Genomic DNA, 114,063 nt, shown 5'->3' on the forward strand with positions numbered 1-114,063 from the left:
CGCCGGGCAGCGCGGTGAAGTCGCCGTGGGCGTCGACACCGAAGCGGCCCAGGTAGTTGAAGCTGAGCTGCGGCTGCGGGAGCGCCGCCAGCAGCGGTGCGGTCTGCGGGTTCACGTGGCGCAGCAGCCCGTAGCCGACGCCGTGGTCGGGCAGGGCCCGCAGCCGCTCCTTGACGTGCTTCAGCGCTGCGCCCAGGTCGTCGGGGTCCGGGCCGAGATCGAGCCGCACCGGGAAGATGCTGGTGAACCAGCCGAGGGTGCGGGACAGGTCGGCACCGGGCACGATCTCCTCCTCGCGCCCGTGGCCTTCGAGGGCCACCAGCACGGGCGGGGTCCGCATGTCCCGGGCGGCCCGCCACCGGTGGACGGCCGCGGCCAGCGCGGTGAGCAGCACGTCGTTGACGCCCGCGTGCCAGGCGGCGGGCACCGTGGTCAGCAGCGGCGCGGTCGCGGCGGCGGGCAGGTGCAGGGTGAGGTGGCGGACGGAGGCCAGGTCGGCGACCGGGTCGAGGGCGCGGTGCGACAGGGCCGGGTCGTCGCCGTCGAGCAGGCCGGTCCACAGGTCGAGTTCGGCGAGCCGGTCGGGGTGCTCGGCGGCGGCCGTGAGCTGCTGCGCCCAGGCGCGCAGCGGGGTCCCGATCGGGGCGAGCCGGGGCAGGCGGCCCGCGGCGGCATCGGCGTACGCGGCGGCGAGGTCGGGCAGCAGGATGCGCCAGGTCACCCCGTCGACGATCAGGTGGTGCAGCATGACCAGCAGGTGGCCGGGGGTGTCGGCTCCGGCGTCGAGCCATACCGCCTGGAACATCACGCCGCCGGTCGGGTCGAGCCGCTGCCCGGCCTCCTGCGCGGCCGTGTTCAGCCGCTCGCGCAGCGCCTCGGGGTCCGGTGCGCCGCCGTCGGCGCGGTGGAGCCGGTCGGCCGCGGCGACGGTTCCCGGTGCGGTGACGTCGAGCCCTCCGGCCCGGCCCGGGGCGGCCCGGTGCAGGCGGGAACGCAGCACGTCGTGGCGGTCGGTGACGGCCTGCAGCGCGGCGGCCAGCGTCTCGCGCGTGGCCCCGGCGGGCACGCGTACGGCGAGCCACTGGCTGAACGCGTCGATCTCGCCGCCGCAGCCGTCCAGCCACGACATGATCGGCGTCAGCGGCAGCTCGCCGACCCCGGCGAGCGGGTCGTCGGCGCGGGCCGGATCGGCGGCGACCGCGACCAGCGCCAGCCGGGCGACAGTGCGCCGCTCGAAGACCTGCCGCGGGGTGACGGTCAGCCCGGCACGGCGGGCCGCGATGACGAGCTGGATGGACACGATGCTGTCGCCGCCGAGGGCGAAGAAGTCGTCGTCGACGCCGACGCCGGTCAGGCCGAGCACCTGGCCGTACAGGTCGCACAGCAGCCGCTCGCGGTCGTCGCGGGCGGCCTGCTCGCCGGTCATCGCGGTGAAGTCGGGCGCGGGCAGCGCGGCCCGGTCGAGCTTGCCGCTGGTCGTCACGGGCAGTCGGTCCAACATCACCACGGCCGCGGGCACCATGTGCTCGGGCAGGAAGCCCTGGGTGTACGCGCGCACCTCGGCCGGCGTGACGGCCTGCCCGTCGCGGCCCACCACGTACGCGACGAGCCTGCTGTCGCCGGGCCGGTCCTGTCGGACCACCGCGACGGCCTGCCCGACGGCGTCGTGCTGCAGCAGCACCGACTCGACCTCGCCCAGCTCGACCCGGTACCCGCGGATCTTCACCTGGTCGTCGGTGCGGCCGGTGAAGTCCAGCCGCCCGTCGGGCAGCCAGCGCACCAGGTCACCGGTGCGGTAGAGGCGCTCGCCGGGCGCGCCGAACGGGTCGGCGACGAACCGGGTCGCGGTCAGGCCGGGCCGGTTGAGGTAGCCGCGGGCCAGGCCGGGGCCGCCGAGGTACAGCTCGCCCAGCTCGCCGACGGGCACCGGGCGCAGCCGCGCGTCGAGCACGTAGCAGCGGGTGCCCGGGTCCGGCACGCCGATCGGCACGCTGGCCAGCGGGTCCATGTCGGGCTCGCACAGGCCCAGCGTCGAGTTCACGGTCGCCTCGGTGGGGCCGTACGCGTTGAACATCTGCCGACCGCGGGCGAAACGCGCCACCAGCGCGGTCGAGATGCGCTCGGTACCCGCCAGCAGCGTCGCGCCCTCGGGCAGGTCACAGCCCTCGGGCAGGGCGGCGAGCAGCGCCGGGGGCAGGATCATGAAGGTGATGCCGTGGGCGCGGGCATACTCGGTCAGCTCCGGCCCCGGCACACGCCGCTCGGCGGGCACCACGACCAGCCGCGCCCCGGTGAGCAAGCCGAGGCACAGGTCGAAGAACGCGACGTCGAAACTCGGCGACGCGAACTGCAGCACCCGGCTGTCCGGCCCGACGCCGAGCCGCTCGGTCGCCGTGGCGAGCAGTTTCACCACTCCGGCGTGGGACACGACGACCCCCTTGGGCCGCCCGGTCGAGCCGGAGGTGTAGATCACGTATGCCGCGCCGAGCGGGCTCAGCGACCCGCCCCGGTCCTCATCGGAGGGTGCGGTCTCCGGGGCCGTGGCCAGTTCGGCCCGGGTCGCGGCGTCGTCGAGCACCAGCACCGGCACCGCGGCCGCCGCCTGCGCCGGGGCAGTCCCGTCCGGCAGCGCGGCCGCCGGGTCGGTCTGTCCCGGCAGGACGACGGCGAGGTCGGTCGTCGTGACCAGGCACACCGGGTGCGCGTCAGCCACCATGTACGCGATCCGCTCGGCCGGGTAGTCGGGGTCGAGTGGCAGGTAGGCCGCGCCGGCCTTGAGCACGGCCACCTGCGCGACAATCATCTCCGCGGAGCGGGGCAGGCACAGTCCGACGACGCGCTCCGGACCCGCGCCGCGAGCGATCAGGGTGCGCGCGAGCCGGTTCGCGGCCGCGTCGAGCTGGCCGTAGGTGAGGCTCGTCTGCTCGTACACCAGCGCGATCGCGTCGCGCCGCGCCGCGACCTGGCCGGCGAACAGCTCCGGCCAGGTCGTCGGCGGTTGCCCGCAGGTGGTGTCGTTCCACGCCACGAGGATGCGGTGCAGCTCGGAGTCCGATACGGGCTGGGACACGGTCTCGGTCACGAGGAGACACCTTTCGGGGGCGGTACGGGTGGCGCGGTGGTGGTGGGGCGGGCTCAGCCGAGCAGCGGGACCAGCTGGTCCAGCGCGTACGGGATGCTCAGCACGGTGCCGAAGGACAGCGCGGCGCCGAGCGGCGGCGTCTCGTAGGGCAGGAACACCGCCCGGTTCTCCTTGGCGACCTGGAGCGTGGTGTAGACCTTGTCGGCTTTGACGGTCGTCTCGGTGGACTTGTCGGCGGTGAGGAACACGAGCTTGTCGACGTCGATCAGGTCGAGCCGCTCGGAGCCGATCTCGGCGGCGTACTCGCTGCCCGCGGCCTTGACGATGGCGTCCGGCACGGTGAAACCGAGCTGCGTCATCAGCACGACCTTCGGGTCGCTGGGCGCGAACACGGCGTACTTGCCCGGCTCGTACGGCTCGACGACCGCGACGGTCTTGCCCGCGAACTGCGGGTTCTTGGCCTTCAGGTCGGCCAGCCGCTTGTCGATGTCGGCGATCAGCTGGGCGGCCTTGGCGGACTGGCCCAGCGCGCGGCCCGCGTGCATGGTCATCTCCTGCCACGGCGCGCTGTAGCCGTCGTAGCCCTTGACCTGCGCCACGGTCGGCGCGATCTGGGTCAGCTTGGTGTACTGCTCCTGGCTCATGCCCGAGTACATGCCGATGATCAGGTCGGGGTTCAGGGCCGCGATCTTCTCCAGGTTGTAGTCGTCGCGCTCGCCGACGACCTCGGGGGCCTTGCCGCCCCACAGCGGCTGCGCCCACGGCCACTTGCCGTAGGGGCGCTCGCCGAACCAGTCGATGGAGCCGACCGGCACGACGCCGAGGGCGAGCACCGGGTCCTGGTCGCTGAGCCCGAGGGTGACCACGCGGGCCGGGGCCCTGTCGATGACGGTGTCGCCGAACTTGTGCGACACGGTGACGGGGAACGCTGCGCCCTGAGCTGCGGAACCGCCGGGCGCGGGGGTCGCGGCCGGGTCACCGCCGCACGCGGTGAGGGCCAGCGCGGCCACGGCGAGCGCCGCGGTCAGCCGGCCGGCGACCGGCCACACACGACGTGCGCCGGTTTGCTTCGGCAGGGTGGACATGACTATCCCCTCAACTGGGACGGACAACTGAGGGGATGGTAAAGTAAGGCTAACCTAATTTCAAGATTCACCGCTTTTGCCCAGCTCATGCCCGGTCGTACGGTAAGGCAAGGCTCACTTAAGATACGGCCATGAGGTGGACGTGACCCCCGCTCCCCCGGCTCCCGCCCGGCTACGCCGCGCCGCCGCGTACCTGCCCGCGGCCGCGCTGCTGCTGGCCGTGCTGTGCCTGCTGTCGCTGGCCTTCGGCAGCCGCGCCGTCCCCATCGGACAGGTCGCCGACGCGCTGCTCGACCGCGGCACCGTCGACCCGCAGGTCGCCGCGATCGTGTGGAACGTGCGCCTGCCGCGTACCGCCGCCGGCCTGCTCGTCGGCGCGGCGCTCGGCCTGGCCGGGGCGCTCATGCAGGGCCTGACCCGCAACCCGCTCGCCGACCCGGGCCTGCTCGGGGTCAGCGCCGGGGCCTCGTTCGCCATCGTGGTCGCGGTCGCCGCGTTCGGCGCGAGCACCGCACCGACCAACCTCATCTGGTACGCCTTCGCGGGCGCGCTCGCCGGCGCACTCGCCGTGCACCTGCTCGGCGGCCTCGGCCGCGGCGGCGCGACCCCGGTCAAGACGGCGCTGGCCGGCATCGCGGTGACGTTCCTGCTCGGCTCCTTCACCAGCGCCCTCGTGCTGCGCAGCCCGCTCGCCCTGGACCGGTTCCGGTTCTGGGCCGCCGGGTCGCTCACCGCCGCCGACGCCGCCACGCTGTGGCAGGTGGCCCCGCTGCTGGCCGCCGCGGCGGTGCTCGCCCTGGCCACCGCGCCCGCGCTGAACAGCCTCGCCCTCGGCGAGGACGTCGCCGCCGCGCTCGGCCGCCGGGTCGGCCTGATCCGGCTGCGGGCCACCCTCGCCATCACCGTGCTGGCCGGAACCGCCGTCGCACTGGCCGGCCCGATCGTCTTCATCGGCCTGGTCACCCCGCACCTGGCCCGGATGGTCACCGGCCCCGACCACCGGCGCATCCTCGCGCTGACCCTGCTCGCCGCGCCGATCCTGCTCATCACCGCCGACGTGCTCGGCCGCGTCGTCGCCCGCCCCGAGGAGATCCAGGCCGGCATCGTCGTGGCGTTCCTCGGCGGGCCGTTCTTCATCGCCCTGGCCCGCCGCCGCCGACTGGCCGAGATGTGACGCCGTGCACCCACCGACCTCCGACACCCCGCCCACCCCCGCCCCGCCACCAGCCAAAACGGCGATCGCCACGGCCGCCGGCCTGACAACCGACATCAAGGGCAAGCAGGCCCGCACCGGTCGCGCGCTGCGGTCTTCCCTGCTCGGGCTGCCGCTGCGCCCGCGACTGATCGTCATGTGCGCCGTGCTCGCGGTGGCGGCGTTCGCGGCGTTCTGCCTCGGGCTGGCCCTCGGTGACTACCCCGTGCCGCTGGTCGACGTCGTACCGGCCCTGTGGCGCTCCGGGGCGCGCGGCACCGTCTTCATCGTCCACGAGGTGCGCCTGCCCCGCGCGCTCACCGGCGTGCTGGTCGGCGCGGCGTTCGCGGCCTCCGGGGCGGTGCTGCAGGCGATCACCCGCAACCCGCTGGCCAGCCCCGACATGGTCGGCATCAACGCCGGGGCCACCACCGCGGTCGTCGCGGGCATCGTGCTCGGCTTCGGCGACACCCTCGGCACGCCCACCCTCGGCCTGGCCGGCGGCCTGCTCGGCGCGCTCGCCGTGTACCTGCTCGCCTGGCGGCGGGGCAGCACCGGATTCCGGATTGTGCTGGTCGGCATCGGCGTGTCCTGGATGTGCACCAGCGCCACCGACTACCTGCTCACCCGGGCCAAGATGCACCAGGCGCAGGAGGCGGTCGGCTGGCTGGTCGGCAACCTCAACGGGCGCGGCTGGGAGGCCGTACGCCCGCTGGGTGTCGCCGTGGCGGTGCTGCTGCCCGCGGCGCTGCTGCTCGCCGGGTGGAACCGCAACCTGCAGCTCGGCGACGACGTCGCCCGCGGCCTCGGCACCCCCGTGCAGCTCGCCCGCGGCTTGCTGCTGCTGGTCAGCGTCGCGCTGGTGTCGTTCGCCACCGCCGCGGCCGGGCCGGTGCTGTTCGTGTCATTGGCCGCGCCGCAGATCGCGCAGCGCCTGGCCAGGCTGTCCGCGCCGCCGGTGCTGCTGTCCGCGCTGACCGGCGCGCTGCTGGTGTCCGGCAGCGACCTGCTCGCCCGGCACCTACTGCCCGACCTGGACCTGCCGGTCGGGGTGGTGACCGGGGCCATCGGCGCCGGTTTCCTGCTCCGGCTGCTGGTCCGCGCCAACCGCGCCGGCAGCGGAGGCTGACGTGATCTCCCCGTACCACCCAGCCACGGAGGACACCCCATGACAGCGCTGCGGGCCGAGGGCCTGACCCTCGCCTACGACGACCGCACCGTGGTGTCCGGTCTCGACCTGGTGATCCCCCATGGTCGCGTCACCGTCGTCGTCGGGGCCAACGCCTGCGGCAAGTCGACGCTGCTGCGCGCCCTGGCCCGGCTGATGCGCCCCGAACACGGGGCGGTGCTGCTCGACGGGCGGGCCATCCACACGCTGCCGACCAGGCAGGTCGCCCGGCAGGTCGGCATCCTGCCGCAGTCGCCCGTCGCGCCCGAGGGCATCAGCGTGCTTGACCTGGTCGGCCGGGGACGCTCGCCGCACCAGACCTGGTGGCGGCAGTGGTCGGCCGCCGACGAGCAGGCCGTCGCCGAGGCCCTCGCGGCCACCGGCATGACCGAGCACGCCCACCGGCCCGTCGACGAGCTGTCCGGCGGCCAGCGGCAGCGGGCCTGGATCGCGATGGCCGTCGCCCAGCAGACCCCGGTGCTGCTGCTCGACGAGCCCACGACCTACCTGGACCTGGCGCATCAGGTCGACGTGCTCGACCTCGTCACCGACCTGAACCGGCGCGACGGCCGCACCGTGGTGATGGTGCTGCACGACCTCAACCAGGCCTGCCGGTACGCCGACCACCTCGTGGTGATGCGCGACGGGCGCATCGCCGCCGAGGGCGAGCCGGGCGCGGTGGTGACGGCGGAGCTGGTCACCGCGGTGTTCGGGCTGGACTGCCAGGTCGTGCCCGACCCCGTCACCGGCACCCCGATGGTCATCCCGCTGAGCCGCCACCACCCCGCCCGGACCGTCACGGCGTGAGACGCGGCGGCGGCCCGGCGTACACCTCGTCCTCGGCGAACGCGGTCCGGCTGCCGCCGGACGCGGGCGCGGCGGGGCGCAGGCCCGCCGGACCGGCGACGCCGCTGCCTGCGGTGGCCGCCGGCCCGGCGGCCGAGCGACCGCCGCGGGTGGCCGGCCACAGGGCGGCCAGGATCAGCAGGCCCGACAGCGGCAGCAGGTCCAGCGTCACCGGCGGCAGGAGGATGCCGACCAGCAGGACGACCGGGCTCCACCAGGGCAGCCGCCGGGCGCGGGCCGCCAGGATCGCCAGCACGAGCAAGCCGACGAAGAACAGCTGCGGTCCGACCTGGTAGACGACCAGGTCCACGCCCGGGATGTCGCCGAAGTCGCCGGACAGCGCCTGCATGCCGGCCTTGTCGTCGGCGCGCAGCGCGAACCAGATGTCCGCGCCGAACTGGACCATCGAGGCGGCGAGACCGACCATGGTCCCGGCGACGGAGCCGGAGCGCCACGCACCTCGGGGCAGCAGCGCGCCCAGGCCCAGGACCGCGGGCACGAACAGGACGACTCCGGCGAGGGCGAGCAGGTGGGCGGCCTGCCAGTCCAGGCCCGGCCCGTACCCGCCGTCGGACTTGCCGACGATGCGGACGACCCCGTAGGCGGCGAGCAGTAGCGGCGCGGCGATCAGCGCGACAGCGGCAGTTTTCTTCACCCGCCGATCGTCTGCCCGCGCGGCGGGACGCGCCTCCGGGCCGGACCCGGACCGCGACCCCGAGGCGCGGCCAGGGCTTCCACCGAGGCCGATGCCGGGCGGCCGGACCGCGCGGCACGGCGCACCGGCGCGTCCACCAACGTTCACCGCCCCCTCACGCCCAGGCCACGGCGGGGATCGGCACGGCTTCTACGGTCGACCGGTAAGTAGATCTTGACAGAACCGAGGTACCCCCATGTCCCTACGTCACGTCCTGGCGGCCCTGGCCGTGGTCCCGGCGCTCGCCGTCCCGGCCGCCGCTCACGCGTCGCCGCCCGCCGGCCACGGGCCGCTGCCGCAGAAAACGCACTTCGACCTGCAGGCGCACCGTGGCGGCATCGGCATGACCACCGAGGAGTCCCTGGAGGGCTTCGCCAAGGCGCTGCGCCTCGGGGTCAGCACGCTGGAGCTGGACACCCAGATCACCAAGGACGAGAAGGTCGTCGTCACCCACGACCGCAAGGTCAGCGCCCAGAAGTGCGCCGACACCGCACCGGTCACACCGGGCGACCCGATGTACCCCTACGTCGGCAAGTACCTCAAGGACCTGACGCTGGCCCAGGTCAAGACGATGGACTGCGGATTCCAGCAGCTGCCGGGCTTCCCGGAGCAGGAGCAGATCAAGGGCCAGCGTCTGGCCGAGCTGCGCGACGTGCTTGACCTGGTCAAGAGCCACCGCGCGCACGGCGTGACGCTGAACATCGAGACCAAGGTCGAGGCGGGCGCGCCCGAGCAGACCGCGCCCCGCGAGCTGTTCGTGCGCCGGGTGTACGAGGAGATCCACCGCTCGGGCATCGAGAAGCAGGTCAGCATCCAGTCCTTCGACTGGGGCGCGCTGATGGCCATGCACCGGCTCGCGCCGAAGATGCCGCTGGTCGCGCTGACCAACTACGACTTCCTGCAGGTCGGCAAGCCGGGCGCGTCGCCGTGGCTGGGCGGCATCGACGCCGACGACTTCGGCGGCGACTTCGTGGCCGCGGCCGCGTCGATCGAGGGCGTCACCGCGCTGTCGCCGAACTACGGCTTCCCGCAGAACGGCAAGATCGGAGACCCCGGTTTCCGCTTCTACCCCGACCAGGACATGGTCGACCGGGCGCACGCCCGCGGCCTGAAGGTCATCCCGTGGACCTGTGACGACATGCCCACCGTCGCGGCGCTGATGGACATGGGCGTCGACGGGATCATCACCGACTACCCGAACCGGGTGCGCGAGCTGATGGCCGAGCGCGGCATGAAGCTGCCGAAGGCGTACGACGCCCACTGACGGTCCCACCCCGGCGCGGCGGCGCGCGCTCCTCCCCGACCGCCGCCGCGCCACCGCCAGCCTGCGCTGACCTGCACCGAAGCCAGGCGGCGGTAAGGAAGGGCACCTTCTACATCGCATAGCGATGTGAAGGTGCCCTTCCTTTCATGCGGCCCAGGGAAGCGGGAGTGGGGGTGGGAAGGTGGAGGTGACGTCGACGGGGGTGCCGGACTGTTGGGAGTGGGCGGCGGCGGCCAGGATGTCGACGATGTGGGCGGCGTGCTCGGCCGAGCAGCGGTGCGGACGGCCCTCGTTGATCGCGGCGACGAACTCGGCGATGCCGCGGCCCCAGGGGATGCCCGGATAGGGGTCGCCGAGCAGCGGGACCGGTTCCGGGGGCAGGCCGGCGCGGATCTCGGAGTCGAAGTTGGTCCAGTCGGCGATGTGGATGGAGCCGCGCTCGCCGTGCAGCTCGATGCCGGACTGGCGGGTGCCCGCGCCGACGTAGAAGTTCGCGGTCAGGCGCACCGTCGCGCCACCGGCCAGTTCCAGGACGACGACGGAGAAGTCCGGGGCCTGCGGGGAGAACATCTCGCCGGACAGGGTGACCCGGTCGGGTTTGAGGATCGTGCCGTACGCCCACACCCGGCGCGCGGGGCCGAGCATCGCGGTCAGCGCCGTCAGCGAGTAGACGCCGACGTCGAACAGCGGACCGGCCCGGTACGGCCCCTGCGGCGCGGGGTGCCAGGACTCGATCCGGTCGTGGTTGACCTCGGCGTACACCAGTTTGATCGGGCCGACGGCGTCGTCGCGGACCAGCTTCCACGCCGTCTGGATCGCCTCGCCGAGGTACGTGAACGGCGCGCAGCCCAGCCGCAGCCCGCGCGAGGCCGCCTCGGCGATCAGCGCCCGCGCCTGCTCGGCTGTCGGCGCGAGCGGCTTCTCGCTGAACACGTGCTTGCCCGCGCGCAGCGCTGCCGTGGTGACCGGCACGTGCGCGAACAGCGGGGTCAGGTTCACCACGACGTCGATCTTGTCGTCGGCGAGCAGCTCGTCGAGGCTGCCGTAGATCGGCAGGTCGTGCGCGGCGCCGAACGCCGCCGCCTGCGCCGGGTCGTTGTCGTAGCCGCCGAGCACGTCGATGCCGGGGTAGGTGCGCAGGTCGGTGAGGTAGCCGGCGGCGATGTTGCCCGTGCCGACGATGCCGATGCCGGTCATGGCGCCTCGATCCCCCCGTCGGGCCGGCGTACCCGCGCCGACCAGCGTTCGTGCAGGTGCGTGACGGCCGGGTACTTCGCCGCCGCCTTCTCGTCGACCTCGATGCCCCAGCCGGGGGCGTCGTTCGGATACAGGTAGCCGCCGCGCGGGTCGAGCGTGCCCGGGAACACCTCACGCACCGGATCCGGCCACAGGTGGCCCTCCTGGATCGAGAACGCCGGGCTGGACACGTCGAGTGCCACGTTGCAGGCCGCGCCGATCGGCGACACGTCCGCGGGCGCGTGCCAGGCCGTGCCGACGCCGGTCAGCTCGCACAGCGCGACCAGCTTGCGCGCCGGGGTAAGGCCGCCGATCGCCGAGATGTGCAGCCGCAGCAGGTCCACGCCGCCCCCGGCGACCAGCCGGGCCGCGTCGGCGACCGAGGCGACCTGCTCGCCGACCGCGATCGGCATCGGCGCGGCGGCGCGCACCTCGGGCAGGCGGTCGTACAGCTCCAGCGGGATCGGATCCTCCAGGAAGAACAGCCGGTACGGCTCCAGCGCGCGGGCCAGCGCCACGGCCTGCTTCACGGTGAGCCGGTGGTGCACGTCGTGCATCAGGTTCGGCTTCTCGCCCAGCACCTCCCGGGCCGCGGCGAACAGCTTCGGGGTGTCGCGCAGGTACTGCTGCACGTCCCAGCCGTCCGGGTAGGGCGCGTCCGGGTAGCCGCCGGGGGTGCCCGGCGCACCGTAGGTGCCCAGGCCGGGGCCGCCGGTCTGCAGGCGTACGTGCCGGTAGCCGGAGTCGAGGATCTCCTGCGCGTGCTCCAGGGTCTGCTCGACGGTCGCGCCCGCGGCGTGCAGGTACGTGTCGGCGGCGGCGCGGACCCGGCCGCCGAGCAGCTCGTACACCGGCATCCCGGCGCGCTTGCCCGCGATGTCCCACAGCGCCTGGTCCACCCCCGACAGGGCGCTGTTGAGCACCGGGCCGCCCCGCCAGTACGACGACAGGTGCACCATGCGGGTGATGTCCTCGATGTCGGCCGGGTGCCGCCCGATCAGCATCGGGCCGACGTGCTCGTCGACGGCCGCCACGACAGCGTGGAAGCGCTGCGTGAACGTGGCGCAGCCGTAGCCGTGCAGGCCGGGGTCGCTGGTGTCGACGCGGACGACGACCAGGGGCAGGCCCTCGGGGGCGGTGACGATCGCGCGTACGCCGGTGATCCGCAGGCCGTCCCGCGCCGCCCACGGCGCCTGCGTCTCCGCCATCACGGCCGGCGGTCCGGGGTCCGCCGCTTGCTGCTGTGACATGACTGTCCTTCAGGTGCGTCAGAAGCCGGAGACGCGAGCGGACGCCGTCCAGCGGGGATCACCGCGACCCTACCCGCGGCAGGGCATATCGCAAGATCCGGTCCACGCACGGGGACGGCCGGCGCGTCCACTCGGTGTAATCACCCGTTCGAGTCGAACAGCAGGTCTCGATTCGATTCGGCGGTCTTGCGTCCTGGCGAAATCGACTTAGTCGATGGAGGATGTTCACCGAAGGGCACGCCGAGCACTCAGCCGTGCGGCGGCCGACGTGGGGAGGATGAAGTTTGAAGAACAAGACGCTGGAAGAACGGGTCGTCGTCCTGGAGGCCGAGTCGTACCGCAACGCTCGCCGCTTCGTCGACATCGACGACCAGTCCGGCCTGCTCCGCGGTGCGGTGGACGAACTCTCCGCCGACCTGCGCGAACACCGCCAGGACACCAAGGAGCAGTTCACCGCCGTACACACTCGCCTGGACCGCATGGACCAGCGTTTCGACCGTATCGACCAGCGACTCGACGGCATGGATCAACGGTTCGACGGCATGGACCGGAGGTTCGACGGGATCGACCGACGACTCGACGGCATGGACCAGAGGTTCGACGGCATGGACCGGAGGTTCGAAGGCATCGACCAGCGCTTCGACGGGGTCGTCCAAAGGTTCGACGGGATCGACGGGGTGCTCCGGGAAATCCTGGCCTTGGTCCGGCCCGCAGCGGGCGTGACAGTTCCGGCCCAGGTTGCCGAAGTGGTCGGCTGATCACCGGCCGGTCACGGACCTCCGGCTCGATCCGGGAGGTCCGTGACCGGCCACGCCGACGGGCATACGCCGACTGCGTCGGGGCAGTAGCCTGCATCGTCATGGGACGGTCGCCCGACGAGCCACGACTGGCGCCGATGTCGCCGGTGCCCGCCGAGGAGCGCAACGACCACCAGAGCAGTCGCGCACTCGTCGCCGTCAAGGCGCTGGCAGTCGCAACGCTGCTGGGGGTTGTCGGGTTCGTCGTGTTCATGTTCGTGGTGCTGAGCGGCCTCCTGAAGAAGTGGGCCGGCTGATGCCTGCCGCTTGCCCGCCGCAGCCCGCGGCTGATTGCTGGCTGCACCCCGGCCTCGAGGTCCGCACATCTTCGATCTCCGGCAAGGGCCTGTTCGCGCGCGCCGCGCTCCCGGCCGGAACCGTGGTATCCCGGCTGGGCGGCCACCTCGTCACCTGGGCGCAGCTGCGAGAACTGTTCGCCGAGGCGGCGCTCGAGGGCCGCTATGTCGACACGGTCAGCGTCGCCGACGACCTTCATCTCGTGCTGCCGCCGCGCCGGGACAACGGGTACGGCAACCACAGCTGCGACCCGAACCTGTGGTGGGTCGACGCGTACACCCTCGCAGCTCGGCGCGACATCGCTCCCGGCGAGGAAGTCACCAACGACTACGGCACCAGCACGGCCGTCGCAGAGTTCCACATGGACTGCGCCTGCGGTTCCGCCCGCTGCCGAGGCATGGTCACCGGCCACGACTGGCAACTTCCGGATTTGCGGAAACGCTACGGCGACCACTGGATTCCGCTGCTGCTCGACCGCATCCGCAGCACGGGCTCCGAAGCGCTGCCCGGATCGGCGCCGATCAGCGTTGACGGCGGCCACCTCTCGATTCCCGAGCCACTCCGCGCGTTGATCACCACGACGGCCGCCGCCGAGCTTGCCCGCGTACACAATGATCAGGTCGTCTTTCCCCACAGGTTGGTGATCGACAGTCCCGAGGATGAAGACCGGCGATTTCCCGGTTGGCCCACGCCCGTGCTGGTGATCGCCGACGAGAACCAGGGGGTCTGCAGCTGGGGCGTTCCGCTCGGCGTCGCGGCACCGCCGGTGCTCGTCGGCGGCGATCTCGCCGGCGACGCGGGTACCGCCATCTACGCGCCTGACGTGTCCAGCTTCGTTGCGGCCCGGCGCTGGGACGGCACCTGCCTGGGCCGTGAGCCGCTCCTTCAGGCGCAGGCGGCTCCGCTGGATGAGGAATCTCTGGCATATCTGCGAGCGAACTTCGACGAACGCGCGTCCACGCACGGTTGGCCCGCGCAGGAGCAACTGCGGTTCGAGCGCGACGGAGCACGGATTCTGCTGTGGTCGGGGGACGACCAATGTGACTGGTGGCTGTCCGGCACCGGGGACACCGTGCTCGGCGAGACCGCCGCCCGGTTGCTCGACCTCTCCGACCTGCGGAGCTCGCTCTGGTCCAACGACATCGCCGGGGAGGCCTTGCTCGACCGGCTACGGTGACCCGCATGGCGTCGAGATCGAGTGGGCAGGTCGCGCTGCGGGCGCTCCCGTTGTGGTTCTGGTGGGTCAGCGTGGCCGTGTTCGCTCTCGCGCCCGTGATGCTGCTCTTGACCTCCGGGCACCGCAGCGCCGCGTTCCTCACCCTCGTGAGCCTGGGCTACGCGGTGGGGCTCGGCCGCAAACTGCAGCAACGCAGCGCCGAGCGGGAGCAGGCCGCACACGTCGCGCAAGGGACGGTGCCGAGCTGGTCGCTGCTGAAGGTGGAGGCCGTCGAACTCGTCGAGGACGACTGGCCCGGCCTGGTGCGGGTGCGGCTCGTCGACGCCAACGGGAGGGCCGCCACCTTCGTTGACAAGATCCCGATCTTCTTCGAGGAGTTCACCTCCGCCACCGCGCTGCCCGCGCCCGGTCACGTCAGGTGCTGGGTGGTCGACTCCACCCGCGACGGCACGGGACGCAAGCTCGTCGTGTCGACCGTGATGGATGGCGTGACGAGCGAGGACGGCCGCGACGAGTTCCACGTCCGACCGGATCAGGTCGAGGCGCCCCATGGGGTCTGGGACCGCTCCTGAGCGGGTGCGACCGACGGCGCCGCCCGTGCGGAGTCCCCGGTCGTCGGCGACCGCCGCCCACGACCGGGGACCATCGGATCAGCAGCTGGCGAGCATGCTGTTGAGGGCGGACTTCTCCGCGCTGTCGACGGTGAGGTTGTAGTACCACTTCACCTGGATCCAGGAGCGGGCGTACGTGCAGCGGAACGACGACAGCGGCGGCTGCCACTCGGCCGGGTCCTTGTCGCCCTTGGCCTGGTTGACGTTGTCGGTGACGGCCCACAGCTCGGGCCCACCGAGGTCGTTGGCGTAGGTCTGGCGCTGCGTGGTCGTCCACGCCCAGGCGCCGGACGCCCAAGCCTCGGCCAGCGGGACCATGTGGTCGATGTCGACGTCGGACGCTGCGGTCCAGGTCGCTCCGTCGAACGGGCTGTACCAGGACCCGGAGGTCGCGGCGCAGCTGCTGTTGACCACGACGCCGACGCCGTCGCGCTTGAGGACCTGCTCGCGGGTGTTGCAGGCGCCGGTGATGGTGATCCAGTGCGGGAACAGGTCCCGGTTGTACGTGGAGCCGTGGGACTCGGCGGCGACGGTGAGCGCCGCGAGGCGGCTCACGGCCGTGCTGTAGGAGGGGATGTTGGGCGGGGTGGCGTAGGCCGGCGTCGCGGTGAGGGTGAGCGACATGGCCAGGGCGGCCGCGGTGGCGGCCACCGCGTTCAGGACACGGGACATTGGAGGGTCTCCCGACTGTCCGCCGCCGCGGCCGGATGGGGGTTCCGGACTGGGGTAACGACGGGGACGGATGGACCATCGCAGATGGACGCCCGTGGATCCAGACCGGATCTCTACGACGGCATGAATTTCTTTTGAAACGCCGCCCGCGGGCGTCACGGCGATGGGAAGGGCACCTTCTTATACGCGTAGCGATAAGAAGGTGCCCTTCCTTGCTCTCGACGTGTCGGGAGAAGTTGACATGTCGGGGATCTCCGACGTATTGTTACCTACTGTGACCACTGACGTGTTCAGCGCATTGGCCAACCCGGTACGCCGACAGCTGCTCGACTCGCTGCGCGAGGGCCCGCGCGCAGCCGGCGAACTCGCCGGGCAGTTCTCGCTCAGCCGGCCCGCGGTCTCGGAGCACCTGCAGGTGCTGCGGGGCGCGGGCCTGGTCCGCGAGGAGCCGCGCGGCCGCCACCGGTACTACCACCTGCAGCCGCAGCCCCTGGCCGAGGTCGGGCAGTGGCTGCATCCCTACGAACACTTCTGGCGCGAGCGGCTCAGGTCGCTGCGCGACGTACTCGACGAGGAACTCTCATGACCGATCCCGCTGTCATCCGCTGCGACCAGTTCATCGGCCACCCGCCCGCACGGGTGTGGCAGGCGCTGACCGATCCCGCGCTGCACGCCAAGTGGTGGGCGGCCGGCGACGTGAAGCCCGTCGTCGGCCACCGCTTCACCCTCGACATGGGCAACTGGGGCGAGCAGCCCTGCGAGGTGCTCGCGGTCGAGCCGGAGAAGCTGCTGAGCTACAGCTTCGCCACCGGCTCGCTGGACAACACGATCACCTTCCGCCTGGAGCCCGAGGGCACCGGCACTCGCCTGTTCTTCGAGCAGGCAGGCCTGGACCTCGACTCCCCCCTCGGCCGCACCGCCTACGAAGGCATGTCCCGCGGCTGGCCCGGCCTGCTCCGCCGCATCGAACCCGCCCTGGCCTGACTCCCCGCGCCACGACGCCACGACGCCGCGACGATCTTGCGCGGGCGTCCCCCATGACACGCCCAAACCGGGCGTCGAAGGGGCCATTCGCGCAAGATCGTCGCGGGGTGAGGTGGGGAGGGGGTCAGGCCTCGCAGTTGGTGGGGGTTTCGGTGTTGGCACAGATGTCGATGCCGGGGCCCGCGTCGGCGGAGTCGGTGCCGACGCCGCCGTTGACCAGGTCGGTGAAGGCCAGGTCGCCGACGACGGTCAACTTGTCGCTGCCGGTCTTGGCGTCGCTGAAGACGGTGTCGTCGCCGGGGCCGGCGTTGAGGGTGTCGCGCCAGCCGCTGCCGCCGACCGTGCCGACCGTGGTGACGGTGTCGAAGTTGCCGTAGATGGTGTCGTTGTCGTCGCCGCCGGACAGGTTGTTGCCGGCGGCGTCGACGCCGAGCGCGCCGGGCACGTCGATGGTCAGGTTGCGGGCGTCGCCGTAGATCGTGTCCGGGCCGGGGCCGCCGAAGACGCCGTCGGCGGCGAAGGCCGCGCCGATGGCCGCGGCCGTGACCGACACGTCGATCGCGTCGCCGTAGAGGGTGTCGTTGCCCTCGCCGCCGTACAGGTAGTCGTTCCAGCCGACGCCGCCGACGACCGTGGGGAACTCCGCCGCGCCGAAGTCGCCGACGACGACGTCGTCGCCCGGCCCGGCGAAGACGGTGTCGTTGCCGCCGGCCGCGGCCACGTCGAGCGCGGCGGACTCGCCGTACACGGTGTCGTTGCCCTCGCCGGCGCAGATGACGTCGTTGCCGCCGAGGCCGCTGATGGTGTCGTCGCCGGCCAGCGCCAAAATCACGTCGTCGCCGGGCGTGCCGACGATGACGTCGGCTTCGGCGGTGCCCAGGTGGGTGACCGGTTTCTCGTTGCACAGCGCGACGGCGTGCGCGGGGGCCTGCACGGCGGCGAGGCTCAGTGCCGCGACGGCCACGGCGAGGGCGGTGCGTGCGATACGCATGGGCGGTGCCTCCAGGTGTGTGCGGACGTACGCTCCCGGCGCAGGTCGGGACACCACCCTGATGGCGGCACACACTGCCGGGGCAATCCGAGATCAAATGCTATGACCGGACAAATGGGGCGCAGTGGAACCACGCCGTCACGTCTTTGATCTGCGGTTTCTCCGGTCCGGCAACCGTTGGACCGGTCAGTCGGCCAGTGCGGCCGCCTGGGCGACCACGGCCGCCTGCCGCGGGTCGAGCAGGTCGGCGACCATGGCCGCGGCGTCGCGGTAGAGGACCAGCGCCGCCCGGCAGGAGAGATCCGGCGACAGGCCGCGCAGCCCGAGCGCGGCGTCCTGGGTGTCGGCCCATGCGCCGCCCGCCGCGGCCGCGACCAGGTCCCAGACCTCGTTCTCGCTGTCGTACAACAGGCGTAGGTGCACGGCGAGCACCATGGGCAGGCGCAGCACCAGCACGTTGCGCTGCACGGCGGCCACCCGGGCGCGTCCGGTGCGCAGCGCGGCGGCCACCTTGTGCGTCTCCTCGGCCAGTCCGGTGACCTGCTCGGCCACCCACCGGTCCGCCTGCGCCGCCAGCCCGTCCCAGGTGAACGCGTGCGCCTGCGCGCGCAGGTCCGCGGCCACGCCGCCCGCATCCCGGACGATCCTTGCGGCACGCCAGGCGGGCACCTCGGCCACCGCCGACTCCGGGGCGGTGAACCGCCGTGCCTGCTCCTGCGGCGTACGCCAGGACAGCGCGACCAGCCGGCCGCCGATCACCTCCAGCAGGTACTCCGGGCCCTGCCCCAGCACCAGGAGGTCCACGTCGGACTCCGCCGTGGCGGTGCCCCGCGCGTGGCTGCCGACCAGCACCACCGGCTCGCCGGCCAGCTGCCCGCGCGCCACCAGCCCCGCGACGGCCGCCGCGCAGAAGTCGATGATGTCCGACATACCCGCGCTCCCTTGCCGTCGGCACCTTCCGACCTGGCATGATGCCCGGCATGACCGCCCCTGTCACGCCTGATTCCGTCCGTCTCGCCCCCGTCGACGCCGCCAACTGGCGGGCCGTCACCGCGCTCACCGTCGCCGAGTCGCAGTCGGACTGGGTCGCCGCGCCCGCGTACTACCTGGCACTGTGCCACTACGGCGAGGCGGGCTGGCGGCCCCTGGCGGTCCTCGACACCGACGGCGACGTCGTCGGATTCCTCATGTGGACCGTCGACCCCGCCGACGGGGCGGCCTGGCTCGGCGGGATCATCATCGACGCGGCCCGGCAGGGCCGTGGGTACGGCCGCGCCGCGGTGCGCGCCGCGATCGCGCTGCTGGCGGCCGAGCACGGGCGGAGCAGCTTCGCGCTGTCGTACGAGCCGGCCAACACCGCGGCCCGGCGCTGCTACGCGGGCGTCGGCTTCACCGAGACCGGCGAGATCGAGGACACCGAGGTCGTGGCGCGACTGCACGTCGCGGCCTGACGGGCGGCACCAGCCCGGTCCGGGTGCTAGCGTGGCGCGCCATGGCGCACTCGATGCCCGCACCGCCCGTCGTCGCCGACGCCGATCTCGACGCCTGGTGCCGGCGCTGGCTCGGTTCCGGGGTCGAACAGACGCTGTTCACCGTCACCCACCTGTCCGCCGTCGTCGGCGTGCGGCTCAAGGACGACCGCGAGGTGGTGGTGAAGGTCCGCCCGGCCGCGCCCCGGCTGGCCGTGTGCACCGCCGTGCAGCAGGCGCTGTGGCACGCGGGCTTCCCGTGCCCCCGCCCGCTGCTCGGCCCGGTGCCGTTCGGCGGGTACGCGGCCCACGCCGAGGTCTTCGTCCCCGGCGGTGAGGTGCTCCCCGTGGACGGCGACGCGGCCGAGCGGTACGCGGCACTGCTGGCCGACCTGGTCCGGCTCGCACCCAGGCCGCAGGTGGCGGGCGTGCTCGCGCCGCATCCGCCGTGGACGGCCTGGGATCACGAGTACGGCGGAGTGTGGCCCCCGCCCGACGACCGCGACGCCGACCTCAACGCCCAGCCGGACAGCGCCTGGCTCGACGACGTCGCCCGCCGGGTCCAGCAACGGCTGCACGCCCTGCCGGCCGGGCCGACGGTCATCGGGCACGGCGACTTCTACGCCGAGAACCTGCGCTGGCGCGACGGGCAGCCGTGGGCGGTGCACGACTGGGACAGCCTGATCAGCGCACCCGAGGCGGTCATCGTCGGGCTCGCCGCCGCGGTCTGGCCGATCGGCGTCGTGCAGCGGCCCGCCACCGTCGCCGAGTCGGCGGCCTTCGTCGAGGCGTACCAGCAGGCCTCCGGCCATTCGTGGAGCGCCGAGCAGGTGCAGGCGAGCTGGGCGGCAGGCCTGTGGTCCGCCGCGTTCGACGCCAAGAAGCTCGCCCTGGACGGCACCGTGTGGCTGACCCCCGAGCACGCCGAACAGCGCCTGGCCCTGGCCGGGGCCTGAGTCCGCGACACGCCCGGCCTCGGCGTGCCGCGCCCCGGGCGGTGGCATCATCGGAGCGTGCGTGACGCCGACGCCTGCGGGACACCGTCCACGATCCTGGTCGTGATCAGGGGAAACTCCGGCTCCGGCAAGTCGACGGTGGCGAAGGCGGTGCGGCTGGCGTACGGCCGCGGCTGCGCCCTGGTCGAGCAGGACCACCTGCGCCGCATCATCCTGCGCGAGCGCGACGACCCCGGCGGCCTGGCCCCGGCGTTCATCGAGCACACGGCGCGCTACCTGCTCGACAACGGCTACCACGTGGTCCTGGAAGGCATCCTGCTCGAACGCAAGTACGGGGCGGTGGTGCGGTCGCTGCTGGCCGCGCACCGGGGGACCAGCAGCGTGTTCTATCTCGACATCCCGTTCGAGGAGACGGTGCGCCGCCACGCCACCCGCCCCCAGGCGAGCGAGTTCACCCCGGATCAGATGCGTGGCTGGTACACCGAACGCGACCTGCTCGGCGTCGACGGCGAGCACGTCATCGGACCGGAGTCGGCGTTCGCCGACACCGTCGCGCTGATCGCGGCCCGGTCCGGGCTGTCCGCCGCATCGCCCGGCCCGGACGCCGAACCCGCCGCCGCGCCACCGGCCCAGCGGCGGTAATGGCGTTGCGCCCGGCTGCCCGAGATCAGCAGGATGGCCGCCATGCCGATGGTCGAACAGACCGTCGCGGCCGCCGTCGCCGAGCTGCTGCCGCTGACCGGCGAGGACGACGAGGACCGCAGGTGGGAGCTGATCAGCTGGCTGCACGGATACGGCGGCCGGCCGGCTCTCGACGCCGCCACGCACCTGTCCGGGCGGACGGAGCCGTCGCACCGGCAGGCGGCCGCCGACATCGTCAGCCAGCTCGCCGCCGGGCCGCGCGGGTCGGCACGCGAGGGCCCGTACGGCGACGAGGCGCTGGCACTGCTGCTGAGCATGGTGGAGCACGAGCAGGACCCACAGGTGCTCGGCTCGATAACCACCGGCTTCGGGCACATCGGCGACGAGCGGTGCCTGGAACACCTAGCCAGGCTGCACGTGCATCCTGACGCGACAGTTCGCTTCGGGGTCACGTACGCGCTGGTCGGGCGGCCGGAGCCGGTGGCCTTGAAGCTGCTGATCACGCTGTCGGCCGACAGCGATCCCGACGTGCGCGACTGGGCCACGTTCGGGCTGGGCCGGCAGACCGAGGAGGACTTCCCGCGGCTGCGGGACGCGCTGGCCGCCCGACTGACCGACGACGACCCCGATACACTCGCCGAAGCCGTCGTCGGCCTGTCGCTGCGCGGCGACACCCGGGCCATGCCGGCGTTGCTGGCCGCGCTGGAGCTTCCGCTGCAGCGCCACGGCGTCGACCTGACCACCGAGGCGCTGTACGCGATGGCCGCCGCGACGGCCGACCCCCGGCTGCACCGGCACCTGATCGCCGACCGGGACGCCCGGCTGCGGCAGACACCGGACGACGAGGTGCCACCGCAGCTGCGCGCGGCCGTGATCCTCGAACGGCTGCGGCGGGCACCGGACGAACAGCTGCCGGAGGAACTGCTCGCGGCACTGGCCCGCTACCCCGCCGACGGCGAGCCGGGCTGAGTCAGCGAAGGTAGGGGTCGAGCAGTTTGCGGGCGCCGAGGGCGAGCAGTTCGTCGGCGGCCTGGCGGCCCAGCGCAGGCGCGGTGCTGCGGTCGCCCGCGACGACGGTCGTCAGCAGCCGGTCGCCCTCCGGGGCGTACACCGCGGCGCGCAGGGTCACCGTTTCCCGTTCGATGCTCGCGTGCCCGCTGACCGCGCTGTTGCAGCTCGCCCCGAACCGGTGCAGCAGCGCCCGCTCGGCCAGGCTCGCATCCCGGCTGTCCGGGTCGTCCAGCGCCATGACCAGGGTGTACGCCTGCCCCGACGTCCGGGTGGCGACCACGACCGTGCCCGCGCCGACGGCCGGACCCATCAGCTCGGCGGGCAGCACCTGCGAGATGCGGTGCTCCTGCCCGATGCGGCGCAGCCCGCACGCGGCGACCACGATCGCGTCGACGTCGCCCGCGTCCAGCCGCGCGATGCGGCTGTCGACGTTTCCGCGGATCGGCTTGACCCGCAGGTCGGGACGGGCCCGCAGCAGCTGCGCCTGGCGGCGTACCGCGCTGGTGCCGACGACCGCGTCGCGGGCGAGCTGGTCCAGCCGCAGCCCGTCGCGGCTGATCAGGGCGTCCCAGGGCTCGTCGCGGGGCAGGTATGCCGCGATGGCTACGCCCTCGGGCAGCGCGACGTCGCCGGGGATGTCCTTGAGGCAGTGCACCGCCAGGTCGATGTCACCGGCCTGCAGCAGGGCGTCGATCTCGCCGGTGAACGCGCCCTTGCCGCCTGCCGTGGCGAGGCCGCCGGTCCAGCGGTCGCCGTGGGTGGACACGGGCACGATCCGCACCGCGAGGCCCGCGTGCGCGGACTCCAGCTCGCGGGCGACGTGGCGGGCCTGCGCCAGGGCCATGGTGCTGCCCCGGGTGCCGAGGCGGACGGTCGTCGTCACCTGAGGAACCCTACGGCCAGGCGACATGAACAGGCCGTGAAGCGATCCAGGCGTGTCGTGCGGAAGCTTTTCTTCAGCATGAACGGTGGCATTGACGTACTTCTGCGGGCGTGATCTGATCTCGCGAACCGTTCTCACATTCCACTTCGGAGAGGAAGCTCAGTGCTGAGACTTCGCAAGGCGGCGGCCGGCGCGGCGGCGGTCGCGCTCGGCTGGGCGGCGTTCGCCGTCGCCGCCACCCCCGCCACGGCCGCCCTGCCCACGGCGGCCGTCGCCATCGGTGACAGCTTCATCAGCGGCGAAGGCGCGGGCGCGTACACGTCCGTCGTCGACGTCAACGGGGTCGCCCAGGGCTTCCCCGGCTGGTCGGCGGCCAACGCCAACGCCTACTTCTGCCACCGCTCGGCCAACGCGTCGCTGAACAAGGCCACCCTGTCGGGCATCAACGCCCGGTTCAACCTCGCCTGCTCGGGCGGGCAGCCGTACGACATCGCCAACGCCTCCAACACCCGCACCAGCGGCCGCTCGGTCGCCTCGCAGCTCGACCAGCTGCGTGCCGTGGCGCAGACCCACGACATCGACCTGGTGCTGGTCGGCCTCGGCTCCAACAACAGCTCGTTCACCTTCGGCGACGTGGCGACGCTGTGCGCCAACCGGTTCATCGCCGACGCGTGGACCGGCTGGTGGGAGTTCTGGGCCTACCTCAACGGGCCGGTGCCGCAGGAGCCGTGCACCGACGCCGACCTGGCCAGCGCCGCCGAGGTCGCCGCGGCCACCACGGAGACCACCAACGCGCTGCGCCAGCTGATCACGACGCTGAACCAGGTCGACGCCGACGGCCAGCACCGCATCGTGTTCCAGGACTACACCAACCCGCTGCCGACCGACGTCTACAGCTCGTTCATCGAGCAGGACGGCCGCGAGGACGACCGGGACAAGTTCCGTGACCTGGGCGCCGAGCGCTACGCGGCGGGCTGCCCGATCCACCGCGCGAGCCTGCCGCCCGGCCACCGCTTCTCGGCCAACCTCGGCAACGTCGTGCGCAACTCCCACGCCAACCTGTCCGCCGAGTTCCCCGGCCAGGACCTGGTCTACCTCAACGTGCAGCGGGCCTTCGACGGCGCGCGGCTGTGCGAGAACGGCAACAGCCCGACCGGCGCGCTGGCCACCCCCGTGCGCGTCATGGACGGCCCGACCGGCACGCACATCACCAGCCTGTCCGGATACGACAAGATCGCCATCCAGCGCATGGCCAACGCCTGCGTGACCTACTTCCAGACCTGCCAGGAGTCCTGGCACCCGAACGCGGCCGGCCACGCCGTCCTCGGCCAGTGCCTCGCCGCCGCGGCCACCACCGCCAACCGCACCATCGCCTGCATCCGCAACACCAACGGCACCCTCACCTTCCAGTGAGGCACTGAGCAAAGGAAGGGCATCTTCGGCTCGCGTCAGCGAGACGAGCAGCAGCTCGGTACATCGCTCCGCGATGTAGAAGGTGCCCTTCCCAACATTTGCGACCTGTAGGCGCAGGTCACGCGTTCAGGCGGGGAACAGCCACGCCATCGCGCCCACGCCCCGGTCGAGGTAGCCGACCCGGCCGGTGTCCACGCCGTAGGCCAGGTCCTCGAAGACGCTGCACCGGGCGTAGAAGACCGCCCGCTCGACGAGCGCCGGGACGTCGGCGGCGGCCGGATAGCGTGCCAGGACCGCCCGCAGCGCCGCCGGGCCGAGATCCCGGTGGAGCAGTCCGAAGTCGTAGGCCGGGTCCACGAGCGCGGCGTCGCTCCAGTCGATGACCCCGGTGACCGTCCACTCGGCCGGGTCGACGAGCACATGCTCGATGCCCAGGTCGTTGTGCGAGAACACGAGGTCGTGGCCCCGCTCGGGGGGTGGTGATTCGAAGAACGCCTGCACCGCGCGGCGGTGTGCCACCGGGACGTGCTCGGCGACCACCTCGTGCAGCTCGGCCGCCTCACGGAGCCACTCGGCCGGGGGTTGGTCGTCGACGTCCACCAGCCCGCGCCAAGCGTCGACCGGCTCGGCATGCAGCACTGCGAGCAACTCCCCGAGCATCGCCGCGATCGACGTGCCGTGCTCCACCCAGCCCGGCGACTCCGGCAGCGGCACGCCGGGCAGCTTCGCGTAGGCCAGGCAGCCCAGCTCAGGGGCCGCGAACACCGGTTCGGGCACGGGCAGTGGACTGACCCGGGCCACCGCCGCCAGTAGCCGGGCCTCGTGCCCGACCAACTCGGCGCGCCGCACCGGGTCGGGCTCCCTGCTGAACCGCACCACGAGCGCGCCGTCGACCTCGTACGCCACGTTCTCCAGTCCCGCGCCCAGCTCGACCACGGTGCCGATCCGGTGACCGGGCAGGTGGACGGCCAGCACGTCACGGACGTCGGCAATGGAGGGTCGGCCGGACATGCCTCACCTTAACCGGCTACGGCGCGGCCGCCAGCGCCGTACGCAGGTCGCCGACCACCGCGAGCGCGTCCGCGGCGTCACCGGTGTCCTCCCACAGCTCGCGCCACTCCGAGTCCTCGCCGACGACCCGGTCCAAGGCCCTGACCGCGAGCGCCGCGATGTCCTCGGGAACCACCAGGCTCTCCCCCTCCAGCAGGAAATCCGGGGCGTACGGCGAGGTCAGCGGCTCCGCACCGGGCCGCTGCGACACGATGACCGCGGCCGCCGCGATCGCGCGCACCCCGAGCCGGTCGTCGAGGTATCCGGTGTGGTCCGCCACGACGGCCAGTGCCTGCCGCACGATGCCCAACCGGTCGGCAGGATCGGCGTCATCCAGGTGACCACACCAGTCGGCGGCACTGTCGTTGTCGAACGGACCCGAGTCCCAGGTGCCCACCGATTACCTCCTCCGCAGGGCGCAGCGGGACGGTACCGGCCGCATGCGACAACTCTCCGGCCCGTTCGGCAGCGCGGGCCCGGCCGCGGCCGCGACACTCGACAGATGGCACATGACCAGGTGACGGAGTTCCACGACGTCCGGGTGTTCGACGGGGTCGACCCGGCGCTGTCCCCGCCCACCACCGTCACCGTCGCGGGCGGCCTCATCACCGGCGTGGGCCGGCCGCCCGACGACCGGGCCGACGGGCGCACCATCGACGGCGGCGGCCGGGTGCTGATGCCGGGGCTCATCGACGCGCACTGGCACGCCATGATGGCTGCCGTGCCGCTGCCGGTCCTGGCCACCGCCGACCCCGGCTACCTGCAGATCGTCGCCGCCCGCGAGGCCGAACGGACCCTGCTGCGCGGGTTCACCACCGTACGCGACGCGGGCGGGCCGGTGTTCGCCCTCAAACGGGCCATCGACGAAGGCCTCGTCACCGGCCCGCGCATCTACCCGAGCGGCGCGTTCATCAGCCAGACCGCCGGACACGGCGACTTCCGCTCGCTGCTGGAGGTGCCGCGTGAGCCGGGCGCGCCGCTGAGCATGGTCGAGCGCACCGGCACCGCGGCCATCGCCGACGGCGTCGACGCGGTCCTGCGGGCGACCCGCGAGCAGCTGATGCGCGGCGCGAGCCAGATCAAGGTGATGGCCGGCGGCGGCGTCGCGTCGCCGTACGACCCGATCGACGTCACCCAGTACACGTTCGCGGAGCTGACTGCGGCGGTCGAGGCGGCCGGGCACTGGGGCACGTACGTGATGGTGCACGCCTACACCCCGGCCTCGATCCAGCAGGCGGTCCGGGCCGGGGTGCGCTGCGTCGAGCACGGGCACCTGCTCGACGACGAGACCGCCGCACTGATGGCCGAACGTGGCGTGTGGTGGTCGATGCAGCCGTTCCTCGACGACGCCGACGCCGTCCCGATCACCGACCCGGGCGGGCGTGAGAAGCAGCTCGCGGTCACCGACGGCACCGAGACCGCGTACCGGCTGGCCCGCAAGCACGGGGTGCGGCTGGCCTGGGGCACCGACACCCTGTTCGACGCCCGGCTGGCCACCCGCCAGGGCGCGCAGCTGGCCAAACTCGGCCGCTGGTTCTCCCCGGCCGAGGTGCTGCGGATGGCGACGTCGGAGAACGCCGCGCTGCTGGCCATGTCCGGGCCACGCGACCCCTACCCGGCCCCGCTGGGCGTGGTGCGGCCCGGGGCGTACGCGGACCTGCTGCTCGTCGACGGCGACCCGCTGACCGACCTGGACCTGCTCGCCGATCCGGCCAACCTAAAAGTGATCATGAAGGACGGCGTACCGGTCCGCGACACCCTGGCCGGATCAGGACGGCCCACCGGCGCGTAACGCCAACACCAGGAACCGGTCCTTTGCCCGAGCCATGACCCCATCATGCAGATGCAAACACGATCGCGCTGGTGTCCGCGCAACAGAGAGCCATTTTCGCTATACCACCTCGCTGATGCGACCAGTAGGGTGATGCTGGCGGCTGGTGTCGGACGGGCCGGCGCATCCAGGGGAGGAAGCGAATGGGCAGCACAGGGATCCGCGCGGCGCTGACCGCGCTCGCGCTGGCCGCGGCCATGACGGCCACCGCGTGCGGCGGCGGCCAGACCCCGGCCCCGGCGACCAGCGGCGGCGTCTCCGGCGACGTCACCGTGTTCGCGGCGGCCTCGCTCACCGAGGCGTTCACGAAGATCGGCAAGGACTTCGAGGCGGCGAACCCGGGCACGAAGGTGACGTTCAACTTCGCGGGCAGCTCCGCGCTGGCCACCCAGATCACCCAGGGCGCGCCCGCCGACGTGTTCGCCGCCGCCAGCCCGGCCACCATGAAGACCGTCGTCGACGCCGGCGACGCGGCCGGCACCCCGGTCGTGTTCGTCAAGAACCAGCTCGTCATCGCGGTGCCGAAAGGCAACCCGAAGGGCATCACCACGCTGGAGAACCTCAGCAAGCCCGACCTGAAGGTGGCGCTGTGCGCCGAACAGGTCCCGTGCGGAGCCGCAGCGAAGAAGGCCCTCGACACCGCCGGGGTCAAAGTCACCCCCGTCACCCTCGAACAGGACGTCAAGGCGGCACTGTCCAAGGTGAAGCTCGGCGAGGTCGACGCCGCGCTGGTGTACCGCACCGACGCCAAGGCCGCCGCCGCCGACGTGGACGGCATCGAGTTCCCCGAGTCCGCGACCGCGATCAACGACTACCCCGTCGTCGCCCTCAAGGACGCCCCGAACAAGGCCGGCGCCGAGGCGTTCCTGGCCTACCTGCAGTCCGAGCCCGCGAAGGCCGTGCTGACCGCGGCCGGGTTCCAGTCTCCGTAATCTGAGCCCATGACCGTCGAGCACACCCAGCACCCCGGCGCGGCGGCACCGCAGCGCCGGCACGGCCGGCGGCGCATCCCGTTCTTCCTGTTCCTGCCCGCCGGGCTGGGACTGGCGTTCCTGGTGCTGCCCCTGGTCGCGCTGCTGCTGCGCACCCCGTGGGGCGAACTGACCCAGCACCTGGCCGAGCCCGCGATCCTCGCCGCGCTGCGCCTGTCGCTGCTCACCGCCTCGCTGGCCACGGTCTGCTGCATCCTGCTCGGCGTGCCGCTGGCCTGGCTGCTGGCCAGGGTCGAGTTCCCCGGTCGGCGGCTCGCCCGCGCACTGATCACGGTGCCGCTGGTGCTGCCACCCGTGGTCGGCGGTGTGGCGCTGCTGCTGCTGTTCGGCCGCCGCGGCCTGATCGGATCCTGGCTCGACGAGACCTTCGGGTTCACCCTGCCGTTCACCACCGCCGGGGTCGTCGTCGCCGAAGCGTTCGTGGCGATGCCGTTCCTGGTCATCGCCGTGGAGGGTGCGCTGCGCGGCGCGGACACCCGCTACGAGGAGGCCGCCGCGACACTGGGCGCGGGCCGCTGGACCACCTTCCGGCGGGTCACCCTGCCGCTGGTCGCGCCGGGCATCGCCGCCGGTGCGGTGCTCTGCTGGGCACGGGCGCTCGGCGAGTTCGGCGCGACGATCACGTTCGCCGGCAACTTCCCGGGGCGTACGCAGACCATGCCCCTGGCCGTGTACCTGGCGCTGGAGACCGACCTCGAAGCGGCGATCGTGCTCAGCCTCATCCTGCTGGTCGTCTCGGTGACCATCCTGGCCAGCCTGCGCGACCGCTGGATCAGCAGCCCCTGACCGGCTCAGCCGCCGCTGCGCTCCAGATCACCGGGGGCCGGACGGGACTGGTCGAGCCCGGCCGCGTCCTCGCGCAGCGGCCGCCACGTCTGCTGCGCCACCCGCTCCCCTGCCCGCCTGCCGCGCGACCGGCCCGCCAGCCCGAGCCCGATGCCGAGCAGCACCAGCGCAGCCGCCACGCACAGCACCGCCGCCCACAGCGGCATGACCTCAGCCAGCCCCAGCACACCCGCCACAACCAGCGCCGGCAGCACCCAGATCAGCAGCAGCCCGGCAGTGCTGATCCGCCCCTGCGCCGTGCCCGCATCGTCGCGCAGCCAGGTCCGGGCCAGGGCGGACTCGGCGCGCGACAGGCTGGCCAGCTGCTCTGCTGCCGGGCCCGGCTCCTGCGGCGTCGGCGGGCGGCGCGTCTCGGACATCAGTTCACCTCCACCTGTCTACCTTCTGCCCTGATCCCAGTGTGCCGAATCATTTCCAACGGCCTGCCCCATGATCTTCACCCGCTCGTGTGAACCCGCCGTGAAGGAACCGCCAACACCACCGCATGATCGACGCAGCGCCGCCGTACTAGGCTGGCCGTTATGCAGATCGCCGCGCGGGGCCTGGTGTTCGACGTCCAAGCGGGCGGCCCGGAGGACGGGCCGGTCGCCCTGCTGCTGCACGGCTTCCCGCAGCACGCCGGCGAATGGGAACAGGTCGCCGACCGCCTGCACGACGCCGGCATCCGCACCTACGCGTTCGACCAGCGCGGCTACTCCCCCGGCGCGCGACCGTCCGCGGTCGCCGACTACCTCGTCGGCGAATGCGTCGCCGACGCCCTCGGAGTGCTCGACGCCCTGGGCGTGGATCGCGCGCACGTGGTCGGCCACGACTGGGGCGCCGTGGTGGCCTGGCACCTGGCCGCCGAGCACGCCGACCGGGTGCCCACCCTCACCGCGATCTCCGTGCCGCACCCGGTCGCGTTCGCCAAGACCATCGCCACCGACCCCGACCAGCAGCAGCGCTCGGCCTACATCGGACTGTTCCAGCAGGAGGGCAAGGCAGAGGACCTGCTGCTGGAGGACGAGGGACGGCGGCTGCGGGAGATCTTCACCGGGGTGCCCGCCGACCGCGTCGAGCGCTTCGTCACCCCGATGCTGGACCGGGCCCGCCTCACCGGCGGTCTCAACTGGTACCGGGCCCTGACCCTCGGCGCGGGCTTCACCCCGGCCGGCAAGGTCGCCGTGCCGACCACGTTCCTGTGGAGCGACGGCGACTGGGCCATCGGCCCGAAGGCGGCCGAGAGCTGCGCCGCGTACGTCACCGGCGACTACCGCTTCGTCAACCTGTCCGGGGTCAGCCACTGGATCCCGGACGAGGCCCCCGACGACACCGCCCGCGAGATCCTGGCCCGCATCACCGGACAAGCCTGAGCGGAGGCACCCGTGTTCGTGAAGATCTGCGGCCTGTCCACCGCCGAGACCGTCGCCACCGCCGTGCAAGCCGGCGCGGACGCGGTCGGCTTCGTGCTGACCCGCAGCCCGCGCCAGGTCACCCCGGACACCGCCCGCCGCCTGGCCGCCGCCGTCCCGCCGCAGGTGCTGACCGTCGCGGTCGTCGCCGGGGCGGACATCGCGACCGTGCGAGAGCTGGTCCGCGACACCGGCCTGCGGGCGCTGCAACTGCACGGCGACTACACCCGGGCCGACTTCGCCGCCGTCGCCGACCTCGGCCTGACCCTGGTGCGGGCGGTCAGCTACGAGGCCCCCGACCTGCGCATCGGCGCGTACGGCGAGGACCTGCTGCTGGTCGACGCCACCGAACCCGGCTCCGGCGGCGCCTGGGACTACGCGATGCTGCGCGGACGCGGCCTCGGCGACGGCTGGATCCTCGCCGGCGGGCTGGGCGTCGACACCGTCGCCGACGCGATCCGGCTGTCCGGGGCGCGCGGCGTGGACGTGTCCAGCGGCGTCGAATCCGCTCGCGGTGTCAAGAGCGAAGCCCTGATCAGGGAGTTCATCGCCGCCGCGCGCAAAGTGGGCTGACCGCCCGATCCGTGGGAACGATCCCACCCACCGTCGCCGCCGGCCGTAGACTGCCGTCGATCGAAGGAGGCGGGATGAACGGCGTACTCGTACGGCTGGCCGCGGTCACCGGCGCGGCCGTGCTCGCCGCGACGGCACTCACCGCACCGGCCCACGCCCAGGGCGGCGGCGTCGACTGCGCCTACCTGCTCACCGCCTACCCCGGCGGGTTCAGCGCATCGGTCCAGCTCGCCAACACCGGCCCCGCCGTCGACGGCTGGGTGCTGAGCTGGTCCTTCCCCGCCGACACCACCATCCACGGCGTATGGCAGTCCCGCATCACCCAGCCCGACCCGCGCACCGCCATCGCCGTCAACATGCCCTGGAACGCGCGCATCCCGGCCGGCACGACCCTCGGCTTCGGCTGGACCGCCGCCGCCCCCGCCACCGACATCCCCACCGACCTCACCCTCAACGGCGTGCCCTGCTAGACCCGCTCACGCAGCAGCCGAGCCCGCGGCACACCCAGGTCGGTGTAGATCACCAGCGCCCGCCGCCAGAACTCCCGCGCGGCCCCCGCCTGTCCCGCCGCGATCGTGTCGCCGAGGCCCTCCAGGGCGCGGGCCTGCTCGAAACGATCGCCGGTGCGCTCGGCCAGCGCCAGCGCGGCGCGGTGGCGCTCGCCCGCGTCCCCGCAGCGGCCCAGCGCCAGCAGGGTCTCGCCGAGCCCGTTGAGGGCCTCCGTCTCCAGCCCCCGGTCACCGGTCTGACGGCCCGCGGCCAGCGCCCGGCCCAGCAGGTCGAGCGCCTCGGCGTGACGGCCGGTCCGCCGGCGCACCGACGCGAGCGCCGCCAGCGCCGAGCCCTGACCGGCCGGATCACCGGCCGCCCGGCAGCCCGCCAGCGCCCGCTCCAACGCGCCTGCCGCCTCGTCGTACCGGCCGAGCAACTCGTAGGTCACCCCCAGGTTGCCCAGCGCGTACGCCTCCAACCGCACGTCGCCGAGCCCGGCGAAGATCCCCGCAGCACGGCGCTGGTGCGCGACCGCGTGCGCGCACCGGCCCAGCCGCCGATGCAGCGAACCCCGGTTGAGCAGCAGTGAAGCCTCGCCATGCCGGTCACCGGACGTCCGCGCCATCCCCAGCGCCTCGCCGAGACACTCCATCGCCTGGGCGTACGCCCCCAACCGCTCGTGCACCGCCGCCAGCCGCGACAGCGCCCGCGCCTGCCCCGGCCCGTCACCGGCCGCCGCGAACCCGCGCACCGACTCCGCGAACTCGTCCCGCGCCTGCCCGTAAGCGCCCAGCCACCAGTGGATCGTGCCCAGGTTGGCCAGCACCGCGGCCCGCTCGGCGGCCGCGGGGGCCAGCGCCGCCAGCGCCCCGGTGTGCACCGCGAGCGCCTCCTCGTGATGCCCGCCCACCTCGAAGTACCGCCAGAGCAGGCTGGACAGCCCGGCGCTGTCGGCGGCACGGTCGTGCCCGGCCGCGAACACCGCCAGCCGCACCAGCTCACCTCGCCGGATGTCGAGCCAGCGCCGAGCCGCGCCGGGCTCAGCCGCGAACGGCAGCGGCCGGGCCGAGGCTCCGACCGCCGGGCGGGTCGGGCGTTCATGCGGGAACAGCAGGTCCATCGCGGCCGCGGCCGCCGCCAGGTGGTCGCGCAGCAGCCGGGTCACCGCGTCCCGGCGTTCCGGCACGGTCAGCTCGGACAGCGCCAGCTCGTTCGCGTACGCCCGCAGCAGGTCGTGCATCGCCCACCCGGCCGCGGACGGCTCGACCAGGTGCGCCCGGACCAGATCCGCCAGCGCCCGCTCCGCCGCCTCGAAGCTCACCTCGGCGAGCGCGGCCAGCGACGGGGCGTCGACGTCCCGGCCGGGATACAGCCCGAGCACCGCGAACGCTCGCGCCGTCGGCACGGTGAGGTGCCGGTGCGACCAGGACAGCACGGTGCGCACCGCCGACGGCGGGTCGTCGGGCAGTTGCAGCGTGTCCAGCGCGGCCACGCCGGTCAGCTCCGCCGCTATCGCACCCAGCCCGGCCGACGCCCGCGCCGCGGCTACCTCGGCGGCGACCCGCAGCGCCAGCGGCAGCCCGGCGCAGCGCGCCGCCAGCAGGCCCGCCGCGGCGGGCTCGGCGTCGACCCGGTCGCCGAGCAGCGTGCGCAGCAGCGCGACCGACTCGGCCGCAGGCAGCACCTCCAGCCGCACCCGGCGCGCCCCGTCCCGCGCGACCAGCCCGGCCAGGTCGTCACGGCTGGTCACGAGCACCGCACAACCGGCCGCGCCGGGCAGCAGCGGCCGCACCTGCGCGGCACTGTGTGCGTTGTCCAGCAGCACCAGCATCCGCCGTCCCGCCAGCAGGCTGCGGTACGCCGCCGCCCGCTCGTCGGCCCCGGCCGGGATCTCCGCGCGGCCGAGCCCGAGCGCGCGCAGCAGCACCCCGAGCGCGTCGGAGGCCGGCAGTGGCCGCCCGGGGCTGTAACCGCGCAGGTCGAGGTGCAGCTGCCCGTCGGGGTACCGGCCCGCGGCCCGGTGCGCCCAGCGCAGCGCCAGCGCGGTTTTGCCGACCCCGCCGGTGCCCGACACGACCGACACGGTCGAGCCACCCACCGCGTGCAGCGCGTCCAGTGCGGACAGCTCCGCTTCGCGACCGGCGAAACCCGGCACCTCGGCGGGCAGCTGCCGAGGCACGGGCCCGCGCGGGCGGCGCAGCTCCTCGACCCGGTCCCGGGCGGTGGCCAGCGCGCCCTGTTCGGCGGGCGCCGCCCCGAGCAGCCGGACCAGCACGTCGAACCGGTCCGTGGGCGGCAGCACCCGGCCGGTCAGGTACTCCCCGATGATGCCGTGCGACCAGCCGGTCGCGGCGGCCAGGTCCCGATAGGACAGCTGCGGCGCGGCACTACGGCGGGCGTGGCGACGGCGCAGCCCACGCAGCAGCCCGGCCAGCTCGTCCAGGGTCCGCACGTCACCGACGGCGGGCACGCCACGGGTCGCGCGCCCGCCCGGCATGTCGGTAAGTTCGTGGCCGTCGATGCGTCGAGTCTAGGTTCAGTCGTCGTCGAGCTGCTGCGAGATCACCACCGCGTTCACCCAGGGCACCGGCTGCGCGCCGGACACGGTGAGGTTGAGCTGGCCGGTCTGCCCGGTGGTGTCGGCGTCCTGCGGCGAGCTGACGGCGACCGTCTGCGGCACGGCCCAGTTCGCCGGGGTGAACACCAGCGACGCCGGGGACGCGCTCATCGCCGGGTTGGCGGCCCCGCCCACGGGCACGGTGACCGCCGCCGCCGGGGCCTGGCTCAGCCGCACCGCGAAGGTCGCCGTGCCGCCTTCGGGCACCACCGGCCGGGCCGGGCTCGCGATCACGTACGGCTGCGGGCTGTACGCGCACGGCTGCCCGTTGACGGTGAACGCCGCCGGTGGCGTGTTGGTCAGGTTCGGATTGGTGTGCACGCCGATCAGCGCGGTCACCGAGCCGCCCGCTGGCACCGTGCCGTTGAACGACGCGTTGGCCAGGGTGACGTGCGTGCCGGACTGGCCCAGCCACGCGTACGCCGCGAAGGTCACCGCCTGCTGCGGGTCCGGCAGGTCGAACTCGGCGGTCCAGGCGGTCACCGCCGCGCCGGGCGTGATGGTGACCTGCGCCTGGTAGCCGGTGCCCCAGTGCACGGTCACCTGGTGCCGGACGGTGCAGGTAGGGACCGCACCGGCCGGCGACGGCGGGGCCACGGCCGCGGCGGCCAGCACGAGCAGCGTGAGCAGCCGCGCCGCGCGACGGCGGGCGGGATGGGAACGGAGGTTGTCTGCCATGGCCATGATGGTCGGTGCCGCCCGGAGCGCACCGGCCCGCCGTTGGACACCACTGGACAGCGGTGTACGCCTGGCTCCTGACGGGTACAAAGGAATTGCAGGTCAACGGGGATGGAGTGAGGTCGGGTGGCACTGGGCCCGGAGGACGAGCGCCGGCTCGCGGAGCTGGCCGAGCAGACCCGCGCCGCCGACCCGCACTTCGCGCTCGGCCTCGGTGCGGGCGACCCCCACCCGCCCGCCGAGTATCGCCGGCCGCGGCGGACCGGGCTGCGCGTCGCGCTGGCCCTGACCGGGTTCGCGCTGGCCGTGTTCCTGTTCGCGACGGGAACCCCCGGCGGCGGGTTCCTCGCCGCGGTGGGCGCGGTGCTGGCACTGGCCACCGTCGGCGACGGGTTCGCCGGCACCGGCGACTGACCGGGCTAACCCGCCGCGCGATAGGCCCGGCCGGCCGCGGTGGGGCTGTCGCCGTCGCGGTACAGCGCGGTGCCCTGGTGGCCCTCGGTCGGCCACGGCAGCGCGAACCAGGCGTAGCGCTCCACGTAGGACAGGCCCTGCATCATCTTCGTCGAGCCGGTGACGAACGCGGCCTGCTGCGCGTCGCTCGGGTACACCGCCCCGGACGCGCCCCACTTGATCAGCGCGTACTCGGTGACCCAGATCGGCATCTTGTAGCGCTGGTACACGGCCTGCAGGTAGTTCCTCAGGTGCCCGACGGCCGCCGAGGAGAAGTCCGCGCCGTACCAGTGCAGGGTGATGAAGTCGACCCGGTAGCCGCGCGACTTCGCCCCGGCCATGAACCGGTCGAGCCAGCCGCCGGCCCTGTCCGCGCCGACCGCCACGGCGGGGCTGCCCAGCCGCATCCCGGTCGCCTGCAGCCGCGGCCACAGGTCCAGGGCGCGCTCCACGGTCATGTTGGCCTGGCTGGCGAAATCGGGCTCATTGAAGCCGAGCAGCACCTTGCCGTTCTGCTTGGCGCGAGCCAGCTCGGCATCGGTCACCGACTTCTCGCCCCAGATCATCGGCACGAACGCGGCGCTGGTGCCCGCGTCCTTGCTCGGGGAGCTCGACCAGTTGTAGTACCAGCTGGCCCGCACGTCGGCCAGCGCGGCTTTGAGGCCGCCGAAGTTCCAGACGCTGACGCCCTTCTTCGCCGACGTCTTCGCGGGGCCACCCGCCGGGGCCTTCGGGCTCGCCGACGCCGACGGTTTCGGGGCGGCGGACGCGCTCGCCGACGGCCCGGCCGACACCGAACCGGACACCGCCGGGTCCGGCAGACCCTGCGTCGCGCCGACGGGCTCCCCCGGACCGGCCGCCGCCGCACCCGGATCGCCGCCCCAGACCCGGACCGCCGCGTACGAGCCTCCGATCAGGACCGCGACGGTCAGCGCCACCGCCAGCCACAGTTTCCGGCGGTCGCGCCGCACGTGCCTGCCCGGTAGCCGCTGCGAGGTCTCGTCCACGAGGCGACACCCTAGCCCCCATTGATGAACGGGGCACGCCAGGGCACCGGCCGCTCCCACGGAACGGCCGGTGCCCTGGCACACCACCTCTCCTGTGTCCTAGGCAGCTGGGTCGATACCGACCTGCCGCAGACCCGCTGAAGCACGCCGTCACGCCGTGACCGGGGCCTGCCAGTCGATCGGGTGGACGAACTGCCAGGCCATCTTCTCCGGCTTGGCCAGCAGCTTCATCGCGGTCGGCAGCAGCGCGTCGCGCAGCACCCGGGCCACCGGACCCGCCGCCTTGTTGCTGTTGGTACGGGCCGCCGCGGCGATGATGCGCTCGACCCGCTCCCGGCGCAGCCGCTCGTACGCGCCGAACGCCTGCTCGGCGGGCAGGTCGCGCAGGCAGCGGGCGAGCTGCACCGCGCTCTCCGCGGCCAGCGACGCGCCCTGGCCCGACGACGGCGACGTGGCGTGCGCGGCGTCGCCGATCAGCACCATGCGGCCGCGGTGCCAGTTCGGCACGCGTGGGATGTCCTCCATGCCGCCGACCGCGACGAACTGGGACAGGTCGGCGGTGCGCAGGATGGCCGGCACCGGCAGGCGGTCGTCGGCGAACGCCTCGGTCAGCACCCGCATCCACTCCTGAGGGCTGGTCCGGTTGGCCTCTGACCAGGACATCGGCTGCGGGTGCGGCAGGTTGGCGAACCAGCCGCAGCTGCCGTCGGCGTACACCTGGTAGCCGAAGAACGCCCGCTTGCCGAACATCATGTGCATCGCGTCGCCGGTGCTCGGCAGGCCGGTGCCGGTCGACAGGCAGCCGAAGCCGAGCAGGCCGGTGTAGCGCGGCTTCGGCGCGGCCGGGTCGATGAGCGTGCGCACGGTGGACCGGATGCCGTCCGCGCCGATCAGGACGTCGGCCTCGGCGCTGGTGCCGTCGGCGAAATGCGCCCGGACACCGGTCGGCGCGGCGGGCGAGCCCAGGTGCTCGGCGGAGACCAGGCGCTTGCCGTGCTCGACGGGGATGCCGCGGCGGGCCGCCTCGCCGTAGAGGGCGCGGTAGAGGTCGGGCCGCATCACGAACTGCTGCGGCTCCAAGCCGGGCGGGCCGCCGAACGAGGCCAGCCGCTTGCCGGTCCAGCTGTGCATCACGATGCTCGACATGGGCACGCCGATCGCGCGTACGGCCTCGTCGGCGCCGATCACCTTCAGCGCGGCAAGGCCGTTGGGCGCGATGCTCAGGCCGCCGCCGACGTTCTCGGCGGTGCTGCCGTACGCCTCGTACACGCGGGCCTCGATGCCCGCCTGCCGCAGGGCCATCGCGGCCACCGGACCGGCGATGCCGCCGCCCACGACCAGCGCGGTCTTCACCTTCGTCATGACTGTTGCTCCCCAGGGGTCAGCCGGCCGGTCGCTCGACCGGCGCGGGTTCGGTCGCACACCGAACCGGCAGGGGACGCCCGGCTATCCTTGCGGTTGCCACCTCTCGTGGCCGGGCCCCTGCGGTGCGGTGCGAGGGTTGAGGTCTCCGGCGGTGTGTTGGCGCACGCCGCCGGGGACCGTTTCAGAAGGTCACTGCGCGTGCAGGCCCCTCTCCATCAGCTCGGCCAGCTCCGGCGGCACGATCCCGGTCTCGCTGAACGCCTGCCAGTCGGCCAGGCCCGGGAACGTGCCGGAGGTCAGCTCGCCGAGCAGCCCGCGCACGAAACCGACCTCGGCTTCGGCCACGGCCAGCTCGTACTCCTCCTCGATCAGGAACAGCCGCGGGACCTCCCGGGCGGCCTCGGCCAGCGCCGCGCGTAGCGCCGCGAGCGCCTTCTCCAGCGCGGTGAGCCGCTGGGCCAGCAGGTCGGCCGCCTCGCGGGGCGACAGCACCGCCATCACGGACAGCGCGGCGGTGAACCGGGACTGCTCCTGCTCGGGGGTGGACAGCAGCTCGCGCACCCAGTCGGTCAGCTCGGCCCGGCCCGCCTCGGTGATGCGGTAGACGGTCCGCTCGGGGCGGCCGCCCTGGCGCACGCTCTCGGCGGCTTCGATCAGGCCGTGCTTCTCCAGGTTCTGCACGACCGTGTAGAGCGAGCCCCACTTGATCTTCATGTTCTGGTCTTTGCCGTGCTCGCGCAGGACCGAGGCCATCTGGTACGGGTGCATGGGCTGCTGGACGAGCGCGGACAGCACGGCCAGTGCCATCAGATTGCCGACCTTGCGCCGTTTCGCCACGCCTGCCGCCCGCCCTTCATACTCCGCCTTGATTACTCGCACACGAGTATACGCATCCGAGCAAGTTCGGCGCCACCCACCGCTAACCTGCCGGGTATGCGACTGCTCCTGCTGGGCGGGACCCGATTCCTCGGCCGCGCGCTCGGACACGCCGCCGTCGCCCGCGGCTGGCGGGTCACCGCGTTCCACCGCGGCGTGACGGGCGCGCCGCCGGACGGGGTCACCTCGGTGCACGGCGACCGGACCGTGGCGGCCGATCTGGCGGCACTCACCCGCAACTACTGGGACGCCGTGGTGGACACCTGGGACGGCCCATCGGATGCCGTCTCGGCGGCCGCGGCCGCCCTGGAACCCGGCTGCGGCCGGTACGTCTTCGTGTCGAGCCGCTCGGTCTACGACGACCTGTCGACGCTCGGCCTCACCGAGGACTCGCCGGTGGTGCCCACCGAGGAACCGTCCTTCGGCGCGGTCAAGGCCGCAGCCGAGCGAACGGTGCGCACCGCGTTCGGGCGACGCGCGCTGGTCGCCCGGCCCGGTCTGGTCCTCGGCCCGCACGAGCAGCCCGAACGGCTCGTCTGGTGGTTACGGCGGCTCACCCGCGGCGGCGACGTGCCGGTCCCCGGCCCGCCGGACCTGGGACTGCAGTACATCGACGTGCGCGATCTCGCGCGGTGGCTGCTCGACGCCGCCCACGCGGGCCTCGGCGGCACGTTCAACGTCGTCAGCCGTCCGGGTCACACCACGATGGGCGCGCTGCTGTCAGCGTGCGCCGAGGCGGCGGGCTCCGACGCCCGGCTGCGCTGGGCGCCGCCGGCCGCGTTCTCGGCAGCGGGCATCCAGCCGTGGTCCGACCTGCCGATCTGGGTGCCGGCGGACAGCGGCGTACGGGGCCTGCACGAGACCGACTCCGAACGCGCGCACGCCGCCGGGCTGCGCTGCCGCCCTGTCACGCGGACCGTCGCCGACACCTGGGCGTGGCTGGCCGCGCTCCCCGGTCCGCTGCCCGGCGACGGCCTGGGCCCGGACCGGGAGGCGGTGCTGCTGCGCGGCATCGGCGCATGACGTCGGCCCCGTCGCCGATCCGGGTTGCGGGCATCGGCCATCATGTCCGGGCATGAGCACCGGGGAGCTCCACCTCGCACCGTCACCGGCCGCCCGCTGCGCCCGCGCCCTGGGGTGCGGGATCGCCGGTGCGCTCCTGGCCGCGCTCCTGACGTTCCTGGCCTGGTCGCTGCTCGGGGTGGCCGACTGGTCCGGCACCGGCATGGACGCCGTGGTGCCGCTGATCGCCGGTTACCTGGTGCTCGGCACGCTGCTGACCTGGGGACTGCTGCACTGGGCGACGGTGCGCCCCGCCTGGGCGGTCGCCTTGCTCGGGCTGGCCCTGTTCCTGGTCAACCGGCTCGTCGAGGCGGTGGTCACCATGATCGTCGGTGTCGTGCCGGCGCGGGTGCCGGCGCTGTCGCTCCTGGACAGCGTCGGCGGCCTGCTGGTGCACCTCGGTCTGAGCTGTCTGGCCGCTGCCGCGCTCACCGACCGCCGCCTGAGCGCCGGAGCGAAGACCGCCGCCGTGCTGGCCTGCCTGCTGACAGCCGTGCTGGCCGCGCTCGTCTGAGCGACCAGTCAGATGAGGGCAGCGGTCCAGACGGTGACGTTGGCGTCGAGGTAGTCGGCGGTGTCGCGCCAGTACGGGCCGTCCTCGGTGAAGATCCGTGCCCAGGGCTGCCGCTGCTCCCGGAACCCGGTCTCCAGCAGGTGGTACATGGCCCTCGCCCGGCGGCCGAGCAGTCCGGCCAGTTCCGGGCCCCTGGCCAGGTCGAGGCCGTAGCCGTCGGTGTAGGCGCGCAGCCGGGCGGCGGACTCGACCGGGTCGCGGCGCGGGCTCATCCCGGCCATGCTCTGCGCCGCGTAGGCCAGGTCCCACAGCCGGGAACTCGGCGCCACGTTGTCCCAGTCGATCAGCACCCAGCCGCGTTCGGCGCGGACCAGGTTCCACGGCGAGACGTCGTTGTGGCAGACCAGCTCGGCGCGGTCGGGCGGGATCGGGGACTCCCACGGGGTCTCCGGCGGGGCGACGAAGCTCGCCGCGGCGTCGTGCAGGGCGCGCTGCATCCGGCCGATCCCGGCCAGCTCCTCCAGGCTGTACGTGCCGGTCGCGTCGCCGATCTCACCGGCCACGTACTCCAGCACCTGGCGGCCCTGCTCGTCACGGCCGAGGGGCCGGGGCGCGCCGGTGAACCCGGCCTCGTGCAGGTGCCGCAGGAACGCGTCCACACCGTCGGTCCACGGCCCGGCAGGCCGCCGCACCGTGTCCCCGACCCGCACGACGCCCGAGGTCACATTCCCGACCAGCGCCTCTTCACCCTCGACCACGCGATGATCCTCGACAGCGCGTCCCGCCGCCGCAAGCCCATTCCCGCACGATCATCCGACTTGCCAGGCAGATCTGGGTATGGGCGCTCAAGGTACGGCCGGTTGCCAGGCAAGTCGGACGATCTTGGTGAGCGGTGGCCGGGGGGTCAGCGGCGGCGGGTGAGGCGGGCCATGATGCGGCCGGGGGTCATCGGGACGACGGAGAGCATGAGGCGGCCGGAGGGGTCCTTGGCCGGGGTGACGGCGTACATGCGCAGGCCCCGTCGCCAGATCACGGGGCGGGGCAGCCGCAGGCCGGCGGCGCGCAGCGGGGCGGAGCCCTCCTGGCCACGGGCCTGCACGCGTACCCGCACCGAGCGGCGCTGGCCGGTGAGGGCGCTGGCGCGCACGACGTCGGCGACGGTGAACTCGGCCTGCACCACGGTGGCCGGGCGGCTCTCCGTGACCTGCACCGCCGCGGTCAGGTCCTCGGCGTAGACCCCGATCGTCGCGGTGGACGCCAGGTCGGGCAGCGGACTGCGGGCGGTGACGGCCAGCACGGTCGCGCCGTCGGCGTTGCGCCGCCACACGGCCTGGGTGGCGTCGAGCTTCGCGGCCCAGCCGGCGGCGTGCGCGGTGACCTCGAAGACCTCGTCCGGCAGCGACGAGCCGGGGGTCCGGAAACCGGGGTACGCGGCGTACCAGCGGTCGCCTTCGACGACGATCGGGGCGATGCCCCGCTCCACGTCCTGGCGGATCACGGCGAGCAGGTCGTCGACCGTGCCCGCCTGCGCGACGGCGATCCGCAGCCGGGTCTCGACCTCCAGCTCAGCACCGGTCTCGGCGGTCAGCTGCCGGTCGGCGACCTCGCGCACGCACTCGTGCACCGCCTGCTGCACGGACCGTTCGACGGTGAGCAGGTCGTCGCGCAGCAGCACGGCGACCTCCAGCGCGAACAGCCGGGAGAGCACGGCGTCGCGGTCCTTGCCGGCCGGCATCAGCCCGACGGTGAACTCCATCAGCCGGCGCAGGCAGTAGAGCCGGTCGGCGGCCTTGCTGAGGTGGGTGACGTTCTGCTCGTTGAGCCGGCGCACCGCGAAGTAGCAGTCGTAGTCGGCGACGACCGAGATCCGCGACGCCCGGAAGCAGGCTTCCAGGGTGAACGGGAAGTCGCTGCCGATCGGCATGTCCTCGAAGTAGCGGATGGCGTGCCGCTCGATCAGGTCGCGGGAGAACAGCTTGATGTTGGCCAGCGACCAGGGCAGCCCCGAACCGGCGAAGCTGATCTCCGCCTCGTTGCGGGCGAAGACCTGCTGGTAGATGAAGCGGCTGTTCACGCCGACGGTCTTGCCGAGCACGACCTCGGAGCCGTACCGGTCGGCGGCGTCGACGAGCCGCTCCAGCGCCTCGGGACCGAGGTAGTCGTCGGCGCCGACGAAGAAGACGAACCGGCCGGTGGCCAGGCGCAGGCCGTGGTTGCAGGGGCTGGCCGGGCCGCCCGAGTTGGGCTGGCGGACCACCTTCACCGACGGGTATCGCTCGGCGAACCGGGCCAGCTCTGCGGGGCTGCCGTCGGTGGAGCCGTCGTCGACCGCGATGATCTCCATCCGGTCCTGGCCGATGGTCTGGTTGACCAGGGAGTCGAGGCAGCGGCGCAGGTCGGGCATCGTGTTGTACACCGGCACGATGACGCTGACGTCGACTGCGGTCACTGCTTGGCCTCCGGCGCTCGGCGTGTGCGGGGGTCAGCGTGGAGACACCCGGGTGCGGCTTGCTGGCGACTACGGTAACAATAGGCCGGCGGCGCGCGTAGATCAGGAGCGAGGCCCTGCCCCCGGCAGGCCGGCCTGCGGCGTGCCCGACGCGGGCGACTGGAGAAGGGCGGACCATGGGAGTCGAACGTCGCGAGGGCGGCCGGGGACGTGTCGTCATGCTGGTCGACAACGCGGTCAACGGCGACTCACGGGTCCAGAAGACCGCCCGCTCCGCGGCCGAGGCCGGGTGGGACACGACCCTGCTCGGACTGTCCCCCGACCACGAGGCCCGGGAGTGGATGATCGGCGGCGCGCGGGTGCGTCTGCTGCCCGGCGCACGCGCCCGCGGTGCGGCGGGCGGGCTGCGGCGGCGCTGGCAGGAACTGCCCCCCTCGGTGCGCCGGGTGCGCCGCCCTGCCGACTGGGTGATCACGCGGTACTGGCTGCAGCGTTTGGGCGACCACGCGTGGCGCAAGCTGGAGCCCGGCCTGATCGGCTTCGACAACAAGTTCGGGCCGGTCATCGACGAGCTGCGGCCCGACATCATCCACGCGCACGACTTCCGCATGATCGGCGTCGGGGCGCGGGCCGTGGCTCGGGCCCGTGACCACGGCCGCGACGTCAAGCTGGTGTGGGACGCGCACGAATACCTGCCGGGCGTGCGTCCCTGGCGGGACAACTACCGCTGGCAGCCCGCGCACCTGGCCTACGAGCGGGAGTACGCCCCGCACGCCGACAAGGTGATCACGGTCTCCGACGAGCTGGCGCAGATGCTGCGGCGCGACCATCGACTGGCCGAGCTGCCCGTGGTCGTGCTGAACGCACCCGACATGTCCGCGGGCGGCGAGCAGCCCGAGGTGAGCCTGCGGGAACGCTGCGGCATCGGCCCGGACGTGCCGCTGCTGGTGTACAGCGGCGCGGCGGCGCCCGCCCGGGGCCTGGGCGTCATGGTCGAGGCCCTGCCGAAGCTACCCGGCGTGCACATGGCCATGGTGATCAACCTGCCGTCCGGCGAGTACGCGAAGAGCCTGACCGCCCGCGCCGCGGAGCTCGGGGTGGCCGACCGGCTGCACGTCACCGACTACGTGCCCGCCGCCCAGGTGGCGAACTTCCTGGCCGGGGCGACCGCCGGCGTGATCCCGATCCGGCACTTCGTCAACCACGAGATCTCGCTGATCACGAAGTTCTTCGAGTACTCCCACGCCCGCCTGCCGATCATCGCCAGCGACGTGCGCACGATGGCGGCGACGATCCGCGGCACCGGGCAGGGCGAGGTGTTCCGGGCCGACGATGTGACCGACTTCGTGCGCGCGGCGCAGCAGGTGCTGGCCGACCCGGAGCGCTACCGCGCCGCGTACGACAAGCCGGGCCTGCTCGACAACTGGACCTGGGCCGCTCAGGCCGAGGTGCTCGACGACGTCTACACGAGTCTGCTGCCGGTCGCACCGCGCTGACCTGGTCGGACCGCGCGTCGCAGCCCGCCGGGCACGCGGTGCCGATCCGTGCACTCTCCGTCATGCCTCGCGGCACGAGGTGTCGCAGTTTGCGGATACATCTTTTTTGATGTGGCCACATCAAAAAAGATGTATCCGCAAACCGGAAGGTCCTCGGCTCCCCCGCGTTTCCACCGGCCGCTTCGACGCGCAGGCCTTGGCGGAGGGGCCGTGCCACGGGGCGGCGGAGCCGCCCGGCGAAACTCAGGCCGGTGCCGGGCCGGTGAACCAGCGGGCGGCCGAGCCGTGCCACAGGTCGTCGAGTTCGTGCGGGGCGCAGTCGGCGAACACGTCGGTGTAGCACTCGTAGAGCTTGGTGAAGCCGCCGCGCAGCCGCTCGATCGGCAGGTCCGAGCCGAGCATGCAGCGCTGCGGCCCGAACGCGTCCAGCGTTGCCCGCAGCCAGGGGCGCACCCGGTCGGCGGTCCAGTCGCCGAAGACGGTGCCGAGGGCGTCGATCCGGGTGGCCGTGTTCGGGACGGAGGCCACCGCCTTGAGGCGGGCGGCGTGCTCGCGCAGGCCGACCGCGCTCAGGTCGCCGGGCCATCCGAAGTGGTCGAGCACGATGCTGACCTGCGGCAACGCGCGGGCGACCCGCAGCACCTGGTCGAGCTGGTCGCCGCCGGCCTCGACGGTGAGGGTGAGCCCGTGCCCGGCCAGCAGGGCGAGGTGTCGGGTCACCTGCTCGTCGTCGGTCGGCCGGGTGCCGCCCAGCGCGGCGACCAGCCGGACCCGCACTCCGGCGGCGTTGTCCAGTTCGGCGAAGCTGCGCAGGAAAGCGGGCCAGCCGGCCGACGCCGGGTCGGCGAGCGTGACCAGCCATACCTCGAAGTCCTGGCCCTCGGCCTGGCGCTGGGCCCAGGCGGCGGCGTGCAGCGGGTCGGCCGCGCCCGCGTCGGACCAGACGACACCGCGCACCGGGTGATCGGAGGTCTCCCGGCGGTAGTCGGCCAGCGTGTAGACGTCGGGCAGCGAGCTGTAGTCGCCGAGCATGTCGCGGACCATGGTGCGGTCGGAGAGCCAGAACACCGGGTCGTCGCGCTGGTCCCAGAGGTGGACGTTGCAGTCCAGGATCTGCCGCACCGGCCGAAGGTATCCGGCGCAGGCCGGTGACCGTGGGCTGACACGCGCGGCGACTCCAGGATCTCGACATGGCACGTGCAATTTCTGCGGTACGCGTTGACAGCATCAGCTTCAGGGGTGCAAATTTGTGACTGCTTCGAAACATCGGGGCAATCCAAGCGCCGCAACGGTTCCGCCGCACCGCTCCCCTCCGGGGCCGCTCACCCGCGCCAGGGGTTTCCGCCGTCCGTCCCCGACGAGGAGACTCTCCATGCCCCTCGCGTCACCGTCCCTGCATCCGCCCCTGGCCAGGCTGCTGCGCCTGCTCGCCGTAGCCGTGCTCGCCGCGACCGTGAGCCTGCTCGCGCCGCCGCAGCGCGCCGACGCCGCCCCGTTCTCCGTGCTGGTCTTCTCCAAGACCGCCGGGTTCCGCCACGACTCGATCGCGACCGGCGTCACCGCCATCCGCAACCTCGGCACCGCGAACGGCTTCACCGTCGACGCGACCGAGGACGCCACCGCGTTCAACGACACCAACCTGGCCAAGTACGCCGCGGTGGTGTTCCTGTCCACCACCGGCGACGTGCTCGACGGCACCCAGCAGGCCGCGTTCGAGCGCTACATCCGGGCCGGCGGCGGCTTCGCGGGCGTGCACGCCGCGTCCGACACCGAGTACGGCTGGGCCTGGTACGGCAGCCTGGTCGGCGCGTACTTCTCCAGCCACCCGGCCGAGCAGACGGCCACCGTCAAGGTCGAGGACCCGGCGCACCCGTCGACGGCGGGCCTGCCGCCGCTCTGGTCGCGCTTCGACGAGTGGTACTCGTTCCAGACCAATCCCCGGACGAACGCACACGTGCTGGCGAGCCTCGACGAGCGCAGCTACGCCCCGGGCAGCTCGGCGATGGGCGCGGACCACCCCGTCGCCTGGTGCAAGCCGTACGACGGCGGCCGCTCCTGGTACACCGCGCTCGGGCACACCGCGGCCGCGTACAGCGACACGAACTTCCTCAACCACCTGCTCGGCGGCATCCGCACGGCCGCGGGCCAGGTCGCGGGCGACTGCACCGCGACCAGCGCGGCGAGCTTCCAGAAGGTGAGCCTGGACAGCAACACCAGCAACCCGATGGAACTCGACGTCGCCGCCGACGGCCGTGTCTTCTACATCGAGCGCGACGGCCGGGTGCAGATCGTCAAGCCGAGCACCGGCACGACGGTGACCGCGCTGACCCTGCCGGTGTTCACCGGCAACGAGGACGGCCTGCTCGGCATGCGGCTGGACCCCGGCTTCACGAGCAACGGCTTCATCTACCTGTACTACTCCCCCACCACCGGCTCGGCCCGCAACCAGCTGTCACGTTTCACGGTCTCCGGCGACACGATCAGCACGGCCACCGAGAAGGTGCTGGTCCAGGTCGCGACGCAGCGCAACACGTGCTGCCACGCGGGCGGCTCGATGACCTTCGACGCAGCCGGCAACCTCTACCTGGCCACCGGCGACAACACCAACCCGTTCGAGTCCAACGGCTTCGCGCCGCTGGACGAGCGCGCCGGCCGGTCGGACTTCGACTCGCAGAAGAGCTCCGGCAACACCAACGACCTGCGCGGCAAGGTCCTGCGGATCAAGCCGCAGGCCGACGGGACGTACACGATCCCGAGCGGCAACCTGTTCGCGCCGGGCACCGCGCTGACCCGGCCCGAGATCTACGCGATGGGCTTCCGCAACCCGTTCCGGATCGGCACGGACCCGGCGACCAGCACGCTCTACGTCGCCGACTACGGCCCCGACGCGGGCGCGACCGACGCCAACCGCGGCCCCGAGGGCACCGTGGAATGGAACATCGTCGGGCAGGCCGGCAACTACGGCTGGCCGTACTGCATCGGCGCGAACTACGCCTACAACGACTACACATTCCCGTCCGGGCCGTCGGGCGCGAAGTACAACTGCGCCGCGCCGGTGAACAACTCGCCGAACAACACCGGCCTGACCAACCTGCCGCCCGCCCAGCCCGCCACGGTCGACTACGACTACGGCGGCAACCCGCTGTTCCCGGAAATCGGCGGCGGCGGAGCGCCGATGGGCGGGCCCGTCTACCGGTACAACGCGGCGTCGACGTCGGACCGCAAGTGGCCGCAGTACTTCGACGGCAAGGCGATCTTCGGCGAGTGGAACCAGAACAAGCTCTACACGATGCAGGTCACCGCGAACGGCAAGTCGCTGGTCGACATCAACCAGCTGTTCGGCTCGATGAGCTTCCTGCGGCCGATGGACCTGGAGTTCGGGCCGGACGGCGCGATGTACCTGATCGAGTGGGGCACCGGCTTCGGCGGCAACAACGCGGACTCCGGGATCTACCGCATCGACTACATCGCCGGCGACCAGAACCCGATCGCGGTCGCCACTGGCAACCCGACCTCCGGCGGGGTGCCGCTGACCGTGCAGTTCTCCAGCGCGGGCTCGCGTGACCCGGCCGGGCAGCCGATCACGTACGCGTGGACGTTCGGCGACGGCGGCACCTCGACCGCGGCCAACCCGTCGCACACCTACACGGCGGCGGGCAACTACAACGCCCAGCTCACCGTGCGCGACCCGGGTGGGCGTACGGCCGTGGCCAACGTGCCGATCACCGTGGGCAACACCGCGCCGACGGTCACGCTGACCGCCCCGGCCGACGGCGGCTTCTTCGCCTGGGGCGACCAGGTGCGCTTCACCGTCACCGTGACCGACCCCGAGGACGGCACGATCAACTGCTCGCGGGTCAACGTGCAGTACTACCTGGGTCATGACGCGCACGCGCACCCGCTGCAGGGATACACCGGGTGCACCGGGGTGATCCAGACCTCGATGGGCACCGGCCACGGCGACGACGCGGACATCTTCGCCGTGATCGAGGCCAGCTACACCGACCTGGGCGGGGGCGGCGCGGCCCCGCAGACCGGCCGGGCCACCGTCAAGCTGCAGCCCAAGCACAAGCAGGCCGAGTTCTTCAACAGCACCGGCCGCGCGCCGGGCGCGATCGGCGGCGGCGACCCGGGCGTGCAGCGGGAGGCGACCAGCGACACCGCGGGCGGCTTCCAGAACATCGGCTTCATCGAGGACGGCGACTACTGGTCGTACACCCCGGTGAACCTGCGCAACATCACCTCGGCGCGCTTCCGGGTGGCCTCGCCCGGCGCAGGCGGCCGCATCGAGGTGCGCACCGGCGCGCCGAACGGCACCCTGCTCGGCACCGCCACGTTCGGCGGCACCGGCGGCTGGCAGACCTACACCGACGTCACCGCCACCCTGTCCGCGAGCACCACCACCGGCCCGCTGTACCTGGTGGCGAAGAACCCGTCCGGCGATACCGGCCAGGGTTCGATCTTCAATGTGAACTGGGTCGACTTCGTCGGCCAGGGCGTCGCCGACGGGTCGCAGCTGCAGGTCACACCGGGCAGCCTGGCGTTCGGCTCGGCGAACATCGGTGCCACCACGGCGGCGCAGACCGTCACGGTGAGCAACCCGGGCACGGCGGCGGCGAGCATCAACTCGATCGGCGTCTCCGGCCAGTACACGCAGACGAACACCTGCGGCAGCTCGCTGGCCGCCGGGGCGTCCTGCACGGTGAGCGTGCGTTTCGCGCCCACCGCGGCCGGGGCGCAGAACGGCACGCTCTCAGTGGCCAACTCGACCACCGCGCAGCCGCTGACCGTGTCGCTGACCGGCACGGGTGTCAGCGGCACCACCAACCTCGCCATCGGCGCGGCGATGTCGGCCAGCAGCAGCAACGGCGGCTTCCCCGCCTCGGCCGCCAACGACGACAACACCGGCAGCTACTGGGAGTCCAACAACAACGCCTTCCCGCAGTGGCTGCAGGCCGACCTGGGCAGCGCCAAGCAGGTCAGCTCGGTGACGCTCAAGCTGCCGCCGCCGTCGGCGTGGGGCGCCCGCACCCAGACGCTGTCGATCTCCGGCAGCACCGACGGCACGAACTTCAGCACCCTGAAGGCGTCGGCGGGTTACCTGTTCGACCCGGCCACCGGCAACACGGCGACCGCGACGTTCACCGCCGCGTCGGTGCGCTATCTGCGCGTCACCATCACCGCGAACACGGGCTGGCCCGCGGGCCAGGTCGCCGAGCTGCAGATCTTCGGCGGGGGCAGCCAGCCCTCGGCGACCCTGGCCGCGAACCCCACCTCGGTCGCCTTCGGCAACCAGAACGTGGGCACGACCAGCGGGGGCTCGGCGGTGACGATCACGAACACGGGCACCGCCGCGGCGAGCATCTCGGCGGTGAGCGCGTCGAGCCAGTTCGCCGCGAGCGGTTGCACCGGCACCCTGAACGCCGGGGCGAGCTGCACGGTCACCGTCACCTTCAGCCCGACCTCGGCCGGGGCGAAGACCGGCACGCTGACCGTGACCAGCAACGCCACCAACCCGGCGCTGACCGTCGGCCTGACCGGCACCGGCACCACCGTGCAGACCCCGGCGACGCTGTCGGCCAACCCGACCAGCATCGCGTTCCCGAACACGAACGTCGGCAGCTCGGTCACCCGTACGACGCAGCTCAGCAACACCGGCGGCACCACCGCCTCGATCTCGTCGGTGACGGTGTCCGGGACCGGGTTCAGCCTGTCGGCCAACGGCTGCGGCTCGGCCCTGGCCCCGGGGGCGAGCTGCACGGTCACCGTCGCGTTCGCTCCCACCTCGGCGGGCAGCAAGGCCGGCACGCTGACGGTGAGCAGCAGCGCGTCCAACCCGACGCTGTCAGTGGGGCTCACCGGCACCGGGACCACGTTGACCAGCTCGAACCTGGCGCTGGGCAAGCCGGTGACGGCCGGGCACGTGCAGAACTACGTACCCGGCAACGCGGTCGACGGCGACGCCAACTCGTACTGGGAGAGCCCGAACAACGCCTTCCCGCAGTCGATCACGGTTGACCTGGGCGGCAACGCCTCGCTCAGCTCGGTCGTGCTGAAGCTGCCGTCGGCGTGGGGTGCCCGCACCCAGACGCTGTCGGTGCTGGGCAGCACCGACGGGTCCATGTTCACCACGATCGTGGGCTCGGCGGCGTACCAGTTCACCCCGTCGGGTAACACGGTCACGATCACCCTGCCCGCGAACACCACCGCCCGCCACGTCCGGCTGACCTTCACCGCCAACACCGGCTGGCCGGCCGCGCAACTGTCGGATTTCCAGGTCATCGGCATTCCGGCGTGACGGTGGCCTGACGGCCACCGGTGAGAAAGCCGGTCCCCGGCGTGCCTTCACACGGCACGCCGGGGACCGCCCTTGTGCGCCCGGGTCTGGCCGATACGCTCGATACGCTCGGCAGATCGACGCGGCTAGGAGACCAAAAGTGATCCGCTGGACGTACGCCTTCATCGATCGGCCCGCCGAACAGTTCACCGAGGCGGCGTCGTTCTGGTCGCGGGTCACCGGCACGCACCTGACCGCCCGGCGCGGCGAGCATGCCGAGTTCGCGACGCTGCTGCCGATCGGCGCGGACGCCTGCGTGAAGGTCCAGGCCGTGAACGACGGCGGGGGTGCGCACCTCGACCTGAGCGTCGACGACCCGGCGGCGCTGGCCGCCCGTGCGGTGGCGCTGGGCGGCACCCACGTGGCCGACCTGGGCCACCAGGTGCTGCGCTCGCCGGGCGGGATGCCGTTCTGCGCGGTGCCGTGGCACGACGAGTTCCGCCTGCCGGTCGCGCACGCGACGCCCGACGGCGCGCTCAGCCGCCTCGACCAGGTGTGCATCGACGTCGGCCCGCAGGCGTACGACGCCGAGGTCGCCTTCTGGGGCGAGCTGACCGGCTGGGACTCCTCGTTCGGCTCGCGGCCGGAGTTCCACGTCGTGAAACCGCCGGCCGAGCTGCCGGTGCGCATCCTGCTGCAGCGGCTCCAGCAGGAGCGGCCGACCTCCGCCCACCTGGACCTCGCCTGCTCGGACATCGACGGGGTGCGGGCCTGGCACGAGAAGTGCGGGGCGGTCTACGTGGCCGACGGCGCGCGCTGGGTCGTCATGCGCGACCCGGCCGGGGGCGTCTACTGCCTGACGGCGCGTGATCCGAAGACCGGCGGCCTGCGCTGATCACCCGGCTGCGCGGCGGCGGACCGGTGCGGTATCTTTGGCGATTCGAGCACAAAAAAGAACGGCACGCTGAAGCGTCCGTTCGGGCTTCAGTATAGACACGGAGGAGCCGGGTTTGTCAAGCGACGTCGCCGACGAGATTCACCGCGAGCAGGAGTACGTCACCGAGCTCTACCGCCGGCTCGACGGCCTGCGGGAACAGGCCGAGCACCGGCTGTCGCAGGCGCTGCTGGCCACGGGCGGCACGCAGCAGGAGCGCTCGCAGCGCGAGTCGACGGTCGCCCTCTACACCGACCAGCGGGCCTCCCTCGGCGCGGTCGAGAGCGGGCTCTGCTTCGGCCGCCTCGACCTGGTCGAGGACGGGGCGCGCTACATCGGGCGCATCGGCATCTTCGACGAGTCCGCCGAGTACGAGCCGCTGCTGGTCGACTGGCGCGCCCCCGCGTCGCGGCCGTTCTACTTGGCCACGGCCGCCTCGCCGCAGGGTGTGCGACGGCGGCGGCACATCCGCACGACCGAGCGCACCGTGACGGCGCTCGACGACGAGGTGCTCGACCTGGCCGACGCCGCCGCGACCGCGCCCCACCACGAGGGGCTGACCAGCGAGGCGGCGCTGTTCGCGGCGATGGACGCGGGCCGCACCGGCCGCATGCGCGACATCGTCGAGACCATCCAGGCCGAGCAGGACCACATCATCCGGGCCGGCCTGAACGGCATCATGGTCGTCCAGGGCGGACCCGGCACCGGCAAGACCGCCGTCGCGCTGCACCGCGCGGCGTACCTGCTGTACACGTACCGCCAGGAGCTGTCGACCCGGGCGGTGCTGGTCGTCGGGCCTAACGCGACGTTCCTGAAGTACATCTCGCAGGTGCTGCCGTCGCTGGCCGAGACCGGCGTGGTGCTGCGCACCGTGGGCGGGCTGTTCCCCGGGGTCGACGCCGCCGCCGTGGAGCCCGACGAGACCGCCGAGGTCAAGGGCCGCGCGGTGATGGCCGAGGTGCTGGCCGAGGCGGTGCGCGACCGGCAGCGGCTGCCCGACGAGACCGTCGAGGTGGTGTTCGAGTCCGAGCCGCTCGTGCTCGACCGGGCCGCCTGCGAGGCCGCCCGCGAGGTGGCCCGGCGCAGCGGCAAGCCGCACAACCTGGCCCGGCCGCTGTTCGACGTCGAGATCATCCACGCGCTGTCGCAGCAGGTCGCGGACCGGATCGGCACCGACCCGTACGCCGACGACCCGCTCGGCGGCGACGACGCCCCCGGCGACCCGCAACTGCTCGACCAGGCCGACCTGGCCGAGCTGCGCCGGGAACTGCAGGCCGACCCGAACGTGCAGACCGTGCTGGACTGGCTGTGGCCGGTGCTGACCCCGCAGCGGCTGCTGTCCGACCTGTACGCGAGCGAGGCCCGCATCGCCACCGCCGCGCCCATGCTCACCGAGGCCGAGCAGGCCCTGCTGCGGCGCAGCCGCGGCGAGGGCTGGACCCCGGCCGACGCGCCGCTGCTCGACGAGGCCGCCGAGCTGCTCGGCGAGGACGACCGCGACAGCGAGGAGCTGGCCGAACGGCGTCGGCGGCAGCGGCTGGCGTACGCCGAGGGCGCGCTGGAGATCCTGCACGGCTCCCGCTCCATCGACCTCGAGGACGAGCTCGACCCGGAGATCCTGACCGCCGCCGACGTGCTCGGCGCGCTGGAACTCGGCGAGCGGCAGGCCGACGAGCAGCGGCTGACCGCCGCGGAACGGGCCGCCGCCGACCGCCGCTGGGCGTTCGGGCACGTCATCGTCGACGAGGCGCAGGAGCTGTCGCCGATGGCGTGGCGGCTGCTGATGCGCCGCTGCCCGAGCCGGTCGATGACGGTCGTCGGGGACGTCGCGCAGACCGGCGACCCGGCGGGCACCTCCTCCTGGGACCAGGTGCTGAACCCGTACGTCGCCGACCGGTGGCGGCTGACCCAGCTCACCGTCAACTACCGCACCCCCGCCGAGATCATGGACCTGGCCGGGCAGGTGCTCAAGTCGATCGACCCGGGGCTGGAGCCGCCGCGCTCGGTGCGCCACACCGGGCAGGCCCCGCAGCTGGCCGAGGTCGGCCCGCAGGAGCTGGCGGCGCGGCTGGCCGAGGAGGTGCGCCGCGAGGTCGCCGCGCTCGGCGACGGGACGCTCGGCGTGCTGGTGCCCACGGGGCGGATCGACGAGCTGGGCGAGGTGGTCACTGCGGCGGCCCCGCAGGCGCGGGTCGGTGCGCAGACCGAGCTGACCGACCAGGTGGTGGTGCTGACCGTACGCCAGGCCAAGGGGCTGGAGTTCGACGCGGTCGTCATCGCCGACCCAGGCGCCATCGTGGCCGAGTCCCCGCGCGGGCACAGCGACCTGTACGTCGCGCTGACCCGCCCCACCCAGCGCCTGACCGTGCTGCATCACGGCGACGTGTCCTTCTGACGCCGGACGTGTCCGGCCGCCGCCCTGCCACGGCGGCCGGACACATCGCCGTGACCAGCGGTGCACGAATGAGCGAGAAAGGTCGATGTGGACGGTCCCGCGGCCGTAGACTGCGCCGGTGGGACCGCGCCTCGTCGCTATGCTGCTCGCCGCCGCCCTGGCCGTGGCGGGCTGCGGCGCGCCCGCGGGCCAGACCCCGGTGCCGCGCCCCGCTCCGGCGGCGGTCACGGTCCGGCTGGAGCTGGCCATGGACGCGACCGAGGCACAGCGCGCCGGCGTGGCGTCGTGGCTGCGAAGCAGGCCGGACGTCGCCTCCGTCGCGTTCGAGAGCCGCGAGCAGGCGCTGGCCAGATTCCGGGAGGCGTACCGCGACTCGGGTGAGCTGGTCGGCTCGATCAGCTCCGCGGACCTGCCCGAGTCGTTCACGGTGACGCTCAAGGCCGACGCCGACGTCGACGGCTTCGTGGCGGCCGCACAGCCGCTGGAGGGTCTCGACCACGTAGTGCAGGACCAGGACGAACCGCCGCCGGACTGAGCCGAAATCATCCGCCGGGTGGCGGAGGCGTCGCGTCCGGGCACACCCCGCCGGGTGGCCGATGCACGCCGGGGCCGCGTTCTGCCACGCTGCCCGTACCCGCGGCGCAGGTCCGCGGCCATCGTGGAGGTTCACCATGGCGGACTCACCGTCGGTCCTGGCCAAGGTCGTGCGGGTGCTCGGCGTCGTCGCGCATGTCGTGCTGCTGCCCTACTACCTGGCCAGCGGCCTGGTCGCGCCGCTGTGGGCGGTGATCGTCCTGGTGGCGGTCTGGGCCGCGCTGGGGGTGCTCGCGATCCGGTGGTGGCGGTCCCGGCCGTTCCTGGTGCCGCTGGTCCCGGTCATCGCGGTGGCCGTGTGGTTCGCGGGAATCAGCGCCGGTGAGGCCTGGCTCGGCTGGACCGCCTGACCCGCGCCGCCCGAGCCGGCCGCCGGGCACAGGCACACACCACCGACAGATCCGGCGTCCCTTTCCACAACCGACGGCATGGCGACAGACCGGAGCCGATCCGGCGATGCTTTGCCAACCTGGTGGCGACGTGACGCACGCGCCGTGCCCGGGTTGCGGCGTCACGGCGGAAGGGAGTCGGCCGATGAACGCCACCGGCGCCCGCCCGGGGGCCGCGCCCACGCTCGCGCGGGCCACCGGGGTGCGCATCCTCGGGCCCATCGAAGCGGCCGGACTCGACGGCCCCGCCGCGCTGTCCGGCGCACGCCAGCGGGTCCTGCTCGCGGTGCTGGCCGTGCACGCCGGAACCGTCGTGCACCAGTCCCGCCTCATCGACGCGCTCTGGGGCTGGGACCCGCCCCGCACCGCGGTCAAGACACTGCACAGCCACATCGCCCGGGTGCGGCAGGCGCTGGACGCCTGCGGCCTGCCCGCGGCCCTGCACACCCGCCACGCCGGGTACGTGCTCGACATCCCCGCCACCGAGGTCGACGCCCATCTGTTCGAGTCCAGGGTGGCCGCCGCGCGCCGCCACCTGGTCGCCGACGCCCCCGAGTCCGCCGCGCGCGAGCTGCGCGAAGGGCTCGCGCTGTGGCGCGGCGACGCGCTGGCCGACGGGGAGCCCACCGGCTGGGCGGCCGCCGAGGCGGCCCGGCTCAACGAGGTGCGGCTGTGCGCCGAGGAGGACCTGTGGGAGGCCGAGCTGCGGCTGGGCCGCCACCGCGGCGCGCTCGGTGAGCTGGAGCGGCTGCTGGTGACGCACCCGTACCGCGAACGCCTGGTCGGGCTGTCCATGCTGGCCCTGTACCGGTGCCGCCGACCGGCCGAGGCCCTGGACGCGTACCGGCGGCTGCGCGCCCGCCTCGCCGACGAACTCGGCACCGACCCGGGCCCCGACCTGCAACGGCTGCACACCGCGATCCTGCGCGAGGACACAGCACTGGACCTGGTCGCCGAGTCGGGTCTGCCCGCGGCGTCCCCGCCGGCGGAAGCCGCACCGCCGTCGTCCGTGCCGAGTGGACACGCGATCGCAGCGGCGCCGCCGAGCCCTGAGCCCGTGCCCGCCGAGCTGCCCGCGCCCCCGGGGCACTTCACCGGCCGCGACGACGAGCTGTCCGCGCTGGACCGGCTCCTGGAACAGGAAGGGCCGCAGCCGCGGATCGCGTTCGTGGCGGGTCCGGGCGGCATGGGCAAGACCGCGCTCGCCGTCCGGTGGGCGCACACCGTCGTGCACCGCTTCCCCGACGGCCAGCTGTACGTCGACCTCGGCGGGCACGACCCGGCCGCCGCGCTGCCGCCCGCGCAGGCGCTGGCGCAGGTGCTGGCCAGCCTCGGGGTGCCCGCGGGGCGCATCCCCGCCGACACCGCCGCCCGGTCCGCGCTGTTTCGCACGCTGCTGAGCGAGCGCCGCATGCTGGTGGTGCTCGACAACGCGGGCGGACCGGACCAGGTGCTGCCGCTGGTGCCGCCGACCGCGGCGAGCCTGCTGCTGGTCACCAGCCGCAGCCGGCCGACCGCGCTCGCCGTGCACCACGCGGTGCACGCGGTGGCGCTGGACGCCCTCGACCGGCACGCGGCCGTGGCGCTGCTCGCCCAGGTGCTCGGCCGGGCCAGGGTGGACCGCGAGCCCGCCGCCGCGGCCGAGCTGGCCGAGCTGTGCGGCGGCATGCCGCTCGCGCTGCGGATCGCCGCCGCGAAACTCGCCGCCCGGCCCGGCCGGGAACTGGCCGAACTGGCCGCGGAGCTGGTCTGCGACGACCGGCTCGACGAACTGTCGGTGCCCGGCGACAGCCGCACCGTGCGCACCGTCTTCGGCTCGGCGTACCGGGCGCTGCCCGCCCCGGCGGCCCGGCTGTTCCGGCTGCTCGGCCTGCACCCGGGGACCACGTACACCGGGCACCTGGCCGCCGCGGCGGCGGACCTGACCCTGCCCGCGGCCCGGCGGGTGCTCGCCGAGCTGGTGTCCGCGCACCTGGTCGCCGAGGTGGCCCCGGACCGCTACCGCTGCCACGACCTGCTGCGCCTGTACGCCCGCGAGTGCGCCGTCGCCGACGAGACCCCGGCCGCGCGCGACGAGGCCGTCGCCCGGATCGTGGACTGGCACCTGGCCGTCGCCGACGCGGCGAACCGGCTCGTCGACCCCGGCCGGGACCGGGTCCGGGCCGTGCCCGCGTACCCGCCCGCGCAGCTGCCGTTCACCGACGACCCGGTCGCCGCGCTGGCCTTCCTCGACGGCGAGCGCGCCGGCATGCAGGCCGTCGTGCGGCACGCCGCCGAGCACGGGCCGCAGACCGCCGCCTGGCAGCTGACCTACCTGCTGACCGGCTTCTTCGACTCGCGCGGCCACTGGGCGGAGCGGGTCGAGTTGTGCCGCTGGGGCGTCGCCGCCGCGAACCGCTGCGGCGACCCCGGCGCGGAGGGGCTGATGCGCAGCGGGCTGGGCGTCGCCCTGATCATGACGCGGCGCTTCGACGAGGCGCTGGACGTGCTGCAGTCGGCGCTGGCGCTGACCCGCCGGACCGGGGACGCGCGCGGCGAGGGGCACGTGCACAACAACATCGCGGTGGCCCACGCGGGGCTGCGCCGCCACGACGCGGCCGTGGAGGCGTACCAGCAGGCCCTGGCCCTGCACACGGCGAGCGGCAACGCGCTCGGGATGGCGCTGGGGCTCAACAACATCGGCGACGCGTACGTCCGGATGGGACGTGCCGAGCTGAGCCTGGAATACCTGGCCCGTGCCCTGCCCGCCGCCCGGGAGTTGGGCAACGCCCGGCTGGAGGCGGCGGCGCTGAGCGGCCTCGGGCAGGCCCACGCGGCCCTGGGCGACTTCGGCACCGCGCTCGACCACCTGCGCCAGGCCCTGGCGGTACGCCGGCACCGCGGCGACCGCCGCCACGAGGCCGACACCCGCAACACGATCGGCGTGACCCACCTGCGCCGCGGCGACCACGGCGCGGCGCTGGACGAGTTCGGCCGGGCGCTGGAGCTCAGCCGGGAGATCGCCGACCGGCACCTGGAGGCGAGCGCGCTGGCCAACCTCGGCCGCACCCAGCTGGAACGCGACGACCTGGTCGCCGCGGCCGGATACCTGTGCCTCGCGCAGGCGCTGCGGGCCCGCGCGCCCGACCACTTCGAGGCCGCCTGCATCGCCCGCGACCTCGGCGAGCTCGCCCGCCGCAACGGCGATCCCGCCGAGGCCCGCACGCAGTGGCAGCTCGCCGTGGACCTGTACCGCAAGGCCAACGCGCCCGCCGAAGCCGACGCGCTGGCCGACACCCTCGGCTGACCGCTAGTGCGCTGCGCGATCCTGGACGACCACGGTGGCGGTGGCCAGCACCCGCCCGTCCCGGTCGACGAACTCGACGGCGAACGTCTCGTCACGTTCCCGTACCGCGTCACCGGCCACGAAGATCCGCAACTGGGTGACACCCTCGGCGATCAGTGACACCTCACCGGAAGGCACCGCGACATAGTCGCCAGGGGCGGCCGCGGTCCCGTTGGCGGTACGGTAGTTCACCACGGTGCCGACTGCGGGTGTGCCTTTCACCTCGATCTTGACGGCGCACCACTCCTTCTCCCAGCAGACCGCGTCCAGGGCCTGCGCCAGGCAGTTCTGGCCGCACGGCACGACGCCGACGGCGGCGGAGGCGGGCTGCGGCAGCAGCACGATCGTCGCGAGGAGAGCCAGGGCCGATGCGCTGAGCCAGCGCGCGAAACGAGTCATGGCCCGCACGGTAGGCAGGCCGGGTTGTGGAAAGGTTGTGTGCCTGGCCACCGGCCCTGCGACCGGCGGCCAGGCACATCCTCGGTCAGTAGAGCAGGCTCCAGCCGCGCAGGTGGCTCTGCTCGCCCTTGACGACGTCCTCGACCACCAGCGCCCACTCGCCGACCTCGGCGACCCCGCCCAGGCGCACCTGGTACACCTCGGTCAGGTCGGCGGCCCGGTCGTCGGCGTTCGCGGCCTTGAGCAGGTAGGACCGGCCGGCCGGGGAGACCAGCTCCAGGCGCAGGTCACCGCGGTGCGGGTGGGTGAGGTTGACGGCGACCTCGACGGTCTCCAGGGTGCCCTTCTCCTGCACCTTGGTGAGCCACTTGATCGGGCCCGGGTCCAGGAACGGCGGCTGCGGCCACTCCTCCCAGACCAGGTTCCACTTCGGGATGCACTGCTTCCACGGGTAGCTGTACGTGCCGACGCCGACCGCCGCCCACGCCATCGCCACGGTCCGGTAGGTGCTGCCGCACTTGCCGTACAGCTCCGCCGTGGCGGCCAGCGTGTCGGCCCGCGCCTGCGCGAACGTCTCGTTGCTCGTGAAGTAGTTCGTCAGCGCGTGGTACCAGATCTGGGTGGCCCGGTCCCGGCCGATGCCGACGACCGACGAGCCGTTGCAGGTCGGGCTGGTGCCGTACGGCGTGACCCCGCTGCCCTCGGCGGCCAGGAAGAAGAAGTGGTTGGTCACCCCGGAGGAGTAGTGCGGGTCGAGGTTGCCGATGCCGTTGTACCAGCAGTCCTTCGAGATCCCGTCCAGCGACGGCTGGTACATGTAACGCAGCGGGTCGCCGGTGCCCCAGATGTCGAACTCCTCGCCGATCAGGTAGTCCGGCGTGTCCACGGCGTTGTCGGCGTAGAACTCGGCCATCGCGCCCATGATGTCGCTGGTGCCCTCGTTGAGCCCGCCGGACTCCCCCGAGTACGTCAGGTTGCCCGGCACCGACGCCTGGGTCAGGCCGTGCGACATCTCGTGCCCGACGACGTCCAGCGACACCAGCGGCCGCAGGCCGTTGCTGCCGTCGCCGTAGCGCATCACCTTCTGCGTCGAGCTCCAGCTCGCGTTCGCCCAGTTGGTGCCGCGGTGCACCTGGGAGACGGTGCCCACGCCGTCGTCGAAGATGCCGTGCCGGCCCAGCACGTTCAGGTAGAAGTCCCACGTGTTGGCCGAGCCGTAGTGCACGTCCACGGCCGCGCTCTGGTTGGTCGCCGGATTGCCGTCGCCCCAGACGTTGTTCACGTCGGCGAACGTCACGCACGGGCCCGCCGTCGTGTGCTGCATGTCGCAGGTCTTCGAGTTGCCGCGCAGCGGGTCGATCATCTTGTAGTCGAAGATCGTCTGCGTGGTGCTCAGCGGCACCTGGCCGCCGTAGACGCTGTGCCCGGTGCCGTTGGCCGTGTGCTCCAGCGGATTCGCCCGCAGCAGCCGCGGCTCGACCGCGTCGACGAGCGCGTCGGCCTCACCCGTCGCCGCCGTCACCGGCACCCGCCACGCCAGCCGGCCCGTGCCGCCGACCGCGTCGACGACCAGCTGCGGCGTGCCGACCTCGGACGCGCGCAGCGCGTCACGGGCCGTGCTCGCCGCCTGGGCGGCGGTGACCCGGGGCTCGGTGCCCACGGCGACCGGCCGGTCCTGCGACACGGAGAACCCGTCGAGGGCGCCGCCGGGCGCCAGGTGCACCACGAAGTCCCCGCCCACCACGGGTAGGCCCTGAAACAGCCGGGTGAACCGGACGTGGGCGAAACCTGTCCGGGTGACCGTGGCCCGCCACACCTCGTAGCGGTCACCGTCGGCGGCCCGTACCGCCTCCGGGTTGAGCCTGATCAGCTCCTGTGCGCGCGCTATCGCCGTCTCCTCAGGCGAGGCGGCCTGCGCGGGCGCGGCCAGCGCGACCGCGCTGCCGCACAGCAGCACCGCCGCGAGCGCCACGGATATCCGTCTCATGACGACCTTCCCTTCCCTGTAGCCAGTGGCCACAGGGGTACGCGGGCGCGGCTGTCACGCGGTTGTGGCAGGGTTGTGCAGCAGCTTGAACGCGGTGCAGGAAGCTGCAGCGATCGGGGGTTACCCGGCGGCGGGGCGGCTGGCATGATCTCGGCCATGACCGAGGCAAGCGACTCCGACCAGTACGGCCACGTCCGGCTCACCGTCACCGAGCCCGACGGCCGGCTCATCACCGAGGTGCTGCCCGCCAAGGCGCTGCCGGGCGGGCTGGTGGAGCTGGTCGGCAGCCCCGGCCTGGTGACCGGCGCGGCCGCCGGGGACGTGCTGACGCTGGCGTCCGGCGGCTTCCACGTGGTGCGGCGCGGCCCGAACGACAGCGTGCAGGTGTACGCCGACCCGCCGCTCGACGAGCACGCGATGGCGTGGCTGGCCAAGGCCTTCGAGTCCGTCGGCGGTTACGTCGAGGCCCCGCCGCAGCGGCAGTTCGCCGTCGCCACGGTGCCGTCCGCGGCAGGCCGCGACACCGTCGAGGCGATCATGGCCGAGGCCGGCGAGCACATCCCCGGCATGGAATGGCAGTTCGGCACCGCCTGACCGGGAACCGGACCGGATCGGTTCCTGCAGTTTCGGGGAAACTGCAGGAACCAGTGCCCGGATTCCTGCAGTTTCCCCGAAACTGCAACATGTTGATCGTCGAGGTCAGCCGCCGACCTCGGCGAGCTGCTTGAGGGCCGCGGCGGTGCTGTCGGGGTGGGCGTCGAGCAGCGGCAGGCGTACGCCCGCGGTCGGGATGCAGCCCTGTGCGTGCAGCGCGGCCTTGACCACCGTGGGGTTGGGCTCGGCGAACAGCGCCTTGGACAGCGGTGCGAGCCGGTGGCCGAGTGCGCGGGCGCGGATCGCGTCACCGGACTGCCACAGCCGGATCAGTTCGGCGAACTGCGCGGTCGCCAGGTGCGCCGAGGACAGGATGCCGCCGTGCGCACCGAGCGCCAGCAGCGGCGAGACGAACGTGTCGTCGCCCCCGAGCACCGCGAAGCCCTCCGGCGGGTCCGCCATCAGCGCGACGGTGTCCTCGTTGATGCCGCCACCGGCGTACTTGACCCCGGCCACGTTCGGGATCGCTGCCAGCCGCCGCAGCGCGCCCGCGGTCAGGTACTGCCCGGTGCGGTAGGGGATGTCGTAGACGACCAGCGGCACCGGGCTCGCCGCGGCCAGCCGGGTGAAGTGCGCGACCACGCCGTCCTCGCCGGGGCGCACGAACGGCGGCACCACGGTCAGCGCCGCGACCGCCTCCGGTGTCGCGGCCAGTCCGGCCAGGGCCTCGGCGGTGGCCGCGCCGACGATCAGCGGGGCCGAGCGCTCCCGGCAGACCCGGGCGACGGTCTCGACGACCGCCTGCTTCTCGGCCTCGGTGAGCGAACCGGGCTCGCCGGTGGTGCCGAGCGCGACGAGGCCGGTCGCGCCGTCGTCGAGCACCTGGTGGGCCAGCCGCTCCAGCGCGTCGAGGGCCACCGTGCCGTCGGCGGCGAAGGGCGTGATCAGGGGAAGGTACAGGCCGTGCAGTGTCGTCATGTCCTCATGCTGCCGAAACCCTTCCGGAAGGACCAGTTCCGATTCCTGACGTGACCCGTAAGCTGACCTGATGCTTGACGTCCGCAGGCTGCGCCTGCTGCGCGACCTGGCCCGGCTCGGCACCATCGCGGCGGTCGCCGAAGCTCACACCTACTCCCCCTCGGCCGTGTCGCAGCAGCTCGCCGTGCTGCAACGGGAAGCCGGTGTGCCGCTGACCGAACGCACCGGCCGCGGCGTCACCCTCACCCCGGCCGGGGCCGCGCTGGTGCGGCACACCGAGACCGTGCTCGCGGCACTCGAGGCCGCCGCGGCGACGCTGGCCGCGGCCCGCACCGGCCTGCACGGCACGGTGCGCATCGGCGCGTTCCCGACGGCGGTGCGCACCCTGCTGCCCGCGGCGCTGGTCGCCCTCGCCCGCGACCATCCGGCCCTGGACCTGATGGTCACCGAGCTGGACCCGGTCGCCATGCCCGACGCGCTGCGCGAACGCCGCCTCGACGTGGCGCTGCTGCACGACTACGACCTCGCGCCCGTCGTGCCGGACCCGACCGTCGACTCCGTGCCGCTGCTCGACGAGACCGTGTACCTCGCGGTGCCCGAGGGCTTTCCGGTCGCCGACGACCCGGTGCACGCGGCCCGCGACGCCGACTGGATCGTGGGCACGCCGGGCACGCTGTGCCACACCGTGGCGGTGCGCATCTGCCAGTCCGCCGGTTACCAGCTGCGGGCCCGCCACCACGCCGACGACTTCACGGCGGTGCTGGCGCTGGTCGCGGCCGGGTTGGGCGTTGCGCTGGTGCCGCAGCTCGGCGCGGTGCAGCCGCCCGCCGGAGTGCGACTGATGCCGCTGGACTCGCGGCGGCGCACCAGGATCGCGTACCGGCGCGGCTCTGAAGACCACCCGGCCGTGGCCGCCAGCGTCGCGGCCATCCGCACCGCCACCACGCAGTTCCTCGCATAGCACCTCGCTCCCTGTCAAAGATTCTTGACATGATGTCGTGTTTACTTTACCTTCGGCGTGTCAAGTTTTCTTTACATGGGAGGGTCACGATGCACACGCTGACACGTACCGCCCGGCTGACCGGGCTGTTCTACCTCGGCAACGCCATCACCGGCGTGCTCGGTTTCCTCGTCGTGCGCCAGCAGCTCTTCGTCGCCGGCGATCCTGACGCGACGCTGGCCAACCTGGTCGCGAACGAGTCGCTCGCCCGCGCCGGCGTCGCCCTGGAACTGGGCATGGTCGTCACGCAGACCCTCGCCGCCGTCTGGTTCCACCGGCTGTTCCGCACGGTGGACTCCTTCGCCTCGCGCGGGATCGCCGCGTTCGGCCTGGTCAACGCGGTTGTGGGCATAGTGAGCGCGGCGCTGCTGGCCACCGCGGCCCAGGTCGCGGTCGACCCGGTCGGCGACGCCGCCGCCAACGTCCAAATGCTGTACCTGGTCAGCGACGGCCTCTGGGGCGCCTGCGCGCTGTTCTTCGGCCTGTGGCTCATCCCCATGGGCTGGTGCGTGCTGCGATCAGGTTGGATGCCCCGCGCCCTGGGCTGGATCCTCGTCGCCGGCGGCGTCGGATACATGGTCAGCGCGTTCCTCCGATACCTGATGCCCGACGCACAGGTCGTCACCGAGGCGCTGTCCTACCCAGCGTCCATCGGCGAGTTCTGGATGGTCGGCTACCTGCTCATCCTCGGCGTCCGGCGGCACGCGCTGAACGCAGCGCCGACCACGGCACGCACGCCGGAGCCGGTGGCGGGCTGAAGCGTCGGCTCACACGACGACGACGGTGTGCGGGCCGCGCATGACCTCGATCGAGTAGTACGTCGGGCACAGCCGCAGCCGCCCGCCTTCCTCGACGACCTCGAAGAAGCGCAGCTCGCCGCGGCGATGCACCAGATCGAGATGGTCGAACACGGTCACCACGACGAACTTGCCGTCGGCGTCGAAGGCGACGCCCTCGGGCCGCAGCCCGTCGAACAGCTCCTCGCCGACGGTCTCCAGGCGGCCGCTCGCCGGGTCGAAGGTGAGCAGGCTCAGCGAGCACTGCCGGTCCAACCGGGGATCGCCCCACGCCAGGTGGCTCAGCCGCAGGTTCGAGGTGACCACGCGGCGGCCGTCGCGGCTGACGGCCAGGCCGCCGGGATTGCGGCCCACCACGGCCTCGCCGATCTTCTCCCCCGCCCCCGTCGCCGGGTCGACGCGCAGCACGGACACCCGTCCCGCAAGCACGTCGTCATCTTCGTCGCTGGGCTGCTGGAGGTCCGTCGTGAGAAAGTGCCGCCCGTCGGGGGTGAACCGGCCCTCGAACGGGAACCGCCCGGTCCTGATCGGCAGCCCCAGCGGCTCGATCCACAGCTCCGGCGTGCGGTGCGCGGCATACAGCCGCACCTCGTCCCGCCAGGGGAAACACGCCGCGAGCAGCTCGCCGCCGGGATGCCACTCCACGTAGGACGGCACCAGCGGCCCGCCGTCCTCGCCGCGTGGCACGAGCACGAACGCGTCGCCGAACCCGTTCGGCCCCACCGGGATCAGGCGCAGCGACGGGTGCGGGTCGGGTCCGAGGATCGCGAACACGTCGCCGCCCGCGAGGGCGAGCAGGCCGCCGCGCGGATGCAGCGACACGGCCTGCGGCATGTGCCCGGCCGGGTAGGCGAACAGCAGCTCCGGCCTGGTCGCGTCCGTGATGGCGTACGCGCGCACCGTGCTCCCGGCGTCGAGGTCGGTGAGCAGGTGCGCGTCCGGGCCGCGCTGGCCGAGCGTCTCGATGACGTACGCGTGCGTGCCCTCGGCGTCGACGGCGAGCACGCTCGGCGGCGGGGTCACCGAGTTCGACGCGGCGATCGTGCCCATCCTCGGCGGGGTGCCGTCGAAGGCCAGCGGCAGTTCGATGACCGTGAGCGTGTCCTCCTGCCCCGCCTCGCGCGGGCCGAGCCGAGCGTGCAGCGGCGCGGACGGAACCGCGTCGGCGTCGCTGACCACCACGATGCGCCGCCCCTGGAACAGGCCGGACGCCGGCGGCCCCTGCAACGGCTGGACACCCGTGGACGTGCTCATTTCGGCTCCTTCGAGCAGGTAGCCTGCGCATTCACCGACCAGGCTATGCCCGGCCGCGCCGCGTCGGCCGGACGATCCTCGATCCCGGCCCCCTCAGGCCGCCCCAGCCCCAGAAGTCTCCATGCGTCACGGCTAACCTCAGGCGATGTCCCAGCCCGCGCCGACCCTCGACCTCGTCCTCGCCCGCGTCCTGGCACATTGCGGCGGTGACCCGACTGCGGCGGCTCGCCACCTCGCACGGGCCATCGCGCAGCAGCCGCACGCGGCAGGGCCTTACGAGGCTCTGGACGAGCTGCGCCAGTCCCACCCCGCGGAGGCCGCCCGGTTCCTCGAAGCCGCCGCGTCGACCGGAACCTGCGCGGCCAACGCCTACGTGTGCTTCCGCGACGGCGACATGGACACGGCGGTGCTCTGGCTGGGCTCGGTCACCGGCCTTGAGCCGCGCAACACCTGGGCGGCCGCGCCCTGGTTCGCCGACGAGCGCTTCCTCACCTCGGTGAGCGCCGACGCGCTCGGCGAGGCCGCGCTGCGCACCACCGACGGCGGGCACGACCTGGCCGCCGACGGCATGCGGGAGCGGTTCGCGCCGTGGTTGCACGCGATCGCGGTGGTGTCGGCGCGTGATCCGCGACCCGCGGCACTGGCCCGTATGGCGATCATGCTGCGGGCGTGCGGTCTGACGGACCAGTCGTTCGCGCTCTGCGATCAGGCGGACGCGGTCGAACGGGTCATGTTCACCGAGGTCGTCCGGGCGGGCACCTGGCGCAGGCTGGGCGACATGGGCCAAGCCCTGGCCGCGTTCGAGCGGGCGCTCGCGCTGGACCCGACGAACTGGTCGCTGTTCCTCGACATCGCCGACCTGTGGGCAGAACAGGGCGACTTCGCCGCGGCGGTGGAGTGGGCCGCGCGCGGCCTGGACCATGAGCCGGCCGAGGTGACGCTGCTCGCCGCGCGCGTGGCGTACCGGGCCAGGCTCACCGGTTCGGCCACCGACCTGGCCGAACTGGTCGAACTCGCGAAAGGGATGCCGGAGTCGCCGTACCGGCAGGTGCTGATCGATCACGCGTGCGCGGGGCCTGGCCTGCCCGCCGACCTCGTCGCCGCGGCGCGCGAGGCGCGGCCGCGCTCGGCTTAGGGTGGACGTCGTGCGGTTGGTGGTCATGGCGGACACGCATGTGCCGAAGCGGGCGCGGGACCTGCCCGAGCCGCTGTGGGACGCGGTGGACGGCGCGGACGTCGTGGTGCACGCGGGCGACTGGGCCGACCTGCCGTTGCTCGACAAGTTGGAACAGCGGGCCAAGCGGCTGATCGCGGTGTACGGCAACAACGACGGTCCCGACCTGCGCGCCCGGCTGCCGGAGACGGTCCGCGCCGAGCTGCACGGCCTGCGCATCGCCGTCGTGCACGAGACCGGCCCCGCGGCCGGTCGCGAGCGGCGCTGCGCCGCCCTGTTCCCCGACTGCGACGTGCTGTTCTTCGGCCAGCACAACATCTCTAAACCTGTAACACGTAAACGGCCCCGGCAGGTGCGCTAACACCTGTGATCCGGGGCCTCGACCGGGACGGAGCCCCGATCTCATGGAACACCTTTGAGGGTTATTAACAGACCACCGTCGATGGGCGCGCACGAACCGATCTTGATCAACTTATGATATGTCGGGAATAGACGCGACGGCCGTCTGCGGGTAGATCACTTGGCGTGTGAGAACACAAACGATCTTCGCGGACAGGCCGTCGCGGGTAGAGAAGATGACGGGCCTGAGCAGCGATCAAGTCGACCGGCTCGTACGTCTACGCCCAAGGCAGCCTTGACCCCCAAGTATGTATAAAGGGTCAGCGGTGTACTAGGCAACGGTTGCCGATGTCACCAGAAGTATAAAGTGCCCCAGTCAAGGGGTCTGTGATTGCACCACTTCTGCGCTGTATTTACCCAGCTTAACCGCGCGCCCGTCCGTAAGACCACGCCGAAGTCCGCCCAAATCGGAATTCCTCCGACTGGGTTACCGGTGCCTTCGGGGCCGCCGCCCCTCAGAGCAGACGCTCATGGTCTTCTGCCGCTCGAGCCTGTACCTCGGCGCGGAATATGTCGTCGATCTCTTCGTCGACGTCGTCGGTACCGTCCTCATCGGGATCCTCGTCCTCGTCGTCGTCGGCGCGCGCGGTGCCGGCGCCTGCGGTGTCGGCCGAGTAATACGCCTCGCGGTAAAGCGCCAGGCAGCCCTCGATACCAGAGAGCAGATCCTCCAGCATGTCTCGGGCGGGCCTCATCGGATCCAGCGGCGTCAGCCTGACGGTCAGCAGTTCACTGCCGGGCCCTTCGTCCTCCGCCCCGTACCGGTCGACCAGTGTCTCCAGCTCGACGATCTTGTCTTTTAGTTCATCGATGTCTGGTGCCAGGCCTTCGGCAACGAGCATCGCCTCTCGGATCAGTCCTGTCACCGAGTCGTGCGGGCTCAGCCCGCCCGCCATCAGCTCAAGTACCGCGGTAGGCGTCCGATGCGGCAGCGCCGAGATATTGTCCGACTCCTCGACCACCCGGGTGAACTCGTATCCCGCAGCTTCGGCGGTCACCTCAGCTGCTGCTCGGAGCCAGTGCGCGGCAGCAACGGCGGCTGCGGTCGGGTCAACGTCCACGAACAGATCGTTGCCACCAAGTGGATCCTGAGCCAGGATCGCATCAGCTGCCATCACCTGCACCGGTGAAGCATCCGCTCTTGTCAGCAGGACTGCCTGCGCAGCCCTGCCAGTCAGGTCACCGAGCTCTGCCCTCTCCACCGCGTTGAGTTCGATCGACACCTCCGCCGTGATCGCGTCAGCCAGCGCCGCGTCCTTCAGCGCGAGCAGGGCACGGCCGACGCGATGTGAGAGTTCCTCGACAGGGTCATAGGACATCAGCAGCATGCCGTTGTCGTCCGGCAGGTGTGGTGACCTGATCCAGGTCAGCACATCTGCGAAGCCCTCTCGGCGTTTCTCCCGACGCCACCCCTCGGTGTTGACTCCCATGCTGCCAGCGGCGCTCGCTGGGTGGGAGTAGCAGCGCCACAGTTCGCGCGACAGCGACGTCAAGCCCATCACCATGCCATCGAGAGCGTTTCGGCTACCTGTTGCGGGAAGATTCGCTATCACGCGACACCGATCGCCCCGGCCAGTCCCCCAGACTGCAAGTACCTCGCCACGATCCTCGTCCACCGCATACCGGGTCACGGTCCGCTCCCTCCAAGCTCATTCAGGCTACGGCCCTTCCCGCCACGTCCACCAGAACGTCACGGACGAGCGACGCAGCGCGGCATGGCGACCCCGCGTTCGGCAAGACCCCACGGCCGGGTCCTCACCATCCGCGCAGCTTGAGGCCGGGCCCTGTCTAATCGTTATCTAAGGCCATTGGACGGTCGTGGTCGGTCGCGGCGCCCTCTGTGCCAGCAGTGAAGGCGGCTGCCGCCTGCTCGTCGAGTATTCGTTCTAGCACTTCACGGGGCGTTCCGATGGGGCCTAGGGCCACGGCGGCGAGTGTCTGCCTGATGCTGGTGCGGACGGTCACTCTCTCCGTGAACAACTTTGGGTCTAGAGTGAGGACTCCGCCGTTGAGGGCTAGTCGGATGAGCCCCATCGTTTTGATGACCTCAACAGCGACGTTGGCGATGACTAGCGCAGCGCCTTGATATCTAGCGTCGATGTCATGGCTTGCTACTCGGTCGGTGATGTCGTCAGCGTGGACGAGATCGCCGTAGAGCCATGCGTATGCCAGGGCGACGTCAGTGACCGGTGCACCGAGCCGCCCGCCGACGGGACCGGTTTGTGAGTCGTAAGCCAGCGCTGTCTTGGTCGAAGGATCAAGTCGCCTCCAGCCCGCCTTGAGCGTTTGAAGCTTGTCCGCCAGGTCTTGTTCCCCGCGAGTGAGGTAGCCGAGGGCGTTCATGACCTTGGCGTGATAGACGGTCTCGTTGTTCAGGATGAACGGACGACACCGGGCTGCGAGGGAGTCAAGTGCCTCTTCTTCGGGGAGATCGATGGCGAGCTCCGCTGGGCCGCCATCGGTACGGACGGTTAACTTGGCTTTACCTTGGGCCCAGTCGAGCAGGCGTGTTCGGTCTGCTGCGAGGGAGTGCGCTTCGACGCGGCGGGCGCGCAGGATGAAAGTCGCCAGCACGGTGTATGCGTTCTCGGTAAGTTTTTGTTGATCTGGGGCGGTCACCAGTGCCTCCACACACTCCGTTAGGGCGGCAGGAGCGTAGCGCATCAGTTATCGGCCGCTGGGGCAATGGCAACCGCCGTCAGCCGGTTGCGGCCATGCCCTGTTTGGGTGGACCACACGCCGCAGCCCTGACGATGGCGGTGGTCAAGCCGGCTCGACCGTTGCACGATCAGTCTGATCATGGCTTCCTGGTGCCGAGAGGTCGCTGTACGCACCTGTGGCTAGCGATCGTTCGACGACGGACGAGCGTCGGGTCCCATACTCTTGACTGGCTGCCTGACGCTGCGACGTACGTCCTGGGCGAGCACTTCGACAAGATTGCGCAACGCCGGCGTGAGCGACTCTCGCTTCTTTCCCAATGCATGTGCGAGTGACCGTCGTACCACTGGTTTCGGATCTCTCGCCAGGCTAGCAATGTGTGGAGGTAGCGGCTCGTGAGATCGGTGCGTCACCCACCGTATGCCTGCGAGCGCTCGCAGTGATGGAAGCGTATGGTGGGCTAGCAGGCGGTAGTCAGACGACCATAGGGATTCCGGTACACGCAGGAGTGCCTGAATTATCGGCCGTTGGTCGTCGCTGCTGCCTAGCTGGGTGATGCCGATCTGCTGTATTTCGACCCAGGTTTGGGGATCTGGGTCAAGTTGAGTGACGCATAGCAGCGCCACTGAGCTTATGGGCAGCTCAGCAACCCAGCCAAAGTCTGCGCTGTCCTCGTGTCCGCCTCGGGCAACATCAAGGACGTCTGGCATCAATGTAATGCGAGCGGCTGGTTCGAGGTGCTGTGCGAGGTAGTTGAGGATGGCTAGACTTCCGCGGCGATTTGAACGAATGTCGCCTTGGTCCAAGCCTCGGCGTAGCGCTGTGTGGGCGACTTTGTGTCTGAGGTCGTTGTCCAGTGCTGCGGCGAAGTCAGCGACGTAGGTTTCGTCCTGGTATCTAGTCCGGCGGCCAGCGTGCTGGGGTCTTGGCTGCAGCCAGCTTTCAACCTCTTGACGTGCTACAGCTGATCCTGGGCCAACGTCAAGACCGAGTCGAAGTATGGCAAGCGCGGGCCACCGGTGGCTTTCCGCGTGTGCGCTGAGTGAGGCTGCAATGGCTGGTGCCGCATGGGTGAAGCTGTCAACTGCCGCGAGTAGTTGTTGGGCGAGCATGTGATGTGCCGACAAGCCTTGTGCGTAGATCGCTGGTGCTTCAGGGTGGTTGGAGAGGGCCGACAGGACCGAGGTGATCGAGTCGCCCTGGGGAACGTAGCCCGCCTGGCTGTCTTCGATCAACCGGCCGATCACGGTAAGGAGTTGATGTTGCTGCGCGTCGTTGAGTAGATGCGGCGTCGCGGCGACCACTTCATAGGCGGAGCGGTAGGGATCGGGTTCTGACCGCGGTTCCGGCCCAGAGTGCTGGGCTATCTCTTCCAGTCCGAGTGTTGCCCAGGCGCGTGCTTGGTCGTCGCTGAGTAGGTCTGCTGCTGATGCGGCTGCCGAGAACGCTGCTGCTCGAGCGTGGGGTGCCGGCCGCGTGGTACATGGCATGTTGGCGGTGTTCTCTGGTAGCTCTGCTGCGACCTTTTTGGCAAGCGCGACGCTGCCTGCGCTGACCAGCTGCTCGACGGCCTGTTCGATATCGCCTGCGCGTCGGAGCACTTCTGCTGTCGCTCTGCGTGCCGACAGTTCGTCGGTGAGTTCGGCGCGGACGGCTGACTGCCATCGCCAGCTTTGGGTCCTTCGCAACGACTCGTTCTGAGCCGTAGGGTCGAGCATCGACTCAAGGGCGAGTTCTTTCGTGTGAGGTGCTCCAGGTAGCACGCTGGCCTTGGCGAGGGGTCGAAGTGCCTGTGCTCTCGGATGCTGGTCGTCGGCTTCGATGCTGTCGGTGTACCAGTGTCGGACGGTGCGAAGTGCGTAGAGCCAGTCTGCTGCTTCGTCGTACATCTGTGAGGCCACGGCGCGGTCGATCGCCTCGTGATACTCGTGCTGGGCTCCTGCTCCGTCGCCGGTGAGCGCGAGGTATCGACCGTGTCGTGCATGAGCCCAGGCGACGATGTTCGGCGGTTGTGACCGGTGCATCGCGCGGATGGCGTCTTGCCATTCGCCTGTCGCGTCAGCGATCCCCATGCGAAGCCGGGCGTGGAGTAGACGGGTTCCGCTTTCTGTGGTGCTGGCCGATGGATTCCCTTCGAGGATCGCGCGCAGTGTCGCGATCCTGCTTGTCACGACTTGCATGTGGTCGGCTGCTATCGCGTGTTCGCATAGGAAGACCGCGGCTTGGGCTTCGAACGGATCTCCTGGAGCCATCTGGTCGAAGGCTTGGAGGAACCCGTCTATGGAACTTCCCTTGGCTACCCAGATGGCCGCGTTCACGACCTCCAGAGCTCGGCTGGCCTCGGGGCTCACCTCGCCGTCTGTGAGGACTCTTGATTCATCGTGGGTGGCGAAGCCTGCTTCCCACGGTTGGACTTGGTCGAGGTGATGCCAGGCAAGCCCTGCGCGAATCATGGTTGCCTGGTCCAAGTCGCCTGCGGCCTGTAGCGCATCGGCCTGCCGGCGCCGCATGACAATGGCGTGGGGGCCGAACTTACTGTCGTGCAGCTTCGTGGCGAGGGCTTCGAACGCGGCTGCCGCCATGGTGTCGCCGCAGGCAAGCAGCTGCTCGGCGTGTGACAGTGCCTCGGTCAGTTCGAGTGCATCGATCGGTCCACGGACCACGGCGTCGACGTCGATACCGTCCTGCTTGACGTTGGGAAGCAGAGTCACGTCCCGCAGACCTCGTCGCCGCAGGTTTCGCAGCACGGTGTCGGCGTCCACCACTCCGGCGTACGGTCCCCAGGTCTGGGCCAGACTGGCAAGGTGGGCGAAGATCGTCGACGGGATCTGCCCGAACCGATCGGCGGTGGCACGGAGACGGTCCAGTGCGACGCGGTAGTCCGTCCCGTTGTCATCTACGGCGGGCCGCCACACGTGCAGGGCGGCGAGCAGGCGGTGTGTTGTTCGGTTAACGTCGCCCTGCGGCGGTGCGCCCGCGGCGATGGCCTTCTGGACCACTGCCTTGACGTGGTTGAGTCTGTTGCGAAGGGGTTCGGCTACGACGTCCTTGACCATGATTTCGTAGAAGGTGTCAGGGTCGGCGTGAGGTCGGGCCCACCTTGTGAGGTCGTCCAGTTCGCTGAGTGCCTTGGCGTTGCCTTGGGCAATGACTCCGAGTACGTGTTCGCCTCGACGTATGGAGTCGTGCTTCGACACGAGTGCGTGGAGCGCTTGTGTGGCGGCGTCGGCGAAGTCGGCGTCGTTGGCTGTGACCGTCAGTGTCCGCTTTACCTGGAACTCGACGCTTGAGGTCTGTCCGGGTCCGTAGAGGCTGACGTCGTCGAGGTGGTGGCCTCGGACGAGCTGCTGCAGTCCGAGCCGGTCAATGCTAGTACCTAATCCCGGCGGCTGGGCTCCGCTGAGAAGGTCTGCGAGGAGGATCGCGGCAACCCGATATTCAAAGATCGTGCCGGCTCCGCCTGAGGCCAGCGGAGATCCAACTTTCTTGCCAGCCACGAGGCTCATGATAGCGGAGTAACGACGGCTGTTCGCTCAGCCAGCGGTCGGACCAAGTGTCGTACTTCAGTAAGCCTTAGAGCTAGCAGACGTCTGTTGCGGGCGCCTCGGCCTCCGGGCCCGCTAGCCCGGCCCGAACCGCTGCGACAAGAGCGTCTCGCCTTGCGCCACCAGCCCACGCGGGTAGCGCCAAAAGTTCCGTGAGCGCCAGTTGAGGATCCATTTTGAGCAGCTCGGAGTAGTCGGCTGGTGGCCCACCTGCGGCGGGGCGCACTGCGGTCATCTCCTTGATCGTTGGTTCGCCGCGCCAGAAGTATGGCGTGGATGCAGCCAGTGCCTCGTCGACTGCGGTGCGGACTCCCGGTGCCCAGTCATCGGCGGAAGTGGCCATGACGATCCGGTTAGCCCCGAGGATCTCTGCCGCCTTGACGATCTTGCGTGCCGACTTTCGGCTTGAGCCGTCAAGGGAGCCGTTCGACTTCGCCTCCCCTGTGACGATCTGGCCGTCGATGATCACGCAGATGTCGGTTTCCACCTCCGGGCCGCCGCTACGAGCGGTTACGATCTCCAGTTCGGGACAGTAGAGCACGCTAAGTGCGTTCTCCCGCAACCGCGCTATGGCCAGCAGCGGGACGTCTCCGTTGTCTCTGAGGAGGTCACGCATGACGGGGTCGAGGTCGTAGAACCACTCTGGCTCTACGACGTGCTTTGCCCATCGATCATTCACAAGGTGATTGGGTGAGCCACACGCGATGCAGTCGTATGTGTCGGCGATAGCCGCGATGGGGATGAAGTCTCTGGAGTTGCATCTCTCACAGGTGAGGATGAGGCCGCGGCGGACGAGGGATCGGCTGTTCAGTTCGTCCAGCAGGTACCGAGCGCCTTCACCGACGACACGAGCGGCGTATTCGTGTGACACGTACCCCTTGCTGCGGAGGCTGTAGCCGATGCCGTAGTCGCCGCTGGGGCGAGGCGCCACGAAGGCATTCAGAAGCAGCCGACATGGCCCCTGCAGGGCATCGGTCAGCGCCTCCAGCGATCCCCATTTCCGAAGCGCAAGACTGGCTCGCCGACCAGCGTTGGAAACCCTTACTGTTGCGCCCTTGCGCCGAGCAGCTTCGGCGAAGATCGACAATGCTGTCGGGAATCTCAACCTGGGACGCGCTAGGTTCTCCACTGGCCCGGCACCCAGCATCGCGTAGCCGGCCTTGTCCGAGGCGAAGCACAGCCCAAGATGGCTGATCCTCACATGCGCCTCGGTGAAGGCTCCCGCGTCGTCGATGTTCAACAACCGCCGCTCGGGCGCGGTGAGTTGCGGCAGGTGGTGGCCAGGCATCATGACGTCGACTTGCCAGCGAAGCTCTTCACCGAGGTGGCCACGCGCGTCGGGCACAGGAGTCAATAGCGGGGTCGGAAGTTCGACCGCGGTATCGGTGACGTGCACGGGAACGCTGAGTGGGAGCTTGAAGTAGTCGGCGTCGCCTAGCCAGCGATGCCACGGCTGATCGTGCAGGCTGTTGAGGGTGACCTTCGTAAGCCATGGTTCGGGCCGCAGCGAGGCATCGAAGCTGGAGGCATATTCCGGTGCGAGTTCCTCAGCCAATGCGGCTAGATCTCGGTCGGCCATCGAGGTGCTGACCAGCCAGATCTCCTGCGGACGGACGCCGAGAGGATGTGCCCAGCCGTTCCACAGATCACGCGTGACTTCCCTGATGGCGGCGCCAACCTCGTCGTCACCACGCGCAGCCGTCGCCGGTAGCCAAGCGGCGTTGCCGTACGTCCGGTCGCATAGCATCGCCAGAGCATGATCATCGGCACTGTCGCCTGCGACGATGATCAGCGGGGGGCTCATGCCGTTGTTCAGTTGGACCGTCCACTGCCGGGTCCGAGCGAATGGCGTCATCCCCTCGAATGTCTCAGTGGTGAGTTCGGCCGGCGAGTGGCCCGCGGCTCGGGCCACCTGGCGGTAGCGATCGACGAGTCTGCCAAGGCCGTGAACTCGGCCAGTGATCGCCAGTTCAGCCAGGGCTGGGTAGTCGTCGCTGTGGACTGGCACTTCGAGGACACCGGGCTTGCCGACCGAGCTGGCGAGGCTGCCAACCCGTGTCTCGATCATCAGCGCGAACTGGTCCGGGACAGCGCTGAGGTCGAGTGTGAACCATTTGTTCGAGTTCTCGAAGGGCAGGTCCCCGCGCGCTGGGTCCACGTTGTGATCTGCATTGTGGATCTGCATGAACATCGGCTGGAAGACTCCGCCGCTTGCGAACACGGGCACGTGCGGTGAACACCATTGATCAATCTGCTCGGCGAAGCGTGGCCAATCGCTGTCGTCGTCCGCCTCGCGCCCTCGATCTCGCAGACGGCGCTGGAAGATCGAAAGTCCCTCGTGCTCGTTTGCGTAGTTGCCGGAGAACCCGTCGAACGCGTCCAACTGCTGGCCAGAGCGATCAGATGAGGTACGGACGAACCGGCCGACATAGTCGGGGTCGTAGGCACGCAACACGTTCAACAGCACCGGGCCGCATCCACCGTCTGCGCCGATGGGCAGAAGTACCGCCTGTCCCCCGCCCCAGAAGCGCGACAGGTCGCCGACTGCTCGGCGGGCAACGTCAACCCAGTCCTCGGAGGCCGGATACCCCACCGCGTGTCGTGATGGACGGAGGGAGACCGTTAACGTGCGGTATTCGGTACGGCCCTGGGCGCTTGTGTCCGCAGCCGGAGTCATGCCGCCGACCTTACGCGGCGACGACGAGGCCACTGGTGTGGCCCGTTCCCCGCATGTGCCGAGCTGTGTCGGCCGTCGCCGACACCTATGCGGACATCTGCCGCGCCCAGCATGGTGCGGGCCCCGTGGCGGCGTCGTTGCATCAAGGTGAGCACTTGGCCTACGGAGCACGCCCATCTACGTGAGCTTGTCGCACAGCTGATCGGCGACGCCGCGAAGGCCGGTGAAGTGCACGACGAAGTTCCCGCCGCGGAGTTGGCGGAGTTCTGTCTGAGTGCACTGCAGGCGGCTTCGGGACTGTCGTCGAACGCCGGTGTCGGGCGACTGGTGGCTGTGTCCCTGGCAGGGCTCGCGCCGCCAGCCGCCTGACACCGGCCCCACGAATTCCAAACCGAGCCGGTCGACAGACCGCGCCGGGAAGGTCCCCTGCCGCCTCCCCTGCCACGCCCCTGCGGTTGCTGCCTCAGTTGGCGGCCCGCGGCGCGTACATGATCACTGCGACGCCGATCAGGCATACCGCTGCGCCGATGATGTCGTAGCGGTCGGGCCGGAACTTGTCGACGACCATGGCCCAGGCCAGGGAACCGGCGACGAACACCCCGCCGTAAGCGGCAAGGATGCGGCCGAAGTTCGCATCGGGCTGGAAGGTGGCCACGAATCCGTAGGCGCCCAGCGCGATGACGCCGGCGGCGATCCACCACAGTCCGCGGTGCTCGCGCCAGCCCTGCCAGATCAGCCACGCTCCGCCGATCTCGAGCAGTGCCGCTACGGCGAACAGGACGATAGAGCGGGCGATCAGCATTCGCGCAGCTTAACCAGCCCCATCACGGCCGGGGGCAAGAGCACGCCCCACCCGGGCAGGCGCCGGCATGCGCGCTACGCCGCCTGCTGGACCGCCACCAGGCAAGTGCGGTCAAAGCTGCGAGCGCGACGGCGATGCCGGGCATGACCTGCCCGAGGGCTGCCCAGCCGGCGCCGCCGACGATGCCCGCGGCCAGCAGTAGTGGGATGGCGCAGCACAGGACGCAGGCCAGGCCGGTGAGCCCGCCGAGTCCGCTGGGAAGGATCGCGCGCAGTCTGTTGATCATTTGTTGTCTCCGTGGTCGGGGCTGGCGAGCGGTATGGGGCAGCAGTCGGTGGTGGCGCACGTTGTCAGGTCGTCGCAGCCGGCGTCCAGGGCGGTGCGCAGGCTTGCGGCGATGGTTTGCAGGTCGGCGATCTTCGTTTCGATCTCGATGAGTTTGGTAGTGGCGCGTTTCTGCAGGCTGGTGTCGCGGTGGCGGCCGTGTCGGTGGGTGCCTAGGTCGACGAGTTCGGCGACCTCGTCGAGGGTGAACCCGAGGCGCTGCGCCGTCTTGATCACCCGCAGCAGGGTCAGGGCCTCGGGCGGGTAGAGCCGGTGGCCGCCGGGGCTGCGGGCCGGTTCGGCCAGCAGCCCGCGGCGTTCGTAGTAGCGCAGGGTTTGCAGGTTCACCCCTGCCGCGTCGGCCAGTTCCCCGCTGCGCAGGCCGGTGTTCACCGGGGCCTGCGCATGGTGTCGGCCCGTTCGGCGAGCGCGGATAGGACGTCGGTGTGTGCGGGTGGGACTTCGACGTCGAGGGTCACTTCACCTGGTGCGGTAGCTGTGGTGGTGAAGGTGAAGAAGGAGCAGCAGTCGCTCTCGCGCGCGGCGAGGTCGCGGACCATCGTCTCCAGATCCGGGCCGCCTGCAAGGGTCAGGCGCAGGTGCCGGTCGCCGAGGTTTTCCGCGCTGCGGATGGCGGTGGTGAATAGGGCGTCGAGCTCGGCCATGCGCAGTGGCTGTTGCGCGGTCGGAAGGGTGCACTCCTGCGGCGCCCATACCGCGTCGGCAGCTTTTTCGGTCATGACTTCACCGTAAGCCTGTACCCAGGTACCGGATGCAAGTCCTGCTGCATGCCGGCCATGCCGTTGTTCGGCGCTTCGCCCATAGAGGGCGCCAGCATCAGGCGACGGCGCGAATCGGGGTTGGGGCGTGGTCGCGTAACTTGGAGGTGACTCTGCAGGTCAAGCCGTGGGGGTAGGCGGTTTCTGGCGGCGGTTTGCTGTACTGGCGGCAGGCAGAAATCGGCCAGTGGACGCGGCATAGCTTTCGAAGGCTTGGCCATGAGCTTGACGCAGGGCCGGTTCCTCGACGTATCGGACTTGCAGCTGGATTCCGGTCAGCATGAGCAGGAAGACCACCAGTTGCAGCACGCTGGGTACTGCGGCCGTTAGGCCTGCGACGGCGATCAGCATTGCGGTGAACACCGGATTTCGTACCACTCTGAAAACGCCGGTGGTGATCAGGCGGGTTTGCTCGCTGCCGTCGGCGCCGATTCGCCATGAGGCGCCCATGGCTTGCTGGGCGGCGAGGACGCCGACGAAGCCGAGCGTTGCGAGCAGCAACCCGGCGGCCTGAATGATCGGGTTGACCAGGGGTGCCGGCGGCGCTAGAACGTTCATCGCGGCGAGCAGGGGTGCTGCCGCGCCCAGTGGCAGTGCCAGGCCTAGTGTCAGCTGCGCTCCCCATGCTCCGGTGCCGAACCGGGGGTGGCTGTGGCGGTGCCCGCTCTCGCCGGTTCTTACGTAGTGGAGCAGTGTGCGGCCGCCGATGGCGGTCACCAGCCCGGCAACATATACCGCGAACGCTGTCCAGTACATCGAAATTGCACCTCACCAGTGCTGTTCGCTTCGGCAATTCCGCGGGGTGGCCGGCGTTCGCGGCTGCGTTCACAGTACGACGCCTCGATCCAGAGTTCAATGAATTCATTCTGTCCTTTATCGTGCTTTGCCGACGGCATGCTGCACGTGCGCCCAGCGCTGGAAGTCTGCATCGCTGCGCCCGGAAGCGATTCGGACGCCGAGGCGGGACGGATCTGCCGGCAATGCAGTCCGTGGCACGCCGCCGAGGTGCCTGCACAATTTGGCGCGGGTATCGCTGACGCGGGCGGCATCGTCAAGTGCCGCCCGCTCGCAGCTTGCCGGGCAGTTGTGCTCAGTGGGGCCGGCTCGGGCTTCAGGACGAACGTCGCACCTGATGCGGCACGGGATCGGTTGTGGGCCTGCGGCGTCTGGCGTTCAGCGCGGCGACGGCGTCGATGGCGAGGAACCCGAGCAGTGTCCAGCCCAGCAACGGCAGTGCCCAGCCAACTGCTGCTGCGGCCAGGACGACGATGACCAGAATCGCGATGGGCACGTGACGCCATGCGCCTCGGGTCGGTGCGGCGCCGAGCCGCAAGCGCTGCTGTTGACGGGTGGGGCGCCGGCGCCACCACATGCGGTAGCCCCAGACGATGACGATGATCAGGGCGAGGGCGATGAGGGCCAGCGCGATCTGGTTGGCCAGGCCGAACAGCACGCCCATGTGGATCTGGATGCCGATGGTGGTGAGCTTGGACAGCAGCGGCTGGTCGGCCCAGGCGACGGTGTCGATGATCTGCCCGGTGTGCGGGTGTACGGCGATCTTGTCTTTGTGCAGTGGCCAGGTGTTGTCGACCTGCTCGACGGTCCAGGCTTGTCCGGGCTCACCGGCAGTGATGGTGGTCGGCCCGGTGAGGTTGGCCTTGGCCGCGGCGGCGGCGATGGCGTCGAGGTCGGCGCTGATCGTGCCGCCGGTCGTTGCGCCGCCGTGGTGGCCTCCTTCGCCTGAGGGTGTGGCGGCGTCGAGGCTGGTGTTGAGCGGGATGGAGTCGGAGTTGAGGGCGGAGCGCAGCACTCCGAAGTTGGCGCCCGCGTACGTGGACCAGGTCAGACCGGTCGCGGACAGGATGAGCAGGAAGACTGCGAGCCATACCCCGGTGGCGGCATGGAGTGAGCGGGTGCGGCGTACTCCCTTTGCTGCGCCCTCGGCCAGCAGTAGGCGGCGGGCGGTGCGGCGGCCGCGCTGGTGGCGCCACCACAGGATGAGCCCGCCGAGCACGAGGACCCAGAGCCAGGAGGCGGCCAGTTCGGAGTAGAGGCTGCCTGTTTCGCCGAGGTTGAGGTTGGCGTGCATGTTGTCGAGCCAGGTGGTGATGGGGGTGGCCCCGAACCAGGTGGTGAGGACGCCGCGGATCTGGCCGGTATAAGGGTCGACGTAGACGGTGCGTTGGTTCTCGCCGAGTTCGGGCAGGGAGAACTCGACCTTGGTGGTGGCGTCGGGTGTGGCGGCGGGGTGCACCGCGACCAGGGTGCCGCCGGGGACGAGCTGTTGTGCCGCGGTGACCTGTTGGGACAAGGGCACCGTGGCGCTTGCGACGGCGTCGACGTGCAGTTGGTCGTGGTAGGCGATCTGGTCGTACTGCGGGGTGAACGCGTACAGCAGGCCAGTGATCGCGGAGATGAGCAGGAACGGTCCGACGAGGATGCCCGCGTAGAAGTGCAGGCGGCGTAGCAGCGGTCCGAAGCCCGTGTAGAGCGCGGAGCGGGCGGCGGGTTCGACCGGGGCGTGTTCGGCGGGCACCTCCGCGGGGGCGGGTGCCACCGTGGGGCGGGTCGTGGTGGTCATGGCGGGCTCCATCTGGGGGAGTTCCCTGGACGGCACCGGCCAGGGTTAGGTGCCCACTGGTCGTCTGGTATGCGGCGTTAGTTCCCTTAAGTCAAGATTTAAGGATGGCGGCTAGGCGGCACGGCGGTGCTGCACGGTGGCTTGCTGTGCGGTGAGCACGCGGACCGGCATCGGGTAGACCGGCGCGAGCGGTCCTTGCCCATCGCTGGTGTCGCGCAGCGTCCACCGGGTGGACGAGGTGCTACGGCGGGCTGGGGGCGTGTCGCGCCAGCGGGGCAGGTTCAGCAGGAGCAGCAGCAGGTATCCGGCGAGTACGAGGCTGTGGGACACGATGCGGGTGCTGTCGACCCGGCCGGTGACGGCGTCGTTGGCGGTGAGCAGTCCGAGTACGGCGACGAATGCGGTCATGACGGGCAGCAGCGCTGCGGGTTGGGTGCGTCGCCAGGCCAGCCAGGCCAGTGCTGCGCCTACGGCTATGTTCCACGCTGCGGATTCGTGCCACAGATGTCCCGACGACACCGACCCGACGGCTGCATGAGCGTGCTGGTCTTCGCCGAGTCTGGCCAGTGCGCTGATCTGGATGGCGCCGATGAGGAACTGGCCGAGCCCGACCGCCAGGAGCGCGGCGCGCAGCGCTTTGGGTGTCTTGGGCTGCCGCGGTGAGGGTGCGGCGGCCATGACGGCGCTGAGCGCCTGGGTCGACAGCGGCACGCCGGGCAGCGCTGCGGCGGTGCGCGTCAGCCGCGTCAGAGCGCTGGCCTGATCCCACCATGCGGCGCACGCTGCGCAGGTGGTGAGGTGCATGTCGGCGGTTTCGCGTTCGCCGGGTTGTTCTTCGCCGTCCAGTCGTGCCGACAGCAGTTCGCGGATGGTGTCGCAGTGCGGGGTGCCCTCTCCCATGCATCACTGGTCGCCGGAGGGGCGTGGCTGGTTCCGGTCGATGTCTTTGACCTGCGGCTGCGAGCAGATTCGGCTGAGTGGCTGACCTGCGGGGTGGCCGTTAGGCTACCGCCATGTCATACAGCGGCGACGATGGGCGGGTGACGGCCCTGGCGTTGGCTGCCCGTGGCGGTGACAGGGCTGCTGTGGAGGCGTTCATCGGCGCGACCCAGCATGGCGTCGTGCGGTTCGTGGGGCATCTGACCGGGGCCGCTGATGCCGACGATGTGGCTCAGGAGACATTCTTGCGGGTGATGCGTGCGCTGCCGTCGTTTGAGGGCCGCTCGTCGGCGCGCACGTGGCTGCTGTCGATCGCACGCCGTACCGCGATCGATTTCCTGCGTTCGCAGGCCCGCCGGCCGCGTGCGGCGTCGCTGGAGGACTGGTCGGCTGCTGTCGACAGCAGCCGGTACCCGGCGGCGGCGCGGTTTGACGAGCATCTGGTCATCAACCAGTTGATCGCGCGTCTGGACGCCGACCGGCGTGAGGCGTTCGTGGCGACGCAGGTTCTGAGGTTGTCGTATGCGGAGGCGGCGGAGGTGATCGGCTGCCCGATCGGCACGATCCGCTCACGGGTCGCGCGTGCCCGTGATGATCTGCACGCTGCGTGGGCTGCCGACGAGCAGCCCACGCAGCGTCGGCACCTACGCGCCGTCTGACCGTCACCAGCCCCGCCCGCAAGGGCCGGCGTCGCCGGAGCGGATCGCGGGCCTGCCTTGCCGGCGGCGCTGTTGATGCGGCGGCGGCCTTGGTCGGGTTCTTCATCCGATCTTCGGTGGCCGGGTGAGCAGTGTGTCACCGACGAAGCCGCCCTCCTGGGCGCCTGGTGGAACGGCGAACACGGCCGACCCGATCGGGGTGGTCCATTCGTTGAGCAGGTCGCTTTCGGCGAGCATGCGCTGGATCGGCAGGTACTGGGTCTCGATGTCGGCCTGGTAGGCGGCGAATACGAGCCCGGCGTCGCTGGCGCCGTCGGTCGACAGGCCGTCGTCGTAGTTGTAGGGCCGGCGCAGCATCCGGCGTGCGGGGTCGGCCACGTGTGCTCGGCGGATGTGCGCGAACTGGGAGATGACAGGCAGGCCGAGGCTGTCGGTGGCGGCATAGTCGGCGGTGTCGTGTTCGTCCTTGCCGGTCAAGGGGGCGCCGGAGCTGAGACGGCGTCCGATGGTGAGTTCTTTGCCTTGTCGGTCGACGGCGTCCCACGTCTCCAGTTCGGCCCGGATCCGGCGTACGACGAGAGTAGTGCCGCCGTGCAGCCAGCTGGGTTGCTTGTCGATCCAGACGGCCTGGTCTTGGACGTGTTCGGGTGGTTGGACGGTGCCGTCGACCTGTCCGAGCAGGTTGCGTTGCGTCATGGCGGCTGGGTCGGCGCCGGCCGCGCGGCGGAATCCGCGTTGCAGCCACCGTACCGTGGTGAATGCGCGAGCATCTTTGATCAGCATCCGCTGTGTGTGGGCGACGGTCACCGGGTCGTCGGAGCAGATCTGCACGAGCAGGTCGCCGCCGGACCACCGCGCCTGGAGGCGGTCGATGTCGAAGCGGGGCAGTTGCGCGACCGGTGCCGGGTCCAGGCGGGCTTTGGTGAACAGGTCGGGCCCGAACCCGAAGGTCACGGTCAGGCGGGCGGGCCGGGCGGCGAGTTCGGGTTCGGTGTCGGCCAGGGCTGCTCGGCCTTGGGTCAGCCGTGCCGCGTCGTCGCTGAGCAGCCGCATCATCCGGGTCAGGTCGTCACGGTCGGCGCCGCGGCGCAGGTCCAGGGCGATGAACACCGCGTGCGCCTGCGGCGGGGTGAGCACGCCTGCCTGGTGGGGGCCGTGGAACGCGATGGCGGCCTCGCCGATGGCCGCGTTCGCGGCGGTGTCGGTGGGTGCCGGTCGCTGGTCGCGGGCGATGAGTCCTGCTCCGGCGAGGGCTGCTCCTGCGGCCAGGCCGCCGCCTGCCAGCAGGCGGCGGCGTGCCCAGCGGGTGTTGTCGCTCATGTCGATCAGCTCAGGTCGGTCGGTGAGTAGGTCTCGTTGCCCGCCGCGAATTGTTTGCCGATCGCCGTGAATTCGGTCGTCGAGCCGTCGGCCAGGGTCAGGCGGACCGTGACTGTGTCGCCGGGCTTCACCGGCGTCGCCAGGTCGATCATCATGAGGTGGTCGGCGCCGGGAGCGAGCTCGTGGGTGCCGCCGGCAGGGATGGTGAACCCGCCCGGCTTGGGTCGCATGACCATCTTGCCGTCGACGTCGGCGACCTCGTGCAGTTCCACGGTGGCAGCGACCGCGCTGGTCGCGGCGACGACCGTGACCGGTGAGGCCGAGTTGTTGACCAGGGTTCCGAACGCTGCCGACATGCCGTTGTCTGCGGCCTTGACCCACGGGTCCCGGACGGTCACGGCGGCCGCAGCGGTGGTCCCCGACGGCACCGGTGATGCCGCACGCTGCTGCGCGGACGGCGCGCAGCCTGCGAGATTGACGGCTGCGGCAGCCACGGCCAGCGCGGTCGCCAGTCGCCACCGGCGCGGGCTGGTGTTGGTCGGACGCATCGGATCTCCTCATCGATCATGTCGCACCGGCCTTCGGGCTGGTGGGTGTCGGTGCGGTGGTCGAGCGGATACCTGTGTTTGGTTCCTCCACTTTCCGGTGACGGCACGTTTTGTGTGTTCAGAGCAGGTGTGACACATTCCTCGCAAATCTGCGGGAACCAGGCCACGGTCGGCGACGACAGGTGGGAGGTGACCCGCCTCGCAACCTGGGCGCGCCTGGTGCCCGCCTTCCATGCCGCAGTCGTCGCCACAGTGGCGTTGCTGCTTTCGCCCTCGCCTGCTCGGGCGCACGACAACCCGGCTGTGGCGGTGCCCGCTCACGGCTCGGTCATCACTTCCGCGCCGAAGCAGATCACTCTGACGTTTGTCGAGGCGCTGAAGAAGTCGTATGTGACCGTCGCGGTGAGCGGGCCGGGTGGCGACACCTTCCAGAACGCGCTACCGGTGGTCGACGACCGTGTCATCACGCAGGCCGTCAAGCCGATGACCCTGGGTGACTACTTCGTCGTGTATCAGGTGATCGCCAGCGACGGCCACCCCATCACCGGGCGAGTCCAGTTCACCATTGCCAAGCCGGGCCAGGTCGTGCCGGCGACAGCCGCGCCCACGTCGAGCGCCCAGGCCGGTGCCGCGGACGACGGACCGGCGCCGTGGTGGCCCTGGGGTGTGGCAGCCGTCGTGGGAGTGGCGCTGGCCGCTTTCGTGCTGACCCGGGCCCGTCGGCGCTCGGCCTCCACATGACCGGAGTTGCTTCGGTGGCGGCGCGGCCGAGGCGGTGATCCTGGGAGCTGGGCGACGCGTTACGTATTGTGTCGTTGTGCAGCGCATGACAAGGCCGGCGTCCAGGCCGCTGCGTGTCGTGCTGGTCGCACTGCTGCTGGCGGGTCTGGGGCTATGGCAGGCCTGGCAGTGCACCGACGACATGGCGCCGCTGCTGATGCCGGCGGCGATGGCACCAGACGCCGTCGCTCACGCCCACGGCGATACGGGCGTTCTCACGCCAGCCGACGACAGCGGTCACGGCGGCCTGGCCGCCGGGTGCATGAGCGTGCTGTTGGCGGTGGCCGGCGCGCTGCTGCTGATGGACATCACGACGCGGCTACTGGCAGTACTGACCCGTGTCGGGCACGTTCTGCCACTGCGAGTTCCGGCGTTGCCGCGTGCTGCCACGCTTGCCCAGTTGTGCATCTTGCGTACGTAGGAGAAACCCGTCCCACAACATCCACAATCGTGGATCGACTTGGCTGTTCTCCTTGTACGAAAGGTCTTCTGATTCAGTGTCGACAAGTCTTGCCTCCGTGCTACTACTGGGCCTGCTGGCCGGAGGTGTGTCCTGCGCCGCCGTACAAGGCGGCCTGCTGGCCGGCCTCGTCAGCCGCCAGCGCCAGCCCGCCAGCCCCACCACCGCCCGCCGCCGCGGCACCCCGCCACCCACTTCGGCAGGACTCAGTGACGACCTGGCGCCGGTCGGCGGGTTCCTGATCGGCAAACTCGCCTCCCATGCCCTGCTCGGCGCGCTGCTGGGCGCGGTCGGGACCGCAGTTCAGGTCGGTGTGCAACTGCGCTCCATGGTGCAGATCGGCGCCGGAGCGCTGATCATCGCGATGGGGCTGGGCCAGCTGGGCGTCAAAGCGTTCCAGGGTCTCACCTTCACTCCCCCGGCTTCCTGGGCCCGCATGGTGCGCGGACGGGCCCGTTCCCAGTCGGCGCTGGCTCCTGCGGTCCTGGGCGTGGCCAGCATCCTCATCCCGTGCGGCGTGACGCTTTCGGTCATGGCACTGGCCGTGGCATCCGGGTCGCCGTGGCAGGGTGCGCTGGTCATGGCCGTGTTCGTTGCCGGAACCGCCCCACTGTTCGCGGTGCTGGGCTACGCCGCCGCCCGCGCCCGGCGAGCGGCCGGAGGTTGGGCCAAGCGGCTGGCCGTCGCGACCGGCGTGGTCGTCCTGGCTCTCGGGGCGTACACCCTCAACGGCGGGCTGGAGCTGACCGGCTCCCCGATCGCGGCCAGCCAGGTCGCCTACACGCTCGGCCTGACCGGCGACAGCGCCCCCACACAGGTCACCGGTGCGCGGGTCACGGTCGAGGCGGGGCACCAAACGGTGATCGTCAGCGCCAAGACCGCAGCGTATGCGCCCGGCAACCTTGAGGTCGCCGCTGGGCTCCCCACCACGCTGATCGTGCGGTCGGACAGGGCCAAAGGCTGCGTACGCGCGTTCGTCATACCCAGCCTGAACATCGAGAAGATCCTGCCGATCAACGGCGACACCCGCATCGAGCTCGGCGTGCTCAGGCCCGGCCGGCTGACGTACTCGTGCAGCATGGGCATGTATACCGGCCGCCTGACCGTCACGGAGCAGTCATCGTGATCACCCATGTGTTCGACGTGGAAGGCATGCACTGCGCTAGCTGCGGACTGCTCATCGACGAGACGCTGGAAGACGAGGTCGCCGGCGTCCAGCGAGCCGAGACGAGCGTACGTAAAGGCCGTACGGTCGTGACCGCCGAGGACGAAGTGGACCCTGCCGTGATCGCTGATGCGATCACGGCAGCAGGCTATCCGGCGGTTCTGACCACCGGCAATTGAACCCGACCAGTACGTCGACACCGGACGTGCGCGGTGTCGGCCCGGTGGCACCGCCAGCTGCCACCGGGCCGACATCATCTTCATGTAATCCTGATGCCCCGAGTCGCCGCACGGCGAAGCAGACCACCTCGAGGCAGCCGGCCGAAGGTCCTGCCGGCCGGACACCCGGCAGCCCGTATGCCGTTTCGGCGTGGAGGTGTTCTGGGCGAATTACCGGCTGACGCGTATACGGCAACGGCCCATGGTCGGCGATCGCCTGCCGCTGAACGCGCAATCGAGCCAACGCACCCGCCACCACGAACGCAGCCATATGCTCTCGTAGTGGCTGATCTTCGTATAAGCAGCGTGTGGGCGCTTCGCTTGATCGCGATCGCAGTTGCGGTCGGCGCGCTGCTGCTGTCGTTCGAAGTCCGCTGCGAAGGACAGAGCGAGGGCGCCCGAGCGCTGTCTGCGTGCTCCGGCCCCGACAGCACCGCCCGCAACGGCAGCCAGGCGACCCCGGGGCACCCCATTCAGTCCGAAAGGCCATCGCCTGACGCAGCAGCACCCACGCTGGCCGATGATCCGCGGCGGGCGTTGCGCAGCTGCTCGTAGCGGTCTCGGGGTTCGGAGGTCACCGGGTGGATGCCGTTACGCAGGCACCAGATGAAGTGGAACACCAGGCCGGCCGTCGGCCAACCCACCACCCACACCAGCGTCCAGGGACGGCCGACGCTCGCGCCCAGCACGCCGGTGACGGCGAGGTAGGCCAACCAGCGGGCGACTCGGGTCCATAGCGGGCGGACCGACTCGAAGTGCCCGAACGTCGGCGAGCATACCGCGATGATCACTGCCGACAGCAGCCACTCGAGGCTCATCGGGTGGCCGGTCCGTTGTCGCAGCAGCCGTCGGTGCAGGCTTCAGGCTCGGTGGCGGACAGGTTCGGCACGCAGGTGCAGGCCTCTCCACGCCAGGCTTCCCGTCCCTCCTTGACTGCGACTACGGCGATCACGAGTGCGGCGATCGGGTCGGCCCACCACCAGCCGAACAGGCTGTTGACGACCAGACCCACCAGCAGCACCGCGGACAGGTAGGTGCACAGCAGGGTCTGCTTGGAGTCCGCCACGGCCGAGCGTGAGCCCAGCTCGCGGCCGGTGCGCCGCTGCACGTACGACAGCAGCGGCATGATCGCCAGCGATACTGCGGCGAGGATGATGCCGACCGTCGAGTGGCTGGGCTCCTCGGCGCCCAGCAGCGCGCGGACCGATTCGACGCTGACGTATGCGGCCAGGGCGAAGAACGACACGGCGATGATCCGCAGTGCGGTGCGTTCGCGTTTTTCGTGGTCGGCGCTGGTGAACTGCCACGCCACGGCGGCAGCCGACGAGACCTCGATCACGGAGTCGAGGCCGAAGGCGACCAGGGCGGTCGACGACGCGATCGTGCCGGCTGTGATCGCGACGATGGCCTCGATGACGTTGTAGGTGATGGTGGCGGCCACCAGCAGGCGCACTCGCCGCACGAGCACGGCTCGCCGGGCGGGGCCGGTAATTTGCAGTGTCATCAGCAGCAGTCCTCGTTCGCGGCGGCCGGGCAGGCGGCGGGATCGACGGCGAGTACGACACCGAGCAGGTCGGCCAGGGCATGGGCCAGGCGAGGGTCGGCGAGTTCATAGCGGGTGCGTCGGCCTTCGGGAATGGCGACGACCAGACCGCAGCCGCGCAGGCAGGCCAGGTGGTTGGACAGGTTCTGGCGGCTGACGGTGAGAAGGTCGGCGAGTTCGGCGGGATAGGCCGGTCCTTCGCGCAGGGCCAGCAGCAGCCGGGAGCGGGTCGGGTCGGACAAGGCGTGGCCGAAGCGGGCCAGGACCTGTCCGTGCGTTGCCAGCATGGGCGAGGTGGTCACCACCCCACGATAGTACATCGTCGCGTGTATTCACCAGATACTGGACGCAAGCGCTCGCGCAACCGCGCTCGGCGGCGCGCCGCCGATGCCTTCACCCGCGCGCTCAGGGTTTTCACAGGTAGCGGCCGCCGCTCCAGTTCGTTGAACCGGTCATGACGGCTCGCGGGAGCACCGCGGCACCAGAGCGGGGGTGAGCGGCATGAGCGTGCCGGATCTGAGGCAGTATCGCCCGCACCGGGTGGAAGACCCCGCCCTGTTCGAAGGCGAAAGGGTCATGGGGCTGCGGGCAAAGTTCTTCCATCGTGAGGAGCCAGGCCGCACGGCCAGCGCCGGCACCTACTGGCTTGCCGGGAGGCAGCTGCTGATGGCCTGGGGCTTCGCCGACGAGGAACACTGCCGCTTCCACGCAGTGTGCGACGAGCAGGGGCGATGGGGTACGCCGGTTGCCGGTTGCCCACAAGTGCAACTGCTGCGCGAAGGCGCTGCCGGGGTGGGGCTGCTGGTGGCCGACGGCCGAGGCGCGTGGATCGGCGGCACGGCGCAGCCGGCCGCGGTGTAACGGCCGGCTGCTTTCGCGGGCAGCCCGCCGGCTATCGGGGCACGGCTGCGGTGGTGGCGGCTTGGGCGTTGCGGCTGCGGCGCACCGTCCAGATCGACGCCACAGTGATGCCCAGGGCGGTGATCAGCGCCGCTGCATGGGCGACCGGGTTGGGGATGGGCACGAATCCGATGATCGCCACGGGCACCTGCACGAGCGCGATCAGCGCCACGAGCAGCCCGCGCCGGCGCGGGCCCCAGGCGAAGGCGGTCCACACGGGTGAGAGCACGACCGCGATGGTCAGCAGTTCCAAGACCGTGTGCAGCAGCGGGTTGGTTACCCGGTTGTGGGCGAAGGCCTGCGCGGGTGCGGCGATCAGCAGCAGCCCGGTGACCATGGTGAGTACGGCGACAGCGCGACGCATGGCTACCTCCTCGGTGACCTGTTCGATCCCTTGAATTCGACGATACGGACACCTAAGACGCTTAGGAAAGGCGTACCGAAGTGAGTGAATGCCTGCAGCAGGGCGGCCCTATGCGCCGGTCGGGGAGCCAAGGCCGGCTGTTCGGGGCGTCGCGTTTGACTAGGCGGAGTCTGCTGTCGGGCACCGCAGGGGCCGCACTCGGCATGACGAGTGCCGCCTGGGCTGGGCAGGCCGAAGCGGCCGGCAGCGGCTTGACCTGGCTGGCCGGTGACCACCATGTGCACACCAAGTACAGCGCCAAGCCCGACACGCTTTACACCGTCGACCAGCAGGTCGACGCGGCGCGGCGCAACGGATTGTCGTGGCTTGCCATAACCGACCACGGCGGGCACCTGCACTGCCGCCACGGCGCGCGGCAAGCCGCTGCCGACATCTCCAGAGCACGACGGGCCAACCGGGACCTGATCCTGTTTCAAGGGCTCGAGTGGAACGTGCCGGCCGGGGAGCACGCCAGTGTGCTGATTGCGCCAGGTCCGGACGAATTGGCGGTGCTCACCGAGTTCGAGGCCCGTTTCGACGCAGTCGTCAACGACACCTCCGGCAACACTGCAGCCCATCAGCGACTGGCCACAGCGGCGGTGAGGTGGCTGGGTGCGCAGGTTCGTGCGGGTCGAGTCGGGGCGAGCCTGGTCGTTGTCAACCATCCCGGAAACTCCGGCTCGTACGGGCCACGCGAGCTGCGAGCGCTGCTGGACGCCGACGTCTCGATGGTGGCGGCGTTGGAAGGCGGCCCTGGCCATCAGGCCGCAGGTATACCGGCGGCGTCGGGTGGCGCGGGCAGGGGTCGATGCGGCTACGACGGTCGGCCCGGCACCAAGTCCTATCCTGGCTACCCGGCAGCGGCTTACCGGACCCACGGTGGGTTCGACTGGGCTGTGGCGAAGGTGGGCGGGTTGTGGGACGCGCTGCTAGCCGAGGGGCGGCCTGTTGCGGTGACGGCGAGTTCCGACGTGCATCGGGTGTTCGGTGACGTTTGGGACAGCGGCGGCGCTGCCACCGACGACGGACGTTTTCCCGACCCTGTGTGGACGGGCCGTCCCGCGGTCGGCCACGGGGACTTCTGGCCGGGCCAGTACAGCCGCACCCATGTCGGGCTGCGCTCGGTGGATCACATCTCGGTGCTTGATGCCCTGCGGGCCGGGCGGGTCTGGGTCGATCACGGGCACCTCATCGACGCTGTCGAGGTGACGGTAGCCGGTTCACGTTCATTGCCGGCTGTGACTCTGGGTGGTGTGACATCGGTCGAGGCTGGTGGCGAGGTTCGGCTGACGGTGCAAGTCAAGCCTGCGGTACGCGCGAACCACGTGGGCGTTGTGCCGGTCCTGCGGCGGGTGGATCTCATCGCGGGCCCGGTAACAGGCTCGGACGATCCGGGTGCGCTCGGCGCGCCGAACACCCGCGTGGTCACCTCATGGGAGATCTCGGCGACACAGCCAGTGCAGCTGAGCCATGTCTTCGGCGATGTCGCGCAGCCGTTCTACCTGAGGCTTCGCGGCACCGACGGGCGTGTGTCGGCACCGGGTTCGGACGAGCCGCGCCAAGACCCCATCGGCGAGGTCGACCCCTGGGCGGACCTGTGGTTTTACACTAGCGCCGTTTTCGTCACGGTCGACGGCTGAGACCGTGACCTGGTTCGGTTCGCTACAGCGCGGCAAGGCCGATCGCCGGCTGCCGCAGGTGGCGGTCGCGGCCAGATCCTCTGCGCCGGCGTCGGCCCATGCGCCTGTGAGGTGCCTGAAAGTTGCGTGTCTGGGCTTGGCGGATTGGCACTGGGACGACGCCGGCGAGGCCGCATCACCACAGTTGTGAGTCGGCGGGAACCCGCGCGGCACTCCCAACGACCTTAGGTGAAGACTGATCGGGTCGCATTGAAGGAGGCTTTGACGGTGTTTAAGTTGAAGGCACGGGCAGGCGTGATCGCCGGCGTCGTGGGGCTGGTTGTCTTGGGTCTGGCATCGCCGGCCGCGGCACATGTCGAGGTGACGTTGACGCCGGCGCAGGCAGGAGCCAGCGGGGTGACGATGACGGTCAACGCCGAGGCGGAGTCGGACTCGGCCGGTGTCAAGGAAGTCCGTGTGGTGCTGCCGGAAGGCATCGCCCCGACGCAGGTGGCGTGGAAGTCCGGCCCGGCGGGTTGGGCGCTGACGCCTACCTCCGACGGGTTCTCGGTGGCGGGTAAGGCAGTGCCGGTGGGCCGTGATGCCAAGTTCAGCGTGACCGTCGCCCAGCTGCCCACCAACGCGACCACCCTGAGCTTCAAGGTGCTGATGACCTACAGCGACGGGCGTATCGACCGGTGGATCGGCGCTACCGGCGACGCCAACCCGGCACCGGTGGTCAAGGTGAAGGCTGCGGCGACCCCATCAGCCGCACCATCTGCGTCGCCCTCGCCCAGCGCCGCACCGTCGAGCGCTGCTCCGCCGTCGCCAGCCGTCTCGCCGTCGCCTTATGAGGAGGCCATCGGCGGCGAGGACGGGCTGTGGTGGGTCGTGCCGGCGATCGTGGTAGTGCTGGTGGCGGGCGCTGCATGGCTGGCGTTCGGCCGGAGGCGCTCGTCGGCACCCGAGGCCTGACCGCGAGCCGGGATCCTGGCCCGCCACCGAAGGGATCTTCGTGATGCGGTGAAGGCCGCCGAGCAGGCGGCCATCACCGCATGTTCATGTGCACGACGTCTGCTGGCAGGCACCTCGACCGGCGATAGCTGCCCAGGACCGCCAGAGTCCTCCCGGCCGCACCGGCGGTAGGTGCGGCGGTTTGGGAGGACTGGTCATCATGGGCCGTGGCGCGAGGTTCCGGCGTTGAGCGGCCTGAGTCTGCGCACCCGGATGGCGGTAGCCGCGGCGGTGACAGTGGTTCTGGCCGCGGTCGCAGTTGGCTACGTCAGCGCAGCCGCGGGCCGCGCCAAGCCCGGCAGGCCGGCGGCTTCGCAGTCGATGACCCTCGACGATGGCCCGCTGCTGGTGGTCACCGACCGGCATCTGGCGCTGGCTGACCGCACGGATCCGACGGCACCTCGCCAAATCTCTGACCTGGAGTGCGTGCGTGTGTACGCCGCCGCAGGCACAGGCGTATGCATCCGTCCCGTTTCGGCATGGGAGTACCAGCTCGTCGTGCTGGACCGGCTGCTGCGTCCGACGAGGTCATTTCCGGTTCCCGGGTTGCCCAACCGGGCCAGGGTGTCGCCCAGCGGCAGGATGGTCGCCTGGACGACGTTCGTCGGCGGCGACTCGTACGCCGCTGCAGGGTTTTCCACCCGCACGGGAATTATGGACATGCGCACCGGGGCGATGGTCTCCACGCTGGAGGACTTCTCCGTCACCCGGGAGGGCAGGGCATTTCAGGCCATCGACAGAAACTATTGGGGCGTCACCTTCAGCGCAGACGACAACCTGTTCTATGCCACCATGGCCGCCGAGGGGCGCAACTACCTGGTACGCGGCGACTACGCCGCACGCACGCTGCAGACGGTCACCACAGGCGTCGAATGTCCGTCCCTGTCGCCTGACGGCACACGTATCGCATTCAAGCAGGCCATCGGCGGTGATCCCGAACTCGGCTGGCGGCTGGCGGTGTTGCAGTTGTCCACCATGTCGCTGACCATGGTGTCGGAGGCCCGCAGCGTTGACGACCAGCCGGCATGGCTGGACGCCGCGACCCTGGCCTACACGGTGCGCGGCAGCGATGGCAGCCCCGAGATCTGGTCGGCCGCAGCAGACGGCACCGGCCAGCCGCGTCTTCTGGCGGCGGGCGCGGAATCCCCGGCGCCATTGGGCTGACGTCCCCTTCAGCGTCGGGTCACCTGGTCTGTCGAGCGTCGTCTCTGCGCCGGGCTCTCTCGGATGCGGGCTGGCGGGTCAGGCATCGGGCTCCTTCTGCGAGGCCGCCAGCCACTGCGCAGACCAGGCCGGCTATCAGAGGTATGCCGCAGGCAATCACCGCGGGGGGCGCCTGCCACCACAACGCGAGGGCCGCAGACAGCGGCACGTAGACCCCCAGCACCAGCAAGCGGTCCATCGGCCGCTGCGTCGACGGCCCAAACGGTGAATCCATCACATGTCCGTCCTGTTCATGCGCTCCGCCCGTCCCGTCATCGGGGAGGTCCTGGTTTCGTCGGGCGGATTCAGGTGTTTTCACTACATGGGCTACTTGCCCGGGAACTACCCGTCGACGGGAACCGACCACCTATGTGTCTTAGGTGCATCTGATAGGAATTACCAGATAACTCAGCTGATATAGGTCAAGCAGAGCCGCACAACGCGCGCGCCGTGACAGAACATCTGCCACTGCCGCGTGCGTATAGCCATGCCCCGACCGTGCCGGCCGTCGACAGCTCCGGTTGGTCTGGGCGGGCAGGGCACCTGCGCGTTCTGGCCCCCCGCCCCCGCAGTGGTCCAGGCCGCTCTCCAGCCACGAAGGAAAGCACTGACTTGTACGGAACATCTGACCCAGCAGGTTGGAAGGCACCTCGGCAGCGTCAGCCTCCACCGGCACCGCCGCGTCGGCCGCGACCGACGCGCCCACGTCCCAACCCCGCCGCGGCGCCGCAGCCGCTGCCACCCCAGCGCGGACGACGACGGGCCGCTGCCAGCGCCCTGGCAGGTGCACTGACCGCGTTCACCGCCGCAGCTGCCTGCGCAGGCGGCTTTGCGGTGCTGTCCCGCAGCCCCACGTTGTTTGTCCCCGGCGTGCATCTGCTGGCAGCCGCCGCGGCGGTCGCCGGGGCGCTACTGGCCGACAGCTGGGCACCCGCGCGTGCCCGCGCAGGTGTTCTCGGCGCGCTTCTGGACGCCCTGTTCACCCTCATGGCACTGTCGGTGCTGGTCGGCGGTGCTGGATGGCTACCGCCGCCTGACAGCGGCTGGCCAACGGCCACCGCCGCTGGAGCCGCGGCAGCTCTGTCCGGTGCCATGACCGCAATGATTCTTCTGACCAGGGCCCGCGACGCCGGATTCCGCCTACGGCCAGCCACTATCGCTGCGGTCTTAGCCGGAGCCAGCTGTGTGGCGGCCATGCTCGCAGCAGGCGCCGAAGGCCTGGGTGTCGACAGCGCCGACACGGTGACAGCCAAAGCTCTCGCCGCCGCGTTGCTGCTGCGGACGGCGATGTCGCTGCTCGGCCGTGCGCGCCGGATCGGAGGCAGATCCGGGCTCGTGGTGGACGTGGCCTCTCCCGCCAGCGGCCCTGGTGATCAGTGACGCAGACCTGGCGACACGGTAAGGGACCGGGAGATCGCGGCGGTCAGATCCGCCGACCAGCCACGTACACGCCAGCGCGCAGTGCTGGTCGGTTCAGAGGCCGATCTGCCCCGGCCCAACAGTGGCACGCAGCCAGTTCACGAAGGTCGTCCACATCCCGGTGGTCAGAGCCACTCCGATCACGACGAGCATCGCTCCACCAACACGGGTCACCCACGCATTGTGGCGCCGGATGAAGGCCACCGCGGAGGCAAGCCAGCTCATCCCAGCAGCGACGCCGAGCAGAGGCAAACCCAGGCCAAGCGAGTACGCTGCGGCCAGCACCGTGCCCCGACCGGCCGACCCCTGCGTCGCTGCCAAACCAAGGACGACGGTAAGCGTCGGTCCTAGACACGGAGTCCACGACAGCGCGAAGGTTGCACCCAGCAGCGGGGCGCCTGCCAGCCCGATTTGCGGCAGCCAACCCGGACGCAATGAGCGCGACATCGGTAGCAACCCGGCGAACCCGAGGCCCAGTAGCACGGTGAGCAGGCCGACGACGATCTCGATGATCCGCATGTGCAGCAGCAGAATCCTGCCCAGCTGCCCTGCCGCGTATGCCATGAGCGTGAAGATCACGGTGAAGCCGGCCACGAACAGCCCCGCGCCCGCCAGCGTGCGTGCTCTACGGGGCCTATCGGAGTCAGCGCCCGTCAGCCCGGTCACATATGACAGATAGCCCGGCACGAGCGGCAGCATGCACGGGGCGAAGAAGCTCACCACTCCGGCCATCGCAGCTACAGCCACTGCTGCCAGCAGCGGACCGCTCGCTGCGGTCTCGGCGAGGCTCACGGCTGCTGCTCGGCGGCAACGGCACGTATGGACGTTTCGAGTTCCTCGCGGGTGACCACCTTGCGGAACACTGCGGCGACCCGCAGGCCCCGGTCCAGGACCAGTGTCGCCGGGATGACGCTGGGCGGGACGTCGGCAAACCGCAACGCGGTGCGGCTCGCCGGGTCGAACAAGCTCGGGTAAGTGATCCCGAAGCTGGTGTTGAACGCCTTCGCGGCGTCACGGCCGTCGCGGACGTCCACCCCGAGGAACTGGACACCGAGTTCGCGGGTCGCTTCGTAGGTTGCCTGCAGGTCGGCTGCCTCCAGTCGGCACGGTGCGCACCAGGAGCCCCAGAAGTTCACGACCACGACCTGACCGCGCCACGACTGCAAGTCGAATGACGAGCCGTCGAGCAGTTCCCCGGTCACGGTGGGGCCGCTCTTGCGGGAGTCGGCCGGGATCTGCACCGCTGTACCGATGCGAGCGTCCGCTGTCTCGGCGGGTGCTGCTACGACGTTGCTGCTGCGGCCGCAGCCTCCTGCGGCGGCCAGGCCGGCTAGCAGCAGGTATCGCCTTTTCACGTGACACTCCCCTGCTCGACCGAACCGACGCTATCACCTAACATTCTTAGGTGATCGGAAGGGGTCGGTGCTGTGGTATGCCTGCACGTGGGAGGCAAGCGGGTCGGCGCACGGCGGACGGACACCCGTGTCGCCGGCGCGCGGTGCAGGAGCGACTGGCTCACTGTGCCCAGACGGCAGCGGGCAGGTGGCGGGAACCGGACCGGGACCAGGGGCGACTACCCGCGCATGAGCATCTGTGACGTGATGAGGGAAGGCTTGTTCGCGCGTGTGGACGGCCAGCCGTCGCCGGTGGCGGGTCTTCACCTCGACGAACACGTCGCCGATTGTGGGGCCTGCCGCCTTTGGTCCGCCGTGGCCCAAGGGCTGCGCGATCAGGTTTATGCCGACCGCGTACACGCACCGGAACCCGGCCCGATCAACCCGGCCGTTGCCCCGAAGCCCGGCGAGCGGAGCCAAACATGCCGGAGAGGGCCGCATGAGCGCCACCGGATCCTGCGCTTCGCGCTGGCCGCAACCTCGCTGGCGCAACTGTGCCTGGCTCTGCCGGCACTAGCCGGACCCGGGGTCGTCCATGGCGCCCGGGAGGTGGCGTCATTCGACGTCGCCGTCGCAGTCGGTTTCGGGTTGGCCGCATGGCTGCCGCAGCGAGCACGGGCGTTCGTCCCGGTCGCGTTCGTACTCGCCGCTTGCCTGGCCGTCACCAGCGTTTCCGATGTCGTAGGAGGGATCACCGCGTTGCCAATGGAGACGGGCCACATCGCTACTGTCGCCCAGGCGCTGCTGCTCTGGGCACTGAGCCGCACCGCTTCACGGCAGGCGCGCCAGCCGATCACGGTCACAGGGTCGGCGTCGTGAGACCCCTGGCCCGCGCCGCGGGGTTGTTGCTGGCCGCCGTCGCGTTCACCGCTGCCGTAGCCCTGCCCGCCGAGCCGGCTCAGGCGCACGCGGCGCTGCTGCGGACCAATCCGCCGATCGGTTCGGTCGTAGCCCAGGCGCCTTCGCAGATCACCTTGACGTTCAGCGAGTCGATCACCGCAGTGCCTGGCAAGATCCGGATCGTTGGTCCTGACGGCGAGCGGGCCGATCGCTCAACTCCCACGGTCGCGGGCACGACGCTGTCGATCACCTTGCGCGACGACCCCAAGCAGGGCACGTATCTGGTCAGCTACCGGGTGATCTCGGCTGACAGCCACCCGATCCCTGGCGGATTCACGTTCTCGATCGGCATACCGTCGGCCGCCCCGGCAGCCACCGAAGGCGACGACGACGTCAACGCCACCGTTTCGACGCTGCTCACCGTCGTGAAGGTCGTCGGCTACCTGGGGCTGGTGTTGCTGGTGGGGCCCGTGCTCGTCCTGAGCATGCTGTGGCCTCGGCGACTGAGCCAACGCACGCCACGGCGGCTGATGTGGACCGGGTTCGTCGTCTGCGCCGCGGCGACGCTGGCCGGGCTGTATCTGCAGGCGCCGTACACGACGGGCACCGGCCTGACCGGGGTGAGCGTCGGTGACCTTCTCGACGTGGCGGGCTCGACCTACGGCCTTGCGTCGCTGGCGCGCCTGGTGCTGCTGGCCGCGGCAGCGGTGCTCGTGCGGCCGTTGCTCGTCGGCCGTGACCGGCTGCCCGGCCGGGTGGCGCTGCTCGCCGTCGCCGCGCTGGCTGCGTTGACGTGGCCGGTGACAGGGCACCCGGCTGCCTCCGCCGTGCCCCTGATGTCGATCGCGGTCGACGCGGTGCACCTGGCCGGCGCCGCAGTCTGGCTCGGCGGACTGCTGATGCTCGCCGGCTGGCTGCTGCGTCTGTCGGACGAACGCGAGCGGGCCGCGATTTTGCCGATCTGGTCGCGGTGGGCTTCGCTGGCAGTCGCCGCGGTGCTGCTGGCCGGCACTGTCTCGGCGCTGATCCAGGTGGGCACGCCGACGGCGTTGGTCGGTACGGCCTACGGCCGGCTGGTGATCGCGAAAGTCGGTCTGGTCGCCGCGGCGCTGGTCGCGGCGTTCGTGGCGCGGCGCCTTGCGGCCGGCCCGGCGCTGTCGCGACCCGGTGGCCTGCGTCGAGTCGTGTTCGTCGAACTGGCGATCACCGTGGCGGTGCTGGCCACCACCGGGGTGCTGACGCAGACCACGCCAGCGCGCACAGCCGAGCAGATCACTCAGGGCATCACGCAGCCGCAGACGTACACGACCACCCTGACCAGCCCGAAGTTCACGCTTCAGCTGGAGGTCAGCCCGGCAGCGCCCGGCGACAACCTTATGCACCTGTACGCCTACACCCCACAGGGCGCGCAGCTGACAGTGGTGGAGTGGACGGCAACTGCGGCTCTGCCGTCGGCCGGCATCGAGCCGGTCAACCTGGCGATGATCAAGTTGACGGACAATCATGCGAGCGCCCAGTTCGCGATGCCGACGCCGGGGCAGTGGGAGCTGCGGTTCACGTTGCGGTTCAGTGACATCGATCAGGAGAGTGTCGGTACCACGGTGACCGTCGAGGCACCCAAGTCTTGACTGGGACGCCTGCGGCTGCCAGGTCTGGGCAGCCGCAGGTGTCAAGTCATTCGGCTGGAAGCGACTGCTCGAGCCGCTCCATCGCAGCGATCTCGCTGCGCTGGCCTGCCTTCATGGTCTCTGCCAGCCATCGAAGATCGGGGTTGTCGCTTTCGGCGAGTGCGGCGTCGACCATGTGAATTCCGCCCAGATGGTGTTTGACCATCATCTGCAGGAAGAGCCGGTCGAGGTCGCGGCCTTCGGCCTGTTCGAGCTGCGCCATCTCGGCGGCGGTGGCCATGCCGGGCATCAAGCCGTTGTCGAGGGATTTGGCGCCGTCGGGCATCCACGACATCGGTGGTGCCGAACCGTTGATGTTCAGGTTCCAACTGCGCAGCCACTGGCCCATGATCCCGATCTGGGCCTGCTGGGTCAGTGCGATGTCCTCGCCGAGGGCGCGAACCTGCGGGTCGGTTGCGTTCTTGGCTGCGATCATGCCCATGGCGACTGCTTGTGCGTGATGGGTGGACATGTCCCGGGCAAACCCGGCTTCGACGGAGCTGTCGCCTGGCGTGCGGGAAGAAGCGGCCACCAGCGCTGCGCCGAAGCCGAGCAGCATTCCGACCACCACAGCAAGGGCCGGCCACCGCCACCGTCGGATACCTGCGTGCCGGAGCTTGGTCATGATCTGAAACATGTGCGATCCGCTCGTCAGTTGCCCTGCTCGGTCAGTTTCTGGGCTTGTTCGGGAGTCAACGGGGTTGTGCCGGTGGCGGTGCTGCCGCCAGAGCAGATGGCGCCGGGCTCCATGGTGGCGTTGACGCGCAGTGCGCCGATGAAGTCGTCTATGCGGGGGTCGGCGACATCTTCGACGGCGAGCTGGTACCCCCAGGCCTGAAGCGACACGGCAGTGGGTAGCCCCGGCACCGGGCTCATCAGCATGTATTCGCGACCTTGGACTTTGGCTGCGAGTGTGGCTACTTGGTCGTCGGGCATGCCTTCTCGGTAGGTGATCCAGACCGCGCCGTGTTCGAGGCTGTGCGCGGCGTGCTCGTTGGGGATCGCCGCGTCGTAGACCTCGCCGGTGCAGCGCTGCCAGATGCCGTTATGGGCTCCACCGACCGCCGGAGTCGGGTTGTAGGTCTGCACGCCCTCGACATGGTCACGGGCCAGTTCTTTGCCGGCGCGGTAGTCGGCGACGCCGTCGATCTGGGCCACGCGGGTCTGCCAGCCGTAGCCCACGCTGCCAGGGCGGTAGACCGCCCATGCACCCCAGCCGATGATCCCCACCGCGATCATGGTGACCGCGGCGAAGGTCGCGATCGAGCCCCAGTTGCGGCTGGCGCCGACCGTGAACTGCGCCGCCTTCTTCCTGCCAGTCCGTCCGCCGGCTGGCTTGCGTGCCGGTGCCATCACCGCCGCCACCGCCCTTCTTCGCCCCGATCGCACGCCGGCTGCTGCCCACGCGCCTCAGCTGCGGGGAGCGTGAGCAGGACGTGCGAAGCCGTCATCACCTAAGATGCATAGTAGTTGACCCCTATAACCCTTAGGAGACGGGTAACCGCCCACGGCAGCAGCCCGCGATTGACCCGACCGCTCGCCACTTGAGGGCAAACGGGGCGCTGCTGGGCGCGAACACGGTGAGGCCACTAAAGTGGTCGGCGTTCGTAGAGGCGACATCAGGGGGCAGGGAACGAATGAGGGGGTTCGGCGACCTCGAGGCTGCGATCATGGACCGGTTCTGGTCTCGCGGCGAGCCCGCGACGGTCCGCGACATCCTCAACGAGCTGCGCCCCGAGCGTGAGCTGGCCTACAACACCGTGCTCACCGTCGTGGACAACCTGTTCAAGAAGGGCTGGCTGGTGCGTGAGGCCGTCGGCCGCGCGCACCTGTTCACTCCGACCGCCACACGCGAGCAGTACAGTGCGCGGCTGATGCGCGACGCGCTCAACGAGGGCGGCGACCCGCAGCTGGCGTTGCTGCAGTTCGTCGGTCAGATGACCCCGAAAGAAGCCGACGCTCTGCGCGCGGCGCTGGCCGTCTACGAGACGGGCCGTCCGTGACCATCGCTGCGGCACTGCTTCTGCTTGCGGCGTCGGTGGCCTGGACAGCAGGGCGAAGCCTGCCGCGGGCCAGCTGGGTGCACCGCGCCCCGAAGCTGGGGCTTGCTGCCTGGTACACGGTCGTGGCTGTCACCGTGACCTCGGTGCTTGCTGCGCCGGTGGTGATGCTGGCGACGTGGCAGCTGACCCTGAATCTCGTGTGCGCCGGGTGGATGTGGTGCGCGCAGTTCCTTGATTCTGTCACCGGGGCTGGGCACCGGATACTGGCCATGCTGGCGCTGACCGCGGTAGCCGTGGTAGTTGCTCGGGGCACAGCCACGGGGGTACGCGCCTGGCGGGAAGGCGAGCGCGCCCGCCGAGCTCACCGCGAGATGTTGTCGCTGGTCGCCCGCCGCGACGAGGCCCTCGGTGCACTGGTACTCGATCATCCGCGTCCGGCTGCCTACACGCTGGCAGGTGGCGGTGGGCAGATCGTGATCACCACAGGTGCGTTGGCGAGCCTGCCCAAGGTTCAGGTTGACGCGGTGCTTGACCACGAGAGGGCACACCTGCACGGTCGCCATCACCTGTTGCAGCAGATGACCAGGATGCTGGCGATGTGTTTCCCGACGGTGCCGATGTTCGCTCAGGCGGGCCGGCAGGTCGACCGACTGGTCGAACTGTGCGCCGACGACGCTGTCGGCGGCGAGCGGCGCATTCAGCTGGCGCGGGCGCTGGTGATGTGCGCACAGGCTGACGGCGGTGTGCCGATGCCGGCCGGAGCATTGGGGGCACACGGCGGTGATGCGGTCGAGCGCGTGCGCAGGCTGTTGGCACCACCGCCGGCGTTGTCTGCCACCCAGCGCGTCCTGACGATGGTTGCGCTCACGGCACTGCTGGCCATGCCGCCGGCGCTGGTTGCGTTGGGCCTGCTGTTCCCGGCCGCTTCCCGGTGCCTGCCTGCGCTTTAGGCGCCGACCCGGTGACGTCGCCTGCCTGCGCGAGGTGCCGGGTTGACCGATCTCCTAAGACGGATAGTAGTGTGGCTGCGGGCCGCGTGACCCCTGCGCGGCGCGCAACGGAAGGACCATCGCCGTGCCCCTCACGGTCCGTCGACGCCTGCCCGCAGCACCGGTATTGATCATTTGCATCGCCGTGCTTCTTGGATCGGCACCACTGTCTGCCTATGCCGAGCCCGATGCCCTCAACGAGGGCAGCTCCGCCAAGGTCAAGACCCTGCGGTCCAACCTCGAAACCGCAGCGGTCGGCTATCTGCAGGCACAGGAAGCTCTTGAAGCCTCGCGTAAACGCCAGCGCGAACTGCGCGCCACCCTCGTGGCAGCCGAGAACAGGCTGGCCCGGCTGCGGGTGGGGGTCTCCAGATACGCCGCCGAGGCGTACAAATCCGGTCGACTGGGTGTGATGGGAACGATGCTCAACGCCACCTCGCCTGACGACTTCCTGGCCCGCACCGCGGCGCTGGAACGCATGACCGCCCGCGACGACGCGCAGCTGGCCGAACTCATGGCCGTAACCCGGCAGGCGACGCAGGCCAAGGCCGACATCGACGCCGAGGTCAAAGAGCAGGCCAAACAGGCAAGCGAGATGTCCAAGCGCAAGAAGGCCGCCGAACTGGCTCTGTCGGCGGTCGGCGGTTACGCCACCCGAGGCTGGGTAGACCCGAACTCACCACTGGCAGCGCCTGCCCGCCGTAACGCTGACGGGAGCTGGCCCGCCGAAGGCTGCACCATCAACGATCCCACCACTGGCGGATGCATCACACCGCGGACCCTTCACGCGCTACAGCAGGCACAGAAGTCAGGTTTCAAGCGGTACGTCGCCTGCTACCGACCCGGTGACGTGTACGAGCACCCCAAGGGCCGCGCCTGTGACTTCTCCAGCGAGGTCGGCGGGTTCAAGAACTTCTCCTCCACGGGGGAGTCGAAGCTCTACGGCGACAAACTCGCTTCATACTTCGTCAAGAACGCCAGCCGCCTGGGGGTCCTGTACGTGATCTTCTTCTGCAAGATCTGGCTGCCGGCAACCGGCTGGAAGACGTACTCCCCCACCGGGTCCAAGTGCGGTGACGACGCCGCCGGTGACCACACCAACCACGTTCACCTGTCCATGTACTGAACCGGCCCCCGGTTCCACACCGGCTGCGTTGGGTAGGACGGTTTCAACCGTGGCGACATGCCGCGGCATCGAGCGGCGTTACGATGACGCCGCCCGGGCAGTGACATCCCAGCAGCACCCGACGCGGCCAGCCGCGGGCAATGCAGGAGGACAACTTGGGCGCAGGCCACGACCACAGCCACACGACCGCTACCGGGCAGCACCGCAAAGCCCTGGCTGCCGTCCTGGGGATTGCCGCGGTCATCTTCGTCATCGAAGTCGTCGGGGCCGTCATCACCGGCAGCCTTGCGCTGCTGGCCGATGCCGGGCACGTCCTGGCCGATGCGGGCGGCGTTGGCCTGGCGCTGGGAGCAGCCGTGCTTGCCGCTCGGCCTGCCACCTCGCGGCGCACGTTCGGATGGGCCCGCGCCGAGATCCTGGCCGCCGCAGTCAACGGCCTCGTCCTGGCCGGCATGGGCGTATACGTGCTCATCGAGGGCGTCCGACGGCTGTTCACCCCGGCCGATGTGCACCCCGGCGGCATGGCGCTGTTCGCGTTCATCGGCTTGGTCGGCAACGCCATCGGAATGGCGCTGCTCTTTCGTGCTCGTGACGACAGCCTCAACATGCGTGGAGCGTTCCTGGAGGTCGCCACCGACACCGCGACTTCAGTCGGGGTCATCACCGCGGCCGGGGTGATCGCGTGGACCGGATACACACAGGCCGACGCGATCGTTTCGATCATCATCGGCATCGTCATCATCCCACGGGCGTTGCGGCTGCTGCGTGAAGCCGTCAACGTGCTGCTGCAGGCTGTCCCGGAAGGCATGGATCTTGACGAGGTACGCCGCTACATCCTGGAACTCGACCACGTCGTGAGCGTGCACGATCTACACGCTTACGTCGTCACTTCAGGCCTGCCGGTGCTGAGCGCACACGTGGTCGTCGAGGACGGATGCTTCCACGACGGGCACGCCCCGCAACTGTTGGACGCGCTGCAGGAACGCATCAAGGGCCGCTTCGATGTCGAGCACTCGACGTTTCAGCTGGAGCCACCGGGTCACGGCAGTCACGAGCACTCCACCCACGCGTGACACCGCATGGACCCGACAGTCGACGGCCCGCCACAGCCGGATCGATCGGTGAGCGGTCGGGCGATGGCCCGGTGCAGCGATCTCAGCTACCCGCCCCGTCCTGCAGATAAGCCACCGACGGTTCTCGATCGTGGGTAACCGTGCCAGCGCGCCAGACCGCCGGCGGGTCATGAACACGCTGTCCGCCGCCCGTGGGGGCGCACCTGGAAGCGCACGGCGTCATGCCGGCTCCAGCGGCCTGCGCTGATGCTGCTACGGGTTAAGCCGGAAACGTTCCCGTTCAACCGGCCATGATCGTCCCTCGGCTCATGGGGTCCGGTGCGGAACCGGCGAACTTCGGAATCCCGCAGTAAGGGCCCGAACGATCGGTAGCATCACTAATGGTGATGCACCTACGACTCTTAGTAGTCGATATGGACGCCGGCTCGTCCTCGTGGACGGTGTGAGGCGGCTGATCTGCCGGTCGAAGCCCCAAGGCTTCGCCACGCCCTGCCTGAGGAGAACCGATGACGATGCTTGGCGCGCCAGCCAGACTGCCGAGACCCTCCCCGTGCCGTGACCTGGCAAAACTCGAGCGGCCCCCGGTAGCCGCGTCGGTACCACCATCAGCAGCGCGGCCGGCGCGGGCCGGCGCCCACACCGATCGACCACGACCGCGAGCACCAGTCGTGCCACCCAATCAGGCCAGCGTCTGAGTAACGCGCACACCGCCTGCATCCCACGAACCCGATTCACACGGGCCCGCGCGGGACACCCCGCGCAGAGCCGACCTGTACGGCTACTCGATGCCAGTTCCGGGCGCCGTCGGCGATGGTTTCACGCTCCGCCACAACGCCATCGTCGTGCAGCCACGCCATCGGAACACGACACAGGCCGCGACGACGTCTGGACCCTGCCGGATCCGTTCAGCCGTCCTTGTCGTCCGCGGAGGGAGAAGCCCATGAGCACACGCGTCCTCGATGTCAATGATCTTCCCGAGTTCCCTGACGTCGAACCCGGTCGCAACGGCGGTCTGGTGCTGACCTGCCCCGGCTACGAGCACGAGCCGCGCTGGCGGCCGGGCGAGCGGCTGCCGCAGCTGTTCGAGCAGCAGTGCGACCGGCTGCGCCGGTACGGCCGGGGCGAGCAGCTCGCGGTGGACACCGGGGAGGAGACGCTCACCTACGAGCAGCTCGACGCGCGCGCCAACCAGCTCGCCCGGCACCTGATCAGCCGCGGCGCCCGGCCCGGCGACCGGATCGCGCTGCTGTTCGACCAGCCCGTGCAGTCGTACGTCGGCATGCTCGCCATCGGGAAGATCCACGCCGCGTACGTGCCGCTGGACACCGGCTTCCCGGCCGACCGGCTGGCCTACATCGTCGGCGACTCCGGGGCGCGGCTGGTGCTGTCGGTGTCGCACCTGCGCGAGCACCTGGCCGAGGTCGCCGAGGCCGAGGTGCTCTGCCTCGACGAGCTCACCGCCGAGCTGGCCGCCACCGGTGAGCAGCGGCTGACCGAGGCCGAGCGCGGCGAGCCCGTCGACGAGCTGGCGTACATCATCTACACCTCCGGCTCCACCGGCCGGCCCAAGGGCGTCGCCGTCGAGCACGCCGCCATCTGCAACTTCGTCCGGGTCGCCGCCGAGCTCTACGGGGTGCGCCCGGAGGACCGGATGTACCAGGGCATGACCATCGCGTTCGACTTCTCGGTCGAGGAGATCTGGGTGTCCTGGATGGTCGGCGCGACCCTGGTGCCCAAACCCGGCGGGGCCAGCCTGCTCGGCCGGGACCTGTGGGAGTTCCTCACCGCGCGCGAGGTCACCGCGATGTGCTGCGTGCCGACACTGCTGGCCACGCTCGACGAGGACCTGCCCGACCTGCGCTTCCTGCTGGTCTCCGGCGAGGCCTGCCCGCAGGACCTGGTCACCCGCTGGCACCGGCCGCACCGGCGTTTCCTCAACGTGTACGGGCCCACCGAGGCGACCGTCACCGCGACCTGGACGCCGGTGCACCCGGACAAGCCGATCACGCTGGGCCTGCCGCTGCCGACCTACGCCACGGTGATCCTCGACCCCGACTCCCCCCGCGCCCTGCCCCCGGGCGAGCTGGGCGAGATCGGCATCGCGGGCGTCGGCCTGGCCGTCGGCTACGTCAACCGCGACGACCTGACCGAGCGCGCGTTCATCCCCGACTTCCTGAACATCAAGAACAACCCGTCCGGGCGCATCTACCGCACCGGCGACCTGGGCCGGGTCAACGAGACCGGCGAGATCGAATACCTGGGGCGCATCGACACCCAGGTGAAGATCCGCGGGTACCGCATCGAGCTGACCGAGATCGAGTCGGTGCTGCTGCAGGTGCCCGGCATCGCCCAGGCCGTCGTCGACACGCACAGCCCCGAGCCGGGCGTGACCGAGCTGGTCGGCTACTACAGCCTGCGCAAGGACACCGTCGCGCTGGACCGCCAGCAGATCTACTCCTGGCTGCGGGAACGGCTGCCCGGATACATGATCCCGTCGTATCTGGAGCAGCTCGACGCGATCCCGATGCTGCCCAGCGACAAGGCCGACCGCAAGAGCCTGCCGCCGCCGACCAACCGCCGGCTGGCCGCGCCGCCCACCGAGGCCGCGCCCGCGAACCCGATCGAGCAGGGGTACGCCGAGGTGCTGGCCGAGACCGTCCGGGTGGACCGGGTCGGCGTGGAGAGCCACTTCTTCGAGGAGGTGGGCGCGGACTCGCTGCTCATGGCACGGTTCTGCGCCCGGGTACGGCAGCGCGCCGACCTGCCCTCGGTGTCCATGCGCGACGTGTACGTGTACCCGACCGTGCGCGCGCTGGCCGCCGCCGTCGCCCCGGCCGCCGCAGAAGGCGGCGCTGGGCAGCCGCGCACCGTGCCCAAGCCGGCCCGCGAGCCGCACCGCGCGAGTTCGCTGCAGTACGCGGCCTGCGGCGTGGTGCAGTTGCTGATGGGGCTGGGCTCCGCGGTGATGGGCGGCTTCCTGCTCATCTTCGCGTTCCGCTTCATGGCCGCCGCCAAAGGCTACCTCGAGCTTTATCTGCGCTCGGCGGCGTTCAGCATCGTCGGATTCCTGATCCTGGCCCTCTACCCGGTCGCCGTGAAGTGGCTGCTCATCGGGCGGTGGAAGGAACAGGAGATCCCCCTGTGGGGGCTGAAGTACCTGCGCTTCTGGTACGTGCGCATGTGCATGGGCGCCAGCCGGCTGCTGATGTTCTACGGCACCCCGCTCTACCCGTGGTACCTGCGCCTGCTCGGCGCGAAGATCGGCCGCAACGTGGTGATCCTGTCTCCGGTCATGCCGATCTGCACCGACCTGCTGACCATCGGCGACAACACGGTCATCCGCAAGGACTGCCACTTCACCGGTTATCGCGCCCAGTCCGGCTACATCCAGACGGGCCGGATCACCATCGGCAGCGACGTGATCGTCGGCGAGCACAGCGCGCTGGACATCAACAGCGCCATCGGCGACGGCGCACGGCTCGGGCACTCCTCGACGCTGCCGCCCGGGTACGCGGTGCCGGCCGGGGAGAGCTGGCAGGGCATGCCGGCCCAGCCCGGCCACGCCGGGCTGGGCACGGTAGAAGCCAGAGACTGTGGGTGGTTGCGCAAGACGACCTACACCGGCGTCAAAGTCGCCAACCTGGTGCTAGCCCGCGGTCCGCTGGTGTTCGGCGTGTTGGTCGGCGTGGTCACGCAAACCCCGATGCTCAGGCGGATTGCAGACGGTCGGCCTTTCTCCATCGCCGGTTTCATCTACCTGTACCTGGTGCTGGCTTCGGCAGTGCTGTTCGTTGGCGGGCTGCTGCTTGCTCTGCTGAGCATCGTCACCATCCCACGCCTGCTCAACCTCATGATCACGCCAGGCAGGGTGTACCCGATATACAGCTTCCGGTACTGGCTGCAGTCCACCATCAGCGCGATGACCAACTCTGCGCTGTTCATGCGCCTGTTCGGTGACAGCTCTTATGTCGTGAACTACCTGCGTTGGATCGGCGTCGACCTGCAGCAGGTAGTGCAGACCGGCTCCAACTTCGGCATCGAGTTCAAGTTCGACTCGCCGTTCCTGTGCACCGTCGGCACCGGCACGATGGTGTCCGACGGCCTGTCCATGGTCAATGCCGACTACTCGAATACCTCGTTCACGATGTCACGGGTCACTGTCGGCCCGCGCTCGTTCGTCGGCAACGACGTCACCTTCCCTGCGATGAACGCCGTCGGCGAGAATGTGCTGTACGCCACGAAGGCCGCTGTGCCCACCTCTGGGCCCCTGCGGACCAACTCAGGCCTGCTGGGCTCACCGTCGCTGCCGATCGCCCGGGTCGTCACCCGGGAAACCGGCTGCGAAGCGCCCACCGGGGACGCGCTGCGCCGCGCGCTGACTCTGAAGAACCGCTACAACCTGCGCACGATGGCGTGGTTCCTGCTGGTGCGGTGGTTGGAGGCCGCAGTCGGCCTGGCGGTGCTGGCCGCCGCGATCGACTTGTACTCCGAGTGGAGTGTGCTCGTCATCCCGGCCGCGATGATCGTCATCCTGGTTTTCCACATCGCTTACGACGTGCTGGTGGAGCGGCTGGTCGGCGGGTTCCGGCGGCTCCGCTCACGGCGCTGCTCCATCTACGACCCGTACTACTGGTGGCACGAGCGGCTATGGAAGCTGGAAGCCCCGGTCCCGTTCGCGGGCACCCCGTTCCGCCCGATGATCTGGCGGCTGCTGGGCGTGCGCATGGGCAAGCGGGTCTACGACGACGGGGCGTACATGTCCGAGCGCACCATGATGACCGTCGGCGACGACGCCTGCCTCAACGCCAGGGTGGTGATCCAGTGCCACTCCCAGGAGGACGGCATGTTCCGCTCCGAGCCGACCGTCATCGGCTCCGGCGCGACCATCGGCGTCCACGCGTTCGTGCACTACGGCGTGACCGTCGGCGAGAACGCGGTGCTCGGCGCGCACTCCTTCCTGATGAAGGGCGAGCAGATCCCCGACGGCGAGGACTGGACCGGCAACCCGGCCCGGCAGGTGCTCGAGGCGCTGCCCGCCGCGCCGCGCCGGACCCGGCCCGTGCCCTGCACCTCCGGCCCGCGGGCCGGTTCCCGGGCCGCGGCCCGGGCGCTGCTCACCGAGCTGCGGGCCACGCCCGCTCCCCGGCGGCGGCGACCCGCGGGCGTGGCGGTGTCGCTGTTCTCGCTGGCCGCGTGCCGGCGGCGGGAGAACGACCTGGCCCAGTTCCTCAACGCCACCGACCGGGCCGAAGCCGACAGCCTGCACTCCGACGAGCGCCGCAGCTCCTTCGTCATCACCCGGGCACTGGTCCGCATGATCCTGTCGATCGAATGGCACGGCGAGGTCGCGCCGCGCAACTGGAGCCTGCACCACGGAGGCTTCGGCAAGCTGACCGTCTCCGGGCCGCTGATCGGCATCGACGTCAGCGTCTCGCACACCGAATCGGCGATCGCGGTGGCGGTCTCGAACACGTACGACATCGGGGTCGATCTGGAGCCCGCCGCACGTTTCGCCGCTGCGTCGCTGCCCTGGACGGCGTTGTCTGCGGCCGAGCGATCCCGCCTGGCCGAGACCGGCGCCGGTGATCTGAGCAGCCAGTTCCTGCGTATGTGGACGCTGAAGCAGGCGTACGCACGATGCGCTGGCGGCCACACGGCCACCCATTTTGAGCAGCTGACTACGTTGCTGGAACCTTTGCATGTAGTCGGCGCCGCGCCGAACGGCCGCCAGCGCTACTGGTTCCACCAGGAGCAGTGGGCCGCCGACTCGGAGCAGCACTGGGTGACCGTGGCCGTGCGGCGCCGTTTGGTCCGTCGGCGCGGCACCAAACCGGTAGGTCGTCCGATGCGCCCGGCGGTTAGGTCGGCGGGCCGACGACCTCACACTGAGGGGATCGGTCGATCAGAAGCCAGGGTGCTGATGCACATCCTCGCCAATGGCCGAGTGACCGCACGCCAGGTAACGTCCGCGGCCGCGGCCCCTGTCACGGAGGCCTAGCCTCCGCCGCCTTGATCGGCAGCGGTCAGCAGGATGCTGAGGTCGAGTATTCGTTTGCCTACCCCGGTCTGAGCCGGGACGGCCGTGTCACCGTCGAGGCAAACAGGGGTTGGAACTGCTCCCGTGTCTATCGACAGACGCAGTCAGCCCGCGATGGCCTTGCGTTCGCGGCGGCAGCCGCTTCGCCGGCTGTCGGCAGCCCTTTGAGTTCCTGCCTGATGTCTTGGGCTCAAGCAAGTGGTCCTGGTTACACAACGTTTCGCATCTCACCGTTGTCTGCCGCAGGCAGGCCGGGTCAGGTGCCGGCGGTGGCCCGTGTGCGCTGGTGTTTGCGGGCCTGGTGCCACTCGGCCAGGATCATTAGCCCGACTCCGGCGGTCAGGTAGACGTCAGCAAGGTTGAATGTGGGAAACCAGCCGGTGTGCAGGTAGTCGGTTACCACTCCATCGCGGGCGCGGTCGATGAGGTTGGCTGCGGCTCCAGCAACGACCGCTGCCCCGGCGATGCACCGTAGCCGGTTGGCTTGCGGCACCACAGCCAGGACGTAGCCGGTCAATCCCACGGTCAGCAAGCCAGTGAGGGCTATGATTGCCCAGGCCGGCAGGGACCTCGCGAAGCTGAATGCGACACCGTCGTTGTAAAGCAGTCGCAGCTGAAGTCCTGGCAGCCGCACGGCTCCTGCAGCCAGGACGTCTTCGGCGAGGGCTTTGACCAGCAGGTCGGCGGCAGCCAGACCGGTGACGGCGGCGGCCAGCAGCAGACGGCGGCGGGCGGGCCGCGACCCGGGGAGAGCCGGAGTGGCCTCAGCCACCGTAGACCGACTCGATTTCGAGTTCGTAGTCGACGCCGCGCTTCTTGAACCAGGTCAGCGGGTTCTGTGCGACGCCGTTGACGTAAACCTCCAGGTGCAGGTGGGTGCCGAAAGAGTAGCCTGTGTTGCCCAGCAGCGCGATCACGTCTCCGGCTCTGACCTCCTGGCCGACCTTGACCAGGACTTTGCTGGAGTGCCCGTACAAGGTCTGGATGCCACCGCCGTGGTCGATGATGACCGAGTTGCCGTAGCCACCGTTCCATCCTGCCTGCACGACCTTGCCCGCGCGCACCGCCATGAACGGGGTTCCCTCGGGTAGCCCGGCCAGGTCCAGGCCCTTGTGGAGCTTTCCCCACCGCATTCCGTAGCGGGACGTGAGGTTGTAGTCCCGAAGCGGCAGCACCCAGGCGTCGGGGGCCTGTGCGATGGAGGTGTTCATCGTGCGGTCGTCGGAGCGGCTTGCACGCTCGGCGGCGTCGCCACGCGTCCCGTCCGCGCCGGTGTAGGCAGCGAGATCGGCTGCGATGTGGTCGGACTTCGCATCGTCGATAGTCGCTCCGGTGCCGAATGCGACGACACCGGCTCCGGCAACGGCGCTGGCAAGTACCGCGGCGTAACGGCGCCGGGAGGGAGCCGCCACACGCCTGCGGCCGCGATACCGGTCGGCTTCCTTCAGCAACTCTGGCCGGTACTGCACGCCCACGCTCCGTAGTTCGTCCCGATATGCGGACCCCCAAGCAGATCTCCTATCCTGCTTGGGACACGCGGAACAACGTAACGAAGGCGAAGACGTGAGCACAAGCCATGGCAGGTCACCAAACGAATGCACAGCGTCATCTGCAGTGCTCCGGCCTCAGACCCGCCTGGTAAAGGCGCGACACAAGCCGCCGAGCTCGGTGAGCAACGTCTCGCCCGGAACCGAACCGCGCCCGGGAGCCGACCCGTGGGCATGAAATTCGCCTTCGCCCGGCCGCTGGCCGCAACAGCTGCGCTATTCGCACTCTCGTGGCTACTGGCCGTTGCGCCGGCGGCGCCCGCAGCTGCTCACGACGGGCTGCTGTCGGCCAACCCCGCCGACGGAGCTCGACTCGATCAGGCACCGACAGCCGTTATGTTGCGATTCGCTGCGCGCCTGGACCCACGCCTGGCCAAGATCGCCGTCACCGGTGGTGACGGAGCGAGCGTGACCACGGGCGCGTTCGCAGCGTCCGGCGCTCAGCTGACCCAGCCGGTGTCGATCACCGCATCCGGCCGCTACACCGTGGCGTTTCGGGTCGTCTCACGCGACGGGCACCCGGTCAGCGGCAAAACCACCTTTACCGTGATCGCCGCAGCACCCACACACGCCACGAGCCCGTCGGCGGCAGCCCAGCCGGATGTTGCCGCATCGAGCGCGCCGCCACCCAGCCCAGCTGCAGCCGCCCCGCAGCCGGAACCCGACGGGCTTAGCGGTGCCGTGACTGCCGCAGCTGCGATCGCCGTGGCCGCAGGTGCTGCGATACCGCTGCTGATCCGCCGGCGGCGCAGGTCACCGCGATGAGCACTTCGATGCGTCGGGCAGCACCCGCCACGGCAGTCGTAACCGGGCTCGCCGCCGCCACCTGCGCGCTGCTTGTCGGCGGCCAGGCTTCGCCTGCGGATCTGCCTGGGCTGGGCGGCCCTGGCCCGGTGACCAGCTGGGGTCTGCCGCTGGCCAGGACAACCGCCGACCTGGCAGCCTCTGCGGTGGTTGGCCTGCTCCTCGGCGCGACTGCGCTGTCGCCGCGGCTGCCCGGCCACGTCCGCTCGGTCGGACCGGCAGGCTACCGTTGGCTGCGAACCGCCGCGTGGTGTGCCGCACTGTGGCTGTTGTGTGTGCTGTCGGTGCTGGTCCTGACGACCTCGGACCTGCTAGGTACGCCGGTGTCGGCACTGCCCGCCGTCAGTGTCGTCAGCTTCGCCGTCGACGTCGAGCAGGGCAGGGCACTGCTGGTCACCGCGGGCGGGGCGGCGGTAATCGCCGTGGCCGCCGGGTCAGTGCTCAGGGCCCGTAGTTCTTGGCTGTTGCTCTGCGTGGCGCTGGCAGCGGTGTGTGCGCCGGTATTCACCGGCCATGCCGCCGGCGGCGACAACCACCAGCTGGCTGTGTCGTCGCTGCTGATCCACGTGATAGCGGCGGTGCTGTGGGCCGGTGGGCTGCTGGCGCTGGTGACCGCCCGTGCTCTTGCGGCAGCTGACTTGCACCGGGCAACCGCGAGGTTTTCGGGGCTGGCGCTGTGGTGCGCGGTCGCCGTTGCCGCCAGCGGTGCTGCGGGAGCCGCAGCCCGGTTGACGTCCTGGTCGCAGTTGACCGGCACAACCTATGGACTGCTGCTGTGCGCCAAGACCTTCGCGGTTGTGGCACTGGCAGGGTTCGGGCTCTGGCAGCGACGGCAGGCGCTGCCCCAGCTGGCAGCTGGCCGCTCACGGGTGTTCGTGCGGCTTGTCGCGGTCGAGGTGGTGCTGTTCGCCGCCGTGATGGGACTTGCCGCATTGTTGGCGCGGACCGCGACGCCGCAGCCGACCGTCGCTGAGGACCCGGCCGTAGAACTGCTGGGCTTCGCGATGCCGGCACCGTTCAGCGTCGATGGTGCCGTCACCGCGTGGCTTCCCGAGCCGTTGTTCATCGCGGCCGCGCTGGCGGCGACCATCGCCTACGGAGCTGCGGCGTGGCGGCTGCGGGCGCGCGGCGACCGGTGGCCCACCGGACGGCTGCTGTGGTGGATCGGCGGGTGGGCTCTGGTCGTGGTCGCCACCAGTTCGGGGCTGGCCCGCTACGGGCCGCTGCTGTTCAGCGTGCACATGACCCAGCACCTGATCCTGGCGATGATCGCACCGATGATGCTCGTCCTGGCGGCGCCGGTGACTCTGGCCCTGAGGGCGCTGCGGCCCGACACCGACCCGACGTGGCCCGGGCCGCGCACCTGGCTTTCCGGGTTCGTCCACGGACGTCTCGCCCAGCTCGGCGCACATCCGCTGGTCGCGCTCGCGCTATACGCGGGCAGCTTGTATGTGGTGTACATGAGCGGTCTATACGAGGCCGCGCTGCGCTCGCACCTGCTGCACCTGGTGCTGTATGCGCATTTCCTGGCCGCTGGATACCTGTTCTTCTGGGTGGTCATGGGCGCCGATCGGGCACCGCGGCCGCTGGCGTACCCGCTGCGGCTGATCGTGCTGCTGGCCAGCATGGCCATGCACGCTCTGTTCGGGTTGATCGTCATGCAGTCGGGCAGCGTCATCGCCGCCGACTGGTACGCCGCCCTGCCCCGTGACTGGGGCGCCAGCCCGCTGGAAGAGCAGCGTCTTGGCGGCGGGATCGCATGGTCGCTGGCCGAGGTGCCCGCCGCCGTGGCTGCGGTGGCGTTGCTGCTGCGTTGGGCGCGCGCCGACCGTCTGGAGGCGGCGCGGTTGGACCGTGCCATGGACCGTGCCGCCGACCGCGGCGAGGACGGCGCGCTGGAGGAATACAACCGGATGCTGGCCCGCCTGGCAGCCGATGACGCGGCAGAGTCCCACCGTTGATCCTCACCAGTATTCACAGCATTTATACAGTTTTCACCGATATTGTCCCGACCCGGTTCGCAGTGAGCCATCCCGGCCGGCCCGACCGGCACCGCCCGCACAGCGCCGGAACCCTGTCATCCATGTTTCGCCCACGCTGAGAGGTCACCGATGCCCACCACCAAACGCCCGGCCGGCCCGGTCAAACGCACGACCAAGCCGTCACCGAAGACGCCGAGCTCCAACATCAACACGAAGATCGCCATCGGCGCCGCCGGCGTGGTCCTGTTCTTGATCACCGCGATCGCTGTGTTCGCCCGTACGGACTCCCCTGCCGCCCAGCCAGCCAGCGGCGACGGCCCGGCCGCAGCCAGCATGGTGCGCGAGGACTCCCACATCCTGGACACCGCCGCGGACGGCAAGGTCACCGTCGTGGAGTTCCTCGACTTCGAGTGCGAGGCGTGCGGGGCTGCCTACCCAGGTGTGGAACAGCTACGCAAGGAGTACGAGGGGAAGATCACCTACGTGGTGCGGTACTTCCCGCTGCCCGGTCACCGCAACTCCGGCACCGCCGCGGCCGCAGCGCAGGCTGCTGCCAACCAGGGCAAATTCGAGGACATGTACCACAAGCTGTTCGAGACCCAGTCCAAGTGGGGCGAGAGCCAGGACGACATGTCGGCGATGTTCGCCGGCTATGCCCGCGAGCTCGGCCTGGACATGGCCCGCTTTGAATCCGACGCGGCGTCCGAGCAGACCAAGTCCCGTGTCGAGGTCGATCGCAAGGACGGCATCGCCGCCGGTGTGAAGGGCACGCCGACGTTCTTCATCAACGGTAAGAAGTTCGAAGGCCGACCGGACTACGCCGGACTGAAGCAGGCTGTCGACGCCGCGCTGGCGGGTTGAGATGACCGCGACCCTGTCAGGGCCGCAGGCTGAGATCGCGGTGCCGGTGCGGGCGACCGCTGTCGACCGGGCCATCGGCTGGATCCTGACCGTCGGCGGTGCGCTTGGCGCCGCGGCTGCGTTCATCCTCGCGGTCGAGAAGATCCGGCTGCTGACCGACGCGTCGTACACGCCGAGCTGCAGCATCAACCCGGTCCTGTCCTGCGGGTCGGTCATGGTGACCTGGCAAGCTGAGGTGTTCGGGTTCCCGAATCCTCTGCTAGGGGTGCTTACCTT

General features: G+C 70.8%; 103 protein-coding genes and 1 pseudogene (2 of these 104 cut by a window edge). 57 read left to right on the plus strand and 47 right to left on the minus strand.

The window, feature by feature from the left end:
• Both AB0B66_RS09505 and AB0B66_RS09510 read right to left on the minus strand, forming a co-directional pair.
• A protein-coding gene (locus AB0B66_RS09505; RefSeq protein WP_360525556.1) for an amino acid adenylation domain-containing protein crosses the window boundary here: on the minus strand, positions 1-3,082 show its start. It extends 12,809 nt beyond the left edge of the window; 3,082 of the gene's 15,891 nt are visible here — the first part of the coding sequence; it begins with the start codon at positions 3,080-3,082; its stop codon lies off the left edge, out of view.
• Between the two features lie 53 nt (positions 3,083-3,135).
• Positions 3,136-4,167 (minus strand): iron-siderophore ABC transporter substrate-binding protein, encoded by a 1,032-nt coding sequence (locus tag AB0B66_RS09510; RefSeq protein WP_360525559.1) that lies wholly within the window; start codon positions 4,165-4,167, stop codon positions 3,136-3,138.
• 142 nt (positions 4,168-4,309) lie between these two features.
• Here AB0B66_RS09510 and AB0B66_RS09515 point away from each other — a divergent pair, with 142 nt between their 5' ends.
• Genes AB0B66_RS09515 through AB0B66_RS09525 form a run of 3 tightly spaced genes read left to right on the plus strand, consistent with a single transcriptional unit; the run spans position 4,310 to position 7,334 of the window.
• Entirely contained in the window at positions 4,310-5,341 is a 1,032-nt protein-coding gene (locus AB0B66_RS09515; RefSeq protein WP_360525562.1) for an iron chelate uptake ABC transporter family permease subunit, read from the plus strand.
• Positions 5,342-5,345: 4 nt separating this feature from the next.
• Positions 5,346-6,488 (plus strand): iron chelate uptake ABC transporter family permease subunit, encoded by a 1,143-nt coding sequence (locus AB0B66_RS09520; protein ID WP_360525565.1) that lies wholly within the window; start codon positions 5,346-5,348, stop codon positions 6,486-6,488.
• Positions 6,489-6,527: 39 nt separating this feature from the next.
• The gene (locus AB0B66_RS09525) at positions 6,528-7,334 is read left to right on the plus strand and encodes an ABC transporter ATP-binding protein (protein ID WP_360525568.1); all 807 of its coding nucleotides are present in this window, start codon (positions 6,528-6,530) and stop codon (positions 7,332-7,334) included.
• On the opposite strand, the gene AB0B66_RS09530 is transcribed toward AB0B66_RS09525, so the two are convergent.
• Positions 7,324-8,028 carry a hypothetical protein gene (locus AB0B66_RS09530; RefSeq protein ID WP_360525571.1) on the minus strand — a complete coding sequence of 235 codons (705 nt, stop codon included), beginning with the start codon at positions 8,026-8,028 and terminating at the stop codon, positions 7,324-7,326. The two genes, AB0B66_RS09525 and AB0B66_RS09530, sit on opposite strands and share 11 nt — an antisense overlap.
• 235 nt (positions 8,029-8,263) lie before the next feature.
• Here AB0B66_RS09530 and AB0B66_RS09535 point away from each other — a divergent pair, with 235 nt between their 5' ends.
• Positions 8,264-9,331, plus strand: coding sequence for a glycerophosphodiester phosphodiesterase family protein (locus AB0B66_RS09535; RefSeq protein WP_360525574.1), 1,068 nt, complete (start codon positions 8,264-8,266; stop codon positions 9,329-9,331).
• Between the two features lie 144 nt (positions 9,332-9,475).
• Here the strand turns inward: AB0B66_RS09535 and AB0B66_RS09540 are convergent, their stop codons facing one another.
• Both AB0B66_RS09540 and AB0B66_RS09545 read right to left on the minus strand, forming a co-directional pair.
• On the minus strand, positions 9,476-10,528 hold the full coding sequence (locus tag AB0B66_RS09540) for a Gfo/Idh/MocA family oxidoreductase (protein WP_360525577.1): 1,053 nt from the start codon (positions 10,526-10,528) through the stop codon (positions 9,476-9,478).
• Positions 10,525-11,817, minus strand: a complete 1,293-nt coding sequence (locus AB0B66_RS09545; RefSeq protein WP_360525580.1) for an enolase C-terminal domain-like protein — start codon at positions 11,815-11,817, stop codon at positions 10,525-10,527. Before AB0B66_RS09545 ends, AB0B66_RS09540 begins: the two co-directional genes overlap by 4 nt.
• 284 nt (positions 11,818-12,101) lie before the next feature.
• On the opposite strand from AB0B66_RS09545, the gene AB0B66_RS09550 reads away from it, so the two are divergent.
• The 4 genes from AB0B66_RS09550 (at position 12,102) to AB0B66_RS09565 (ending at position 14,660) form a co-directional block, all read left to right on the plus strand.
• On the plus strand, positions 12,102-12,575 hold the full coding sequence (locus tag AB0B66_RS09550; protein WP_360525583.1) for a hypothetical protein: 474 nt from the start codon (positions 12,102-12,104) through the stop codon (positions 12,573-12,575).
• A 101-nt stretch (positions 12,576-12,676) separates the two neighbouring features.
• Positions 12,677-12,871: a hypothetical protein gene (locus tag AB0B66_RS09555; RefSeq protein ID WP_360525586.1), complete on the plus strand. Its 195-nt coding sequence runs from the start codon at positions 12,677-12,679 to the stop codon at positions 12,869-12,871.
• Positions 12,859-14,088: an SET domain-containing protein gene (locus tag AB0B66_RS09560; protein WP_360525589.1), complete on the plus strand. Its 1,230-nt coding sequence runs from the start codon at positions 12,859-12,861 to the stop codon at positions 14,086-14,088. The genes AB0B66_RS09555 and AB0B66_RS09560 overlap by 13 nt, the downstream gene beginning before the upstream one ends.
• A gap of 5 nt (positions 14,089-14,093) precedes the next feature.
• Positions 14,094-14,660 carry a hypothetical protein gene (locus AB0B66_RS09565; RefSeq protein ID WP_360525593.1) on the plus strand — a complete coding sequence of 189 codons (567 nt, stop codon included), beginning with the start codon at positions 14,094-14,096 and terminating at the stop codon, positions 14,658-14,660.
• A 78-nt stretch (positions 14,661-14,738) separates the two neighbouring features.
• Here AB0B66_RS09565 and AB0B66_RS09570 read toward each other — a convergent pair whose 3' ends face one another.
• Entirely contained in the window at positions 14,739-15,371 is a 633-nt protein-coding gene (locus AB0B66_RS09570) for an HNH endonuclease family protein (RefSeq protein ID WP_360525596.1), read from the minus strand.
• A gap of 274 nt (positions 15,372-15,645) precedes the next feature.
• Here AB0B66_RS09570 and AB0B66_RS09575 point away from each other — a divergent pair, with 274 nt between their 5' ends.
• Both AB0B66_RS09575 and AB0B66_RS09580 read left to right on the plus strand, forming a co-directional pair.
• On the plus strand, positions 15,646-15,957 hold the full coding sequence (locus tag AB0B66_RS09575; protein WP_239167089.1) for a metalloregulator ArsR/SmtB family transcription factor: 312 nt from the start codon (positions 15,646-15,648) through the stop codon (positions 15,955-15,957).
• Complete coding sequence (locus AB0B66_RS09580; RefSeq protein WP_360525600.1) at positions 15,954-16,355, plus strand: SRPBCC domain-containing protein; 402 nt, start codon at positions 15,954-15,956, stop codon at positions 16,353-16,355. Before AB0B66_RS09575 ends, AB0B66_RS09580 begins: the two co-directional genes overlap by 4 nt.
• Before the next feature lie 124 nt (positions 16,356-16,479).
• Here the strand turns inward: AB0B66_RS09580 and AB0B66_RS09585 are convergent, their stop codons facing one another.
• Positions 16,480-17,346 carry a calcium-binding protein gene (locus AB0B66_RS09585; RefSeq protein WP_360525603.1) on the minus strand — a complete coding sequence of 289 codons (867 nt, stop codon included), beginning with the start codon at positions 17,344-17,346 and terminating at the stop codon, positions 16,480-16,482.
• 186 nt (positions 17,347-17,532) lie between these two features.
• Entirely contained in the window at positions 17,533-18,276 is a 744-nt protein-coding gene (locus AB0B66_RS09590; RefSeq protein ID WP_360525606.1) for a nucleotidyltransferase domain-containing protein, read from the minus strand.
• A 50-nt stretch (positions 18,277-18,326) separates the two neighbouring features.
• Between AB0B66_RS09590 and AB0B66_RS09595 the strand changes: the two genes are divergently transcribed.
• Genes AB0B66_RS09595 through AB0B66_RS09610 form a run of 4 tightly spaced genes read left to right on the plus strand, consistent with a single transcriptional unit; the run spans position 18,327 to position 21,382 of the window.
• A complete protein-coding gene (locus AB0B66_RS09595; protein WP_360525609.1) occupies positions 18,327-18,797 on the plus strand; it encodes a GNAT family protein in 471 nt (156 codons plus the stop codon).
• 41 nt (positions 18,798-18,838) lie between these two features.
• The gene (locus tag AB0B66_RS09600; protein ID WP_360525612.1) at positions 18,839-19,771 is read left to right on the plus strand and encodes a phosphotransferase; all 933 of its coding nucleotides are present in this window, start codon (positions 18,839-18,841) and stop codon (positions 19,769-19,771) included.
• Positions 19,772-19,828: 57 nt separating this feature from the next.
• Positions 19,829-20,413: a kinase gene (locus tag AB0B66_RS09605; protein WP_360525615.1), complete on the plus strand. Its 585-nt coding sequence runs from the start codon at positions 19,829-19,831 to the stop codon at positions 20,411-20,413.
• Positions 20,414-20,455: 42 nt separating this feature from the next.
• On the plus strand, positions 20,456-21,382 hold the full coding sequence (locus AB0B66_RS09610) for a HEAT repeat domain-containing protein (protein WP_360525618.1): 927 nt from the start codon (positions 20,456-20,458) through the stop codon (positions 21,380-21,382).
• Position 21,383: 1 nt separating this feature from the next.
• Here the strand turns inward: AB0B66_RS09610 and hemC are convergent, their stop codons facing one another.
• Positions 21,384-22,307, minus strand: a complete 924-nt coding sequence (hemC, locus tag AB0B66_RS09615; RefSeq protein WP_360525621.1) for a hydroxymethylbilane synthase — start codon at positions 22,305-22,307, stop codon at positions 21,384-21,386.
• A gap of 162 nt (positions 22,308-22,469) precedes the next feature.
• On the opposite strand from hemC, the gene AB0B66_RS09620 reads away from it, so the two are divergent.
• On the plus strand, positions 22,470-23,720 hold the full coding sequence (locus AB0B66_RS09620) for a hypothetical protein (RefSeq protein ID WP_360525624.1): 1,251 nt from the start codon (positions 22,470-22,472) through the stop codon (positions 23,718-23,720).
• Positions 23,721-23,846: 126 nt separating this feature from the next.
• On the opposite strand, the gene AB0B66_RS09625 is transcribed toward AB0B66_RS09620, so the two are convergent.
• Positions 23,847-24,731: a phosphotransferase gene (locus AB0B66_RS09625; RefSeq protein WP_360525627.1), complete on the minus strand. Its 885-nt coding sequence runs from the start codon at positions 24,729-24,731 to the stop codon at positions 23,847-23,849.
• 16 nt (positions 24,732-24,747) lie between these two features.
• A complete protein-coding gene (locus AB0B66_RS09630; protein ID WP_360525630.1) occupies positions 24,748-25,167 on the minus strand; it encodes a DUF4259 domain-containing protein in 420 nt (139 codons plus the stop codon).
• A gap of 105 nt (positions 25,168-25,272) precedes the next feature.
• Between AB0B66_RS09630 and AB0B66_RS09635 the strand changes: the two genes are divergently transcribed.
• The 3 genes from AB0B66_RS09635 to AB0B66_RS09645 all read left to right on the plus strand — a co-directional run bounded on the left by AB0B66_RS09635 (position 25,273) and on the right by AB0B66_RS09645 (position 28,379).
• Complete coding sequence (locus AB0B66_RS09635) at positions 25,273-26,562, plus strand: amidohydrolase family protein (RefSeq protein WP_360525633.1); 1,290 nt, start codon at positions 25,273-25,275, stop codon at positions 26,560-26,562.
• A gap of 236 nt (positions 26,563-26,798) precedes the next feature.
• Positions 26,799-27,533: a molybdate ABC transporter substrate-binding protein gene (gene modA, locus AB0B66_RS09640; protein WP_360526305.1), complete on the plus strand. Its 735-nt coding sequence runs from the start codon at positions 26,799-26,801 to the stop codon at positions 27,531-27,533.
• A 9-nt stretch (positions 27,534-27,542) separates the two neighbouring features.
• Positions 27,543-28,379 carry an ABC transporter permease gene (locus AB0B66_RS09645; RefSeq protein ID WP_360525636.1) on the plus strand — a complete coding sequence of 279 codons (837 nt, stop codon included), beginning with the start codon at positions 27,543-27,545 and terminating at the stop codon, positions 28,377-28,379.
• 5 nt (positions 28,380-28,384) lie between these two features.
• Here AB0B66_RS09645 and AB0B66_RS09650 read toward each other — a convergent pair whose 3' ends face one another.
• Complete coding sequence (locus AB0B66_RS09650) at positions 28,385-28,798, minus strand: phage holin family protein (protein WP_360525639.1); 414 nt, start codon at positions 28,796-28,798, stop codon at positions 28,385-28,387.
• Positions 28,799-28,960: 162 nt separating this feature from the next.
• Between AB0B66_RS09650 and AB0B66_RS09655 the strand changes: the two genes are divergently transcribed.
• The 3 genes from AB0B66_RS09655 (at position 28,961) to AB0B66_RS09665 (ending at position 30,873) form a co-directional block, all read left to right on the plus strand.
• Positions 28,961-29,791: an alpha/beta hydrolase gene (locus AB0B66_RS09655; RefSeq protein WP_360525642.1), complete on the plus strand. Its 831-nt coding sequence runs from the start codon at positions 28,961-28,963 to the stop codon at positions 29,789-29,791.
• 12 nt (positions 29,792-29,803) lie between these two features.
• The gene (locus tag AB0B66_RS09660) at positions 29,804-30,403 is read left to right on the plus strand and encodes a phosphoribosylanthranilate isomerase (protein WP_360525645.1); all 600 of its coding nucleotides are present in this window, start codon (positions 29,804-29,806) and stop codon (positions 30,401-30,403) included.
• 74 nt (positions 30,404-30,477) lie between these two features.
• Entirely contained in the window at positions 30,478-30,873 is a 396-nt protein-coding gene (locus AB0B66_RS09665; protein ID WP_360525648.1) for a cellulose binding domain-containing protein, read from the plus strand.
• Here AB0B66_RS09665 and AB0B66_RS09670 read toward each other — a convergent pair.
• Together AB0B66_RS09670 and AB0B66_RS09675 are read right to left on the minus strand one after the other, a co-directional pair.
• Positions 30,870-33,392, minus strand: a complete 2,523-nt coding sequence (locus AB0B66_RS09670) for a tetratricopeptide repeat protein (RefSeq protein ID WP_360525651.1) — start codon at positions 33,390-33,392, stop codon at positions 30,870-30,872. The genes AB0B66_RS09665 and AB0B66_RS09670 overlap by 4 nt on opposite strands.
• Positions 33,393-33,431: 39 nt before the next feature.
• Positions 33,432-34,190: a cellulose binding domain-containing protein gene (locus AB0B66_RS09675; RefSeq protein ID WP_360525654.1), complete on the minus strand. Its 759-nt coding sequence runs from the start codon at positions 34,188-34,190 to the stop codon at positions 33,432-33,434.
• Positions 34,191-34,316: 126 nt separating this feature from the next.
• Between AB0B66_RS09675 and AB0B66_RS09680 the strand changes: the two genes are divergently transcribed.
• A complete protein-coding gene (locus AB0B66_RS09680; protein WP_360525657.1) occupies positions 34,317-34,604 on the plus strand; it encodes a DUF3040 domain-containing protein in 288 nt (95 codons plus the stop codon).
• 5 nt (positions 34,605-34,609) lie between these two features.
• Here the strand turns inward: AB0B66_RS09680 and AB0B66_RS09685 are convergent, their stop codons facing one another.
• From AB0B66_RS09685 to AB0B66_RS09695, 3 genes are all read right to left on the minus strand, one after another.
• A complete protein-coding gene (locus tag AB0B66_RS09685) occupies positions 34,610-35,650 on the minus strand; it encodes a glycoside hydrolase family protein (protein WP_360525660.1) in 1,041 nt (346 codons plus the stop codon).
• Positions 35,651-35,800: 150 nt separating this feature from the next.
• On the minus strand, positions 35,801-37,012 hold the full coding sequence (locus tag AB0B66_RS09690) for an FAD-dependent monooxygenase (RefSeq protein ID WP_360525663.1): 1,212 nt from the start codon (positions 37,010-37,012) through the stop codon (positions 35,801-35,803).
• A 192-nt stretch (positions 37,013-37,204) separates the two neighbouring features.
• Positions 37,205-37,852: a PadR family transcriptional regulator gene (locus tag AB0B66_RS09695; protein WP_360525666.1), complete on the minus strand. Its 648-nt coding sequence runs from the start codon at positions 37,850-37,852 to the stop codon at positions 37,205-37,207.
• 96 nt (positions 37,853-37,948) lie between these two features.
• Here AB0B66_RS09695 and AB0B66_RS09700 point away from each other — a divergent pair, with 96 nt between their 5' ends.
• Entirely contained in the window at positions 37,949-38,914 is a 966-nt protein-coding gene (locus tag AB0B66_RS09700) for an NAD-dependent epimerase/dehydratase family protein (RefSeq protein WP_360525669.1), read from the plus strand.
• Between the two features lie 52 nt (positions 38,915-38,966).
• Entirely contained in the window at positions 38,967-39,467 is a 501-nt protein-coding gene (locus AB0B66_RS09705; protein WP_360525672.1) for a hypothetical protein, read from the plus strand.
• Between the two features lie 8 nt (positions 39,468-39,475).
• Here the strand turns inward: AB0B66_RS09705 and AB0B66_RS09710 are convergent, their stop codons facing one another.
• Together AB0B66_RS09710 and AB0B66_RS09715 are read right to left on the minus strand one after the other, a co-directional pair.
• Positions 39,476-40,225, minus strand: coding sequence for a phosphotransferase (locus AB0B66_RS09710; RefSeq protein WP_360525675.1), 750 nt, complete (start codon positions 40,223-40,225; stop codon positions 39,476-39,478).
• A gap of 146 nt (positions 40,226-40,371) precedes the next feature.
• Positions 40,372-41,916 (minus strand): glycosyltransferase family 2 protein, encoded by a 1,545-nt coding sequence (locus AB0B66_RS09715; RefSeq protein ID WP_360525678.1) that lies wholly within the window; start codon positions 41,914-41,916, stop codon positions 40,372-40,374.
• Positions 41,917-42,092: 176 nt separating this feature from the next.
• Here AB0B66_RS09715 and AB0B66_RS09720 point away from each other — a divergent pair, with 176 nt between their 5' ends.
• A complete protein-coding gene (locus tag AB0B66_RS09720; protein WP_360525681.1) occupies positions 42,093-43,412 on the plus strand; it encodes a glycosyltransferase family 4 protein in 1,320 nt (439 codons plus the stop codon).
• 243 nt (positions 43,413-43,655) lie between these two features.
• Here the strand turns inward: AB0B66_RS09720 and AB0B66_RS09725 are convergent, their stop codons facing one another.
• A complete protein-coding gene (locus tag AB0B66_RS09725) occupies positions 43,656-44,534 on the minus strand; it encodes an amidohydrolase family protein (RefSeq protein ID WP_360525684.1) in 879 nt (292 codons plus the stop codon).
• Between the two features lie 250 nt (positions 44,535-44,784).
• Between AB0B66_RS09725 and AB0B66_RS09730 the strand changes: the two genes are divergently transcribed.
• From AB0B66_RS09730 to AB0B66_RS09755, 6 genes are all read left to right on the plus strand, one after another.
• Positions 44,785-49,710: a ThuA domain-containing protein gene (locus AB0B66_RS09730; protein ID WP_360525687.1), complete on the plus strand. Its 4,926-nt coding sequence runs from the start codon at positions 44,785-44,787 to the stop codon at positions 49,708-49,710.
• A 139-nt stretch (positions 49,711-49,849) separates the two neighbouring features.
• A complete protein-coding gene (locus AB0B66_RS09735; RefSeq protein ID WP_360525690.1) occupies positions 49,850-50,584 on the plus strand; it encodes a VOC family protein in 735 nt (244 codons plus the stop codon).
• A 115-nt stretch (positions 50,585-50,699) separates the two neighbouring features.
• Positions 50,700-53,018, plus strand: coding sequence for an AAA family ATPase (locus tag AB0B66_RS09740; protein ID WP_360525693.1), 2,319 nt, complete (start codon positions 50,700-50,702; stop codon positions 53,016-53,018).
• A 118-nt stretch (positions 53,019-53,136) separates the two neighbouring features.
• Entirely contained in the window at positions 53,137-53,553 is a 417-nt protein-coding gene (locus tag AB0B66_RS09745; RefSeq protein ID WP_360525696.1) for a permease-like cell division protein FtsX, read from the plus strand.
• Positions 53,554-53,689: 136 nt separating this feature from the next.
• Complete coding sequence (locus tag AB0B66_RS09750) at positions 53,690-53,962, plus strand: hypothetical protein (RefSeq protein ID WP_360525699.1); 273 nt, start codon at positions 53,690-53,692, stop codon at positions 53,960-53,962.
• A 184-nt stretch (positions 53,963-54,146) separates the two neighbouring features.
• The gene (locus AB0B66_RS09755) at positions 54,147-57,287 is read left to right on the plus strand and encodes a BTAD domain-containing putative transcriptional regulator (RefSeq protein WP_360525702.1); all 3,141 of its coding nucleotides are present in this window, start codon (positions 54,147-54,149) and stop codon (positions 57,285-57,287) included.
• Between the two features lie 3 nt (positions 57,288-57,290).
• On the opposite strand, the gene AB0B66_RS09760 is transcribed toward AB0B66_RS09755, so the two are convergent.
• Together AB0B66_RS09760 and AB0B66_RS09765 are read right to left on the minus strand one after the other, a co-directional pair.
• Complete coding sequence (locus tag AB0B66_RS09760) at positions 57,291-57,725, minus strand: Calx-beta domain-containing protein (RefSeq protein ID WP_360525705.1); 435 nt, start codon at positions 57,723-57,725, stop codon at positions 57,291-57,293.
• An 85-nt stretch (positions 57,726-57,810) separates the two neighbouring features.
• The gene (locus AB0B66_RS09765; protein WP_360525708.1) at positions 57,811-59,712 is read right to left on the minus strand and encodes a M4 family metallopeptidase; all 1,902 of its coding nucleotides are present in this window, start codon (positions 59,710-59,712) and stop codon (positions 57,811-57,813) included.
• Between the two features lie 156 nt (positions 59,713-59,868).
• Between AB0B66_RS09765 and AB0B66_RS09770 the strand changes: the two genes are divergently transcribed.
• The gene (locus AB0B66_RS09770) at positions 59,869-60,306 is read left to right on the plus strand and encodes a DUF4265 domain-containing protein (RefSeq protein ID WP_360525711.1); all 438 of its coding nucleotides are present in this window, start codon (positions 59,869-59,871) and stop codon (positions 60,304-60,306) included.
• 105 nt (positions 60,307-60,411) lie between these two features.
• Here AB0B66_RS09770 and AB0B66_RS09775 read toward each other — a convergent pair whose 3' ends face one another.
• The gene (locus tag AB0B66_RS09775) at positions 60,412-61,284 is read right to left on the minus strand and encodes a 4-hydroxy-tetrahydrodipicolinate synthase (protein ID WP_360525714.1); all 873 of its coding nucleotides are present in this window, start codon (positions 61,282-61,284) and stop codon (positions 60,412-60,414) included.
• Positions 61,285-61,354: 70 nt separating this feature from the next.
• Here AB0B66_RS09775 and AB0B66_RS09780 point away from each other — a divergent pair, with 70 nt between their 5' ends.
• Together AB0B66_RS09780 and AB0B66_RS09785 are read left to right on the plus strand one after the other, a co-directional pair.
• Complete coding sequence (locus tag AB0B66_RS09780; protein ID WP_360525717.1) at positions 61,355-62,245, plus strand: LysR family transcriptional regulator; 891 nt, start codon at positions 61,355-61,357, stop codon at positions 62,243-62,245.
• An 89-nt stretch (positions 62,246-62,334) separates the two neighbouring features.
• Positions 62,335-63,042, plus strand: a complete 708-nt coding sequence (locus AB0B66_RS09785) for a DUF4386 domain-containing protein (RefSeq protein WP_360525720.1) — start codon at positions 62,335-62,337, stop codon at positions 63,040-63,042.
• Positions 63,043-63,051: 9 nt separating this feature from the next.
• On the opposite strand, the gene AB0B66_RS09790 is transcribed toward AB0B66_RS09785, so the two are convergent.
• Positions 63,052-64,335: a hypothetical protein gene (locus tag AB0B66_RS09790; protein WP_360525723.1), complete on the minus strand. Its 1,284-nt coding sequence runs from the start codon at positions 64,333-64,335 to the stop codon at positions 63,052-63,054.
• Between the two features lie 145 nt (positions 64,336-64,480).
• Between AB0B66_RS09790 and AB0B66_RS09795 the strand changes: the two genes are divergently transcribed.
• Positions 64,481-65,470 (plus strand): tetratricopeptide repeat protein, encoded by a 990-nt coding sequence (locus AB0B66_RS09795; protein ID WP_360525726.1) that lies wholly within the window; start codon positions 64,481-64,483, stop codon positions 65,468-65,470.
• Between the two features lie 10 nt (positions 65,471-65,480).
• Positions 65,481-65,828, plus strand: a pseudogene (locus AB0B66_RS09800) (YfcE family phosphodiesterase); the annotation flags it as partial.
• 535 nt (positions 65,829-66,363) lie between these two features.
• Here AB0B66_RS09800 and AB0B66_RS09805 read toward each other — a convergent pair.
• The 11 genes from AB0B66_RS09805 to AB0B66_RS09855 form a co-directional block, all read right to left on the minus strand.
• A complete protein-coding gene (locus AB0B66_RS09805) occupies positions 66,364-67,401 on the minus strand; it encodes a hypothetical protein (RefSeq protein ID WP_360525729.1) in 1,038 nt (345 codons plus the stop codon).
• 295 nt (positions 67,402-67,696) lie between these two features.
• The gene (locus AB0B66_RS09810) at positions 67,697-68,527 is read right to left on the minus strand and encodes a hypothetical protein (protein WP_360525732.1); all 831 of its coding nucleotides are present in this window, start codon (positions 68,525-68,527) and stop codon (positions 67,697-67,699) included.
• Between the two features lie 221 nt (positions 68,528-68,748).
• Positions 68,749-72,063: a hypothetical protein gene (locus AB0B66_RS09815; protein ID WP_360525735.1), complete on the minus strand. Its 3,315-nt coding sequence runs from the start codon at positions 72,061-72,063 to the stop codon at positions 68,749-68,751.
• 82 nt (positions 72,064-72,145) lie between these two features.
• Entirely contained in the window at positions 72,146-74,788 is a 2,643-nt protein-coding gene (locus AB0B66_RS09820; RefSeq protein ID WP_360525738.1) for a hypothetical protein, read from the minus strand.
• A gap of 463 nt (positions 74,789-75,251) precedes the next feature.
• On the minus strand, positions 75,252-75,590 hold the full coding sequence (locus AB0B66_RS09825) for a YnfA family protein (protein WP_360525741.1): 339 nt from the start codon (positions 75,588-75,590) through the stop codon (positions 75,252-75,254).
• 22 nt (positions 75,591-75,612) lie between these two features.
• On the minus strand, positions 75,613-75,876 hold the full coding sequence (locus AB0B66_RS09830; protein WP_360525744.1) for a hypothetical protein: 264 nt from the start codon (positions 75,874-75,876) through the stop codon (positions 75,613-75,615).
• On the minus strand, positions 75,873-76,307 hold the full coding sequence (locus AB0B66_RS09835) for a MerR family transcriptional regulator (RefSeq protein ID WP_360525747.1): 435 nt from the start codon (positions 76,305-76,307) through the stop codon (positions 75,873-75,875). Before AB0B66_RS09835 ends, AB0B66_RS09830 begins: the two co-directional genes overlap by 4 nt.
• Positions 76,304-76,654, minus strand: a complete 351-nt coding sequence (locus tag AB0B66_RS09840; protein WP_360525750.1) for a hypothetical protein — start codon at positions 76,652-76,654, stop codon at positions 76,304-76,306. The genes AB0B66_RS09835 and AB0B66_RS09840 overlap by 4 nt, the downstream gene beginning before the upstream one ends.
• 159 nt (positions 76,655-76,813) lie before the next feature.
• A complete protein-coding gene (locus AB0B66_RS09845) occupies positions 76,814-77,449 on the minus strand; it encodes an isoprenylcysteine carboxylmethyltransferase family protein (protein ID WP_360525753.1) in 636 nt (211 codons plus the stop codon).
• 355 nt (positions 77,450-77,804) lie between these two features.
• Positions 77,805-79,274, minus strand: a complete 1,470-nt coding sequence (locus AB0B66_RS09850; protein WP_360525756.1) for a PepSY-associated TM helix domain-containing protein — start codon at positions 79,272-79,274, stop codon at positions 77,805-77,807.
• Positions 79,275-79,385: 111 nt separating this feature from the next.
• Positions 79,386-80,174 carry a zf-HC2 domain-containing protein gene (locus tag AB0B66_RS09855; RefSeq protein ID WP_360525759.1) on the minus strand — a complete coding sequence of 263 codons (789 nt, stop codon included), beginning with the start codon at positions 80,172-80,174 and terminating at the stop codon, positions 79,386-79,388.
• A 113-nt stretch (positions 80,175-80,287) separates the two neighbouring features.
• On the opposite strand from AB0B66_RS09855, the gene AB0B66_RS09860 reads away from it, so the two are divergent.
• Entirely contained in the window at positions 80,288-80,872 is a 585-nt protein-coding gene (locus tag AB0B66_RS09860; protein ID WP_360525762.1) for a sigma-70 family RNA polymerase sigma factor, read from the plus strand.
• 102 nt (positions 80,873-80,974) lie between these two features.
• On the opposite strand, the gene AB0B66_RS09865 is transcribed toward AB0B66_RS09860, so the two are convergent.
• Both AB0B66_RS09865 and AB0B66_RS09870 read right to left on the minus strand, forming a co-directional pair.
• Complete coding sequence (locus AB0B66_RS09865; RefSeq protein ID WP_360525765.1) at positions 80,975-82,192, minus strand: Dyp-type peroxidase; 1,218 nt, start codon at positions 82,190-82,192, stop codon at positions 80,975-80,977.
• Positions 82,193-82,197: 5 nt separating this feature from the next.
• Positions 82,198-82,740 carry a copper chaperone PCu(A)C gene (locus AB0B66_RS09870; RefSeq protein WP_360525768.1) on the minus strand — a complete coding sequence of 181 codons (543 nt, stop codon included), beginning with the start codon at positions 82,738-82,740 and terminating at the stop codon, positions 82,198-82,200.
• Between the two features lie 189 nt (positions 82,741-82,929).
• Between AB0B66_RS09870 and AB0B66_RS09875 the strand changes: the two genes are divergently transcribed.
• From AB0B66_RS09875 to AB0B66_RS09890, 4 genes are all read left to right on the plus strand, one after another.
• A complete protein-coding gene (locus AB0B66_RS09875) occupies positions 82,930-83,481 on the plus strand; it encodes a copper resistance CopC family protein (protein ID WP_360525771.1) in 552 nt (183 codons plus the stop codon).
• Positions 83,482-83,599: 118 nt separating this feature from the next.
• Positions 83,600-83,941: a hypothetical protein gene (locus AB0B66_RS09880; RefSeq protein WP_360525774.1), complete on the plus strand. Its 342-nt coding sequence runs from the start codon at positions 83,600-83,602 to the stop codon at positions 83,939-83,941.
• 76 nt (positions 83,942-84,017) lie between these two features.
• Positions 84,018-85,106, plus strand: a complete 1,089-nt coding sequence (locus AB0B66_RS09885; protein WP_360525777.1) for a sulfite exporter TauE/SafE family protein — start codon at positions 84,018-84,020, stop codon at positions 85,104-85,106.
• Entirely contained in the window at positions 85,103-85,324 is a 222-nt protein-coding gene (locus AB0B66_RS09890; protein ID WP_360525780.1) for a heavy metal-associated domain-containing protein, read from the plus strand. Before AB0B66_RS09885 ends, AB0B66_RS09890 begins: the two co-directional genes overlap by 4 nt.
• Positions 85,325-85,836: 512 nt before the next feature.
• On the opposite strand, the gene AB0B66_RS09895 is transcribed toward AB0B66_RS09890, so the two are convergent.
• The 3 genes from AB0B66_RS09895 to AB0B66_RS09905 are packed head-to-tail and all read right to left on the minus strand — an operon-like array spanning position 85,837 to position 87,193.
• On the minus strand, positions 85,837-86,181 hold the full coding sequence (locus AB0B66_RS09895; RefSeq protein ID WP_360525783.1) for a hypothetical protein: 345 nt from the start codon (positions 86,179-86,181) through the stop codon (positions 85,837-85,839).
• On the minus strand, positions 86,178-86,867 hold the full coding sequence (locus tag AB0B66_RS09900) for a cation transporter (RefSeq protein ID WP_360525786.1): 690 nt from the start codon (positions 86,865-86,867) through the stop codon (positions 86,178-86,180). Before AB0B66_RS09900 ends, AB0B66_RS09895 begins: the two co-directional genes overlap by 4 nt.
• Complete coding sequence (locus tag AB0B66_RS09905; protein ID WP_360526308.1) at positions 86,867-87,193, minus strand: metalloregulator ArsR/SmtB family transcription factor; 327 nt, start codon at positions 87,191-87,193, stop codon at positions 86,867-86,869. Before AB0B66_RS09905 ends, AB0B66_RS09900 begins: the two co-directional genes overlap by 1 nt.
• A gap of 214 nt (positions 87,194-87,407) precedes the next feature.
• On the opposite strand from AB0B66_RS09905, the gene AB0B66_RS09910 reads away from it, so the two are divergent.
• Positions 87,408-87,767, plus strand: coding sequence for a hypothetical protein (locus AB0B66_RS09910; RefSeq protein WP_360525789.1), 360 nt, complete (start codon positions 87,408-87,410; stop codon positions 87,765-87,767).
• Between the two features lie 31 nt (positions 87,768-87,798).
• On the opposite strand, the gene AB0B66_RS09915 is transcribed toward AB0B66_RS09910, so the two are convergent.
• Positions 87,799-88,170, minus strand: coding sequence for a hypothetical protein (locus AB0B66_RS09915; protein WP_360525792.1), 372 nt, complete (start codon positions 88,168-88,170; stop codon positions 87,799-87,801).
• Positions 88,171-88,373: 203 nt separating this feature from the next.
• Between AB0B66_RS09915 and AB0B66_RS09920 the strand changes: the two genes are divergently transcribed.
• From AB0B66_RS09920 to AB0B66_RS09935, 4 genes are all read left to right on the plus strand, one after another.
• Positions 88,374-89,849, plus strand: a complete 1,476-nt coding sequence (locus AB0B66_RS09920) for a PHP domain-containing protein (protein WP_360525795.1) — start codon at positions 88,374-88,376, stop codon at positions 89,847-89,849.
• Between the two features lie 228 nt (positions 89,850-90,077).
• The gene (locus tag AB0B66_RS09925) at positions 90,078-90,803 is read left to right on the plus strand and encodes a DUF1775 domain-containing protein (protein WP_360525798.1); all 726 of its coding nucleotides are present in this window, start codon (positions 90,078-90,080) and stop codon (positions 90,801-90,803) included.
• Positions 90,804-91,028: 225 nt separating this feature from the next.
• Entirely contained in the window at positions 91,029-92,006 is a 978-nt protein-coding gene (locus AB0B66_RS09930) for a hypothetical protein (protein WP_360525801.1), read from the plus strand.
• Positions 92,007-92,879: 873 nt separating this feature from the next.
• The gene (locus AB0B66_RS09935) at positions 92,880-93,425 is read left to right on the plus strand and encodes a hypothetical protein (protein WP_360525804.1); all 546 of its coding nucleotides are present in this window, start codon (positions 92,880-92,882) and stop codon (positions 93,423-93,425) included.
• 93 nt (positions 93,426-93,518) lie between these two features.
• On the opposite strand, the gene AB0B66_RS09940 is transcribed toward AB0B66_RS09935, so the two are convergent.
• Together AB0B66_RS09940 and AB0B66_RS09945 are read right to left on the minus strand one after the other, a co-directional pair.
• Entirely contained in the window at positions 93,519-94,256 is a 738-nt protein-coding gene (locus tag AB0B66_RS09940; RefSeq protein ID WP_360525807.1) for a cytochrome c biogenesis CcdA family protein, read from the minus strand.
• Positions 94,253-94,819, minus strand: coding sequence for a TlpA disulfide reductase family protein (locus tag AB0B66_RS09945; protein ID WP_360525810.1), 567 nt, complete (start codon positions 94,817-94,819; stop codon positions 94,253-94,255). The genes AB0B66_RS09940 and AB0B66_RS09945 overlap by 4 nt, the downstream gene beginning before the upstream one ends.
• A gap of 228 nt (positions 94,820-95,047) precedes the next feature.
• Here AB0B66_RS09945 and AB0B66_RS09950 point away from each other — a divergent pair, with 228 nt between their 5' ends.
• A complete protein-coding gene (locus AB0B66_RS09950) occupies positions 95,048-95,677 on the plus strand; it encodes a hypothetical protein (RefSeq protein WP_360525812.1) in 630 nt (209 codons plus the stop codon).
• Positions 95,674-97,326, plus strand: a complete 1,653-nt coding sequence (locus tag AB0B66_RS09955; protein WP_360525815.1) for a copper resistance protein CopC — start codon at positions 95,674-95,676, stop codon at positions 97,324-97,326. The genes AB0B66_RS09950 and AB0B66_RS09955 overlap by 4 nt, the downstream gene beginning before the upstream one ends.
• A 46-nt stretch (positions 97,327-97,372) precedes the next feature.
• Here AB0B66_RS09955 and AB0B66_RS09960 read toward each other — a convergent pair whose 3' ends face one another.
• Positions 97,373-97,990 carry a DUF305 domain-containing protein gene (locus AB0B66_RS09960; RefSeq protein ID WP_360525818.1) on the minus strand — a complete coding sequence of 206 codons (618 nt, stop codon included), beginning with the start codon at positions 97,988-97,990 and terminating at the stop codon, positions 97,373-97,375.
• 26 nt (positions 97,991-98,016) lie between these two features.
• Positions 98,017-98,730: a DUF3105 domain-containing protein gene (locus AB0B66_RS09965; RefSeq protein WP_360525821.1), complete on the minus strand. Its 714-nt coding sequence runs from the start codon at positions 98,728-98,730 to the stop codon at positions 98,017-98,019.
• 272 nt (positions 98,731-99,002) lie between these two features.
• Here AB0B66_RS09965 and AB0B66_RS09970 point away from each other — a divergent pair, with 272 nt between their 5' ends.
• The 5 genes from AB0B66_RS09970 (at position 99,003) to AB0B66_RS09990 (ending at position 108,554) form a co-directional block, all read left to right on the plus strand.
• The gene (locus AB0B66_RS09970; RefSeq protein WP_360525824.1) at positions 99,003-99,368 is read left to right on the plus strand and encodes a BlaI/MecI/CopY family transcriptional regulator; all 366 of its coding nucleotides are present in this window, start codon (positions 99,003-99,005) and stop codon (positions 99,366-99,368) included.
• Entirely contained in the window at positions 99,365-100,318 is a 954-nt protein-coding gene (locus AB0B66_RS09975; RefSeq protein ID WP_360525827.1) for a M56 family metallopeptidase, read from the plus strand. Before AB0B66_RS09970 ends, AB0B66_RS09975 begins: the two co-directional genes overlap by 4 nt.
• A gap of 124 nt (positions 100,319-100,442) precedes the next feature.
• Complete coding sequence (locus AB0B66_RS09980; RefSeq protein ID WP_360525830.1) at positions 100,443-101,483, plus strand: hypothetical protein; 1,041 nt, start codon at positions 100,443-100,445, stop codon at positions 101,481-101,483.
• Between the two features lie 140 nt (positions 101,484-101,623).
• On the plus strand, positions 101,624-102,556 hold the full coding sequence (locus AB0B66_RS09985) for a cation diffusion facilitator family transporter (RefSeq protein WP_360525833.1): 933 nt from the start codon (positions 101,624-101,626) through the stop codon (positions 102,554-102,556).
• 940 nt (positions 102,557-103,496) lie between these two features.
• Positions 103,497-108,554 (plus strand): Pls/PosA family non-ribosomal peptide synthetase, encoded by a 5,058-nt coding sequence (locus tag AB0B66_RS09990; RefSeq protein ID WP_360525836.1) that lies wholly within the window; start codon positions 103,497-103,499, stop codon positions 108,552-108,554.
• 295 nt (positions 108,555-108,849) lie between these two features.
• Here the strand turns inward: AB0B66_RS09990 and AB0B66_RS09995 are convergent, their stop codons facing one another.
• Together AB0B66_RS09995 and AB0B66_RS10000 are read right to left on the minus strand one after the other, a co-directional pair.
• Entirely contained in the window at positions 108,850-109,365 is a 516-nt protein-coding gene (locus AB0B66_RS09995) for a signal peptidase II (RefSeq protein ID WP_360525839.1), read from the minus strand.
• The gene (locus tag AB0B66_RS10000) at positions 109,358-110,062 is read right to left on the minus strand and encodes a M23 family metallopeptidase (protein WP_360525842.1); all 705 of its coding nucleotides are present in this window, start codon (positions 110,060-110,062) and stop codon (positions 109,358-109,360) included. The genes AB0B66_RS09995 and AB0B66_RS10000 overlap by 8 nt, the downstream gene beginning before the upstream one ends.
• A gap of 252 nt (positions 110,063-110,314) precedes the next feature.
• On the opposite strand from AB0B66_RS10000, the gene AB0B66_RS10005 reads away from it, so the two are divergent.
• From AB0B66_RS10005 to AB0B66_RS10020, 4 genes are all read left to right on the plus strand, one after another.
• On the plus strand, positions 110,315-110,905 hold the full coding sequence (locus AB0B66_RS10005; RefSeq protein WP_360526311.1) for a copper resistance CopC family protein: 591 nt from the start codon (positions 110,315-110,317) through the stop codon (positions 110,903-110,905).
• A gap of 8 nt (positions 110,906-110,913) precedes the next feature.
• A complete protein-coding gene (locus AB0B66_RS10010; protein ID WP_360525845.1) occupies positions 110,914-112,905 on the plus strand; it encodes a cytochrome c oxidase assembly protein in 1,992 nt (663 codons plus the stop codon).
• Between the two features lie 150 nt (positions 112,906-113,055).
• A complete protein-coding gene (locus tag AB0B66_RS10015) occupies positions 113,056-113,787 on the plus strand; it encodes a thioredoxin domain-containing protein (protein WP_360525848.1) in 732 nt (243 codons plus the stop codon).
• A gap of 1 nt (position 113,788) precedes the next feature.
• Positions 113,789-114,063, plus strand: the 5' portion of a protein-coding gene (locus AB0B66_RS10020) for a vitamin K epoxide reductase family protein (RefSeq protein WP_360525851.1). The gene runs 370 nt beyond the window's last position; the window shows 275 of its 645 coding nt (coding positions 1-275); its start codon is at positions 113,789-113,791; its stop codon lies beyond the right edge, outside the window.

Origin of the sequence: Catellatospora sp. NPDC049111 (assembly GCF_040648615.1) — a bacterium.
Lineage (GTDB): Bacteria > Actinomycetota > Actinomycetes > Mycobacteriales > Micromonosporaceae > Catellatospora > Catellatospora aurea.

What these genes read in the sequence shown, in the direction of transcription:
- AB0B66_RS09760 (WP_360525705.1), bottom strand. Translation starts at nt 57,725, where the DNA reads ATGACTCGTTTCGCGCGCTGGCTCAGCGCATCGGCCCTGGCTCTCCTC.
- AB0B66_RS09730 (WP_360525687.1), top strand. Translation starts at nt 44,785, where the DNA reads ATGCCCCTCGCGTCACCGTCCCTGCATCCGCCCCTGGCCAGGCTGCTG.
- AB0B66_RS09545 (WP_360525580.1), bottom strand. Translation starts at nt 11,817, where the DNA reads ATGTCACAGCAGCAAGCGGCGGACCCCGGACCGCCGGCCGTGATGGCG.
- AB0B66_RS09790 (WP_360525723.1), bottom strand. Translation starts at nt 64,335, where the DNA reads ATGAGCACGTCCACGGGTGTCCAGCCGTTGCAGGGGCCGCCGGCGTCC.
- AB0B66_RS09595 (WP_360525609.1), top strand. Translation starts at nt 18,327, where the DNA reads ATGACCGCCCCTGTCACGCCTGATTCCGTCCGTCTCGCCCCCGTCGAC.
- AB0B66_RS09985 (WP_360525833.1), top strand. Translation starts at nt 101,624, where the DNA reads ATGCAGGAGGACAACTTGGGCGCAGGCCACGACCACAGCCACACGACC.
- AB0B66_RS09960 (WP_360525818.1), bottom strand. Translation starts at nt 97,990, where the DNA reads ATGACCAAGCTCCGGCACGCAGGTATCCGACGGTGGCGGTGGCCGGCC.
- AB0B66_RS09755 (WP_360525702.1), top strand. Translation starts at nt 54,147, where the DNA reads ATGAACGCCACCGGCGCCCGCCCGGGGGCCGCGCCCACGCTCGCGCGG.
- AB0B66_RS10010 (WP_360525845.1), top strand. Translation starts at nt 110,914, where the DNA reads ATGCGTCGGGCAGCACCCGCCACGGCAGTCGTAACCGGGCTCGCCGCC.
- AB0B66_RS09540 (WP_360525577.1), bottom strand. Translation starts at nt 10,528, where the DNA reads ATGACCGGCATCGGCATCGTCGGCACGGGCAACATCGCCGCCGGCTAC.
- AB0B66_RS09570 (WP_360525596.1), bottom strand. Translation starts at nt 15,371, where the DNA reads ATGTCCCGTGTCCTGAACGCGGTGGCCGCCACCGCGGCCGCCCTGGCC.
- AB0B66_RS09655 (WP_360525642.1), top strand. Translation starts at nt 28,961, where the DNA reads ATGCAGATCGCCGCGCGGGGCCTGGTGTTCGACGTCCAAGCGGGCGGC.
- AB0B66_RS09910 (WP_360525789.1), top strand. Translation starts at nt 87,408, where the DNA reads ATGAGCGTGCCGGATCTGAGGCAGTATCGCCCGCACCGGGTGGAAGAC.
- AB0B66_RS09830 (WP_360525744.1), bottom strand. Translation starts at nt 75,876, where the DNA reads ATGATCAACAGACTGCGCGCGATCCTTCCCAGCGGACTCGGCGGGCTC.
- AB0B66_RS09860 (WP_360525762.1), top strand. Translation starts at nt 80,288, where the DNA reads ATGTCATACAGCGGCGACGATGGGCGGGTGACGGCCCTGGCGTTGGCT.
- AB0B66_RS09915 (WP_360525792.1), bottom strand. Translation starts at nt 88,170, where the DNA reads ATGCGTCGCGCTGTCGCCGTACTCACCATGGTCACCGGGCTGCTGCTG.
- AB0B66_RS09970 (WP_360525824.1), top strand. Translation starts at nt 99,003, where the DNA reads ATGAGGGGGTTCGGCGACCTCGAGGCTGCGATCATGGACCGGTTCTGG.
- AB0B66_RS09600 (WP_360525612.1), top strand. Translation starts at nt 18,839, where the DNA reads ATGGCGCACTCGATGCCCGCACCGCCCGTCGTCGCCGACGCCGATCTC.
- AB0B66_RS09510 (WP_360525559.1), bottom strand. Translation starts at nt 4,167, where the DNA reads ATGTCCACCCTGCCGAAGCAAACCGGCGCACGTCGTGTGTGGCCGGTC.
- AB0B66_RS09565 (WP_360525593.1), top strand. Translation starts at nt 14,094, where the DNA reads ATGGCGTCGAGATCGAGTGGGCAGGTCGCGCTGCGGGCGCTCCCGTTG.
- AB0B66_RS09840 (WP_360525750.1), bottom strand. Translation starts at nt 76,654, where the DNA reads ATGACCGAAAAAGCTGCCGACGCGGTATGGGCGCCGCAGGAGTGCACC.
- AB0B66_RS09635 (WP_360525633.1), top strand. Translation starts at nt 25,273, where the DNA reads ATGGCACATGACCAGGTGACGGAGTTCCACGACGTCCGGGTGTTCGAC.
- AB0B66_RS09825 (WP_360525741.1), bottom strand. Translation starts at nt 75,590, where the DNA reads ATGCTGATCGCCCGCTCTATCGTCCTGTTCGCCGTAGCGGCACTGCTC.
- AB0B66_RS09895 (WP_360525783.1), bottom strand. Translation starts at nt 86,181, where the DNA reads ATGAGCCTCGAGTGGCTGCTGTCGGCAGTGATCATCGCGGTATGCTCG.
- AB0B66_RS09580 (WP_360525600.1), top strand. Translation starts at nt 15,954, where the DNA reads ATGACCGATCCCGCTGTCATCCGCTGCGACCAGTTCATCGGCCACCCG.
- AB0B66_RS09900 (WP_360525786.1), bottom strand. Translation starts at nt 86,867, where the DNA reads ATGACACTGCAAATTACCGGCCCCGCCCGGCGAGCCGTGCTCGTGCGG.
- AB0B66_RS09905 (WP_360526308.1), bottom strand. Translation starts at nt 87,193, where the DNA reads ATGCTGGCAACGCACGGACAGGTCCTGGCCCGCTTCGGCCACGCCTTG.
- AB0B66_RS09750 (WP_360525699.1), top strand. Translation starts at nt 53,690, where the DNA reads ATGGCGGACTCACCGTCGGTCCTGGCCAAGGTCGTGCGGGTGCTCGGC.
- AB0B66_RS09675 (WP_360525654.1), bottom strand. Translation starts at nt 34,190, where the DNA reads ATGGCAGACAACCTCCGTTCCCATCCCGCCCGCCGTCGCGCGGCGCGG.
- AB0B66_RS09590 (WP_360525606.1), bottom strand. Translation starts at nt 18,276, where the DNA reads ATGTCGGACATCATCGACTTCTGCGCGGCGGCCGTCGCGGGGCTGGTG.
- AB0B66_RS09990 (WP_360525836.1), top strand. Translation starts at nt 103,497, where the DNA reads ATGAGCACACGCGTCCTCGATGTCAATGATCTTCCCGAGTTCCCTGAC.
- AB0B66_RS09610 (WP_360525618.1), top strand. Translation starts at nt 20,456, where the DNA reads ATGCCGATGGTCGAACAGACCGTCGCGGCCGCCGTCGCCGAGCTGCTG.
- AB0B66_RS09780 (WP_360525717.1), top strand. Translation starts at nt 61,355, where the DNA reads ATGCTTGACGTCCGCAGGCTGCGCCTGCTGCGCGACCTGGCCCGGCTC.
- AB0B66_RS09775 (WP_360525714.1), bottom strand. Translation starts at nt 61,284, where the DNA reads ATGACGACACTGCACGGCCTGTACCTTCCCCTGATCACGCCCTTCGCC.
- AB0B66_RS09820 (WP_360525738.1), bottom strand. Translation starts at nt 74,788, where the DNA reads ATGACTCCGGCTGCGGACACAAGCGCCCAGGGCCGTACCGAATACCGC.
- AB0B66_RS10015 (WP_360525848.1), top strand. Translation starts at nt 113,056, where the DNA reads ATGCCCACCACCAAACGCCCGGCCGGCCCGGTCAAACGCACGACCAAG.
- AB0B66_RS09670 (WP_360525651.1), bottom strand. Translation starts at nt 33,392, where the DNA reads ATGCCGGGCGGGCGCGCGACCCGTGGCGTGCCCGCCGTCGGTGACGTG.
- AB0B66_RS10005 (WP_360526311.1), top strand. Translation starts at nt 110,315, where the DNA reads ATGAAATTCGCCTTCGCCCGGCCGCTGGCCGCAACAGCTGCGCTATTC.
- AB0B66_RS09535 (WP_360525574.1), top strand. Translation starts at nt 8,264, where the DNA reads ATGTCCCTACGTCACGTCCTGGCGGCCCTGGCCGTGGTCCCGGCGCTC.
- AB0B66_RS09855 (WP_360525759.1), bottom strand. Translation starts at nt 80,174, where the DNA reads ATGGGAGAGGGCACCCCGCACTGCGACACCATCCGCGAACTGCTGTCG.
- AB0B66_RS09765 (WP_360525708.1), bottom strand. Translation starts at nt 59,712, where the DNA reads ATGAGACGGATATCCGTGGCGCTCGCGGCGGTGCTGCTGTGCGGCAGC.
- AB0B66_RS09865 (WP_360525765.1), bottom strand. Translation starts at nt 82,192, where the DNA reads ATGAGCGACAACACCCGCTGGGCACGCCGCCGCCTGCTGGCAGGCGGC.
- AB0B66_RS09870 (WP_360525768.1), bottom strand. Translation starts at nt 82,740, where the DNA reads ATGCGTCCGACCAACACCAGCCCGCGCCGGTGGCGACTGGCGACCGCG.
- AB0B66_RS09850 (WP_360525756.1), bottom strand. Translation starts at nt 79,274, where the DNA reads ATGACCACCACGACCCGCCCCACGGTGGCACCCGCCCCCGCGGAGGTG.
- AB0B66_RS09525 (WP_360525568.1), top strand. Translation starts at nt 6,528, where the DNA reads ATGACAGCGCTGCGGGCCGAGGGCCTGACCCTCGCCTACGACGACCGC.
- AB0B66_RS09555 (WP_360525586.1), top strand. Translation starts at nt 12,677, where the DNA reads ATGGGACGGTCGCCCGACGAGCCACGACTGGCGCCGATGTCGCCGGTG.
- AB0B66_RS09845 (WP_360525753.1), bottom strand. Translation starts at nt 77,449, where the DNA reads ATGTACTGGACAGCGTTCGCGGTATATGTTGCCGGGCTGGTGACCGCC.
- AB0B66_RS09585 (WP_360525603.1), bottom strand. Translation starts at nt 17,346, where the DNA reads ATGCGTATCGCACGCACCGCCCTCGCCGTGGCCGTCGCGGCACTGAGC.
- AB0B66_RS09650 (WP_360525639.1), bottom strand. Translation starts at nt 28,798, where the DNA reads ATGTCCGAGACGCGCCGCCCGCCGACGCCGCAGGAGCCGGGCCCGGCA.
- AB0B66_RS09795 (WP_360525726.1), top strand. Translation starts at nt 64,481, where the DNA reads ATGTCCCAGCCCGCGCCGACCCTCGACCTCGTCCTCGCCCGCGTCCTG.
- AB0B66_RS09705 (WP_360525672.1), top strand. Translation starts at nt 38,967, where the DNA reads ATGAGCACCGGGGAGCTCCACCTCGCACCGTCACCGGCCGCCCGCTGC.
- AB0B66_RS09770 (WP_360525711.1), top strand. Translation starts at nt 59,869, where the DNA reads ATGACCGAGGCAAGCGACTCCGACCAGTACGGCCACGTCCGGCTCACC.
- modA (WP_360526305.1), top strand. Translation starts at nt 26,799, where the DNA reads ATGACGGCCACCGCGTGCGGCGGCGGCCAGACCCCGGCCCCGGCGACC.
- AB0B66_RS09625 (WP_360525627.1), bottom strand. Translation starts at nt 24,731, where the DNA reads ATGTCCGGCCGACCCTCCATTGCCGACGTCCGTGACGTGCTGGCCGTC.
- AB0B66_RS09665 (WP_360525648.1), top strand. Translation starts at nt 30,478, where the DNA reads ATGAACGGCGTACTCGTACGGCTGGCCGCGGTCACCGGCGCGGCCGTG.
- AB0B66_RS09690 (WP_360525663.1), bottom strand. Translation starts at nt 37,012, where the DNA reads ATGACGAAGGTGAAGACCGCGCTGGTCGTGGGCGGCGGCATCGCCGGT.
- AB0B66_RS09720 (WP_360525681.1), top strand. Translation starts at nt 42,093, where the DNA reads ATGGGAGTCGAACGTCGCGAGGGCGGCCGGGGACGTGTCGTCATGCTG.
- AB0B66_RS09950 (WP_360525812.1), top strand. Translation starts at nt 95,048, where the DNA reads ATGAGCATCTGTGACGTGATGAGGGAAGGCTTGTTCGCGCGTGTGGAC.
- AB0B66_RS09700 (WP_360525669.1), top strand. Translation starts at nt 37,949, where the DNA reads ATGCGACTGCTCCTGCTGGGCGGGACCCGATTCCTCGGCCGCGCGCTC.
- AB0B66_RS09785 (WP_360525720.1), top strand. Translation starts at nt 62,335, where the DNA reads ATGCACACGCTGACACGTACCGCCCGGCTGACCGGGCTGTTCTACCTC.
- AB0B66_RS09920 (WP_360525795.1), top strand. Translation starts at nt 88,374, where the DNA reads ATGACGAGTGCCGCCTGGGCTGGGCAGGCCGAAGCGGCCGGCAGCGGC.
- AB0B66_RS09645 (WP_360525636.1), top strand. Translation starts at nt 27,543, where the DNA reads ATGACCGTCGAGCACACCCAGCACCCCGGCGCGGCGGCACCGCAGCGC.